Here is a 112006-nt window from a genome sequence, read left to right as displayed (position 1 = left end):
GAGACAAGGCAGACACATCCTCATGCGTCGACTGAGCTGTGCGAGGAAGGTCGCCGTCTCTACGGGAACGCTCTTCGGACGGGCCGCATAGCCCGTGCGGACGTGGAGCCCGCTCCGTGTTTGATGGAGTTCGCCCTGCTTCATGCCGACCCCGACGACGCGAACTGGCTGCGCCCGGTGCCCCCGTCGATCGCCCTGTCCCAGCTGCTGAACCCGATCGAGCGCGAGATAACCCAACGCAGGCGGCTGTCGGTGGAACTCGCCGACGCTTTCGAGCCGTTCATGACCCTCAGCGCCCAGCCGACGCCGACCACGCACTCGATCACGGTCCTGGAGGGCATCGACCGGATCAACGCCGCACTCGATCTGGCCACCTCCCAGTGCCAGTCCGAGATGCTCACGGTGCAGCCGAGCCGCCGCCGCCTGGAGCACACCCTGGTCCAGGGGCTCGAACGGGACCGGCCTCTGATCGAACGCGGCTGCCGCATCCGGACGCTCTACCAGCACACGGCCCGCTACAGCCCGGAGACCCTGGCCTACGTCTCCCAGTTCACCGACGGCAAGGTGGAGTACCGCACCATCGACGAACTCGTGGAGCGGCTGATCATCTGCGACGAGACCGTGGCCTTCATCCCCACCCGGGACGACGGGCAGGTCGCCCTCGAACTCCGCCACCCAGGGCTCGTCCGCTATCTGATCAAGGTCTTCGAGTTCATGTGGGGCCGTGCCGTCCCGCTCGCCACCGGCGCCCCCTACGAGACCGCGCCCGACGGCATCACGGACATCCAGCACTCCATCGCCAAGCTCCTCGTCGAGGGGCACGTCGACGAGGCGATAGCCCGCCGCCTGGGCATGAACGTTCGCACCTGCCGAGCCCACATCGCCAAACTCGCCACCGCCCTGGGCAGTGGCAGCCGCGCCCAACTCGGGTTTCTCATAGCCCAGTCGGGGATCCTCAAGCAAGAGCCCTGAGCCGAGCCGCCCGAACAGCTAGGGAGAACCGCAGTGAACGCGCCGCCGCACCCCCACCACGGCGTGGAGGACCTGTGCACCGCGGGCCTGCACCTCTACCAACAGGCCCTGCGCGACGGGCGCGTCAAGACCGAGGACGCCGAGACGACGGCCCCGTGCCTGCTCTCCTTCGGCCTCCTGCACCCGGTCGTGGACGACGTGGCCCAGCTCGAGCCCGTGGCCCCCGCCGTGGTCCTGCACCGGATGCTGCGCTCCTCGGGCACCCGCATCGCCGAGGAACGCCGTCGCGAGGAACGGCTGGCGTCGCTGTTCGAACCCCTCATGCGGATCCCCGGCAGCCGCACGGCCACCACGGAACCCGTCTCCCTGCGGCTCCTCAGCGGCACCGAGCGGATCAACGAGGCCATCACCGAGGCGACGTCCGAGGCGACCAGCGAAGTGCTCTGCGTCCAGCCCCACGTCCACTACAGCGGCCCGCGCGGCGAGACGGGCCACGCCGTCGCCATGGCCCGCGACCAGGCCCTGCTCGACCGGGGCTGCCGCATCCGCACGCTCTACCAGCACACCCAGCGCCACCAGCCCCTCGTCCTGGCCCGCTACGAGCAGCTCCGGGGCGACGCCCAGGCCCGCACCCTGGACGAGGTCACCGACCGCCTCATCGTCATCGACGGCACGGTCGCCTTCATCCCCGCCGGCGAGGACGGCCGGCTGGCCCTGGAGGTCCGCCACCCGGCCCTCCTGACCTACTTCACCACCACCTTCGACCGGCTCTGGCGGCTCGCCACCCCCATGTACCCGCAGGCCGTCCAGCGTCCCTCGCGGGGCGGCGTCACGCCCCGGCAGCAGGCCATCGCCGCCCTCCTGGTCGAGGGCCACACGGACGCCGTCATCGCCGACCGCCTCGGCATGAACATCCGTACCGCCCGTGTCCACATCGCCAAGCTCGCCACCACCCTCGGCAGCGACAGCCGCGCCCAACTCGGCTACCTCATCGGCCAGTCGGGGATCCTTGACCGGGAACAGCGCCGGGTGCCGGAGCAGGGGCGGGGGCCTGAGCAGGCGCGGGAGCGGGAGCAGGGGCCGAGCCGGGACCGGGGCCGGGAACCGGAACGCTGACCGGCGCCCCCGGCTCCGCCGCGGACACGCCCGACTGTGCCGCAGACGCCCCCGGGGCGGCCGTGGACGCCGCTGCACGGTCCGAATCCGCGCCCGTCCCCGGGGCCGCCTCCTGAGCCCCCTCAGGGGCCGTCTCCGGGGCCGTCAGGGTCCCCGGGGCCGTCGTCCGCGCGTCCGTCCCGCTCTCCCCGGACGGCCGGTCGAGGCCGACCTGGGCGATCCGCACCCCCAGCTGGGTGCGGCTGGCCGCGCCGAGGGTCTCCGAGAGGCGGGCGATGTGAGCGCGGCAGGTGCGGACGCTGATGCCCAGGCGCTCGGCGATGACGGCGTCCTGGTGGCCCTCCGCCAGCAGCGCGGCGATGGACTGCTCGCGGTGGGAGACGCCCTCGACACGGGTGTCGGGGAGCGGGGCGGTGAGCGGGATCGCCAGCCGCCACAGACGCTCGAAGACCGTCACCAGGTAGGAGACCAGGGCCGGGTGACGCAGTTCCAGGGCCATCGTGCGGTCCGGGTTGGCCGGGATGAACGCGACCTTGCGGTCGAAGAGCATCAGCCGGTCGATGACCTCGTCCAGCGTGCGGGCCTCCACCGTGTCGCCCATCAGCTCCAGGTAGTTGAGCAGGCCCTGCCCGTGCCGGGCGACGTGGTTGTAGAGGTCGCGCATGCGCACGCCCCGGCCGCGCAGCTCCAGCGCGCGGTGCAGGCCCTCCGACAGCTCGTGCTCACGCCGGATGCCGCCGGGCTGCACGGTGAGGACCTCGGTCGTGCACGCCTCGGTCGCCGCGTCCAGGGCGGCCTGGATCCGGGAGGGGCCGTCCAGGACCCGGATCGCCGCACCCTCGCCGGCCGCCGCCCGCTCGGGCCCGCCCAGACCCGCGTACCACTCGAAGGCGGCGACCGCCGAGCCCATCCGCCGCTGGCTCGCGCTGACCTCGTCGTGCAGTCCGCGCAGCAGCCGGGTCATGACCTCCTGCGGGGAGGTCGGCACCAGCCAGTCCATGTCGTCGGGGTCGGGGTGCAGGAGGGCGAGCTCCAGGAGGCACGGGACCGGCTCGGCGTCGGTGCGCGCCACCCGACCACGCCGTACGGCCCGGGAATACACGCGATCCCCGGCCTCGCACAGTCGGTCGGCACCGTGTGGATGCTCCTCCGTCCCGTGCCCGGCCATCGCCCATCCCACCCCCGCCGTACGCCTCTTCCGGAGCGCAACTATGCGCGGCCCGGACCGGCTCCGCAACACGGCTCCCCCGGCCAGGGCCACCGGAATCCACCCGTCTGTGCGAGTTTCTCCCGGCCTCCTCCCCCGGCACTGCAACAAGCTGACGGTGGTGCAGGACCTCGGCTGAGGTGCATCGTTGGTTCCGCTTCCCCCCGGGTGCTTCCCGCCCGGGGACGAGCGGAACCAACCCGGCCGGACCACGGGGGAGTCCGGCCGGGCTCGGGGTTCCGGCAGCCGGGCTCCGGCCGCTGGACTCCGGGCTCGGGGTTCCGGCCGCTGGGCTCCGGGCTCCGGATGCCACGGCGGGCGCACCGCCTGGGGCGGCCGTCCCGGGATCGCCGCGGGATCGTCCCGGGACGCCTCGGATCACCACGGGGCGCCGGGCCGGCAGCGGCGGCGGGGGCGGCACGGACGGATCGCGAACCGGACGCGGGGGACGCAGGACGGGGACGCGAAACGGGGGGGGACCCGGGGACCGGGGGGGACTCGGGGGGACCCGGAAGGACGCGGAACGGGACCCCGGGGGGGGCGCGAGACGGGCTCGGGGAGGGGCCGGGGGGACGTCACGCGGTCTCCCGTTTCGCGTGCCGCGGCCGGACAATGCCGGTATGGCGAGGAACCGGGCGCAGGCGCGGGCCGCCCGGACCGTGGCCGCGCCGACCGTTGCCGCCCTGACCGTGGTCGCGCTGCTGTGCGCGACGACGAGCTGCGCGGGCGACGACGGGAAGCCGTCCGCCCCGGTCGGCACGGCCGCCTCCGGGACGGCCGCGCAGGCGCCCTCACGCCCCTACAAGGACGGCCACCTGACCTTCACGCTGCTGTTCCTGCGCTGCGGCCTGAACGCGGTCGCCGGGTCGCACAGCGAGGGTCGGCCGGAGGGACGGTTCTGCTGGGCGCGGCTGCGGGTGGACAACCAGGACCCGGTGTTCCACACGTACGTGGCGAAGAGTCAGCGCCTCGCGGGCGTCGCCGGACGCCCGGGGCAGCCCGACACGTTCGCCATGGCCGTGCGGCGCCAGCACGACAGCGTGGAGATCGGCGGGCACGATCTGATCGAGGTCGAGCTCTGGTACGACGTCCCGCCCGACGCCGAGGTGACCGGTCTGCGGGTCTCGGGCGACCGCGACCCGGCCGGCTACCTGGACACCAGCCCGGCGCCCTACGCGCCGGGCGGGGTTCTCGTCACGATGAGGCCGCTCATGGGCTGGTGACCGGCCCGGAGGAGCAAGGCCCGCCGGATCAGGTGAGGTTGAGCGCCGCGCAGGCGGCCTTCAGCTTGGGGATGCAGATGTCCGAGGTCTTGTAGATGCCGTCGGCGACGACGGTCTGCTTGATGTTCTTCTTCGTCAGCGCGACCACGGTCACCAGCTTGGCCGGAATGTCCTTGTTCGTCGGGCTGTCGACCGTGTCGCGGGTGAGGGCCTCGAACTGGAGGTCGCGGCCCTGGACCTTGGCGACGGCCGCCTGGGCCGCGGCCTCGGCCTCGGCCAGGTACGGCTTGTAGACGCTCATGAACTGCTCGCCGCCGATGATGCGCTGCACGGCCGCCAGCTCCGCGTCCTGGCCGGTGATCGGGGGCAGGGCGTCGTCGCTGACGCCCGCCGCCTCCAGGGCCTTGATGATGCCGCCGGCCATGGCGTCGTTGGCGGAGTAGACACCGGCGATGTTGTTCTTGCCGATCGCCTCGATCGCCTTCGTCATGTTGGCCTGGGCGACCTCGGGGCTCCACTTGTCGGTGTCGTACGACTTCGCGATCGTGACCCGGCCGCTGAGCTCGCTGAGCGCGCCCTGCTTGAACTGCGCGGCGTTGGGGTCGGTGGGCGAGCCGTTCACCATGACGATCTTGTCGGCGAGGCTGACCTCGCCGATGGCCTCCGCGAGGCTGCGGCCCTGCACCTCTCCGACCAGCTCGTTGTCGAAGGAGACGTACGCGTCGATCGGGCCCTGGGCGAGACGGTCATAGGCGATGACCGGGATGTTCGCCTCCTTGGCCTTCGTCACCATGGGCGCGATCGCCTTCGCGTCGACCGCGTCCAGCAGGATGATGTCGACCTTGTCGTCGATCATCTGCTGCATCTGGGTGTTCTGCTTCTTGGTGGAGGAGGCCGCGTTCGCGTACTCGGTCTTGCCCTTGCCGCCGGTGAGTTCGGTGACCTTCCGCTTGATGATGGGGTAGTCGAACTGCGCGTACCGCGTGTTCGTCTCCTCCGGCATCAGCACGCCCACCGTGATGTCGTCGCTCCGGGTCGGTGTCGCGCTGGCGCCGTCCTCCGAAGCCCCGAGCATCCCGCACCCGGCGAGCGAGAGGGACATCGCGGAGGCGACCACGGCTATGGCGATACGACGCATTCGGGGGCTCACTTCAGGTGCGTTCGGTGCAATACGGACATGGGTGCGACAGGGTGACCCAGGTGTCTGAAAAGACAACGTGGCGGCGACCGTCGACGTCAAGCGGAACTACTTAACGAAGTAGCAACATCACGCTCCGCTCAGCGGGTGAAGACGCATGGAGACGAAGCGGAGGCCTCGCGGACGGCTCGCGAAAACCCGTCCGGAAGACCGCCCGAGGAACCACACGGCCGCACGCCGCCGACGGTGGCCGAGCGGAGCGTGACCCCCCGGTTATAGGCCCGTGACCAGCGGAATCACTGCCTCCGGCGCTGTTGCGAAGTGGTGACGGAGGGACGATTGATCAAGCGCGTGCGCCGGGTGAGGATGAGTGCACCGCGAGCCGCCGGGGGGAACGCAGGACCGGCCGGGCAAGCGGACGCGCTCACTTCTCTCAGCTCCTCTCGCAACTCGGCTGCTCGCCTTGCTCTTCCTTGCTCTTCCTTGCTCTTCCTTCTCCGGTGGCCTCTCGTCGTGCGCCGGTCCTTCTCCGTTCATTCCTTGGGGGGATTCATCATGTCCGCTCGTTCCGTCGCCGCCCGCCGCATCCGCACCGTGGCCGCGACCGCCGTCGTCACCGCTGTGGCCGGCGCCGCCTTCGTCCCGGCCACCGCCGTCGCCGCCGACAAGGCGGGCGGACACGCGCTGAGGATGACGCTCGGCGCGCCCACCCCCACCGGCCCGCTCAAGCGCGGCGGCGCGACGGAGTCGATGATCCTGACGGTCGCCAACTCCTCCGACAAGGCACAGGAGTTCTCGGCCTGGCTGCCGGGCACGCCGGACGGTCCGAGCCCGGTGCTGAAGGACTCCATCGTCTTCGACGTGACCGCGGTCGACGCGCCCGCGACCAAGTCGGCCGTCGGACGCCAGGACGGCTCCTTCCAGGGGCTGTTCTTCCCGGCCACCGGGAACGCGGCGTCCACCTTCTCCATCCCGGCGAAGACCGAGTTCACCTGGAAGGTCACGGTCGGCCTCGGCGCCTCCTACCCCACCAACGACGGTGACTTCACCCTCACCGCCGGGCGGCTGGTCGGCGACACCGACGACGACCCGTCCCGCAACACCCAGGTCTTCAAGATCGACCCGGCGATCACTCCCGGCAAGCTGAACGTGGCCTGGGAGCAGAAGAAGGGCGCCGTCGCGCGCCCCGGTCAGCGTGCCGAGCTGGTGCTGAACGCCACGGCCACCGGTCCCGGCGAGTTCCCCGCCGAGCTTCAGCGCACCGTGTCGGCCCAGCAGTTCCGTGACGGCGCCGGCAACCCGGACTTCGTCCTGGAGGCCGAGGTCGACGGCAAGATCGTCAAGCTCGAGGAGATCAACGACAGCGAGTGGGAACTCCCCGCCATCGCCAAGGGCTTCGGCGCCTCCAAGGGCACCGACAGCATCAAGCTGTACCTCTCCCTGGGCAAGAACAGTGACATCAAGAAGGACGCCGTCGTCCCGCTGGAGGCGTTGATCTCCATGGGCGACTCCTGGGGGTTCAACGGCGCCCGGACCCAGGTGAAGGCCGGCCCGGCCCTGGTCACCCCGCCGAGCGGTACGCCGTCCACGACGCCGTCGCCGTCCGCCTCCGCCCCGGCCTCGGCCTCCCCGTCGGCGTCCGCGTCCGGCTCCGCGGCCACCACGGGCGGCACGACCGGCGGCACCGCGAACACCACGAGCGCGACCGGTTCGCTCGCCGCCACGGGTTCGGGCGGCGGCACCCTCTACGGCGCCCTCGCGGCCGCCCTGCTGGCCGTCGGCGGCGCGGCGGCCTGGTTCGGCACGCGTCGCCGGCGGTCCGCGCGCGCCTGATCCCTACGGACGGGGGACGCCGAACGGCGGACGGGGGACGCCGAACGGCGGACGGCGGACGGCCGGCGGACGGCGGAGGGGCCCGGAGGCAGTCGCCTCCGGGCCCCTCCCCCTTGTCCGCGCCGGGCGGCGCCGGCTCAGCGCGCCCCGGGGTCGTACTTCTTCAGCGAGGCCTGGACCTCGGCGGCGTAGGCGCCCTCCCACCACGGGACCGTCTCCACCAGCACCGGCTTGGTGCCGGAGGCGAGGACGAGGGCCCGGCCCGGAGGCATCGCGCCCAGGTCGGAGACCTGGAGGACGCGTTCGCGGCGCGTGGACTCGCTGATCGCACGGTTGCCGGACCAGCCGCCGAACTCCGACTCACGGCTGGTCTGGTACTCGCGCAGGTCGTACTCGCCGGCCAGCTCGCTCAGGTCGCCCAGGAAGCGGGTGTCGGAGACGCCGCCGCCGTAGACGCGGACGTTCGCGGCGGACCACAGCTTCTCCATGCCGCGCTCGCCCCACACCTCGATGCCCTGCGCCCAGGACTGCAGGATCGTCATCAGGATGATGCCGCGCGAGCCGTAGTGGGAGTACAGGTCGGGCAGGGAGCGCCAGCGGCACACGTTGGCGGCCTCGTCGAGGACGCCGACGAGGGGCAGGGGCAGCCGTCCGCCGCGCTGGGTGGTGGCGTACTCCTCGGCCGCCTCGACGACGGCCACGGTCAGCGCGGTCACCAGCGGCCCGGCGGAGTCGCGCCCCTCCCGGCTGAGCGAGTACAGGGTGCCGCCGCTGCGGACGAACGCGTGCGGGTCGAACTCGCCCGCGTACTCGTCGGCCGGGGGCGTGACCCACCGGTTGACCTCCGGGTTGACCAGGCAGGACGCCATCTGCTGGGCGACGCCGTAGATGCCGCTGCGCTGCTTGTCGGGGGCGTTGATGACACCGGCCAGGCCGTCGGCGGACATGGCGTGCCCGGCGCCGCGCAGGATCCGCTCCGGGGCGTCGTCCTTGGGGTTGGACAGCCAGGTGTAGATCTGGGTGATCGGCGCCTTGGCGCAGGCGGCGGCGAGCAGCAGGTTGGCGAGCAGGTCCTGGCCGGCCGGGTCGAAGAAGGCGTCGGTGGAGGCGTTGGCGTCACGCGAGCCGCTGGCGAAGTGGTCGGCCATCTTGCGGGCCTTGGCCACGTCGGTGACGTACGACAGCGGGTTCCACCACCAGCTCGGCTCCTCCTGCGCGACCTGCTGCGGGTCGAACACCCACACCGGGCCGCGCGCGGTCCGCGGGCCCCGGGTCGCGTCCACGATGTCGCGCTTGTTGGAGGTGACGAGGACAGCGCCGGGTCCGTCGAGGATGGCGGGGATGGCGCGCCGGGTCGTCTTGCCGGTCCGGGGGCCCCAGATGTCGACGTGCATGTCCTCGTACGAGCCGTACAGCGGCTGGCGCCCCTTGACGGACCGTCCGATGAACACGCCGGGCGTGCCCGACTGCACCCCGAGGCGTTCGGCGGTGGCGGCGGCGCCCTTCATGGTGAGCTTGCCGAGCTCCTCGCCCTTCGCGAGGTGCTGGGCGGCGCCGTCCACCTTGGGCTTGTTCCTGAACCGCTCCCGCACCCGGTAGGCGGCCAGGCCCAGCACACCGGCCACCACCGCCTCCCCGGCCGCGACGGCGCTGGCCGCGGAACCCGGCCAGGTGTAGTCGCCCTTGATCACCTCGACGAGGAAGCTCAGCCGCAGCCCGCGACCAGCCCGAGAGCCACCAGTGCCCCGGTGAGGTGAAGAAGCCGACGCTTCATCGGGTGGTTCACGTCTGCTTCATCTGCGCGTCGTTCACGGTGAGGCGGAGAAGGGGAGCGGCCCAGCTCGCGGCGCTGCTGGAGTAGTCGTACGTGGTGAGGCCGACCATGTACTGCGTCATGACGGCGTGCGCCTTGGCGGCTTCGGAGACCGAGACGACCGGGGCGAGGGCCGTGTTCTGCGAAGCGTCGCCACCGGCTCCCTGCCCGTCCGAGTCCGTACCGTCCTTGCCCGAGGTGGCGGCGGGCACCGCGGAGCGTCCCTTGTCGTCACCGCCGTCGCCGCCGTCGCCGTCGTCTCCGTCGAAGACGGTGAACACGGTGAGTACGGCGATCAGGAGAAACCCGAGCACCCCCAGGGCCAGGAGCCCCGTGCGCTTGTTCTCCGCAGGCAAGTCCACGTTTCCGCGCCTCCCTTGTGCTGAGCCGGTACGGCGGGTGACCGGGACACGGTAGAGGCAGGCGGAAGTGGGGAGTCGGGGGAATTCCCGCCGAGGAAAGAAGGAGGACCGGCGACGGGAAAGCGGGGGAAAGACAGGCGCGGAGCCACGTCACCGCGGCGCCGTCGGCGAAAGACGCCTCAGGCCGCCGCATCCGGCGGTCACTCGGGCCGAGGATCCACCGGCAGCGGATCGAACGGGTAGGCCGTGTGCCCGTCCTTGGGCGAACAGGCCGCGAACGGGCCCGAGTCGGCGTCCATCAGGACCCGCAGATGCGGGTCCGCGTGGTGCAGCCACCAGGTCGACATGCCGAGCGCCGGATCCTGGCGCAGGTGTTCCCAGGCCAGCCACAGCGCCGACAGCCGGGCGCCCGCTCGGGGTGCTCCCACCACTTCGGGCACCAGGTGGCCGAAGAGCCGTTGACCCGGCGGCGGATCACCTGAGCGAGATAGTCGGAGACGAAGACGAAGACGTCCGCGAAGTAGAACTCCGGCTCTTCGGAAGCGGGTTCGGTATCGGTCATCGTTCGACTCCTGCGGGCTGCTGCTGGGGAACCGGCGGCGGCAGGGTGAGGGCGGCGGCCGGGTTGAGGACTCCGTGGCCCGCGGTCGGCCCGCGCGGGGCGGCGGGACGGGCGACGGGGCGTACGTCGACGCCGGGAAGGAACGCGTTGACGGCAGCGGGCTGCGATGTCTTCGCCCGTGCGTTCAACTCGTCGTACGTGTCGGCCAGCCCGAGGCGCCACATCGCCGCCTCGGGGCTCTCCTTGAGTCGCTCCGGCACGTCCATGGCGCCCAGCTTCTGGGCGAACTGCCTGGCGTGGACCTCCCGGGGTCGATGTCCTCCATCCGCCACTGCGAACGAAGCGACTCGTCACCGAGCAGGCCGTCGATCTCCGGCGGGAGTTGCTCGTGGCGCGGCATGTCGATCGGGAACTTGATGTTCTCCTTGCCGACTGCGGAATGCGCCAACAGCCGGGGGAGTTCGTCCGCGCCGAGGACGGAGTCCGCACCGATGTCCGCGGCGAACGCCACCACCGGGCCCTGCGCGGCTTCGGCATATCGCCCTGAGACGGTCTTCCACACCTGCGTGGCCACGGCCTCCACCTCGGGCAGCTTCAGCTGGTAGTCCCTCGCCAGGGCCTCCCGCACAGATCGCTCGCCGAGCCAGTAGGAGTCCAGCTTGCGCCCCGCCGGAGTGTCTTCCAGCACCTGAAGCCCCCGTGATTCCCCGCAGGCCTGGGCCAGGAACCGATGCCCCACCTCGCGGGGCGCCCCCTCCGGCTGTGACCGCCAGGACCAGAAGGCGCGGGCCTCACCGCGATCCGCCCGCGTCACAGACTCGTTCGCCGCCACGCTCTCCACATAGGACAGGAGGTCGGGAGCGGCCTTCTGCTTACCCTCGGGATCCGCCGCCGCCGCGACCTGCGCCTGCCAGTCCGTGTACATCCGCAGAGCGGTCTCGGATCCCTGCATCTCCGTCACGGGCCGGCGAGCCCAGTGGGCGTCTTCCAGTGCCACGGCCCGCGCTGTCTCCTCGCGCGTGGGCGGCGCCGCGTACGTCACGCGTGCATCCCCTCGCCTTCCATGGGCCGGAACAACTTCAGCCAGATCATCGATCCGCCGGGCGCGGTCTCGGTCCAGGTCGGGAACGACACGGACTGGTCGAGGACCACGAGGGGTTGCTCCGGCCGGCCGGTGGCGGGAGCCCAATAGGCGAAGCGGTAGGGGCGTCGGGTCTTCAACCGGAAGTCGCGGCTCGGCCAGTACCTCTCGTGCTGGGGCTCCGGAAAGTCCGGGGCGTCCCAGGCACCGGTCCAGGCAGGTGCGCCCAGGACACCGGCAGCGGCGTCGAGGTGCTGCGTCCAGTCCTCGGCCGTGGCGGCGATGACCTGCTCGTTCTCGGTCGCGGACACTGCCACGAGGTCCCGGGCGACGTAATCGATGTCGGTCACGGGGTTCCACCGACCCCCCGATCCGAAGGTCAGTCTCCCGCCCGTGCCCGTCAGCACGCGCAGATTCCCCTCCGCGTTCTGCGGGGCCCACCCGTACCGCTCGCACCACTCACGGAACGCGGGCGAGCCGCCCTGCGGAGGCCCCGACCAGACCCACGGCCAGTCCACTCTCATCAGTCCGGCCAGCTCGGCGGCGAGGTCCTGCGGCGTCCGGCCCGTTCTCTCCGTCGGCATGGGTCCCCTTCGACGTTTCTCGGTCAGGCGATCACTCGATCTGTCAGCGCTCTCAGGCCGGGACGATACCGAGCAGCAACAGCACCACCACCACCGCGCCCATCACGATGCGCGCCGTCGGATCCTCGCGTTCCCACAGATCGTGGACGACGGCCCAGCCCGTCAGGCGCGCGGCCCGACCGCTGTGGATGTCGGAGGCGGACTGCTGCTCCTCGTCCGCGGCCTCCTCGTCCGGCGACGACGGCTCGGGCTCCTCGTCGAAACCGACCGGCAGTCCCTGCTGCTCCTGGGCCACCAGGACCATCTGCTCGAGAAGTTCGGGAATCGTGTTCGGCGTGAGGGGGTAGGCGAAGGTCCCGTACGGCGTATCCACGCACAGCCGGGCCTGCCAGGGGTTGCCCGGCTCGTAGCCGTCGACCCAGGCGCGCTCGGTCTGGTAGACCTGCGGGGCCTGTGCCGCTTGGGCGACCGGTACGACGGCGGGGACAGGGACCTGCTGGACCGGCGGCGACTGCTGGGGGATCTCCCCGGCACGCGGGTCTGCCTGCTGGGAGTACTGCTGCTGCGGGTGCCCGTTGTGGTCGGTCAACTCTCGTCCTTCGCCGGGTCCGTGCTCCAGGGGGTCGGGGCGCCGGGCGGCGGCGCCCGGTACATCGGGCGCACATGCCCAGCGCATTGTGTGCCCAGAGGCAGTGCGCGCGGCACAGCGCCTTCCCGAGGTGTCCCTGCCGACTTTCCCGGCCTGTTTCCCCAAGACCGCCCCGCCGGGAATCCATGGAGTCCCGGCGGGGAAAGCGACAGCGGTCCGGTGACAGGTCTTTGTCACACTGCCAGCGCACCTGGCATGGCCAGGGCCCGTCGTGCGGTGCGGTCGTGACCCGCCCAGGCGGACGGGGAACCGACTCGCTGGAGTAACCGACTCGATGACAGACCACAACAGCCCTGCTGGCGCGGTCGGCGGAGGCCAGCCTTCCGGGCAGCCCGGGTCCTGCGGTCCGTCCCAGCAGCCACCACAGCAGGCGTGGCAGGCACAGGGGCAGGGGCAGCAGGCCCCCGCCCCGCAGCAGCCGCAGCCCGGCGCCCAGTCGGCTCCCCAGCCCCAGCAGCTTCCCTCCGACGCGGCCCGCGCGCAGGTCGCAGCCGCCTGGGTGCGCAACACGCCCCGCGCCGGCCAGGCCGCCGTGCCCTCGCTGCCCCCGCGCGAGACCCGTCCCCAGGGCGAGTCGAAGAAGGAGAAGCGCGAGCGGGAACGGGCCGCGCGCAAGGCGGCCTACGAGCAGAAGAAGGCGGCGAAGGAACAGCGCAAGCGGGGCGGCGCGGCGACGGCCACCGCTCCCGCAACAACGCCCACCCCGGCCATGACGCCCCAGGCCGGCCTCCATGCCGCCACCCCCGCCCCGGCCCCGGCCGCCCAGACCACCACGCAGGCCGCCGTCGGCGGCACCCAGGCCGCCCCGCGCCCCACCCCCGCCCGCGACTTCGACGTCCCCAGGCCCGGCGGCCGCATCGCCGGCGGCGGACGCCGTACGCACGTCGCCCTCCGCGCCACCCTCCTGATCACCACTTGCGTGTTCGCACTGGGCTCGTGCGGTGTGATGGGGCTGGTGGTCGGCAAGTCGTCCGGCACCACCACCGCGGGACTGGACGAGGCGGACGCCCTCCGGTACCGGCTCACCGAGTTCCCCACCGAGCAGGCGGCCGCCTTCGCGGAGCAGTACGCGCAGCTCTGCATGACGTTCTCCCCGGACACGTCCTCCGCGCGCCGCGCCGGCCTCGCCCGCTACGCCTCCGCCGGCGTCGACCCCGAGTGCGGCTGGAGCAGCGAGGGCACCAGCAAGGCCGTCTCCGTCACCTGGGACGGCACCGCCGATCGCACTGACGGCAGTCGGCGCGTGCGGGAGCAGCGAGGACGGTGGTCACGACACCACGGCCACCCCCACGCCCGCCGCAGCCACTGCCGACGACGGTCCGGCGGGCGGCGGCGACCCGAGCGCGGCCGGCGGACTGCCCAAGGCATCCGACACGGCGTCCATCGCGACGTACCTCAACCAGTACACCCCCTGCCAGGACCTGGCGACGGGCGACGAATACGACACGGGCCACGACGGCGACGCATGGGGCACGGACGAGGCGGAGGACCCCGCCTGGGCCATCGAGGAGCGCGCCGTGTGCACGGACGGATCCGGTCGGCCCATCGCGCTGCTCACCGTCTCCGACATGAAGAAGTTCCAGACGGCCGCCAAGTCGAGCGGCGACGAGTTCCTGGTCGGCCGGGACTTCGCGGTCGTCCCTGTCGGTGACGAGGCGATCCGGAGCCTTCAGCAGTCCGGCCTGAGGTTCCTGACGTGCGATGCGGACTTCGTGGTGCCGAGCGGCTTCGAGAAGGAGCCCGGCCTCGTGGACGGCTGCGCCCTGACCAACTACGTCCCCCAGTAAGGCGAAATACATCATGCGAATCAGGCGAGCGATCACCGTCGGCGCGTTCCTCCTCATGTCGGCTTCGCTGACCGCGTGCGGCGGCGGTGACGACGAGGCAGGCACCGGCGCAAACAGCGACGGTGACGGCAGGACCGGGGCCGGCGCCGGTACCGGCAAGGACGGCGGCAGCCAGGCCGCGGGCAAGGGGTTGCCCGAGGCCTCGGACATGGCGTCCCTCGCGTACTTCCTCAACGAGCACGCTTCGTGCCTGGATCTGACCACGGGCGCCGAGTACGACAACTCGTCGTACACGGACAAGGACCCGGCCTGGGGCGACGAGAACATGACCAAGGAGCCCGCCTGGGGAATCAAGGAACGCGCTGTCTGCCGAGACGACTACCACGACTCCAACACGCTGCTTCTGGTGTCGGACATGAAGAAGTTCCAGACCTCCATCAAGGCGAAGAACTACGGGGCGCTCCTCGTCGGCAAGGACTTCGCCGTGGAGCCGGGCGACGCCCAGACCGTCCAGGAACTGAAGACATCCGGCCTCATGACCCTGTCCTGCGACCCCGAACTCGCGATCCCCAGCGGTTTCAAGCAGGAGCCCGGACAGGTCGACGGGTGCGTCCTGACCGACTACTTCCCCGCTGACCTCTGACCGTCCCGAAGGGCTTCTCATGACCCGCATCCGGCTGCGCGGCGGCCGTCCGGCACGGCCCCGAACGAAGCGTTCGTGGCGCCAGGGACTCATCAGCACCGGAGTCGCCGCACGGGCGACGCTGTTCCTGATACTCGGAGTGATCGCTCTCTCGTTCTCCGCCCCCCAGCAGGCGAATGCGCTTTTCGACACATGTGACTGGACCTCCGACAGCATCAACCAGGTGGGCCGGGGGCCCGGAGGACGAGGAGAAGCAGAAGCACTGGTGCGCCGGGTTCGGCTGGCGGCCGCTGTGGTTCGAGGCGGGCCAGTGGGTGCGTACGGCACGGCGCGCCCGCCTCCACCTCGCCTCGGTGGCCCCCGGGCCGCCCGGTGAGCCGCGTCGAGCACGTCCTGTGGTCGGTGCGGGCGGATGCCGCCGCGGAGAACGAGACCCTGATGGCGCTCAGCGCCGGGAAGTGGCCCGCGTACCTCGCCGCCGTCCAGTCGGTGCTGAGCGTTCCCACCTGGTCCGGCCACTGGGACACGGTCGGCTTCCCGGACTCCCCCGGACGCGGGTACTGGGGGGACGCGGAGTGGCGCGAGGAGCACCGGGATCCGTACCGGCTCGCGCTGTGGTCCTTCCGTACGCCGGGAGCACCGCTGTTCGTGCTCAGGGCGAACCTCGCGGCGGGTACCGCGGCCGGTTGGGGGCCCGGCAGTGCGACGATCTCTCTCGCCTGCCACGGGCCGGCCGATCCCGAGGACGACGGAACCGGCTGGCTGTTGTGACGACGAGGAACCAGAGGGACTGATCATGGCGATTACTTCAGGTCTGCAGCACCGGACACCGCAGGAGCTGGTCGCAGAGCTGCGTGGACTGACAGACGTGGACTGGCCGACCGTCTGGTCCGGCCCGCCCTACCCGGGCAAGGGACTGGACATGTGGTGCGCCCAGTTCGACTGGGTGCCCACCAGTTTCGAGCGCGTGCTCCAGGTGCGCACGGACACCGGCGCCACCCTCACCCTCAACAACGTGGGCGGCAGCTGGGCCCCGGTGACCGACGTCAGCCACTGGCTCTGGGGAGCGGGCGCCGAGGCGGTCGAGGACAACCCGGCCCTGCTCGCGGAAGCGGCCCGGGTCTGGCCGTTGTACGTGACGGCCGCCTCCGCCGTGCTCGGCGAGCCGTCCTGGGAGGGCGCCTGGGACGCCGAGGACTTCCCCGAGAACCTCGGCAATCACGACGTCGGCTCGCGCGACTACCGGCTGGCGCAGCAGAACCCGCATCGGCTGGCTTACTGGATGCCGTCCGAAACGACCGCCCCGCTGGTGATTCTGGAGATCCTCCTCAGGGCGAACACGGCAGCCCGGTCCCCTCGCCCCGGCGCCGCCAACCTGTCCGTGCGGTTCCACCCGCGTCCGGTCGAGATCGGAGGACTGTGAGTCCGCAGCCGACAACCGTTACGGCGGCGCGATCCGCCTCCTGATCCACCCGGACGGCACGACGGAACAGCTGGGCTGACCCACGCACGACGGGCCCCTCTCGCCCCTTCACGGAGGGGCTGAGCCGACCGCGCGCAACCATCCCCCTTGACGGCTCACCAGTACTGCGGCACTTCCTCCCACTCCGACTCCGGGCGGACCTCGCCGTAGATCCGGATGGCGTGTACGCGGATCACCAGCAGCTTCTGCTCAACCACCCTCTCGTACCAGTCCTCCGAGACCTGCCGCCTGAACCACTCGACATCGCGCAGTTCCCGTCCCACCGCGTCGCCGGGTTCCCGGGACGGCTCGGAGATCTCGACCCTGCCCTCCACAGCCGCCCACCGGCTCCAGTCATGGGCCCCACAGGACAGTCGCGCCCAGGGCTTGCCCGCGAACGACCGGACGAAGGCGCCGTCCTGCGCCCCGAGCAGCCGGGCGATGCGCGCCTGTCCGTCCCAGCCGAAGTTACGCAGCACCCCTGAGGCTTCGCTCCTGGCGCGGACGATCTGTGCCAGGTCGACCCAGTGCTGCACCACGGCCATGCCGCCGCTGAAGTCGGGAGTCCCCCACTGCCCCATGTACCGCGACGCTTCGTCCTCCGTCATCGAACGCCCGCCGCCGAGCTGCCGCACGTCTCTCCCCCTCCGCCTTCACCCACCGATCATGCCAAGGGTTCTCCGCGAAGGCGACGCCCGTCCCGGACCTCATCCATGCCCCCGCCCAGGGGACTTGAGCGCTTCCCCGCGGCACGCCGAGAAGCGGTTCCGGTCAGCGCACCGGCAGTCGTCGGACACGTCCTGCGGCCCCCGTGATCAACTCTGGGTGTGAGTGAATCCCAGGTCGCCGAGTTCGACGATTCTGCGACTGGCCGCGGCCCTGACGACGGGTGAGGAACAGGTCGACGCACTCCCGGCCGCCGAGTTCGTCGTCGGGCCGGAGTTCGACGAGTGGGCCGACAAGGTCCGCCGACAACTCGACGTGTTCCCCTCCCTCCGGGCCCGGGCGGTACGCCTGCCGGCCGTCGGCTTCGACGGTCCGCTGCCCGCGCTGCTCGAAGCCGCTCAGCGGGACGGAGGGGAGACCGCCAAGCCGAGCGGCGCCCTCGCCGACCACTGCGCCCCAGCACTCCCGCTCGGCCTCGCCCCCGGGTGCCGTCATCGATGCCGTCGTGGCCCGTCTCGACCTGCCCCCGGTGCTGGCCCTGCAGGCGCTGATGGCCGTACGCGAGACCAACCACCAGGACGGGGCGTACTCTCGGCTGTCCCTGCGCCAGAGCCTGACCGCTGCCGCGACCATCGCCGCGGCGGGCCGCTACGACCTTCTGCAGTACGTCGTCGACCGCTGGCACATCCGCTACCCGTGGCGCGACCACCTCGTCGAACGGGAACTCTTCGAGGAGGCGGTGAGCCTGCGCTCGGCCGAGCCGCTCGAGGCGAGGCTGGCCCGGCTGCCTTGATCCGGGCCCTGGGGACGGAGGTCGAGCCGCGGAAGCCCGATCCGCCGACCACCGCTCGACGCCCGCCGCGAAATCAGCGGGCGCCGCGTCCCCAGGGCCTGACGGTCCTCACTCGACCAGGCGCAGAACTGCCCGCACGTCGGTGCTCATCGGGTCTTCCACTCGGTCGAGGACCCACGTCTCATCGGAAACGGAGAAGGTTCCCCCGATTTCCAGGGCGTACTTGTTCACTTCCCCAGCGGCAACAGTCAGATAAACGGTGACAGGCCCTCCATCCGGGGCATAAATATCGCGCAGCACGTAACGGACATCACCCCTGCGCTCGGGGACCGATAGGCGAAGCCTGACTTCATTGAGCACGACATCTACTCCAGCGTCGTGTAGCGGTTCTTGAAATTCTTCCTGAATTCCGCGACGGTCAACGGTTCCGGGTCCCCCATATTATGGGGATCACGCAAGTGTATCTTCCCCTTGTCATCCACAGCGGTCACCTCGTAAGCATGACCAACGGTGAGTTCCTTGTCGAGCACCGGCCTCCTGGGGTCATGACCCTTCGTTCCGACCAGAACAGGGAATCCGTTGTCAAGTTTGTCCCTCAGGGTTTCCACCAGTTGCCGCTCAGGGCTCCTCCCCTGATAGTCATGACCTTTCGGGAAATCCTCCGAGTAAGCGGGAAGCCCAGTGAGCTGGGTGAGAATTTCCGCACGGATGTCAGGGTTCGATCCCAGGCCGAGGCGAAGGTATCCGCCGCCGCCCTTGGGGCGCTGGTCGTCCCATGTCTGATCGACCCCCGCGAGGGCTTTCTCCATGACCGCCACCCAAGCCACTTCGCCTCCGCCCGTCGAAGCGTAGGCCGGCATTTCGGGAGAGGGAGCCGGAACCGGAAGATCGGCGGTCACGGTGAGGACCGTCTTTCCCCCGGTGGCCTCGTAGTGCCTCCAGTCGCCGTCGAACGTATGCCGCACCTGATGGAGGGTTACCTCATATGTTCCGTCGCCGTTCTCCCGAATACGATCGGAGATGTCATCCGGCCTGTGTCCGGCCACCGCTCCGAGCGTCGCGATCACCCCACAGTCGCCGAGGCTTCCCTGTTCGGTCTGATCACGACGCGGCGGCCCGTCGAACAAGGGGACACGCTCTCCGTCGGGCCGTTCCAGCGGCCTGCCGTAGACGACGAGTGGGGCGCCGATCTCCTCCAGATACATCTCATTGAATTCCGGCCGCTCCACCGTTGCACGGGCGTCCTCCAACTGCTCGGCGGGCTTCCTGTCGAACACGGCGTCGCGGACCCTCCCCCATGCGGTGTCGAGGAAGGCGCCTTCAGGGTCGGCCTCATCAGGGACGAGCGGCCCCGAGGCGTCGGAAGGCGTCTCGACCGGCTCCGCGGGCGACATGTCCTCGCTCGACACGGTCCGCGCGTGCGTCGTCAGATGCCCGGGTTCTTCCGCCGCGTCACCGGGTTCTTCCGCCCCGTCACCGACGTACTCGCCGGGCTCCACGGAGTCCCACGAGTCGTCGAGGTCATCGGCATGCCCGTCGAGCCCGGGATGCGTATCCGTCGGCTCGAGTGGCTCCGGCGGCTCGAGTGGCTCCGTCGGCTCGCTCTCATGCTCTGCGTCCGTGACGTCGCCATGTGATGTGTCCGCCGCCGCATCGTCGCCCTCCCGCCCCCACTCGGGCTCCCCGGGCTCGTCCGCGCCATCGGGCTCCCCGGGCTCGCCGGGCTCGTCCGCGCCATCGGGCTCTTCGCGTTCCCCGGGCTCGTCCGCTCCATCGGGCTCTTCGCGTTCCCCGGGCTCGTCCGCGCCATCGGGCTCTCCGCGTTCCCCGGCGATCTCGGCGGACTCGGCTTGTCCATCGTCCGCGGGCTCTTCGGGGTCCGCCCAGGCGTCCGCAGAGTCCGTCTGCGCAGGAGTCGTCGTCTCGACGACGGGGGGAGCCTCGGGCCCCTTCTCCGCTGCGTACAACTCACTCATTCCGACCGTCCACCGCCACGACGCGCCATGTCTCCCCCGTCCTTCCGCCTCTGTCGGGTCGCTCGCTCGTCAGTCGCTCAGCACGCCTTGGCCTCGAGCGCCGACAGCGTCGGTTCCTGCTGTTCCTCTCCGGAGACCGCACCGGCCTCGGCGTCCCCGGCGTCGCCGACCCAGTGCCGCAACGCCTGGAGCGGTGTCAGGCCCTTCGCCTTGGCCCACCGAAGGCGTTCGGCCCATTGGACGCTCGCGTTGAAGGCGTCCGCACCGACCGCCTTGCGCACGACGAAGCCGGCTGCGTCATCGGTCGTCGCGGCCCACAGATACCCGACGACTTCACCTCGCAGAACCACGGCGACTCGGCGAACGGGCGACTCGGTGGTCGATGGGAACCTCGGCGGTGCATGGACCGTCCGGAATTCCGGGTCCTCCGACATGGCGCTCACGATCCTCATCCCTCAGCCCGTCGGCTGCTCGACCCGAGTGAGCACGACCGTCCAGTCCCCGGACGGGGAATCGAGGTCCTCGATCCGGTCCAGCTTCCACTCCTGGTCCTGGATCGGGAAAACGCCGCCGGGCTCCAGGGAATGGTCTGCCTCGGCACCCTCGACGACGACGACAAGGTCGACCAGTGGTGACAGGCCGTCACGTTCGGAAAGGTGCCTGACGAAGAGTCGAGCAAATCCCTTGTTGGCCTGCATGTTGCGCCAGAGCGCGATGTCCCGAACCGTCACTTTCCCGGAATCCCCCCAGGCCCAGCAGGTGCCACCGGCTTGCGGATCCGGCGCTCGAAGCAGGCCAGCGCCTGCCCGAAGCGCTTGCTCCACGCCTCCGACGGATCCGTGCAGCCCACGATCTTCTCGAGTACGGACGGCGCATACCGCCCGTGGTAGTACGCCCGGGTCCTCGTCCCCTTCCGGGCCTTGAAGCGCGACTCCCCGACCCGGCACGGGTCCTGGCCGTCCAGCTGGGCGCGCATCACCGCGGCCACGTGTTCGGCCAGCGCGCCCGGATCCGCGGGAGCGCCCACGCGGCTGTGCACCGCCCCGTCCACGGCCTGGCCGATCGCGCAGTCCAGGAGGCGGCCGCGGTACGGCTCCAGGTCGCGTCGCATCGCCTCGCCCGGCAGCGGTGTCGTCCAGCCCAGCAGATGGGCCGCCACCGTCATCTCCGCCCACAACGTGACCCGGAGCTCGGCCTGTTCCGTCAGCCGCTGGGCCCGGCGCAGGTCGCGCAGCGTGCACGGGACCGTCGAGCAGTCGGCGGCACACGCCCTGCTGCGCGGACCCGTCATGCCCGCCGCCGACGCCGCCCTGATCGCCCCCGCGTCCTCGCGGTCCGTACCGTCCCGCATCCGCACCAGCAGCGGGTAGTCCATGCCGTCCGTGAAGACGGCCGCCTCGCCCGGGCGCAGAGTGACCAGGTACTCGGACTGGGCCCGCGTGATGTTCATCGTCGCGCCGACCGCTTCGCGGTCGTCCAGTGCGGGCAGCCGGTGGACGACCTTCGCCGCCGTGTTCTTGATGACGTCGGGCAGCAGCTTGCTCGGGATCTGGTCCGCGATGACCAGCCCTTCCCCGTAGGCCCGGATCTCCGCCAGCAGGCCCGCGAACATCTCCACCGCGTGGGCGCTCGCGCCGCCTTCCTCGGCCCGGCGCAGCAAGCGGTGCGCCTCCTCGAACACCGTCAAGTGACGCAGAGGGAAGGAGAGTCGGCGGGTCACCCGTTGTTCCATGCGCAGGTACTCGACGAGCCGGATGAGGATCGTGCCCATCAGGAACGCCTTGTCCTTGTCGTCGCCGACGTCCTCGATCTCGAAGACGACGTTGCGCTGGAGCAGTGCGCCGAAGTCCAGCGGACGCCCGCCCTCGAGGAAACGGCCCGTCGTGCCGAGGCGCAGGCTGGCCAGGCGGATCTTGATGAAGCCCTGGACGTTGTCGGCGACCTCCTTGCCGTAGCCGATGTCCGACACGACCTGGAGGGCCGTGTGCTCCAGGTCCTCGAGGGTCGGATAGCGCGGCTCGGCCCCCGGGAACGTCGGCTCGCCGAGCGTCAGGTCCCAGCCCAGGTCCTCGTAGCAGCGCGTCAGTGCGGCGCTCAGGACCTGTGGGAACGGCTCCTGCGGGTCGAACGAGGCCAGGAAGAGGGCGCGCACCATGTCGAGGTGTGTCTGGAGCGGGAAGCGCTCGCCGCTCGCGTACGCGGACGGTTCCAGCGGATTGAGGCCGGCCGGGAGGGACTCCGGGTCGCCCGGCTTGATCACCACGACCTCGGCGGTGTCCCCGAGCCGCGCCGACATGAACCGGTACTCGGCCTTGGCCGGTTCCACGACCAGCCAGGGGATGCCCGCGCGGGTCGCCGACTCCAGCAGACCGCGCACGGTCTGCGACTTGCCGCCGCCGGTCGCCCCGCACACGAACGTGTGCCGGTTGAGCGTGGAGCGGGTCAGTTCGAGGTCGCCGACGGGACTGCGGTTGCGGTCCAGCACCGAGCCGAGGCGGACCGGCGCCGCTCCGTGCGGCGCGGGGCGGCCCGCGGTCTCGGGAGTGACGTCGAACTCCGGGCGCAGGGCGAACCGTACGCCGGGTATCTCCTGGCCCGGTGGCCGGGCGAGGGCCGCGAGCAGGTCCGAACCGGCGTGGAACGGGTACTCCTCCGGCGCCGGCAGGACACCGCCGAGGGCGGTGGCCAGGTCGCCGACCCGCCCGGTCGGGCGCAGCGCGTACGGCAGACCCTCCAGGTCCGCCGACGCGCACAGCAGGGCCGCCACCCGGGTCGCCTCCTCGGGCGTGCGCCCGCCGGCCAGCAGCCGTATGCGCCACAGTCCAGTGGCCGACGCCTTGGCCAGCTCCCTGTGGCGGCGCTCCAGCCGGGCCGCGGCGATGGCGTACTCGGGTGAGCTCTCCGCCTTGGCCTGGGCCCTGCGCCGCTCGTCGGCCACGTCACCGGTGAGTTCGTCGAGCTCCGCGGCAGGCACCGGCTCCGCGAACACCAGCCAGGCGAACGGTTCCTGCCACACCCCGAGGAGACAGTCCTCGAGGGTGGGACGTTGGGCAGCCGCTCCCGGGCTCGCCGGCCTCGGCTCGTCGTCGACCAGCAGCCCGTCGGTCACCGCGGCGACCGCGCTCCAGCAGGGGAAGGCGGCCATCAGGGCGGCTGCCGTGCCCGTCGGCTGCCGCAGGCCGCGCGCGCCCGCGGGCAGCCGCAGCAAGGACACCGTCCCGTCGGCCTCGTCCGTGCGGCCGCCCAGCAGGGCGCCGCCGCCGACGAGAATGTCGAGCGGGCCGTCGGTCGCTCTGCGCGCCCAGCCGACCAGCACCGCGCCGCCGGTCGGGTCGTGCGGGTGCGGGGCGTGGTGGGCGGAGACCAGCGCGGCGAGGCGTTGCGCCCGCAGCTCGTCCTCGCCGCCGGCAGGCCGGTCCTCGGACGGGCGCTGCCTCGGGACCTCGCGCAGCAGCGCGGCCTCCAGGCTCGCGAACCGCTGCCAGGTGACGCCGCCGAGGGGGTGGTCCGTCATATGAGTCCGGCCTGTTCGGCGCGGTCCCGCCGCTCCTCGGCCCGTTCGCTCCGGGGAATGGGGACGGGCTGGCGCGCGAGCGGTGTGGTTGGCAACGTCTCCCCCGTTGTCGATCTTGCGGCACCACCCTAGAGCCAGGGTCGAACGCGGCCAAGCCTTGCAACTGTGACGTCACTTTCCTTGTAACCAAGTGGACTTGGCAAGTCGATTCGGGCACCATGTGTCGGCTGCTGATCAATGACTGCAATCCGCTTCGGCGGACACGGGGGCGAGTTCAATCATCAGAGGCGTCTCTTCTGCCGCCCTCGGGACGGTCATTTCTCACCTGTCCACATTTGAGCGCCTGCACGGCGCCCATCTTCCTCAGGGCGAACTCATATGACCCATCCCGTTGATCCCCGCCAGCCGCAGGACCCGTACGGGTACGGCGGCCCGGCCCATCCCGACGGCGGATCCGGTCCGCCGCAGAACCCGGCCTACCCGCCCGGGCCCCCCGTCCCGCCCGGTCAACCCGCCCCGCCGCAGCAGGCGCCGTATCACGCACCGCCGCAGCAGCATGCCCACCCCACCCAGGCCGCGCCGCCCCAGCACCAGGCTCCGTACCAGGCTGCGCCCCCTCAGCAGCCGCCCCACCAGCAGCCCTCCTACCAGGCCGCGCCGCCGCAGCCTCCTTACCAGCAGCCTGCTTACCAGGCCGCGCCGCCGCAGCCTCCTTACCAGCAGCCTGCTTACCAGGCCGCGCCGCCGCAGCCTCCTTACCAGCAACAGCAGCCGTACCAGCCCCCGCAGTACACGCCGGGACAGCAGGCGCAGTACGCGCCCCCGCAGCCCGGCTACGGCGGGCAACCGCCGCACGCGGCACCGCAGCAGCAGGCGTTCGCGCCGCCGCAGTCGTTCGCGCCGACCCAGCCCCAGCAGCAATCGCCCGCGCAGACACCGCAGTTGTCGTACCCGCAGCAGCAGCAGCCTCACTACACCGTGGTGCCGACCGGCACGGGCGTTCCCCAGATGCGCCGTGGCGCCGACGCCACGTCGGTGGCCAGACTGCTGCTCAACGTGCCTCTCTTCCTGGGCAGTCTGCTGGTGATCTGGCTGATCTCGCGCGCCTTGCCGAGCGGCCTGGACATCGTCTTCATCATCGCCTGGCTCGCGTCCGGCGCCCTGGTGTTCCACCGCCCGACCGAACGCGGCCTGGCAAGGCTGCTGTTCAAGATGCGCCCGCCCACGGGCGCCGAACTGGCCGCGCTCCAGCCGCTCTGGGACGACGTCACCCGCCGCGCCGGGATCGACGGCCGGCAGTACGAACTGTGGATGGAGGACACGGACGAGCTCAACGCCTCCGCCGCCGCCGGTCACATCGTCGGCGTGACGCGCGGAGCGATGCGGCAGTCGCCCGAGCAGCTGTCGGCCGTGCTCGCCCACGAGCTGGGACATCACGTCGGCGGTCACTCCTGGGCCCTTCTGCTCGGCCTCTGGTACGCCGTGCCGGTCCGGATGTTCATGACCGTCGTGAAGTTCGTGACGCGCTTCCTGTTCTTCTTCACGGCCGAACTCTCCTGCCTGGCGGCCGGCGTCTTCGTAGTGGTCTTCGGCGCCTTCGCCATCGCGACCTTCATCGCCTTCCCGCCCGCCGTCGCCCTCTACGCGATCCCGTTCCTGCTCGCCTGGGCCGGACGACAGGGCGAACTGAGGGCGGACCGGTTCGCCGGCCAGCTCGGGTACGGGCCCCTGCTGATCTCCCTTTTCGAGAGCTGGCAGGCGGCGGGCCACGACGACGCCGCCCGCAAGGAGAGCCCCGTCGCCCGGCTCATGTCCTCGCATCCGCCCGTCCACCAGCGCATCCGCGCGCTCGAGACGTTCGTCGCCTGACCGGCCGGGAGCCTCACGCATGACTGTCGAAAGCACCGGGACCGGACAGCTCGGCCGCTATCTGCGCCTCTTCGACGCCGGCCAGCGTCTCGGCTGGGTCTACCGCGACCCCGAGTCGCTGCGCCGGCCCTTCGTCGAGCCCGAACCGCAGCGGGAGCAGGTGGCGGTCGGGTACGAGAACCGGGCGGCGGCCGCACGGCTGGACCATGACGAGCGTCGTGGCTCCGCCCTCAAAATAGGCGGCGGCGTCGCGGCGGTCTGCTTCCTGCTGGCCTACTTCGTCGACGCCGTCCTCGCGGTCCTCGGCGTCGTGGCGATCGTCGTCGCCCTGGCCCGGCTGGCCCTCGCCTCGCAGCGGCTCAGCTCCGCCGCCGGCGACCTCACGGCCCAACAGGGCGCCGTGGAGCAGCGGTTCCAGTCGTCCTGGCAGATGTGGCAGCAGCAGCGGCAGTACCACGAGAGTCAGCAGGAACAGTGGGTCCGCGGCCTCGACGCGTGGGGCACGCTGCCCCTCGGCCCCGACACCCGGCGCCTGGACGTCTTCGGCGGCAGCCAGCGCGGCCGCGAGGGCTTCCTCACCGTGTTCGGTACCTCCACGCTGCAGGAACGTCCCCTGATCGTGGTCGACCTGACACAGGCCCTGGTGTGCCGGGAGCTCTCCGTCCTCGCCGAGGCCGCCGGTGTGCCCGTCGACGTACAACTGCTGCCCAGCCGTATGGCCGAGAGCAGCATCGTCGGCGGACTGGCGCCGCACGAGCTGGTGCACGCGCTGGTGGAGGCGGTCCACGGGGACACCCCCGAGGCGGGCCGCGCCGAGCGTGCCGTCGACACCCGCATCCTCACGCAGCTGTGCGGCGCCCTCGGCGAGGACGTCTCCGTGGCCCGGCTGGGCGCGGGACTGCGCGTGCTGATGGGCGAGACCGACGACACCAAGTGCCTCGGCCGGGAGGAACGCAACCGGATCGCGGACGACCTGCTCAACGACAAGAACCGGGACCATGTGCGGGACAGCCTCTTCCGGCTGGTGTCCTTCATCCACCCGCTGGAACGGCTGGGCACCTCCCGAGAGGGACGCGGTCCCGGCTATCTCACCTGCCTCGCCATGGACTTCGGCGCGGGTTCGGCGAGCACGGAGTTGCTGGCCGACCTGGCCGTCCAGAGCGTGATGCGGCGGCTGACCTCCTTCCAGGAGACCGCGCCGTCCGTCGTCGTGGCCCTCGGCGAGCAGGGCGTCCAACGGCGCCACCTCGAACAGCTGGCACAGGTCTGCGAGCGACGCGGCTCCCAACTGGTGCTGCTGCACGCGCACTTGAGGGACGCCGCCGAGCAGATGATCGGCGGCGGCACGGTCGCCTTCATGCGGCTCGGCAACCACCAGGAGGCGAACGTCGCGGCGGACTTCATCGGCCGCGAGCACTCCTTCGTCCTGCACTCGCTGACGGACACCGAGGGCAGGACCGTCAACACCTCCGTCGCCAAGACGATCGGCTCCTCCGTCAGCAGGGGCACGACCTACAGCGAGTCCACCACCCACGGACGCAACTGGGGCAGCAGCAGCTCCACCAGCTACCAGGGCGGGTCCAACCCGTTCTCGTCGTCATCCTCCACCAACTCCGGCGGCAGCTACAGCGAGACGACGGGCACCTCCACCAGCGTCACGTACTCCACCAACGAGTCCACGACCCACACCACCGGCGACAGCGACAGCACCAGCCTCGCGACCGGACGGCAGCGGGTCTACGAGTACGTGCTCGAGCCCACGCAACTGCAGTCGCTCGCCGAGTTCAGCCTTCTGGTGGTGGAGCGGCGGGCCGGCGGCGCAGTTCTGGTGCACCCAGCCGACTGCAACCCCAACATCGTCTTCCTGGACCGGGTCAGCATGGCGCCCCTCCCCCGCTTCGACCCCGCCCCCGCGGCACAGATCCCGGCGCCGCAGCCCCCCGCGCCGCAGCAGCCGTACCCCGCGACTCCGCAGCAGCCGTACATGCCCGCACCCCAGTCCGTGGCGCCTCCACAGGCCTGGGCGTCGGCCGGACAGCAGCCGTACCCGGCCGCGCCCCAGCAGCCCTACGCGCCCGGCGTCCAGCCCTCGGCGCCTCAGCAGCCGCAGTGGCCGGCCCCGGGCCGGCCGCAGCACTCCGGGGGTGAATGGACTCAGGGGCCGCCCCCGAGCTGGCCCGGGCAGCAGCCGGGAACCCACCGGTGACCTCGGGCACGGCGCCGTCGGCGCCGTGCCCCCTCCGTGCGACCGCCGAGCGGATCAGGCCTGGGGAGCGGGGCCGCCGGGCGGGTTGCCGACCCTGTCGATGTCGGCGAGGACGGCTCGCGCGTTCTTGATGTTCAGTTCGAGCACCTCGCGACGGAAGTTCCCCGGATCCCGCCGGTAGTGGCTCTTGCCCACCTCTGAGGTGAAGGCACTGGCCGGGACCGCGTCCTGTCCTGCCGGAATGAACTTCGGGACCTCTTCATAGGCGGCGAGCGTGTAGGCCACCGTGTCGCGATACCGGTGATGCTCGGATTCCGGCGCGTTGAGAAGCCGCACGCCGGTGGATTCCGCGATCCGGAAGGCGACGTCGAGAAATTCACCGGGGTCGATGATCTCCGATGGTCGCGGTCCGCCGAACGCGGGCGGAGGCGGCGGGATCTCCTCGGCCATACGGAAGGTGAAGCGCCGGGTGTTGCCGCACTGCCTGCATGCGCCCTCGTACACCGCAACGACGTCGTCGCCGTGCTGTTCCAGACGATGCCGACGCTCGAAGTCACCGGAGCCGCACTCGCAGGGATGCAGATCCATGTAGAGGTGTGCTTCGGAGGATGAGCGTGCTGTCAACATGGCATGATCCTACGGGCCGTTGACGCATATGTAGGCGGAAGGTACGGGGGACGTGCTGCTACCGGAGTCCGAAGAGGCCACTGACGCTCAGCTCCATGCCCGGCAGGCGACGCTGGTCGCAGCGGTGGAACGCGATCTGGAACCCGTGGCGTTCGCCGTCCTGGGGGAACGGTTCCGCTCGTGCAGCAAGGTGCCTGCCACGGAGGACGAACGAGAGCACTTCCTTCTGGAGGACGCCCGGGGCGGTTCGGCCAAGATCTGCGTGGATGCCATTCCCCTGGAGAGCGGCACCATCGCCCAAACGGTGACGAACACGACGTCGGGCTACTTCATCGTGCAGATATCCGACCGTCTGCCGGACGAGCACCTGTCCCGCGTCCTCGCTCACGAAGTGGGTGAGCTCCTGGCCGTACGGGACCGGTCGGGCCAGGGGCTGGCGCCGGTACGCGAAAGCCTCTTGAGCCGAGGAGCGGAGATCGGTGACCGCCCCGAGTTGTCGAGCCAGGACCACGGGCGCGTCGGCCAGTTGAACTGGCTCGCGCGGCGCAGCACCGACGTCGAACTGCCGGAACAGGAGCGGACACGGGCTCGTGCCGACTTCTCGGCACTTCTCGACGTCTCCGGTCTTCGCCCGATGGCGGCCGTCGCCGACGAGGAGGCGTTCCTCGCGGAGAGCGCGGCGGCCCGCAGACGGTTCTTCGTCTCCACCCCGCACCTCTCTGCCGACGCCCGGCTCCTGGTCGACGACCTCGCCCACCCCGTGGAGCACCTGCCCCCCGCCGACGCCGCCGCCCTCCAGGCGTCCCGTGAAGCCGCCCGGCGTGCGGAACGGCAGGTGGAGGCGTTCATCGCCGGTCGGGACGTCACCATGCCCATGCCGGGATACGACCAGAACGGACTGCCGCTCCCCCGCGACCAGTTGGAATACGGGGCCGAGCAGTGGGCGGAGTACCGTGCGCAGGTCGGTCAGCGCACCGTCCGGGCGCTGGAGGGGCAGCTCGAAAGCGGACGGTTCCCGTTGCGCAAGGTGGTGATCGGCGGCGGGGCCAGCCTCACCGGACGCAGCCCGGACGCGCTGCTGATCGACGCCGCCGGCCGATGGCACCTGGACCCCGGTGACGGCATCGTGCAGTCCGCCGACCAGGACCGGGATCTCGCCCGGTGGATGGGCGTGGACCCCTACGCGGCGGTCGACGACCCCAGGCAGCGCATCTCCATCCACGCCGTCCGCATCTGGGAGGACCAGCTGGCCACCCAGGGCGACCTGGTGAACGGCCACGCCCGGCTGCGGCTCGGCCAAAACGGCGAACTGCTCGCCGAGGTCCGCCCGTTGGGCGACGACGGCAAGGAGAGCGCGACTCCCCTCTGGGTGGCCTGCGACGGAACTCCCAGCATCGCCACCGGTCTGACCCCCGAACTCCTCCCGGGGATGCCGCGCGGCGACTTCGGCGTGGAGAGCCGCGGCGAAGCCGTGCGGCTGATCAGCGACCGGCTCCGGGAGCTGGCGGGCGAGGGAGTCCCCGGTGCGGACGAGATGCGCGCCTGGCTGACGCAGGCCGAGCGGGGCGGCGCGGACACCCGTACCGTGCTCGACGCCCTGAACTCATCGGCGTCCTCGACGCTGAAGGACGCCCTCACCGCCGGCCTGGACGACGGTGCCGCCGCCCGCATGGGCAACTGCTTCACCGCCCTCGACTCGACTCTGAAATGGGAGACGGCGCGCGAGGCCGCGCCGGGACGGGCGCTGCTGGGCGACGAGGTCGCCGAGAGCCGCTTCGACGCCCACAGGGCCGAGGAGTGGATCGTCGTGGGTTCCGGCGGCACCGCCGTCGCCAACGCGGAGATCATCCTCAGGGAGAACCCCGACGCCCACGTCACGATCATCGGCTCGCGGCCGCCGCCCGCGCTCCTGCACCAGGTCCAGTACCCGGCGATGCTGGACAAGTACGGTCACGAAGAGGGCGGCGAGGGGCGTCTGTCGTTCGCCAGGGGACGCGTCGGCGCCATCGAGACCTACCAGGACGACAACGGCGTGACCCGCTTCCAGGTCCCCTACGTCGACCAGGAGACCAACGAGCCGAGAGTGGCCCGCGGCGACGGCTACGTCACCAGCCTCGGCCGCACCAACCCGCTGCCGCCCGCCCTCCAGGTCCTCGCGAACGAGGTGCGCGACCGGGGCGGCGAGATCTCCGGGGACCTGCTGTTCGACAGGGACGACCAGTACATCGGCTACGGCCTCACGTTCGCCGTGGACGGGCGGGAACACCGCGTCGACGTGGACGGCGCCGCCTCCTGGCAACTGCCGCGCGAGATCTTCGCCCCGGAGACGGGCCTCCAGGGCGAGCTGAACGCGATGGGCCTGCGCGGCCTGCCGTCCGAGACCGGCAACGCGGCACCCGGCTTCTCCCCGATCGCCCGCCAGAGCGCCCTGCGCGCACGCGCGGTCGCCGCGGCGGCGGCGGGCGCCCCCGACGCCGTACGCAGGCGGTCGACCGTCCCGCAACGCTGGCAGCGCCCCGACCTGGGCCCGGCGACGGCGGCACCGGCCGCAGGCCCGCAGCCGCCCGTCCCGCCCCGCGCGAAGGCCGAGCCCGTGGCGGAACGGACCCCGAGCCCCGCCACCACCCCCGAAGCGGCTCCGGCCCCGTCGAAGCCCCAGGCCCAAGCCCCGGCACCCTCCCAGCCCCAGCCCCAGGCCCAGGCCCAGCCCCAGGCCCCGGCCCCGGCCCCCGGCGTCTCCGGTTCGCACCTCTGGCAGGCGGGTGTGCCCCGGGGCGGCGCCCACCGCCCGCCCTCCCCGGCCCAGCCGCCGCAGCCGCAGCCGCCGGGTCACGAGCGGCCGGAACCGGGCGCCGGCCTGGGCGACTGACCCCTACATCCGGTCCGCGCGAGCGACAGGGCACGCGAAGGGCCCGGAGACGATGTCTCCGGGCCCTTTCTGCTTCACCGCTCCGCCCACCGACTCGGTCGGGCTCCGTCCGGCTGCGTCCCGCTCAGTCCGACGCCTGCTGCCGCTTGGGGCGCCAGACCACCAACGCGCTGGTCTGCTGCACCTCCTGATACGGCACCAGGTCGCGCCGGTAGGAGGCGTGCACCGCGGCCTCGCGCTGCTGCATGGCCGCCGCCGCGCCGTCGAGCGCCGCCTGCAGTTCCGCGGCCCGGGCCTGGAGAGCCGCCACCTGGTTCTCCAGCTCGATGATCCGCTTGATGCCGGCCAGGTTGATGCCCTCGTCCTGCGACAACTGCTGGACGGTGCGCAGCAGTTCGATGTCACGGGCCGAGTAGCGCCGCCCCCGGCCGGCCGTGCGGTCGGGGGAGACGAGGCCCAGACGGTCGTACTGGCGCAGCGTCTGCGGGTGCAGGCCGGAGAGCTGGGCCGCCACCGAGATGACGTAGACCGGGGTCTCCTCGGTCAGTTCATACGGGTTACGTCGACGGCCGTCCATCACTCTCATGCTCCCTTCGCGGCCTCGAACAGCTCCGCCCGCGGGTCCTCGCCCGCGGTCGCCTCGCGATACGCCTCGAGCGCGTCACGAGCCTTCCCCGACAGGTCCTTCGGGACACTCACCTCCACGGTGACCAGGAGGTCGCCGCGCGAGCCGTCCTTGCGGACCGCGCCCTTGCCCCGCGCGCGCATGGTGCGGCCGTTGGGCGTGCCGGGCGGCAGCTTCAGCGTCAGGGACGGTCCGCCGAGCGTCGGGACCTTGATCTCGCCGCCCAGGGCCGCCTCGGTGAACGTCACCGGCACGGTCACCGTCAGGTTGTCGTCCTTGCGGCCGAAGACCGGGTGGGAGCCGACGTGGACGACGACGTACAGGTCGCCCGACGGGCCGCCGCGCTCGCCCGGCGCGCCCTTGCCGCGCAGCCGGATGCGCTGGCCGTCCGTGACCCCTGCCGGGATGCGGACCTGCATGGTCCGGGAGGATTTGGCGCGGCCGCTGCCCTTGCACTCCATGCAGGGGTGCTCGGCGATCAGGCCGCGTCCCTTGCAGTCGGGGCAGGGGTCGGTCAGCGAGAAACCGCCGCCCGAGCCCCGTGCGACCTGGCCGGTGCCGACGCAGGTGGGGCACACGCGCGGGGTGCCGTTCTTGTCGCCGGTGCCCGAGCACGCCTTGCACGGCGACTGCGAGGACATCCGCAGCGGGACCGTGGCGCCCTCGATCGCCTCCGTGAAGGTCAGGGTGACCTCGGTGTCGATGTCCTGGCCGCGCCGGGGCTGGGTACGGGTCGTGCCGGCGCCACCGCGGTTGAACAGTCCGCCGAAGACGTCCCCGATGCCGCCGCCGAAGCCGCCGGAGGCGCCGCCGCCCTGGGCGCCGCCTCCGAAGAGGTCGCCCAGGTCGAAGTTGAAGGAGCCGCCGGCGCCCGGGCCCGGGCGGAAGCCGCCGTTGCCGAAGAGGGCGCGTGCCTCGTCGTACTCCTTGCGCTTCTTGGGGTCGCCGAGGACGTCGTTCGCCTCGGAGATCTCCTTGAAGCGCTCCTCCGCCTTGGCGTTGCCCTTGTTGGCGTCCGGGTGGTACTCGCGAGCGAGCTTCCGGTAAGCCTTCTTGATCTCGGCCTCGGTGGCGTCCTTGGGGACGCCGAGAACCTTGTAGAAGTCCTTCTCGATGAAGTCCTTGGTGCTCATCCTCGACGTCCCTCCTCTCGCGTCGTCACAACGACCGGCGCACCGGTCGTCTCAAGCTCAGCCCTCGTCCGGGCCACCGCTCTCCTTGTCGTCGGCGTTCTCGGCCGCGGCCGCGCCCGCTTCCGAGGAGTCGGCCTTCGCGGGCTGCGCGCCGGGCTGCGGCTCGGCCACGGCCACCCGCGCGGGGCGGATGGTGCGTTCGCCGATTCGATACCCCGGCTGCAGAATCGCCACGCACGTCGTCTCGGTGACGTCGGGCGCGTACGAATGCATGAGGGCTTCGTGGATCGTCGGGTCGAAGGGCTCGCCCTCCTTGCCGAACTGCTGCAGGCCCATCTTCGCCGCGACGGTCTCCAGCGACTCGGCCACCGACTTGAAGCCGCCGACGAGTTCGCCGTGTTCCCGCGCGCGGCCGATGTCGTCGAGCACGGGCAGGAGCTCGGTCAGGAGGTTCGCGATGGCGATCTCCTTGACCGCGATCCGGTCGCGCTCGACCCGGCGGCGGTAGTTCTGGTACTCGGCCTGGAGGCGCTGGAGGTCCGCGGTGCGCTCACCGAGCGCGGTGCGCACCTGGTCCAGCTGGGCCACCAGACCGGCTGTCTGGTTCGCGTCCCCGTCCGGGGCCGCCCCCTCCGCCTCGGCGGAGGAGGAGGCGGCCTTCGGCTCGGCGTCGTCAGGGGTGGCGCCGGAGGGGACGTCGGGCTTCTCCTCGAAGCCCGGGGTCTCCTCCGTCACGCGGCACCGTCCTTGCGCTCGTCGTCCACGATCTCGGCGTCCACCACGTCGTCGTCGGCCTTCGGGGCGTCGGCGCCCGGGGCGTCGGCGCCGGGCGCGGCCTGCGCGTCGGCGTACATGGCCTGGCCGACCTTCTGCGAGACCGCGGCGACCTTCTCGGTGGCCGTGCGGATCTCGGCGGTGTCCTCGCCCTTGAGCGCGGCCTTCAGCTCCTCGACGGCGGCCTCGACCTCGGTCTTGACCTCGCCGGGGACCTTGTCCTCGTTGTCCTTGAGGAACTTCTCCGTCTGGTAGACGAGCTGCTCGCCCTGGTTGCGGGCCTCGGCGGCCTCGCGGCGGCGGTGGTCCTCGTCCGCGTACTGCTCGGCCTCCTGGCGCATGCGGTCGACCTCGTCCTTCGGCAGCGAGGAGCCGCCGGTGACGGTCATCTTCTGCTCCTTGCCCGTGCCCAGGTCCTTCGCGGTCACGTGCATGATGCCGTTGGCGTCGATGTCGAAGGAGACCTCGATCTGCGGGACGCCGCGCGGGGCCGGCGGAAGACCGGTCAGCTCGAACATGCCGAGCTTCTTGTTGTACGCAGCGATCTCGCGCTCGCCCTGGTAGACCTGGATCTGCACCGACGGCTGGTTGTCCTCGGCCGTCGTGAAGATCTCCGAACGCTTCGTCGGGATCGTGGTGTTGCGCTCGATCAGCTTGGTCATGATGCCGCCCTTGGTCTCGATGCCGAGGGACAGCGGGGTGACGTCGAGGAGCAGGACGTCCTTGACCTCGCCCTTGAGGACACCGGCCTGGAGCGAGGCGCCGATCGCGACGACCTCGTCCGGGTTCACGCCCTTGTTGGCGTCCTTGCCGCCGGTCAGCTCGCGGACGAGCTCGGCGACGGCGGGCATGCGGGTCGAGCCGCCGACGAGAACGACGTGGTCGATCTCGGAGAGGTTGATGCCGGCGTCCTTGATGACGTTGTGGAACGGCGTCTTGCAGCGCTCCAGCAGGTCGGCCGTCAGCTGCTGGAACTGGGCGCGGGTGAGCTTCTCGTCCAGGTGCAGCGGGCCCTCGGCGGACGCCGTGATGTAGGGCAGGTTGATCGAGGTCTCGGTGGACGAGGACAGCTCGATCTTCGCCTTCTCGGCGGCCTCGCGCAGGCGCTGCAGGGCCATCTTGTCCTTGGCGAGGTCCACGCCGTGGCCGGTCTTGAACTGCTGCACCAGGTAGTCGACGACACGCTGGTCCCAGTCGTCGCCGCCGAGGTGGTTGTCGCCGTTCGTGGCCTTCACCTCGACGACGCCGTCACCGATCTCCAGGAGCGACACGTCGAAGGTGCCGCCGCCGAGGTCGAAGACGAGGATCGTCTGGTCGTCCTTGTCGAGGCCGTACGCGAGCGCGGCCGCGGTGGGCTCGTTGACGATGCGAAGGACGTTGAGACCGGCGATCTCGCCGGCTTCCTTCGTCGCCTGACGCTCGGAGTCGTTGAAGTACGCCGGGACGGTGATGACCGCGTCGGCCACCTTCTCGCCCAGGTAGGCCTCCGCGTCGCGCTTGAGCTTCTGCAGGATGAACGCGCTCATCTGCTGCGGGTTGAAGTTCTTCCCGTCGAGCTCGATCGTCCAGTCCGTGCCCATGTGGCGCTTCACGGACCGGATGGTCCGGTCCACGTTGGTGACCGCCTGGCGCTTGGCCACCTCGCCGACGAGCACCTCGCCGTTCTTGGCGAAGGCGACGACGGACGGCGTGGTCCTGGCACCCTCGGCGTTGGTGATGACGGTGGGCTCGCCGCCCTCCAGAACGCTGACGACGGAGTTGGTTGTGCCCAGGTCGATGCCGACCGCACGTGCCATGGTGATCTTCCTCCAGCTGACTTGAGTGGAACGGACTCAAGTGTGCACGACGGCCACCGCTCGGTCAACAGACCTGAGTCGGCCCCACTCAACTCTTATCCGTTCCTTACACGCAAGGAGGCGTTGACCTGCGCGGATACGGAGCGCCCTGCTCGTCGCAGCCCGGAATCCGGGTGAGATCCAGCGGCCTCAGATTGACGCCGGGGCGCGTACACGGGGGCGGGACGCGACTCCGTGCGCGGCCCGGGACGCGGGGCGGGCCGCTCCTCCTGAAGAGCCCGACGCGCACGCGGCGCGCGCGGATCGCGAGCGTCCCGGGGATCCCGAGCGTCACCCCGAGCGTCCCGGGGATCACGGGGTTCACGACGGCTCGCGCGCGCGTCGCGCGCGCCACCGGTTCGGCCGCCGCGGCCCTCAGGAGCCGCACGTCCCGCACGCGCGCGTGGAGGCCCGTACACCGAGACGCGCAGCAGCCCGGGCACGACGACGAGCATCCCGCCGGCCACCCACAGCACCGCCGACACCTGTACCCACCCGGCGTGCGCCAACACCCCGACGAGCACGGTCGCGAACGCCGCGACGCCGAGCAGCACGGTCACGCCCTGGGGGGTGAGCCCGAGCCGCCGCAGCCGGTGGGCGAGATGGTCGGGCGCGCCGCGCAGCAGCGGCCGTCCGGCCAGTCGCCGTGACACGGCCACCAGGACGACGTCGGCCCCGGCGACCGCGGTGAGCGCGAACAGCACTCCCGTGCCGGCGACCGGATCCTGTCCCGCGCGGGCGATCACGGCGGCCGCGGCGAGCAGGAAGCCCGCGAAGAGCGAGCCGCACGCGCCGAGCGCCACGCGCGCGGGGGGCCAGTTGTGCATGAGGAACCCGGTCAGCGCGGCGGCGAACACGCTGAGCAGCACCACCAGCCCGTCCATGACCTCGACGGCGACGCAGGCGGCCACCCCGAAGGCCGTGACGACCCCGACGGTCCCGGCCACCCCGTCGGCGTGGTCGAGGGCCCGGAAGGCGAGGGCCACGAAGGTGATCCAGGCGACGCCGACCACCCCGGCGAGCGGCCCGGTGTCGCCGTAGGGCACCACGAAGGCCGCCGCGACCGCGGTGCCGACCGCCAGGAGGCGGACGTGGAGCCGCCACACGTCGGCGATCAGCCCCAGCGCGGCGACGGCGCCCGCGGCGACGAGCAGCACCTCGATCCGGTCCCCGAGCGGGGCGATGCCGGCCCGGTCGCCGACGACCGCGACGAGACAGGTGGCGAGCACGACGGCGGCGCCCCCGAACAGCGGTACCCGCCGCTGGCGCTGCCGCCGGTCGAGCAGTCCGAGACGCAGAGCGGGCACGCGCAGCAGCGCGGCGAGGACGGCGGAGAGGAACAGGGCGATGGCGGCGGCGACGATCCCGTAGAGCACGGATATAAATTAGTCATAAATGTACCAATTTGGTACGAATAACACGGCCGGGTTGTGGCCGGATCCTGAGGCAACCCTCAGCGATTCAGATCACTCCGCATCCCGCTACAGTGCGACGGAGAATACGGGGTAGTCTCAGACGGACTGCATAAGTTACCGCTTAGTAATCACTGACGAAGTCCCCCTCGCAGGCCCGAGGAGCCCCCAAATGCAACTCGCCGCGATCATCGTGTCGCTGGTCCTGACCGTGGTCGGCGTCGCGCTGCTCGCACGCGCCATCGGTCAGTTCGTCCGGTACTTCAAACTGGGCCAGCCGGTCCCGGCCGGAACCCGGACCGACAACCCCTACGCGCGCAGCGTGACCCTGGTACGGGAGTTCCTCGGCCACACGCGGATGAACCGCTGGGGCATCGTCGGCTTCGCCCACTGGTTCGTCGCCGTCGGTTTCCTCACTCTTCCGCCGACCCTGGCGCAGGCCTTCGGCCAGCTCTTCGAGGCCGACTGGACGCTGCCGGTCATCGGCGGCTTCCTGCCGTTCGAGCTCTACATCGAGTTCATCGGCGTGATGACGATCCTCGGCATCGCCGTGCTCATCGTGATCCGGCTGCTGAACCTGCCCTCGCGGGCGGGCCGCAAGTCCCGCTTCGCGGGCTCCAAGGCGGGCCAGGCGTACTTCGTCGAGTACGTCATCCTCACCATCGGCCTCGCGATCTACACCCTGCGCGGCCTCGAGGGCGCGATTCACCACGTGGACCACTACGAGGCCGCGTACTTCGCCTCATACCCCCTGGTCCTGGCCTTCAAGGGGCTGAGCGTCGGCGCGCTGCAGAACCTGATCTACCTCACCGCGATGGTGAAGATCAGCACCTCGTTCATCTGGATGATCGTGGTCTCGCTCAACACCAACATGGGCGTGGCCTGGCACCGCTTCCTGGCGTTCCCGAACATCTGGTTCAAGCGCGAGGCGACCGGCGGGACGGCCCTCGGCGGCCTGCAGCCGATGACGTCCGGCGGCAAGCCGATCGACTTCACCGACCCCGGCGACGACGACGTCTTCGGCGTCTCCCAGGTCGAGCAGTTCTCCTGGAAGGGCCTGCTCGACTTCTCCACCTGCACCGAGTGCGGCCGCTGCCAGTCGCAGTGCCCCGCCTGGAACACCGGCAAGCCCCTCTCCCCCAAGCTCCTGATCATGTCCCTGCGGGACCACGCCCACGCCAAGGCGCCCTACCTGCTGGCAGGCGGCGGCAAGACGATGGAGGGCGAGGAGAAGGCGAGCGAGGAGCAGCTCAAGGACGTCCCCGCGGCGGCTCTCGCGGAGGCCGAGCGCCCGCTGATCGGCACCGCCGAGGAGAACGGCGTCATCGACCCGGACGTCCTGTGGTCCTGCACCACTTGCGGCGCCTGTGTCGAGCAGTGCCCGGTGGACATCGAGCACGTCGACCACATCGTCGACATGCGCCGCTACCAGGTGATGATCGAGTCCGCGTTCCCGTCCGAGGCGGGCACGATGCTCAAGAACCTGGAGAAGAAGGGCAACCCCTGGGGCCTGGCCAAGAAGCAGCGCCTGGAGTGGCTGAAGGAAGTCGACTTCGAGGTGCCGGTCGTCGGCAAGGACATCGAGGACCTGACCGAGGTCGAGTACCTGTACTGGGTCGGCTGCGCGGGCGCCCTCGAGGACCGCGCGAAGAAGACCACGAAGGCCTTCGCCGAGCTGCTCCACATCGCGGGCGTGAAGTTCGCGATCATGGGCGGCGACGAGAAGTGCACCGGTGACTCCGCCCGCCGTCTCGGCAACGAGCCCCTGTTCCAGGAGCTCGGCATGGAGAACGTCATGGCGCTGAACATGGCGTTCGGCGAGGAGACGGACGACGAGGGCAACGTCACGCCCGAGTCGAAGAAGCCGAAGTCGGCGAAGAAGATCGTCGCCACCTGCCCGCACTGCCTCAACACCCTGGGCAACGAGTACCCGCAGCTCGGCGGCGACTACGAGGTCATCCACCACACCCAGCTGCTGCAGCACCTGGTGGACGAGGGCAAGTTGATCCCGGTCACCCCGGTCGAGGGCATCATCACGTACCACGACCCCTGCTACCTGGGCCGCCACAACAAGATCTACACGCCGCCGCGCGAGATCATCGCCAACGTGCCGGGCCTGCGCAACGAGGAGATGCACCGCCACAAGGAACGCGGCTTCTGCTGCGGCGCCGGCGGCGCGCGGATGTGGATGGAGGAGCGGATCGGCAAGCGCATCAACAACGAGCGCGTCGACGAGGCCCTCTCCCTGAACCCCGACATCGTCTCGACGGCCTGCCCGTTCTGCCTCGTCATGCTGACCGACTCGGTCAACGGCAAGAAGAACGAGGGCAAGGCGAAGGAGTCCATCCAGGTCGTGGACGTCTCCCAGCTCCTCCTGGAGTCGGTCAAGACCCCGGTCGACGACGAGCCCCCGGCCGACGGCACGCAGGCCGCCGACGAGCCGGAACCGCAGCCAGTGAAGTAGCCGCAGCCGGATCCGGTGAAGTAGCCCGTACGGCCGCACCGACGCCCCCGTGTCCCGCCCGGACACGGGGGCGTCGCCGTTCCCTGCCCGCCCCCTTCCGCCCCTCCCCCTCGCCGCTCCCTCTCAACTCCCACGGTATTCCCGACCCTTGTAACCCTGACGACCCTGAGGGCGCTCCCCCGGACAACCACTGACTCCAGCTGCGTCCGTCCCCTTAGGGGATGTCACAGCTCGGCAGCAAAGCCGTGCGCGGACGGCGGCCCTGGCACGTCATTCTTCGGGACCAGGTACGTTCGAAGACGTGGCTGGATTCAGGATCGGACGCGGCGGCCGGGACGACCGCGCCCCGCAAGCGCGACCGCAAAACCCTCCGTACGGGCAGCAGACGCCCCGGGGACCGTCGAGGTCCCCGAGACCGTCGGGCCCCTCGGCGCCGTCCGGGCCGTCGGGACCTTCGTACGGCTACCCGTCGGCCCAGCAGCCGTACCCGCCGCAGCGACCGCAGTACGGCGGCACGGGCGGCGGCCAGTGGCCGCAGGGGAACGGCGGCGGATACGGCGGCCAGAACGGCGACGAGCCGGAGTACTTCGGCGGCGACGCCCCGTACGGGGCTCCGGGCGGTCCCGGCGCCGGCGCTCCGGGGGGCGTCCCGCACGACCCGTACGCCGCGAACAACCCGGGCCACACCCAGGCCTTCTCGATCGACGAGCACCAGCAGTACGACCCGTACAACCAGGGCGGTACGTACCACGCCGGCTCGGCCCCGGCCGGCCCGGTCGGCCCACGGCTGCACTGGAAGGAACTGCTGAAGGGCATCGTCCTCGCCCCCAAGCAGACGTTCCTGCAGATGCGGGACTACACGATGTGGGGCCCCGCCCTCGTCGTCACGTTCCTCTACGGCCTGCTCGCGGTGTTCGGCTTCGACGGCGCGCGCAAGGACGCGATCAACGCGACGCTCTCCAACGCGATCCCGATCGTCCTGACGACGGCCGTCGCGATGGTGCTCAGCTCCTTCGTGCTGGGCGTCGTCACCCACACGCTGGCCCGCCAGCTCGGCGGCGACGGCGCCTGGCAGCCCACGGTCGGCCTCTCCATGCTGATCATGTCCCTGACCGACGCCCCGCGCCTGGTCGTCGCGATGTTCTTCGGCGGCGACGCCTCGTTCGTACAGCTGCTGGGCTGGGCGACCTGGGTGGCGGCCGGCGCCCTCCTCACCCTGATGGTCAGCCGCTCCCACGACCTGCCGTGGCCGAAGGCGCTGGGCGCGTCGTCGATCCAGCTGATCGCGCTGCTGTCGATCGTCAAGCTGGGCACGTTCTGACGGCCGGCGGACACCGAAAGGCCCCCGCGGACGGACCTCGCACGGTCCCCCGTCGGGGGCTTTCCCTTCCCCGGAGACGGGCCTTCCCTGAAGCGCATGCCTGGCGCGTGACCGGCTGCTGTTCTCGAGGACCGGGCGGCGCGAAGTAAGTGCGGTCATCACGCCGGCGACGGTCACGAGGGCGCCGGCCAAGATCTTGGCAACGTCGTCCAGGCGCTTTCCGACCCTGGCCCCGATCTCTGCGGGCGTAGGCACAGCTTCCTGTACGTTGCCCGGGTTCGGCACCTCGAACAGGGCAGGCACGGCCACCTGGACCGATCCACCTCAGGTGTGACCGAACTCGAGCCACGAGTGGCCGTAGGCGCAGGACGGGACGAATACGGTGATCGCCAGGACGGGCTGCCGGACGTCGCTTTCACCAGGCCCCGACCGCCTGATCCGCACGGGGCGAGCCCGTCCGCGACGAAGACTCCCGTCGGGCGACGCTCAGAACGGCGTCGGGCACGTACCCGCCGTCGGCGATGGCCTGCGCCGGCTCGCGGACGGCCGTCCCGCACTGCTCCTACGTGAGGTTCTCGCGTGCCGGCTCCGCGCCGCCGCTCACACCTGGGTCCGGTGGAAGTTCAGGAAGGAACGGGAGGCCGTCGGGCCCCGCTGACCCTGGTACCTGGAGCCGTACCGCTCACTGCCGTAGGGGGACTCGGCCGGCGAGCTGAGCTTGAACATGCACAGCTGGCCGATCTTCATCCCGGGCCAGAGCTTGATCGGCAGGGTGGCGAGGTTGGACAGCTCCAGCGTCACGTGCCCGGAGAAGCCGGGGTCGATGAACCCGGCGGTGGAGTGGGTGACCAGGCCGAGCCGCCCGAGCGAACTCTTGCCCTCCAGCCGGGAGGCCAGGTCGTCGGGCAGCGTGATGACCTCGTACGTCGAGGCGAGCACGAACTCACCGGGATGCAGGATGAACGGCTCGTCGCCCTCGGGCTCCACGAGCCGGGTGAGATCGGCCTGCTCGACGGAGGGGTCGATGTGCGGGTACCGGTGATTCTCGAACACCCGGAAGTACCGGTCGAGCCGGACATCGATGCTCGACGGCTGCACCATGGATTCGTCGTAGGGATCGATCCGTACACGTCCGGCGTCGATCTCGGCCCGGATGTCCTTGTCTGAGAGAAGCACGTCCCGAGGATACGCAAGGCGCGCGGAGCCACCACAATCGGACGACTCCACGCGCCGGGCGGCAAGCTGCCGCCTCTGTCCCCTACTACGTCTTACGTGCCGCTACGCACTACGGCGACCTCTGGCCTCACGGCTGCCGCTCCTCGTGCGGGCACCGCTTCCCCGCCGTCACCGCCTCTCGAGAATCACCGGTACGGCGTTGCGCAGCCGGGCGCAACGAGGACACCGGACAAGCCGCCCGGGACCGAGCCGCTCGGCCTGCTGCATCGGGAACGAAGTGGTGCTGAACACGTGCCCATCGGCACAACGGACGACGGTGCGCTCCATCAAGTCCTAGAGTCCCTTCCCCAAAGAGCCGCGTCCGGCTACTGCTCGCCGGACACTGAAAGCCACATTACGGGACGAACGGGACGGCCCTCCAGGCGGCACTCCGACCCCGCCCGACCCCACTTCCACGCCCCCACCGTACGCCCCAACTCCGGCCGTCCGCAGCTTGATCCCGCCGCTGAAACGCACTCAGGCCCCAGGGCTTCAGCGCCCGGGGCCTGGCATGAGGTAGAGTGACGGAGCGTTCCGACACCGGTGCCGACCGGCGTCTTACGCGGGTGTAGTTTAATGGTAGAACATCAGCTTCCCAAGCTGAGAGCGCGAGTTCGATTCTCGTCACCCGCTCCATGCGAAACCCCCGGGTCGATGACCCGGGGGTTCTTTGTTGTCCAGACCAGTGGACGGGGTGCGCACCGCATCCGCACCATAAGGGCGTAGCCAGCTGCCTGTGGGCTTCTCATGGTGGTGCGCGGGGTCGTGATCCCTTCCCTTGTGGCGCTTCGCACGTTCGGCGCAGACCAGGTCGTCGAGGCCGGCCGCGAGATCCCGCTGTCGCTCCTCGTCGGAGTGCTGATAGATCGGCGCGGCTTTCTCGGACGACTGGTCGACGCGGACCATCGTGTCCTTGAGGGTCGCGCCCCGAACGGGTCGAGAGCGTGTGTCCGGTGTGCCGAAGGTCGTAGAAGCGGAAGCCGTCCGGGAAACCGGCGACAGCACGGGCCCGACGCCGCTTACGGCCGAACGAGGTGCGCCGGTTCGGCGACGCGAACGCGGATCACCATGTTGTCGGCGTCGACGTGAGTGCGGCGACCGATGGAACTACCAGAGTTTTCACGTGGGAGGAAACCGTCCAGGTGCCGTCCTCGGTCCAGTGCTGACACCTGGTCACCGACACGTTGCGCGAGCCGAGTTCGTTGCCGTCGCTCAGCACCAGGCCCAGCGCCGAGGGGTTGAGGACGGTCGTGCCGCGGTGCTTCACCGACCACTGGAGCACCCCGCCGACCAGGGAGATGACGTCCGCACGTCACTGCCCAAACAAAACCCACCAGTAACGAACCATGACGACTCGCAGGAGTTGTTCTACGCGCCGACCTTCGTCTGGTCAACGGTGTGCGTACGGGTTGCACCTCAAGGGCGATGCGACGAAGGCGCAAAGCGTCAGAAACCAGCGCACAAAGAGGTCAACGGACGGGCCTTCCCAAGCTCAAGTCGTCGGCGTGTGAAAGGTCGTCACCTGCCGCGCCCGTCACTCCGATTGCCCAGCGAGTTCAGTCAAAAGGAAACATAAACCAACGCCGATGCCTTGACAGCGCTTCTGCCGACAGTTGTCATTGACCCGCCAGGCGGCGGACTTGTACGTCCCCCCGTCAGCCGGTCACGGACCCGGCCCCGCCGTACCAGGACACCGCTCCACCAGGCCACCGCCGTACCCGTTGTCTCCGCAACCGGCCCCGCTCCCCCGCTGTGGACGCGCGAGCGGCACCGACGTGCCCGCCTCCGAACAGACGCGGGCCCGGGACCTCGAAGAAGAGGTGAAGAAGCATGTCCCCAGGAACGTCTTCCGGCCGGAGCCGCGGCACCGGGCCAGGACGCACCGCAGCCGTCCTGCTCCTTGCCCTGCTGGCGGGTGTCGCCGCGCTCCTGATGCCCGCCTCGGCCGCCCAGGCCGCCACCGCCGTGACCTTCACGACCGGCGCGGCACGGACCGACACCAACGGCAACGCCCTGCAGCTCCACGGCATGGGCATCGTCAAGGTCGGTGACACCTGGTACGGCTTCGGCGAGAACAAGACGGGTGTGACCTCGTCCGACACGTCCTTCCAGGCCATCGCCTGCTACAGCTCGACCGACCTGGCGAACTGGACGTACCGGGGCGACGCGTTGCCCCTGCAGAGCAGCGGCGACCTCGGCCCGTCCCGGGTGGTCGAGCGGCCGAAGGTGATCTACAACTCCACCACCCACAAGTTCGTGATGTACGTGCACATCGACAGCCTCACCTACTCCGAGGCCAAGGTCGGCGTCGCCACCAGCAGCACGCCCTGCGGCCCCTACGACTATCGGGGCAGCTCCCGCCCGCTGGGCCAACTGAGCCGTGACATAGGCCTGTTCCAGGACACCGACGGCACCGCCTACCTGATGTCGGAGGACCGCAACAACGGTCTGCGCATCGACCTGCTCTCCAGCGACTACCTCACGCCGGTCAGCACGGTCGCCGTCCTCGGCAGCGGCGGCGGCGCCAACAGCTTCGAGTCACCCGCGATGATCAAGGCCAACGGCATCTACTACCTGCTGGCCTCTCACCTGACGGGCTGGAGCCTGAACGACAACGTCTACTCCACCGCCACCTCCATCGGCGGCACCTGGGCGCCGATGCGGAACTTCGCGGCCCCGGGCACCAGGACGTACGGCAGCCAGACCGCCAACATCATCACGGTGGCCGGCGCCTCCGGCACGACGTACATCTATGCCGGTGACCGCTGGAACCCCTCCGACCTCGGCGCGTCCCAGCTCATCTGGCTGCCGCTGACCATCAGGGGCACGACGGTGAACCTCGGCCAGTACCCGACCTGGTCACTGGACGTCCAGGCGGGCACCTGGACGCCGAACAGCGGCGTACCGAGTGCGGCGGCCCACACCCTGAAGAACTCGGGCAGTTCCCTGATGCTCGACGTCACCGGCTCCTCCACCGCCACCAACGCCAATGTCATCCAGTGGACCGGCACGGGCGGGGCGAACCAGCGGTGGACCGTCACCAAGGTCGCGGACAACGTCTACACGCTGAGGAACGTCAACAGCGGGCTCTGCCTGGACGTCCCCAACAAGTCGACCGCGCAGAACGTCCAGCTCATCCAGTGGACCTGCAACGGCGGCGCCAACCAGCAGTTCTTCTTCGACCTGGTCGGCAGTTACACCGGCAGCCAGTACATGCTGGTGGCCGTGCACAGCGGGCTGAACCTCGGGGTGCTGGACGACGCGACGACGACCGGAGCGGCGGTCGTCCAGCTGACGGGCACGGGTGTGACGAGCCAGAAGTGGACCGTCGGCTGACGCGCGAGCAGGAGCGGGGACCTGACCGGATGGCGCGTGGGTCGCGCCGGCGCCGACGGTGATCACTAACAGGACAGGCGGTCGGAGCCGTGCGGCGCGTAGAGAGGGGTGCGCTCCAGGTGCGTGCACCGTGTAGTGCACACATACCGAGCAGGGCCGGTCGTGCGGCGGAACCGGGCGGTCCGGATATCGGACCCGTCCTTTCAGAACCTGGCCGCCGCAACGGTAAACACCCCCGAACTACACGGAATGTCACTGTCCGTATTGGATCTAGTGCGTTGAGTGACGAGACTCATAGGGTCGAAAGCGACGCCAACACCGTATCCATGGAGGATTCGTGGCAAGCTTCCGCACTCGACTGGCCATGCTGGTCCCGGCCGCGGCCCTCGCCGCAGGCGCCCTCGCGCCCGTACAACCCGCCGGGGCGCAACCCGCCGCCGCGGCGTCCTACGAGTGGGTCGCCCTGGGCGACTCCTACACCGCCGGGGTCATCCACGCCGCGGGCGACACCTTCGAGGTCCCCCGCGACGGCTGCGAGCGCACCGACCGGTCCTACCCCCAGGTCATCGACCGTGACCTCGGCTCGCTCCTCGAACTGACCAACGTCAGCTGCGGCGCCGCCACGATCGAGGACGTCACCTTCAGGGCGCAGGAGCCGATCGGCCGTCACCTGCCGCCCTTCTCCGAGGACCCGGACTACCCGTTCCCGCCCGTGCCTCCGCAGTCCCAGGCGGTGGGCCCCGGCACCGATGTGATCACCGTCGGCGCGGGCGGCAACAGCCTCGGCTTCGCCGACATCCTCCTCCAGTGCCTGCAACTGGGCTCGGGCAGCGGTGGCGTCGGCACCCCGTGTCGGGACGACCTCGCCGACGACATTCCCGGCCGGCTGACCAAGGTGAGCCGCGACTACGACCAGATGCTCACCACGCTCCACGAACGGGCCCCGCACGCCAGGATCCTGGCCGTCGGCTACCCCACGGTCATCCCCGAGGACACCTCCAAGTGCCGGTACAACGACCTGGAGCAGTTCGCCTCGATCACCCAGGGCGACCTGGACTGGCTCCGCCGGGATGTCCTGGAACCCCTCAACAAGGCCATCGAGAAATCGTCCGGCACCCACGAGGCCGCCGGCTTCGTCAACCTCTACGACTCCTCCCGGGACCACAGCGTCTGCGACTCCGGCAAGTGGGTCGAGGGCCTCTTCACCCGCGTCCCTGATCAGGTGGCCTTCGTGCACCCCAATGCCAGGGGCCACCAGAACGCCGCCGACCACGTCGCGCCGGCGATCCTTCACAGCCTCGGCGTGGACTGAGCCGCGCGCGCTCCCGTGACGAGCTGCCTCCGGACCCCGGAGGCAGCTCCGGCCGTCGGTGCCGTTGCGCTGTTATGTCGGCTCGGGGGTGCTTTCGTCGACCCCCGGTGTGATCTCCCACGGTGGCGGGAACTTCGGGAGGGCGGCCGTCAGGGCCACCGCGAGCATCGTCAGCGTGGTGAGGGCCAGGATCGGCACCGTGTAGCTTCCGGTCGCCGTCTGCGCCGCGCTGACCAGGTACGGCGCCAGGCCGAGCGACAGGGTGGAGACCGCCAGCGTCAGTCCCTGCAGCTGCGCGAACGAGGCGAGGCCGAAGTACCGCGCGACGAGGAACGGCCCCAGTGCCGACTCCGCTCCGTAGGAGAAGCCGAGGAGGATCATCGCGACGAACAGCAGCGGCGTCGAGCCGTGGTTCACGAACGCGATCACGAGTCCCGCCGGCACCGCCGCGAGCATCGGGACCACCACCCCGGGCCGGTCGGTCCGGTCCAGGAACAGGCCTCCGACGAGAAGGCCGACGAACGACGCGGCGAACAGGGCGGACAGGGACGGCGAGACAGTCGCCCCGCTGAATCCGCGCGGTGTCGCGTGCGCCGAGCGCGAACCCGCCCAGCTCCACCGGGACGGTGATGCGGAAGACCCCGATCTCGTGCAGCACCGCGACCGTCTCGGGTGCGAGTGCGCCCCGCACCTCCCCCTCGCGGGCGCGTTCGGCGAGGCCGGGAGCCGCCGCGCGCACCGCGTCGCGCATGCGCCGTCCCTCCTCGCTGAGATGGGGCGACTCCTCGCGAAGGAGTTCGAGGACCGCGGCGTAGATCTCGCGCTTGCGCTGTGCGGACAGGCGTTGTGTCGATCCCGTGGCTGACGCCATCGTCCGACCACCCCTTCTCGTCCCGGCCCTGACGATACCTCTCGCTCGCACGGCTCCACGGGCGCTCGACCGGCAGCCCGGCGGACCCGGTGCAGGTCAGGAACCGGGAGCGGGAGGAGAGCCGGGATGGATCGGTGGAGCGGCCTTGCTGATGCCGCTCCAGTGCTCGGTGAGCAGCTTTCCGCGTACCCGGTAGGCGTCGTACGCGAAGTACGGGTACAGGGCGCCGCTGCCGTCGGGTTCGGGCTGGGGCAGCAGTCCGGCGAGCACCACGATGTCGCCCTCGGCCAGCAGCAGCACCGGAGGGTTGAGGGGCTCGGCGGGGGTCGGCACCGGGCCGTCGGGGAAGACGCCGCGGACGAACGCCTGGAGGCCGGACCGTCCGGCCGGATAGTGGGAGACGTGCTGGCGGTAGTCCTCGGCGACGAAGTCCGGGACGGCATCCGGGTTCCGCGCGTCGAACACGCAGCGATAGAAGTCGAGCACCAGGCGCTTGTTCGCCTCGGGGTCGCCGTCCGCGACGGCGACCGTGCGGGACGGTGTGCCGGGCTCGGGGAGCCGCGGCGGGGCGATCTTGTTCAGTGAGGGCCAGCGTTCCGCGATGCGGCCGTCCCGAACGCGGTACGTGGTGAACGCGTAGTGGTCGAACGAGGCTCCGGGGACATCCGGATCCGGCTGTGGCAGGTAGTGGCAGACGCAGACCAGGTCGTCCTCGGCGACGACGAACACGGGCTCGCGCGGCCCGGACCGACCGCCCGGCCCGGACCGACCGCCCGGCCCGGACCGACCGCCCGGCCCGGACCGACCGCCCGGCTCGGACCGGCCGCCCTGCTCGCGCGCGAACTCCTCGCGCAGGAACGCGGCGAACGCGTCCGCGCCGTCGGGGAGATCGGCGCCGTGCTGGACCAGGTCGGCGGTGACGTAGCCGGCGACCGCGCCGGCGTCGCGTGCCGCGAAGACGTCGGCGAGGAAGCGGGTGATCAGCAGCTTGCTGGAGTTGCTGCCGTGGTGGGGTGCGGCGGCCAAGGGGGCTGCCTCCTTCCGTGACCCGCCTGTGCGGAGCGGGGTGTCGGCCGAACTTTCCGGGCGTCGCGTCTGGCGCGCTCCACTTACTGAACTGTACGGTGCAGTACAAAGTCAGCCTCGGGCACGCCTCCGCATCGGCGGGCCGGCCCGGCCGCCCTTCCGAGATCCGGGCGGCCGGCGGTTGGCGTCCGACACCCCATCGACTGGAACGGGACATCATGACTTTTCTGGACGCAAGGGACTGGCAGGACCGGATCTTCTCCGGCGGCTGGATCAAGGGGACGGGTGAGTCGTACGACTCGAAGGAGCCGGCCACGGGCAAGACCCTGGGCCGGGTGGGCGCCGCCGCCCCCGCCGACCTCGGCCGGGCCGTGGCGCGGGCGGAACGCGCCCAGCGCGCGTGGGGGGCACTGCCGTACGTCGAGCGGGCCCGGGTGCTGCGGCGGGCGGCGCACCTCTTCGAGACGCATCACGACGAGACAGCGGAACTGATCGTGCGGGAGTCGGGTGCGCTTCGGCCGTTCGCCGACTTCCAGACCTCCAACGGGTCGGCCGAGGAGTGCTACGAGGCCGCGGCCCTCGCGGCGGCCCCGCACGGTGAGGTGCTCCGGTCGGTGGAGGAGCGGCTGTCGTTCTCGCGGCGGCGTCCGGTGGGCGTGGTCGGAGTGATCTCGCCGTTCAACGCGCCGATGGTGCTGGCGATGCGGGCGGTGGCCCCGGCGCTGGCGCTCGGCAACGCCGTCGTCCTCAAGCCGGATCCGCGCACCGCCATCTGTGGCGGCGTCACCATCGCGCGGGTCTTCGAGGAGGCCGGTCTGCCGGAGGGCGTGCTGCACGTGCTGCCCGGCGGCGCCGACGTCGGCGCGGCCCTGGTGGACGATCCCCGGGTGCCCGTCATCGCGTTCACCGGCTCCACCCGGGCCGGGAAGGCGATCGCGGCGGCGGCCGCGCGGCGGCTCAAGCGGGTGCACCTGGAGCTCGGCGGCAACTCGGCGCTGATCGTGCTGGACGACGCGGACCTGGAGAAGGCCGTCTCGGCCGGCGCCTTCGGCTCCTTCCATCACGCCGGCCAGGTCTGCATGGCCTCCAGCCGCCACCTGGTGCACGCCGACATCGCCGAGGACTACGTCGAGCTGCTGGCCGAGCGGGCGAACGCGGCGCCGGTGGGCGACCCGGCCTCCGGTCGGGTCGCGCTGGGCCCCATGATCGACGAGCGGCAGCTGCGGTCGGCCCACTCCATCGTCACCGACAGTGTGAAGGCAGGTGCCCGCCTGGTGGCCGGCGGAACGTACGAGGGCCTGTTCTACCGGCCGACGGTGCTGGCCGACGTGCCGCTGACCGCCCGCGCGTACACCGAGGAGATCTTCGGCCCGGTCGCCCCCGTGGTGCCCTTCCGGGACCTGGACGAGGCGGCTCGGCTGGCCGCGGACACCGAGTACGGCCTCTCGCTCGGCATCCTGACCCGGGACGTGGCCAAGGGTCTGGCGCTGGCCGACCGCATCCCCACCGGACTGGTCCACATCAACGACCAGACCGTCAACGACGAAGCCACCGTCCCCTTCGGCGGCGTCGGCGAGTCCGGCAACGGCTCCCGCCACGGGGGCGCCGCCGCCAACCTCGAGGCCTTCACCGAGCAGCAGTGGGTCACCGTCCGGGGCGAGATTCCCGGCTACCCCTTCTGAGGCCCGCACGCCGAGCGCCGGGCACGGCACACCGTCCGCCGCACACGAGCGCCGAGCGCCGTCCGCCGAGCACGGCACACCGTGTCCGCTGCACACCGCACCGTCCGCCGTCCGCCGTCCGCGTGCGGCCAGGCGGGCGGTTCGGCTGCGTTCGCCCCCACCTGTTCACCCGCATCCGCTCACTCACACCCGCTCACCCGTATGAGGAGACAGCCAGATGACCACCGCAGCCTCCCGGCCGGACCCGTCCCTGCCGGATCCGATGACCATCGCCCCGCGTGCCGCGGCCGGGCCCCGGCCGCCACGGCTGCCCCAGGACCCGGGCTGGGCGACCGGCAACCGTTTCCTGGAGGGCCCCTTCACCCCGTGGACCGAGGAGAACGAGGCATACGACCTTGAGGTGGAGGGGCAGATCCCCGCCGACCTGGCCGGGGCGCTCTTCCGCATCTCCTCCAACCCGCGCTTCGAGCCGCGCGACCCGGACCGTTACCACTGGTGGGAGGGCGACGGCATGGTCGCCGGCGTCTACCTGCGCGAGGGCAGTGCCGCCTTCCGGACCAGCTGGGCGATGACCGACTCGATGAAGTTCGAGGTCGAGCGGGGTGAGGCGGTCTACAGCGGCTTCGCCAACGGCGGCGCCGCCCCCGGCCCGCTCCCCGCGGGAGCGCCGCCGGCGAAGAACGTCGCCAACACCAACGTCGGCGTCTTCGACGACCACCTGCTGGTCTACTTCGAGGGCGGCCTGCCGTACTCGATGCACCCGGAGACTCTGGAGACGTTCGGCACGTATGACTTCCACGGTGATGTCGACGTCCTGTGCACCGCGCACTTCAAGACCGATCCGGGCACCGGTGACCTGCTGTTCTTCGCGGCGACCGGGCCGACCATCACCTGGTACCGGGCGGACGTGAAGACCGGGCAGGTCATCGACACCCACAGCTTCGACATCAAGGTGCCGGTGCTGATGCACGACTTCGCGGTCAGCGAGAACTACGCGATCTTCTTCGTGACCCCGGCCCAGTTCCGCCTCGACCACATCCTGCGGGGGGAACCGGGTGTGGTGTGGGACGAGGCGTCGCTGCCGCACGGCGTGCAGATCGTGCTCATGGACCGCCGCACGCATGCCGTCACCTGGCACGAGGTCGGCGGGCACTGGGCCAACACGCACTTCTACAACGCCTACGAGCAGGGCGGCCAGGTCGTCGTGGACGGGCACCGCATCACCCGCCTGGGCACCCCCGCCGACCGCCTCGACACCCCGGTCGGCTCGCACTCCTGGTTCCCGCCGTCGCTGCCGCACCGCTGGCGGATCGACCTCGCCACGGGCCGTGCCACGGAGGAGATGGTGGGCGGCGTCGCCGGTGAGTTCCCCCGGATCAACGACGCCTACACCGGTCTGGAGCACCGCTACGGCTATTTCGTCACCACCCGGGCCCTGGCCCCCGAGACCATGAGCGACGGCCTGGCCAAGCACGACTACCTGCGCGACTCGACCACCGTGGTGGAGGGTCCCGAGGGCCTCACCAGCCCGAGTGAGCCGGTGTTCGTGGCGAGGGGGAACGCGACCGCCGAGGACGACGGCTATCTGCTGACCCTGTGGTGGAACCGTCTCACCGGCCTGACCGAGCTGCTGGTCCACGACGCGGCCGACCTGCGCCGCACCCCGCTGGCCCGGGTCAGGCTGCCCAGCCGGGTGCCCTTCGGCTTCCACGGGAACTGGGCCGGTCAGGAGGTGCTCGACCGGGCGGTCGCCCGGCGCGCAGAAGGGAACTGACACATGACAAGGCGCCCGGCGGTTCTCGCCGGGCGCCTTCTCGTGTGCGGGGTCAGGCCGCGGGCTGTGCCGCCGGCCCGTGGTTCTCCAGCCGCCGGAAGCGGCTGCCGTGGAAGACCAGGGGCTCGGACGCCGGCCGGGTCCACAGGCGGTCGATCTCCAGCAGCGCGATGCTGTGGTCGCCCGCCGGGACCTCGGCGCGCAGGGTGCAGGAGTACCAGGTGACGGCGCCGTGCAGAAACACCGCCCCGTCCTCGGCGGCCTCCCAGCCCGCCTCGGCGAACCGGTCCTGCTCCGGGCCCGCCAGAGCCCGGCACAGGGTTCCCTGGTCCTCGCCCAGCACGCTCAGGCCCAGCCGCGGCAGGCCCCGCAGCCGGGGCCAGGTCCGGGAGGAGAGCTGCATGCACAGCGACACCAGGGGCGGCTCCAGCGACACGGACGTGAAGGAGCTGACCGCCATGCCGGCCGGCCGGCCGTCGGCCATGCCGCACACGGCGGTCACTCCGCTGGGGAAGTTGCCGAACGCCTCCCGCAGAGTGCGTGCGTCCAGCGCGGCCGCCGGATCGGGTCGCGGCCCACGGTCCACTGCCGCGTGGGAGGTGTGTTGTTGGCTGCGCAAGGTCATCAGTCCTTTCGGGGACGGCGCTCGGGGCGCGGTCGCGAGGGGGCTCAGCCCACCTGGGGGACGCCGCCGGCGAACATCGGGAACGGTCCGAGACCGAGGGCCTGGCGGCCGCTGATCTCTGCCAGGGGGTCGAAGCGGATCGCGCCGTGCGTGGCCAGTACGCGCACGTCACGGGCGAAGCGCTGGACGGGGTTCTTCAGGCCGACCGTGGAGGACCCCAGGGTGAGCTGGAGCCGGTCGATCGCCTCCGCGCACAGCTTCACCGCGTAGACGAGGTCCATGGTGATCTCGGTCTCCTCGTCGGCCGTGAAGTCCGTGCCGGCCAGGGCGCGGCGGTCCACCTCGTCGGCGTGGCGGAGGATCGTGTGCCCGGCGAGGTTGATCATCGCGCGGGCGGCGCCGGCCGCCACCTGGGTGGAGGGCATGTCGGCGACGCTGGGGTAGGGCAGGTTGAAGGGTTTGCGGGCCTTCGCCTGCTCGACGAAGCACTCCAGCGTGCCGCGGGCCATGCCGAGCGCGATGGCGACATGGCTGAGGCAGGTGACGAGCATCAGTGCGCGAGTGCCGTTGCGGAAACCGATGCCGGAGTAGCGCCGCTGCACGCTGTCCATCACGGCGGGGAAGTCGGCGATGTCGACGAAGCGGTGGTCGGGGACGAAGGTCTCCTCCTGGACGGAGACGCTGTTGCTGGACGTGCCCTGAAGGCCCATCACCTTCCAGTCGTCCAGGATCGTGAACTGTTCGCGCCGGAGCACGGCCATCCCACGGCGCGGTCCGCCCTCGGAGTCCTCGTAGCCCACGCCGACCGCCGCCCAGGCCGCGTGCTTGCAGCCGCTGCCGAAGGCCCACTTCCCGGAGACCAGCCAGCCGCCGTCGGTCCGGCGGGCGGACCCCACGCTGGTGGAGAAGACGGAGGCGCCCACGACGAGCGGACCGACCCAGGTGTCGATCTCCTTGAACACCTCCTGGACGGTCTGCTCGGGGAATCCGAGGAGGTTGCGGATGCCGCCGGCCACGAAGACCGTCCAGGCCGCCGAGCCGTCGCCCTCGCCGAGCGCCGCGACGATCTCCACGGTGTCGCGGGCGCCGAGGGCGTATCCGCCGAGCTCGACCGGCAGACAGATCTTGAAGACGCCCGCCTCGTGCATCGCCTCGAGCGTCTCGGGCGGCAGGGCGCCGAGGGCCTCTCCGTCCTGGGCGTTCTTCCGCAGCAACGGGACCAGGGCCAGCGACTCGTCGCGGATGCGTCGGCCGGTGTCGCTGAGGAACTCCGATGCGGCGCCGGCGGCGGGCGGGGGCTGTTTGCTCATGGATGGCTCCTTGGGGAGGGAGGGGCGAGGAAACGGGGCACCGCACCCGAGGCAATTCTGCACTGCACCGTCCAGCACAGTTGGACCGTACGGTAGAGTCCAGTCGGTGGTCAACAGGCAAGGGCAAGGCTGTGACGAGGAGCGAGATGGCTGAGCAGGCACACCCCCCGAAGAAGGCGCCCAGAAGCAAGCGGGAGGCCGCACTCGACGCGGCCGTCGAGCTGTTCCTGGCCGGCGGATTCGACCGGACCTCGATGGACGCCGTGGCGGCTCGCGCCGGCATCTCCAAGACGACCGTCTACGCCCACTTCGGCGACAAGTTCGAGCTCTTCCGCGCCGTGACCGAACGCGCCGGCACCTCTTTGGACCTGGATCTCGACCGGGCGGTGCTCGCCTCCGCCGACGACCCCGAGGACCGGCTCACGCACATCTTCTTCAAGGTCCTGGAGGCCACGAGCGCCCCGCAGTACCTGGCCTTCCTGCGCGTCATGACCGCCGAGTCGGCTCGGCATCCGGAGCTGATCGAGACCGTCCGCTCGCTGGGCGTGCCGCACGTCGTCGACCTGGTGGCCACCACCCTCCGCGAGGACGCGGTCCGGCACGGGTACACCGTGCCGGACCCGGAGGCGTACGCCGGGCTGCTGATCCGGATGGCGGCGGCCGGTGTCCAGATGGACGCGCTGCTCGCCGTGGACGGCGAACGCGACGCCGCGTTCCTGGAGGCGCTGGCCCGCTGGACGGCGGTCGTCTTCCTGCGGTCGCTGCGCAACCGGGACGCCGGTGAACTGCCGAAGGTTCCCGCCGGCGCCGGGAACGTCTTCTCGTGGGCGGCGCGCGAGAGGTCCTGACCGCCTTCACGCACGCCGCGGGCCCGTGCCCGCGCAAGGCGTCGGCGCGGGCGACGACGAAGGGGTGCGGCCAGGCGTCACTGGACCGGCTGGTAGGCCTCGGTGCCGTCGGCGAGGAGCCGTTCGGCCTCGGCCTCGATCTCGTCGAGCGGAAGGTCGAGGTTCAGGGTCTTGCGGAAGGGCTGGCGTACGTCCTTCTCCACCCGTACGTACACCTCGTTGCGGTTGCCCTCGGGGTCGAAGAAGTAGATGGCGTAGGCGTTGCCGTGAGTGACCTCCTGCTGGACGGGGACGTCCTCGGCCCGGAAACGCCGGTGGTACTCCACGAGGGTCTCCGGCGAGTCGATGCGCCAGGAGATCTGATGGGTGAGCCTGACCCCGTCGGGGGCGGTGCGGCCCGTCTGAAGCACGAACTCGTGGTCCTCCTCCTCCGGCTTGGAACTGAGGAAGACGATGCCGCGCTCGGGGTCCTCGTCGGTGACGGTCAGGCCGAGCAGGCGGGTGTAGAAGTCGCGCATGGTCTCCAGGTCGTCGACCCACAGTCCGGTGTGTCCGAGTCCGGTGATCGCCATGGGGGTGCCTCGCTTTCGTGTGCGGGTGTGCCGGGTCGGCGCCTCAGGAGGCGCCGGCCGGTTCGGACGCGACCGGGCTGGTGAGTTCTCCCAGACCGTCGATGCCGACGACGACTTCGTCGCCGGGGGTGAGGAAGACCTGCGGGTCGCGGCGGAAGCCCACGCCGCCCGGGGTGCCGGTGAGGACGACGTCGCCGGGCAGCAGGGTGGTGAACTCCGAGACGGTGCTGATCAGCGTGGGGATGTCGAAGATGAGCCGGGAGGTGTCGGAGGACTGCAGCACCTCGCCGTTCAGGCTGAGGGTGATGGACAGCTTGTCGACGCGGTCGCCGATCTCGTCCTCGGTGACCAGGTGGGGGCCGAGCGGAGTACAGGCGTCCCATGCCTTGCCCTGCAGCCATTGGTGGCTCTTGTACTGGTAGTCGCGCATCGTGACGTCGTTGGCGATCGTGTAGCCGGCGATCACCTCACGGACGTCCTCCTCGGCCACCCGGCGGGCGCGGCGGCCGATCACCACGGCCAGCTCCGCCTCGTAGTCGACCTGGGCGGACTCCCCGGGGACGAGGATGGGATCGCCGGCGCCGATCAGGCTGGGCGGGAACTTGGCGAACAGCACGGGATAGGCGGGAAGTTCCCGCTTGGTCTCGTTGACGTGCGAGCGGTAGTTGAGCCCGACACAGATGATCTTCTGCGGTTCGGGGACCACGGGGCGCAGCCGGACCTCGGCCAGCGGCACCCGGCCGGCCCGGTCCAGGGCGGGCGCGGCGAGAACCTCGACCGGGGTGTCGCGGCCCAGTTCGCGGACGCCCTTCAACGGGATGACGCATTCGTCGTCCAGGACTCCGGCGTGGGCTTCTCCGTCGTACGTGTAGGAGACGAAGCGCATGGGGGTGTCCTTCCTGGCGATCTTCGTGTGGCGTGGCGTGGCGGTGAAGGGGATGGGGGGCGGGGCGCCGGGTCTCGTCGCCGTCTCTTCGTGGGGGCGCGGCGGTGGCGGGCGTGGGCTCGGCGGGCCCTTCGCGCAATCCGCCGAGCCCCGCCGCACCGTCCTCGAGCCCCGCCGCACCGTCCCCGTGCACCGCGGGTCGGCCACGCGGCGTTCACTCGGTCAGGAGGTCCTGACCTGCGGCGCGTTCGGAGCCGGGAGGCCGGGAGCCGGAGCCTGGCCGGACCTCGGCGCCGGGGAGCCGGGCATCGGCGGCGGGGGAGGCGGCGGGGCCGTCCGCAGCGGGCGCAGGACGTTCGCCCAGCGGGCGAGTTCCGTGAGCATGGGCGCGACGGAGCCGGCGACCGGCGGAGGCGGGGTGAACACCCCGTCCCGGAGGTGCTGCATGACGAGGGGGACGGCGACCCCTTCGGGGACGGGCATCATGCGGACGCTCGTGACGACCTGCTTCATCACCTGGACGGAACGCAGGCCGCCCGCGATTCCGCCGTAGCTGACGAAGCCCACCGGCGCGTACATCCACTCGTTGTGGAGGTAGTCAACGGCGTTCAGCAGACTGGCCGAGGGGCCGTGGTTGTATTCCGGGGTCACGAAGACGAAGGCGTCCGCCTCCTTGATCTTCGCGCTCCAGCGCCGCGTGTGCTCGTGCTCGTAGCGGCCCGTCCGGGGATGGCCTGGCTCGTCGAGCAACGGGAGGGCGTAGTCGACGAGATCGACCAGTTCCACCTCGAAGCCGCCGTGCTTTCCGGCCGCCTCCACCGCCCACTCGGCGACCGGCCGCGCCAGCCGGCCCGGCCGGGTGCTGCCCGCGACGACCTGCAGTTTCATGATGTCTTCCGTGCCGCTCACATCGGCCCCTCTCCGGGCGCCCGCTTCGGGTACGCGCGCCAGTGCTCTGCCAGTCGGCCGTTCTTGACGCGGAACAGGGTGAGGATGTTCCAGTCGGCGGACCTGCTGGTCGACGGTGCGGTCGCGGACCAGTCGCGCCGGCTCGGCCTCGACCTCGATCACGAGGCGTTTGACGGCCTCCGTGTCCGGGTCGGGGGATGCCGCCACCGCGTCGATGTAGTCGGGCCGGTCCATCCAGGTGCGCTGGAGGTCGGGGGTGTGGATCGTGGCGATTGCGTCCACGATGGTGAAGTCGCTCATCGCGCGGGCTCCTTGTCGGGGGCGGTCGTGCCACGTTGCGGCACGGCGGCGCCGACCATGGGGAAGGGTTCGAGTCCCAGCAGGCGCCTGCCGTTCTGCTCGGCGAGGGGGTCGACGCGGATCGCGCCGTGCGAGGTGACCACCCGCGCGTCGCGGACGAAACGCTGGATCGGATTGGACAACGCGACCGTCGACGAACCCAGCGTCTTCTGCAGCAGGTTGATGGCGTCCTCACACAGGTTCGCCGCATACGCGAGCGCGAGACTGATCTGCGACTCCTCGTCGTCGCCGAACTCCAGCCCGGCCTCGGTACGCGCGTCCACCTGGTCCGCGAAGCGTTCGATGGTCGAGGCGGCCAGCACGATCATCGCCTGCGCCCGCCCGGCCGCCACCTGCGCCGACGCCATGGCGGCGACACTGGGATAGGGCAGGGTGAACGGCCTGCGCACGGCGGCCTGCTCGGCGAAACACGACAACGCCCCACGCGCCATGCCCAGCGTGATCGCGGTACTGCTGAGCGCCACCGTCATCAACAGCGCCCGCCCGCTCTGCTGGAACGCCACCCCGCTGTAGTGCTCGCGGATCCGGTCCAGCCGGGGCGGGAACTCGGCCAGATCGAGAAACCGGTAGTCGGGGACGAAGATCTCCTCCGTCACCCGCAGGCTGTTGCTGGACGTCGCGGACAGCCCCATCACGTGCCAGTCGTCGAGGATCTCGAACTGCTCACGCTCCAGCACCACCACCCCACGCCCCGAACCCCCGGCCCGCGCCGCATCGAAGGCGACCCCGACCAGCGCCCAGCGGGCATGCCGGCAACCGCTGCCGAACGCCCACCGCCCCTCGACCATCCAACCCCCCTCCACCTTGCGGGCATCGCCGACCGTCGTCGCGAACACCGACGCACCCACCAGCGCCGGACCCACCCAGCCCTCCACGTCCTTGCGGATCTCCTGAACCAGCCGCGGCTGCAGAGCCAGGAAATTGCGCAGCCCCACGCCGACGAAAGCACTCCACGCCGCCGAACCGTCCGCCTCGCCCAAAGCCGCCACGACCTCGACGAGATCCCGCGCGCCCAGCGCACTGCCACCCCACTCCACCGGCATCGTCATCCGGTACACACCGGCCGCGTCCAGCGCCGCCAGCACCTCGGGCGTCAGCGCGCCGATCCGCTCCGCCTCCGACGCCTGCGCCCGGATCAGCGGCACGAGCTCGCGGACACGCTCGCGCAGTTCGCGTCCGGCGTCGGTGAGCCAGGGCGACTCGACGGCCCCGACCTCCGTGATCGGCCCCGGGGCAGAGGGCGGCGGCTCCACGCGGGCAGTGGGCTGGGACATGGCTCTCCTCACCGAGCGGGACAGGGTCTGGACTGAACTGTACCGTTCAGTCCAGCACGCGTGTCAAGGCGGGGGGACCGCGCGCACCGCTGTGTGGACGAGCCAGCCGAGCGCCGCGCCGGCTGCGTACCAGAACAGGTCAGGGGGGTTGAAGGTGGAACCGAGGACGAGGCGGGCGATCGTGCTGCGCCGGGAGAGTTCCGCCGGCACCTGGCTGAGCTGCAGGAACTCGACGGTCCAACTGAGGGCCAGCGCGATTGCGGCGGCCCTCAGGGGCGTCACCCTCGGCACTACCAGAACGACGAGAGTGAGCAGCATGACGGTGTACAGCGCGTCCCCGCCGTACTTGGCCACGTCCCCTGCCGCCACCGCCCTGAGCCCCAGCCCCGTGCCGACGGTGACCGCCGCGGCCCCCGCCGCCGCCAGACGGATCCGTACCGGGTCGGCGGCGCCGCCGTGGGTTTCGCGTATCCGGGTCACAGGGTGATCCTGCCCCGGTCCAGGTCACCGTGGGGTCGTCGGCCAGTGCCGCAGTGCCGCGCGCAGGGGTTCGGGGTGCGGGGTGTCGGCGGCCCAGGCGATGTGGCCGTCCGGGCGGATCAGGAGGGTGGTGCGCAGGGGCCCGGCGGGGGCGGCGACCCGCAGCCCGTCCGTCTCCGGCACCGGGCGGCCTCGGGCGATCAGCACGAACCGGCCGTCGCGCAGCACCTCGTACAGCCGCCGCCCGCCCGCGAGCCGCAGGTCGGGCGCCCGGCGGCCGACGAGGCGGTGGCTGCCGGGCGGGGCCGGGTAGGCGATGCCGATGCCGGAGAGCAGGCGCTCTCCGACGGCGGTGAGCGAGTTCGCCCAGGAGACCAACGGCAGTACGGCTTCCCGGACTTGTCGCGCAAGGCCGCTGCGGGGGGCGTTCAGCACGCCCCGGGTGATCGCCCCCGAGACCCGCAGCGCCTGCTTCCCGACGGGGTGGCGCTCCCTCTCGTAGGAGTCGAGCAGCGGCTCACCGGCCCGGCCCCGCACGACCGCGGCCAGTTTCCAGCCCAGGTTGGCGGCGTCCTGCAGCCCCGTGTTCATCCCCATGCCGCCCGCGGGCGAGTGCACGTGCGCGGCGTCGCCCGCCAGCAGCACCCGGCCCGCGCGGTAGCGGACGGCCTGGCGCTCGTCGCTGTGGAAGCGCGAGATCCAGCGCGGGTCGTGCATGCCGTGGTCGGAGCCGAGGACGCGGCGCAGCAGGCCGGCCAGTTCCTCGGCCGACACCGGTGCGTCGTCGGGGCGGTCGTCGCCGGCGATCCGGCCGATCGCCCGGTACCAGCCGTCGCCGAAGGGGACCAGGGAGGCGAAGCCGTACGCGTTGGAGTTGGTGGTCACCGCGTCGGCGGGCACATCCGTGAGCCGGACGTCGGCCAGCATCACCGACCGCACCACCGAGCGGCCGGGGAAGCCGATCCCGGTCAGCCGGCGGACGGCGCTGCGCACACCGTCGCATCCGACGACGTACGAGGCCCGCCGTGTGGTCCCGTCCGCCGTCTCCACGTCGACGCCGTCGGCCCGCTGCCTCAGCGCCACGACCTCGGCGCCCCGCACGATCCGCGCCCCGGCGGCGAGCGCGCGCCGTTCCAGCAGCTCCTCGACGTGGTACTGCGGAGTGATCAGCACGAAGGGGAAGCGGGTGCGCAGCCGGTGCAGGTGCAGTTCGACCTTGCCGAACACGCCCACGACGGGCGCCGTCCGTCCACGGGCGACCAGTTCGTCGGCGAGGCCGCGCGCGTCCAGCGCCTCCAGGGTGCGGGCGTGCACCGCGAAGGCCCGGGTCATGCCGGGGTCGGCGGCGTGCTCCCGCCGCTCCAGCAGGGTGACCCGCACCCCGCCCGCGGCCAGGTCCCCGGCCAGCAGCAGGCCGGTGGGCCCGGCCCCCACGACCAGGACGTCGGCGTCGCCGGTCACGGCGTCGTCGCTTCGACCATGTGCTGGTAGGAGTTGACGGGCCGTACGTCGCGGACGACGAGGCCCGCCCGCTCCACCAGCGTGAGCAGGCTCTGCCGGGTGTGCTTGCGCCCACCGACGGTGAGCAGCATCCGCAGATCCATCGCGGTGCTGAACCTCTGCCCCGGCCCGTCGTCGACGAGGTTCTCCACGACGACCACCCTGGCTCCGGCGCGGGCCGTCCGCACGACGTTGCCGAGCACGACGGCGGCGTCCTCGTCGTTCATCCCCAGGATGTTCTTGAAGACGTACACGTCGACGTCGGCCGGGAGCTCCTCGCGGCAGTCGCCGGCCATCAGCCGTACCCGGCCCGCGAGTTCACCGCCCTCACGCAGTCGGGCGTCGGCCCCCGCGACCACGTCGGGCCGGTCGAACAGGATCCCCCGTACGCCGGGGTGCCGCTCCAGCAGCGAGGCCAGCAGGAAGCCCTGCCCGCCGCCGATGTCGGCGACGGTCCGGGCGCCGGACAGCGGCAGGGCGTGCGCGACGGCAGCGGCGGACTGCCTGCTGGCCTGGGTCATCGCGCGGTCGAACACCGCGGCGGACTCCGGCCAGACCGTGTGCACGTGCTCGAAGAACTCTCCGCCGTACGTGTCGGCGAACACGTCCTTCCCGGTGCGCACCGACTCGTCGAGGCGGCCCCACAGTTCCCAGGTCCACGGTTCGGTCATCCACAGCACCAGCTGGTCGAGCCGGTCCGGGGAGTCCTCGCGCAGCAGCCGGGAGATCCCGGTGTGGACGAACCGGCCCTCGGCGTCCTCGGCGAAGACCCCGTGGCCGGTGAGCGAGCGCAGCAGCCGCCGCAGCGCGTCGGGATCGGCGTCGACCGCCACGGCGAGGCTCTCCGCCCGCGCCGGGGTGTCGCCGAGGACGTCGGCCAGGCCGAGTTTCACGGCCGCGCGCAGCGAGGCCGCGCAGCCGGCGCTCAGCGAGCGTTCCAGCAGCTCCAGCACCTGCGGTTCGGTGGACGTCTCACTGGTCACGGCGGGACACCTCTCTGTCGGTGCGGCGTGCGGCGACGGCGCCGGGGAAGTGCGCGTCCAGGGCCTGTCGGACCCCGTCGCGCCAGGACGTCCCACAGGCGCCGGCGATGCGTGTGCGGCGGGCGCCGTCGAACGCGACGACGGCGCGGGTGACGTCGCTCGGCGCGAAGCCGACCGGCACCCCGGTGAGTTCCGAGACGTGTGCCATGAGGTCGCGCACGCCGACGATCTCGTCTCCTCCCCAGTTCACGACGGTCGCGGGGGTCCGGGCCGCGGCCCACAGGCGTGGCACGTGCCGCGCGATGTCGTCGGTGTGGATCGGGGAGCAGTAGTGCTGCCCCGTGCGGGGGACGGCGATCGGTTCGCCGGCGAGCATCTGCCGGTAGAGGATGACCGGGAGCCCGCCGTGCCCGTGCGGGCCGTAGGCGACGTTGAGCCGGGCGATGGTGGTGGGCAGGCCGAGCGTCACGGCGAGCGCGCGCACGGCGCCCTCGGTGGCCAGCTTGCCGACCGGGTAGGTCGGCAGCCATGCCGACGCGGCTGCCAGGGGGTCGTCCTCGGTGTGCGGGTGGTCCGGCGTCTGGGGCGCGTAGACGGCGCTGCTGGAGACGAACAGGAATGCCTCGGCGGTGCGGCAGTGCGTCATCAGTCTGCCGGTGGCCACGGAGTTCACCGCGACCACCTCCTCGTGGTCGCCGCCGCCGCGCTCGACCGCCGCGTGCAGCACATGGGTGAAGTCGTCCGGGACGCCGTCGAGCCGGTCCCCGGCCATGTCCCACCGCCAGGTCCGTATGCCCCGGTACTTCAGCCGCCGCTCCGCCCCCGGGTCCGAGAAACGGCCCAGGCACCACACCTCGTTGTGCTCGACGAGCGTCTCGGCCGCGGTGCGCGCCACCAGCCCGGTCGCCCCGGTGATCAGGATCTTCTTCCCGGCTAGCATGCGGACGGCCCGCCGTCCCCGAGCGCCCGGTCGAGCTCCGCGCGCAGGACCGACTGGAAGACGGCCACGTGGCGGGGTCCCATGAGGGTGTAGTGCTCGCCCGGCACCTCGAGGTACCGGGGCGTCTCACGGGTGAAGTCCTCCCAGCGCCTCAGCTCGTTGTCCAGCCAGTCCTGCTTGGTGCCGCGCAGCGGGACGGCGTGGAAGACGCTCATCCGCGCGACCGTGCCAGAGGGCCGGTAGGTCCGGCCGAGGCCGGTCAGACCGTCGGCGAGGTCCGCCCATGCGGCGAACCGGTCCGCATCGAGGTCGAGTCGGGTAAGACGATCCGGGTCGGCGGCGGCGAGCAGCCGGGCGAGCTGCTCCTGCCTGCCCAGCGGGCGCAGCTCGGCGGGCAGCGTCCTCGCCTGCTGCTGGGAGATCAGGTCGAGGAACATCGCCAGGTTGACCGCGGTCTCGGCGAAGTCGAGTTCGTCCATGCGGTACTTGATGTGCGGGGGCAGGTTGAAGCTGCCGAGGAAGTCCACCCGCTCGCCCTGCGCCTCCAGCACCTTGGCCACCTCGAAGGCCACCGCCGCGCCGAAGGAGTACCCCGCGATCGCGTAGGGGCCGTGCGGCTGCCTGGAGCGGATCGCGTCCGCGTAGACGCGCACCATCTCCGCGAAGCTCTCGAACGGCTTCTCCCCCGGGTCGAACCCGCGGGCCCGCAGGGCGTAGAAGGGCCGCTCGTGCACGAAGTACTTGGCCAGGTTCACGAAGACGAGCACCTCGCCGACCCCGGGGTGGACGCAGAAGAGCGGCGTCCCGTCCCCGCTGGTCTGCAGCGGGACGACCGGGTCGTAGGGACGGGGCGCGCCGCTCTCCTCCGCTTCGATGCGTGCGGCCAGTTCGCGGATGCTGGGCGCGGTGAGGATGGCGAGGACCGGCAGGTCGGTGCCGGGGAAGCGCTGGGACACGAGGCTCTTGAGGCGCAGGATGTCCAGCGACGTCCCGCCGAGGTCGAAGAAGCCGGACGTGGCACTGATCGTGGACGGTTCCGCCTCGAAGAGGTGGCCGTACAGCTCCGCGAGCGCCTCCTCGACCGCCCCGGACGGGGCGACGTGAGCGCCGAGCCGACGGGCCACCAGCTCCCGGACGGAGTCCAGGTGGACGGCGTACTCCCCCGACTCCAGCCGCCGCCGCATGAGCGCTCGCGCGATCTTGCCCAGACTCGTCTTCGGGAAGGCTTCCTTGGGGAGCGGCAGCAGCAGTGCCGGACGGAACCCCCAGTGCAGTACGACGCTGTTGCGGACGGCGACGGTCAGCCGGTGGAGCGCCGCCTCGTCGTCGGCCACGTCGGGGGTGACCGCGAACGCGACCGCGAGCTGCTCGGTGTCGCCGTCGCGCGGGCGCGTCGGGAACGCGGCGACGAAGGACTTCTCGATGCCGTCGAGGTCGGCGAGCACCGACTCGAGGTCGTGGCTGTGGTAGTTGACGCCGTTGACGATGATGCTGTCCTTGCTCCGCCCCACGAGGGTCAGGCGCTCCCCGTCGAGCCGGCCGAGGTCACCGGTGCGGAACCAGCCGTCCGCCGTGAACGCGGCGGCGGTCGCCTCCTCGTCGTTCCAGTACCCGCCCGTGATCATCGGTCCGGTGAGCTGCACCTCGCCGATCTCCCCGTCGGCGGTCGGGGCGGCGCCGTCCGGCACGGCGACCCTGACCCGCAGCCCGGGGACCGGCCGCCCGACCGACGCGAACTCGGCGCCGTGGTCGGCGTCGGGGAAGTCCCGGTTGTAGATGCTGCCGGCGCAGGTCTCGGTCATCCCGAACGCGGGCCACAGGGCGCCGCGGCGCAGTCCGTACGGGGCCAGCCGGTCGAGGAAGCCGACGCCCGTGGCGACCGGGTTCGCCTCTCCGCCGGACACGATGTGCCGCACGCACGACAGGTCCAGCGGCAGGGGGCGCGCCAGCTGGTCGAGGGCCTTGTTGATCAGCCCGAGCAGGAAGTTGGGGGTGAACGTCATCGTCACCCGGTGGGCGTCGATCAGCTCGAGGAAGTGCGTGGGGTCGGCCAGTACCGACTCCGGCGACGCGTGCAGCTGGACGGCTCCCACGGACAGCGGAAGCAGGTGTGCCTCCAGCAGTGCGGCGACGTGGTCGTAGGAGATCCAGTTGAGCGTCACGTCGTCGGGGGTGAGCGACTGCGTCTCGGCCTTCGCGGCCATGGAGGCCAGCAGGTTCCCGTGTGTGAGGCGGACCGCCTTGGAGGCGCCGGTGGAACCCGAGGTGAGCACCAGCAGGGCGGTGTCGTCCCCGGCGGGGGCGGCGGGCGTGAACGGGTCCGCGTCCGTGCCGGCCGCGGCGGGGGCCAGGTCCTCGATCGTGGTGACCGTCATCCCGGGGACGGCGGGGAGCTCCTGGCGTGTCCGGCGGTCGGTGACCACCAGCGGGCCGTCGAGGAGGGTGTCGACGTGGCTGAGCTGTGCGGTCCAGCGCTGCGGATCGTTGCGGACGGGGGCCAGCGGGCAGACGGGGATGCCGCCGAGCAGACAGGCCCAGAGGGCCGGAACGAAGTCCTCGGGCCGTTCCAGCAGCAGGGCCACGACCCGGTCCCGGCGAACTCCCCTGCTGCGCAGGGAGCCGAGCAGGCCGAGCGCCTCCCGCAAGAGCTGCGGATAGGTGTGGCCGAGGGGCCGCTCGCCGGAGAGGTAGCGCACCCCGTGCCGGGGGAACCGCGCCGCCGCCCGCACCAGCAGCCCGCCCAGACCGTCGACTTCCCCGGCCCCGGCCCGAGTCCCGGCCTCAGCCCCGGTCCCGGTCCCGGTCCCGGTCCCGGCACTGGCCTCGTCCGTTCGGTCGACGGGTGTCTCCTGGATCGTTGTCATCATCTCTTCCTCTGACGTCGACGACGGTTCAGGCCGTCTGCGGGACCTGCGCCGGGACCTTGAAGCGATGGGACGGGACGTCCGGCAGGGTGCGCCTGGCCAGGCCGGCGAGGGTGGCGCCGGGACCGATGTCCTGGAACGCGGTGGAGTCCAGCTCCTCGTGCAGGACGTGCAGGGTGTCCGCCCAGCGGACCGGGCTGACCAGCTGGCGGGCGCACAGCTCACGCCAGTGGTCGCCGCCGTCGTGGGCCCGGGCGTCGACGTTGGCCACCACGGGGACCGTCCCGGCCGCGAAGTGCGTCAGCTCCAGGGCCCGGCGCAGCGCCGCGCCGGCGGGCTCCATGTAGGGGCTGTGGCAGGCGGCGGTGACCGGCAGGACGCTGTAGCGCAGGCCGGCCCCGGCCGCACGGGCGGCGGTGGCCTCCACGGCCGGGCGGCTGCCCGCGATCACCGTCTGCTGCGGGCTGTTGTGGTTGGCCACCCACAGCTCGTCGCCGTCCCGGCGCGCCGCCTCCACCAGGGCCGTCACCTGCTCCGGGTCGCCGCCCATCACGGCGGCCATCGCTCCGGGCCGCTGCCGGGCCGCCTCGGCCATGGCCCGGCCCCGCTCGCCCACCAGCCAGGCACCGTCGGTCAGCGACAGCACCCCGGCGGCGACCAGCGCCGAGTACTCCCCGAGGCTGTGCCCGGCGACGGCCACCACCTGCGCGGAGGGATCCTGCCGGTGGAACTCCGACCAGGCCAGCAGGGACGCGGTGAACACCGAGATCTGGGCGTGGTCGGTGCGGGACAGGGTCTCCTGGTCCGCCGTCAGCAGCAGCTCGGAGACGTCGTAGCCGGAGGCCCGGGAGACGGAGTCGACCAGTTCCCAGGACGGCGTGGTCCGCCATGGCTCGCCCATGCCGGGACGCTGGACCCCCTGGCCGGGGAACAGGACGGCGTACCGCGGCTCGGCGGTGGATCCGTGAACGTGCGCGACCATGATCTGCCCTCTCGAGATTCCGACGACGGTCCACACCATCGTCCGAGGGCGCCGCTCAAGTCCCGGACCGCGTTTCCCTCACGCCCCGGTCCGTCATTCGCTCAAGGCACGGAAAAGAATGCGGCGGCTGTTTCACGGCTTGAGTCAGGCATTGTCCGTGACCCCGAACCCTTCTTGCGGGCGGCCTCGGTCCTGAGGGCGTCCGGATGGGAGGACAAGGCATGACCACCGTGGTCGAAAAACCCGTGGCGGAAAGCCCGGTGCCGCCTGCCGCGTCGGAACCGGAGCGTCCCGACAGCATGCACGTACGCGTGGAGGAGCTGCGGCGGCTGCGCGCGGAGGTGCACGCGGGTCCGGGACAGCGGGCGACCGAGGCGCAGCACGCCCGAGGCAAGCTCACCGCCCGCGAGCGCATCGAACTCCTGCTGGACGAGGGGTCGTTCACCGAACTGGAGCCGCTGTGCCGGCACCGCGCCACCGGCTTCGGCCTGGAGCGCCGCAAACCGCACACCGACGGCGTCGTCACCGGCTGGGGCACCGTCGACGGCCGCCAGGTCTTCGTCTACGCGCACGACTTCCGCATCTTCGGCGGCGCGCTCGGCGAGTCCCACGCGGCGAAGATCCACAAGCTGATGGACCTCGCGGAGGCGTCCGGCGCCCCGCTGGTCAGCCTCTGCGACGGCGCGGGCGCCCGCATCCAGGAAGGGGTGACCGCGCTCGCCGGGTACGGCGGCATCTTCAGCCGCAACGCGCTCGCCTCGGGCGTCATCCCGCAGATCAGCGTGATCCTCGGCCCGTGCGCGGGAGGCGCGGCCTACTCGCCGGCGCTGACCGACTTCACGTTCATGGTCCGGGGCGTGTCCCAGATGTTCATCACCGGCCCTGACGTCGTGCGGGCGGTGACCGGCGAACAGGTGAGCATGGACGAGCTGGGCGGCGCCGACGTCCACGCGTCGGTGTCCGGGGTGGCCGCGTTCGCGTACGACGACGAGGCGACCTGTCTGGAGGACGTGCGCTATCTGCTGTCGTACCTGCCCTCCAACAACCGGCAGGCGCCGCCCGTGCTGCCCTGCGACGATCCGGCGGACCGGCGCACCGACCGGCTCGCCGACCTCGTCCCGGCCGACCCCTCGCGCGGCTACGACGTGCGGGAGGTCATCGAGGAGATCGTCGACCACGGCGAGTACTTCGAGACGCACCCCACCTGGGCGGCCAACGTCGTGTGCGCGCTGGCCCGGATCGACGGGCACGTGGTGGGCATCGTCGCCAACCAGCCCATCGCCAGCGCCGGGGTGCTGGACATCAGGGCCAGCGAGAAGGCCGCGCGGTTCGTCTCCCTGTGCGACGCCTTCAACATACCGCTGGTCACCATGCTGGACGTGCCCGGCTTCCTGCCCGGCGTGGACCAGGAGCACAACGGGATCATCCGGCACGGCGCGAAGCTGCTGTACGCGTACTGCAACGCCACCGTCCCCCGCATCCAGTTGATCCTGCGCAAGGCGTACGGCGGCGCCTACATCGTCATGGACTCCCGCTCGGTCGGCGCGGACCTGTCCTTCGCCTGGCCCACCAACGAGGTGGCGGTGATGGGCGCCGAGGGCGCCGCCAACGTCATCTTCCGCCGGCAGATCGCCGACGCCGACGACCCCGCGGCGATGCGCGCACGGATGGTCGAGGAGTACCGGGCGGAGCTGATGCACCCGTACTACGCGGCCGAACGCGGCCTCGTCGACGACGTCGTCGAACCGGGCGAGACCCGGGCGCTGCTGGCCCGCTCGCTGGCCATGCTGCGGACCAAGCACCGGGCGCTGCCGCAGCGCAAGCACGGGATCACTCCGCTGTGAGCGCCGCGCCGACCCCGGCCGACGTCCTGCGCGAGGCCGCCTTCCGCGTGGTGCGCGGCAACCCCGACCCGGACGAACTGGCGGCGCTGGCCTGCGTGTTGACCGTGCTGCGGGCGCGCGCCGAGACCGCGGCCGCCGACGACGCCGCCGGGCCCTGCGCATCCCGCGCGAACTGGGACCGGGCCGGCAACGGCTACCGCGGCCCGCTCGCCTGGGTCGGCTAGACGGCTTCCCGGACCCGCCGTTTTGAGTTCGCTTTTAGTGAGCGCTTTGCCACCCCCCTCGACAATGAAATCACGCGAGAGGAAAGGGAATTGCCCCCGACTCGCGCCGCATCAGGAGGACGAAGAAAATGACCTCTCCCGAAAAGAAGACCTGCCTGCCGGGTGCCGCGAACCTCGAATTCATGCGCACCGTGGACCGTTCTCTGCTGCACCGCTGGGCGCTTTCCGAGGTGTTTCTCACCGACGCCCGCAAGACCGGCGAGGAGGAGTATCTCGCCGCCGCCCAACTGCCCCCGCTGCACGCCTACTACACCGAGCACACCTCACGGCTCGGCGCCCCGGACCCGATGCTGCTGCTGGAGTGCTGCCGGCAGGCCGAGACCTACGGCGGCCACGAGTACGCCGGGGTCTCGCGCAGCAGCAAGTTCCTGCTGCGGTCCTGGTCGATGGAGCTGCCGGGGCTGCTCACCCTCCCCCAGCAGGAGCGGCCCGGCGAGCTGCGCATCTCGGTGCGCACGACCAACCGCCGCGGTACGCCCGGCGACGTGCGCCGGCTGTCCTTCGGCATCGACATGAAGCTCGCCCAGCGCTGCCTCGGCTTCGTCCGCATGGACGTCGGCTACATCCCCTCCGAGGTCTACGACACGGTCCGCCTGCAGGGCCGGGGCCGCCCGCTGGTGCCGTTCCGGGACCTGCCCCGCCAGAGCGCGTACGTCGCCCCGCACCTGGTCGGCCGCAGCGACCCGGCGAACGTGGTCCTCAGCTCCGCCACCGTGGGCAGCGACAACGCCTCCGCGAGCGTCCGCGTCCCGCTGGACAACCGCAGCATGTTCGACCACGGCCAGGACCACGTGCCCGGCATGGTGCTCATGGAGGCCGCCCGCCAGCTGTGCCTGCTCGGCGTGTCCGACCTGTGGGGCGCCTCGGTCAGCCGCAGCACGGTCGCCGGCTTCGACTTCTCCTTCACCCGGTACGCCGAGCTGGACGCCCCCACGACGGTGCACATCCGCAAGACCGAGCCGTACGCGCACGAGGACAACCTCAGCCTGATGCTGCCGGACCTCAGGACCTTCCACATCGACTTCGAGCAGGACGGCGACGTCATCGCCTCCGGCCAGATGCACACCACCACCGCCTCCACGGGCGTCCCGCTGCTGGACGGCGAGGAGTGCGCATGACCCCCGACGGCATCTGGGTCGCGCCCGCCGAGTGGCTGCCGGCCACCGCCGAGAAGACGGCGGACGCGCTGGCCGCCGGCCGGGTGACCGGCGAGGAGGCGGACGCCATGGGCTACGGGCAGCTGCCCGTCTCCCACGACCTGGCCGCCCCCCAGATGGCGGTGCGCGCCGCCCGGCGCGCCCTGTCCCGGGCCGGTGTCCCCGCCGGGGACCTCACCGCCGTCCTGCACGCCTGGACGTACTACCAGGGCCACGACTTCTGGTCGCCCGCCCACTACGTGGCCGCCGGGACCGGCGCCCTGGAGGCGGTCCCGACCGGCGTCCAGCAGATGTGCAACGGCGCGGCGGCGGCCCTGCGCACCGCCGCGCACCAGCTCGCCGCGCGGCCCGGCGACGGCCCGGTCCTGGTGACCACCGCCGACCGTTTCGCACCGCCGGGCTTCGACCGGTGGGGCGGTGACTACGGCGTCTGGTACGGCGACGGCGCCACCGCGGCCGTCGTCGGCGCCGGACCCGCGGGCGCCCCGCAGGGCGCGCTCGCCCTGCGCGCCCTGAGCACCCGGGCGGCGCCGGAACTGGAGAGCGCCCACCGCGACACCGGCGACTTCCACCCGGCGCCGCACTCCCGCGGCGCGGCCGTGGACGTCCGCCGGACCAAGAAGGCCTTCCTCGCCGAGCACGGCAGGCCGCGCTTCCTCGACCGGCTGCGCCGGGAGACCACGGCCGTCCTGGCCGCCGCGCTGACCGAGGCGGGCATCGGGGCCGGCGGGCGGCGGCTGAGCGCCGTGCTGCTGCCGCGGCTCGGCCGGGCCACGGCACGCGACGTGTACGGCCCCGCCGTCGCCGAGGTCACGGACGCGCCCCTGGCCGACCTGGGCGAGTACACCGGCCACCTCGGCGCGGGCGACCTGCTGTCCAACCTGACCGCCCTGGCCGCCGACAGCGGCCCGCACCGACTCGAACGCGGCGGGTACGCCGCGGTGCTGAGCGCGGGCGCCGGGTTCACCTGGAGCGCCGTCGTGGTGCAGCGGACCTGAGCTCCACGCTCTCGCCCGACCCCCCTTCGTTTCCTTCGCTTACCCGACTTTCGATGAAAGGACTGTCATGGCGTTCCCTCAGCGCGAGGACCCCGGTGAGCGGCGTCCCGTCCTCGTCGTGGGCGCCGGCCCCGTGGGACTGGTACTCGCCACCGAACTGCTCGCGCAGGGCGTTGCGGTCCGGCTGATCGACCACTCGGCCGCCGGCCCCGTCCAGCACTCCCGGGCCAGCGTCGTCTGGCCGCGCAGCCTGGAACTCCTCGGCCGCATCGGCGCCTCCGAGCCTCTGGTCGAGCTGGGCAACCGGCTGGACTCGGTGCAGTACTACTCCGACAAGCGGCACCTCGGCGCCATCGAGATGAGCCGGCTCACCGACACCCCGTACCCCTTCGGCGTGGTCGTCCCGCAGGACACCACCGAGGAGGTGATCCGCACCCGGCTGGCCGCCTACGGCGGCGAGATCGAGTTCGGCTCCCTCACCGGGCTCGACACCTCGGGGCCCCGGCCGGTCGCGGAAGTACGGCGGCTCGACGGGAGCGCCGAACTGGTCGAGGCGGAGTACGTGATCGGCGCGGACGGCGCGCACAGCGCGGTACGCCGCTTCGCCGGCATCGAGCTGCTGGGCGCCGGCAACGACGTGCTGTTCGCGATCGGCGACGGCCCCGTGGCCGGTGACCTGGACCAGCACGCCCTCGTGTACTGCTACTCCCGCTCCGGCGCCCTGGGCATCGCGCCCTTCGGCGGCGGCCGCTACCGGCTCGCCATCAGCGTGCCGGACTGGCGCGAGGAGCAGGGGCCGCCGCCGGAGCTGTTCCAGCGGTTCGTCGACGAGCGTTCCCCGCGGCCCGGCGTCGTCGGCGAGCTCGACTGGTCGACGATCTTCCGCGCCCGGCGCCGGGTGGCCGAGACCATGCGCGCGGGCCGGGTCTTCCTCGCGGGCGACGCCGCCCACGTGTTCAGCGCGGCCGGCGCGCAGGGCATGAACACCGGCATCCAGGACGCCGTCAACCTCGCCTGGAAGCTGGCCGGCGTGGTCAGGGGCGCCTTCGAACCGGGCATCCTCGACACCTACGACAGCGACCGGCGTCTGGCCGCGGAGCGCATCGTGCTGACCACCGCCAAGCAGACCAGCTGGGGGCTGTTCAAGCGGCGCCACGAGCTCGCCCTGCGCGACGCCACCGTACGGCTGGCCCACCGGACCGGGGTGCTGCAGCGGTTCGGCGGCCCGCTGATGGCGCAGCACGACGTCAGCTACCGGCCGGCCGAGTCCCTGCGCGACACGCTGCCGGGGCTGACCCGCAGGATCCGCGTCGGCGACCGGCTGCCGGTGTTCGCCGCACACGACGACCCTCAGCCGGGCGCCGAACGCTGGCCCTCGATCGACCCGGCGCGGCTGACGGTGCTGCTGTGGGCCGGCGAACGTCAGGACGCCGCATGGCTGGCCGCCCGCGAGTCCGTGTCGACGGCCGCCCCCGACGGCGTGCCGGTGCGTGACATCTCGGCCTGGCCGGGCTTCACCGCCCTGCTCGGCACCGCCCCGAGGGCTCTCGTGCTCCGCCCCGACGGCCATGTCGCGGCGATCGTCGCCCCCGAGCCGGCGGCCGTCCGGACCGCGCTGCGCAGGGCGCGCAGCAGCTTCCGGGCGGGCGGCGCCTTCGCGCCGAGGACCCCGGCGGTCGTGGACGCCCCGGCGGCCCCACTGACGGCGCTGGCGGTGCCCGCCGCCCGTACGGCAGGTCAGGAGACCGGGGAGCTGGCGTCATGAGCCGCGTCGCGGTCCTGTGCGGCCTGGGCGGTGCGCTGCCCGAGAGGGCCGTCTCCAACGAGGAGCTGGCGGAGCAGCTCGACACCTCCGACCGGTGGATCCGCACCCGTACCGGGATCGGCCGGCGTCATGTCGTCGCCCCGGGCGAGGCCACCTCCGACCTCGCGGTGGCGGCCGGGCTGGACGCCCTCGGCTCGGCCCGCCGGACCGGCGGGGACGCCGCGGCCGGGGTGGACCTGGTGGTGCTGGCCACCAGCACGCCGGACCGGCCGTGCCCGGCCACCGCGCCGGACGTCGCCCACCGGCTCGGGCTGGGCACGGTGCCCGCCTTCGACGTGGCCGCCGTGTGCACCGGGTTCGTGTACGCGCTGGCCGCCGCGTCCTCCATGATCACCGCGGGGGTCGCGGAACGGGCCCTGGTGATCGGCGCGGACGTCTTCTCCACCATCCTCGATCCGGCCGACCGCACCACCCGGGCCATCTTCGGCGACGGAGCCGGCGCGGTGGTCCTGCGGGCGGGCGAGGCGGACGAGCCGGGCGCGCTGCTCGGCTTCGACCTGGGCAGCGACGGCTCGGGCGCCGACCTGATCACCGTGCGCGCCGGAGGCTCGCGCCAGCGCTCCACGCCCGAACCCCCGGGCGCCGGGGACCACTTCTTCACCATGGACGGCCGCCCCGTGTTCACCCGGGCCGTGCTGGACATGAGCCGTTCCTCGCAGACGCTCCTCGACCGGATCGGCTGGACCCCCACCGAAGTCGACAAGGTCGTGGCGCACCAGGCCAACATCCGCATTCTCAACGCCGTGGGCGAGCAACTCGGCCTGGAGGAGAAGCAGATCGTGGCCAACCTGGACCGGGTCGGCAACACCGTGGCCGCCTCGATCCCGCTCGCCCTGCGCGACGCCGCCGCCGACGGCAGTCTGCAGCCCGGCCACCGCGTGCTCCTCACCGGCTTCGGCGGCGGCCTCACCTGGGGCTCGGCCGCACTGGTCTGGCCGGCCCTGGAAACCGACTGACCTCACCGAGAACGACGCGACCACCGCGACACCGCGGCACCGCGGCACGAACAACGCGATCAACGCGATCAACGCGAACCGAACAACGAGAGGAAAACACCATGAGCACTCCCGTCATCCAGGCCCAGAAGTCCCTCAAGCACCGCGTCTCCGCCCTGATCAGCGAGAAGTTCGGCCTCGACGAGGCCGAGCTGCTGTCCGGCGCCACCTTCGACGAGCTGGAGATCGACTCCCTGATCCTCGTGGAGCTGAGCCTGATCCTGCGCAAGGAGATGGGCATCGTCCTGCAGGAGGGCGAGCTGAAGTCCGCCTTCACCCTGGACGAGGCCGTCACCGTGATCCGTGCGAAGGCGGATCAGGCATGAGCGGCGTGGCCCGGGGCCGCGGAGTCGCGGTCACCGGCATGGGCCTGGTCACGCCGGCCGGGATCGGCGTGGAGGAGAACTGGCGGCGCGTGCTGTCCGGTGTCTCCGCCGCGGCCACCGACCCCGAGCTGAAGGGCGAGAAGGTCGACATCTCCTGCCGGGTCCCCGGCTTCGACCCCACGGCCGAGCTGGGCCGGCGCACCGCATGGAAGCTGGACCGCTTCACCCAGCTCGCCGTGGTCGGCGCCCGGCAGGCGGTCGCCGACTCCGGCCTGGACACCGGGTCCTGGGACTGCACCCGGGTCGGCGTGGTGATCGGCAACTCGCTGGGCGGCGCGGCCACCCTGGAGAAGCAGCTGCGCACCTACTCCGAGGGCACCCCGGAGGACGTGTCGGCGCTGATGATCCCCATGAGCATGGTCAACATGGTCGCCGGATACGTCGCCATGGATTTGCGCATCCACGGTCCGAGTCTGGTCACCGCGACCGCGTGCGCGTCGGGGGCGTCCGCGATCGGCACGGCCCGCGAATGGCTGTTGTCCGGCCTGTGCGACGTGGTCCTGGCCGGCGGCACCGAGTCGGCGATCAGCCCCGGCACGCTCAACGGGCTGTCCCGGATGGGCGCGTTGTCCGGCCGTACCGACGAACCGACCGCGGCGTCCCGCCCGTTCGCGGCGGACCGCGACGGCTTCGTCGCCGGCGAGGGCGCGGCGATCCTCGTGCTGGAACGGTGCGAGGACGCCACCGCCCGCAAGGCCCGGCGCTATGCGGACATCGCCGGCTTCAGCGCCACCTCCGACGCGCACCACGCCACCGCCCCGCATCCGCGCGGCGAGGGCCTTGCACGGGCGCTGCGGGCCGCGCTGGACGACGCCGGAGTGCTCCCCGACGAAGTGGAGCACGTCAACGCGCACGGCACCTCCACCCCGATGAACGACCTCACGGAGGCCCGTGCCCTGCACTCGGTGCTCGGCGACCGTGCGGCGGTCACCTCCACCAAGGGCGTCACCGGCCACACCCTCGCCGCGGCGGGCGCCGTCGAGGCGGCGTACACCGCGCTGGCGCTGTACCACGGCGCCGTACCGCCCACCGCCAACGTGGAGTCGCTGGACCCGGCGATCGACGTCGACATCGACGTCGTCACCGGCTCGGCGCGACACCGGCGGATGAACGTCGCCGCGAGCACCTCCCTCGGGTTCGGGGGGCACAACGCCGCCCTGGTCCTCACCGCCGCCGCGTGACGGGGGCCGGGGTGCGAGCACCCCGGCCCCCGGTCCCCCTCGACAGAAAGGAAGTGCACGTGACCACGCGCAGCCTCGGCCCGACCGGACTCGACGTCCACCCCGTCGGCCTCGGATGCATGGGAATGAGCTGGGGCTATGCCGAGTCCCAGCGCGAGGACGCCGTCTCGGTCGCGGTGATCCGGCAGGCCATGGACGCCGGGCCGGTCCTGCTGGACACGGCCGACGCGTACGGCGAGGGCCACAACGAGACCCTCGTCGGCCGCGCCCTCGCCGGACGCCGTGGCGACGCCGTGGTCGCGACCAAGACCGGCATCGTCGTGGACGACCTCGCCACCCGCGCCCTGAGCCGCGACGGTTCCCCCGAGCACATCCGTCGCTCGGCCGACGCCTCCCTGAAGCGGCTCGGCCTCGACGTCATCGACCTGTACTACCTGCACCGCGTCGACCCCGCCGTACCGCTGGAGGAGTCCTGGGGCGCGCTGTCCGAGCTGGTCCGCGCGGGCAAGGTGCGCCACCTCGGGCTGTCGGAGGTGACCCGGGAGCAGGCCGACACGGCTCACCGCGTCCATCCGGTGGCGGCGGTGCAGTCCGAACTGTCCCTGTGGACGAGGGAACCGCTCGACCCCGGGACCGGGATCTCCGGCTGGTGCGCCGCGCACGGCGCCGCCTTCGTGCCGTTCGCGCCGCTGGGCCGGGGTTTCCTCACCGGCCGCTACTCCCGGCCCGACGATTTCGAGGCCGGCGACTTCCGGGCCACCAACCCCCGTTTCACGGGCGCGGCGTTCACCGCCAACCTGCGCATCACGCGCGCGGTGGAGCAGGTCGCCGCCCGGCACGGCGCCACCGCCGCCCAGGTCGCCCTGGCCTGGACCCTCGCCCAGGGCGACCACGTCATCCCCATCCCCGGCACCAAGCAGCCCCGCTACCTGACGGACAACCTGACCGCGGCAGCCCTGCGGCTGACCGCACAGGACCTGCGGGACCTGGACACCGCCCCCGCCCCCACCGGCAGCCGCTACTGACCGCACGCCTGCCCCTCGTCAACGCCCCGACAGCTTTCACCAGCCCTCGACAGCCCTCGCCGGCCCTCGACAATCAGGAGCACACCATGCCCGATCAGCCGGACGGCGCCTCCGTGCCGTCCTCCTACACCGTGGCCGTCGTCGGTCTGGGCGGCACCGGACTGGCCCTGGCGCGCCGACTGGCCGGCGCGGGGCTCACCGTCGTCGGCGTCGACGACGACCCGGCGGCCCTGGTCCGCGTGCAGGACCTGAGCCCGTCCGAGCGCCCCCGCACGGTGACCCGCTTCCCGGCCGGGGTCGCCGCGGCCGACCTGGTCGTCGAGGCCGTACCGGAGCCGGCGGCGCTGAAGCGGCTGGTGCTCGCCAAGGTGCGCCGGCACCTCCGGCCCGGCACCCCGGTGCTCACCACGGCGTTGACCACGACCCTCGCCGAACTCGGCGAGGCCGCGGGACCGGACCTGTTCGCCCTGCGCTTCCTGCGCGCGGACGGCCTGGACGCCGTGGAGGTGGCCCGCGCTCCCGGCGCCGGGGACGACGCGGCGGAGCGTGTGGACCGGATCCTGACGGCGGCCGGGATCACCGCCCACCAGGTCGTCGACCGGCCCGGCTCGCTCGCCCCCGGTCTGCTGCTCGGCCTGCTGAACCGGGCCGCGTGGATGGTCCACGACGGGTACGCGACCGCCGAGGACGTCGACACGGCGATGCGGCTCGGCTGCGGCTGGCGGGAGGGTCCGCTTGCCGTGCTGGACGCGATCGGCCTGGACACGGCACGCGACCTGCTCTCCCGCCTCGCCGAGACGGCCGACGGGCACGCGGCGCCGGCGCCCGTCCTCGACGAACTGATCGCCCGGGGCGCGCTCGGCCGCAAGACGGGCCGCGGCTTCCACCGCCACGACCGGGACGAGGGACCACGCCGCCCGGCGGAGCCGACCGCCCCGCCCGGACGCCGGGTGGTGGTCGTGGGCTCGGGGACCATGGCCACCGGCATCGCGGAGTCGTTCGTGCGCGGCGGCTTCGACACCACCCTGCTCGCCCGGACCGAGGAGAAGGCCCAAGCGGCCGCGGAGCGCGTGGAGTTCGCGCTGCGCCGCACGGGCGCGGACGACGAGGGACGGGAGAGCGGCTTCACGGCGACCGCCGACCGATCGGTGCTGGGCGCGGTGGACCTCGTCGTCGAGGCCGTGGTGGAGGACCTGGAGGTCAAGCGGCGGCTGTTCGCCGAGCTGGGCGCGGTCTGCGCGCCGCGCACCCTGCTGGCCACGTCCACCTCCAGCCTGCCGGTCGCCGCCTGCACGGAGCCCGCGGGACGGCCCGCGGACGTGCTGGGCCTGCACTTCTTCAACCCGGCCGCGGTGATGCGCCTGGTGGAGCTGGTCCCGACGGAGGGCACCAGCAGGCACAACCTGGCCCGGGCCCGCGCGGTGGCCGAACAGCTCGGCAAGCAGACCGTGCAGTGCGGCGACCGGGCCGGTTTCATCGTCAACGCGCTGCTCTTCCCGTACCTGAACCAGGCCCTCGCGCTGCTGGACGCGGGCGAGACGACGACCGCCGCGCTGGACGCGACCGCGCGCGGCGTGGGCGGCCAGCCGCTCGGTCCGGTCCGGCTGCTCGACACGGTCGGCGCCGATGTGGCCCTGGAGGTGCAGCGCCGTCTGCATGCCGACCCGCGCTGCCGCGCGCCGGAATCGGCCCCGCTGCTCAAGCAGTTGGTGGCCGCGGGGCACCTGGGCCGCAAGACGCCCGGCAAGGGCGCCCGTACCTATCTGGCCTCCCGCGCCACCGCACCGGTCCCCGCGTCCGTCTGATCCCGCCGGGCGGCGGCCCCCGGCGCGGGGCGGCCGCCCGGCCCCGACCGCACCCTCCCCCGCCACCCGCACGGAAGGCCGTACCCCATGTCCGAAGTCCCCGGCGCACCGAACGCCCCCGTCGACATCGCCTTCTTCGACGTCGACGAAACGCTGATCACCGTCAAGAGCATGTTCCGCTTCCTGGAGTTCCACTACCGCGAGCGCGGTCTGCCGCCGTCCGCCTACGAGGAAGCGGCGGGCGCCCTGCGGCGCAGGTCGGCGGCGGGCGTCTCACGGCTGGTCACCAACCGCGAGTACTACCGGCTGTACGCGGACCGCCCGCGCGACGAGTTGTTCGCGCACGGCCGCGCCTGGTTCGACGCGGAAATCGCCGGCGGCACGCTGCTGCATCCGCCAGTGGTGTCCGCCCTGCGCCGGCACCGGGAGCAGGGGGCGCTGATCGTGCTGGTGTCGGGCTCGTTCCGGCCGTGTCTGGAGCCGGTCGCGGAGCTGCTGGGCGCCGACGAGATCCTCTGCAGCGAGCCGGAGTACGTGGGCGGGTACTGCACGGGTCTGGTGGAACGCCCGGTGATCGGCGTCGAGAAGGGCCGGCTGGCGCGCGCGCTGATGCGGCGGCGCGCGGTTTCCCCTTCGCACGCCGCCGCCTACGCCGATCACGCCTCCGACCTCGACCTCCTTCGCTCCGCGGGCCATCCCGTCGCCGTCGGCGACGACATGGTGCTCGGCGCCCATGTCGCCGAGGTGGGCGGAGGCACGCTGCCGGGGGTCGGCCGCGCCGCGAACGTCAGCCGGTCGGCTCCTTGGCGACCGACACCAGCGCGGTGAAGCACAGGCTGCCCTCCTGCTGCATCGTCACCAGGAAGCGCGCCCGGCCGAGTTGGTCGTCGGGCAGATGCCGCGCCTCCACCCAGCAGGGGGAGTCGAGCTCGACGTAGCGGTGGAAGACGGTCTCCATCGCCTCCGCGACGCCGACCCGGGGGTGCCGTACGGTGCGCACGGCCTGCTTGGCCGCCTCCAGCAGGAGGATGCCCGGGGCGTGGTCGCTGGGGTGGTCGAAGTACATCGGGTGGTGGGTGTCGACCCGCAGCTGCCAGCGGTCCGTGGCGTCGGTGGGTGAGAGCACCACGTCCCGGAACTCCTGGCCGGCGCCGGAGACCGGCGGCGGCAGCGGGCGGCTGCGGGCCAGCTCCAGCATGCGGTGGGCGTCGCCGTGCGCGCCGCGCAGCCGTTCGTAGATGGCGGGCGGCTGGATGGTGAACCGGGTGTGGGCGGTGGCCAGTTGCTCGCCGTCGCGCAGCACGGTGATGTCCAGGGACAGGGCCGAGACCCGGCCGCGGCGGCGGACCACGTCGTAGCAGCGGATGTGCAGATCGGGCCGGCCGCCGATGCCTTCCTCGCGCAGCGTCCTGAGGTCGAGGGCGTAGCGGTACTCGCTCCAGAGCAGACGGTGGCCGAACGGAACGTCGTAGGCGGCGTGCGACAGCAGCGGAAAAGTCTGCCGAATCGTTTCCGTGAGCAGGACGGCGCTCTCCTCCCCGCGGTCCCCGGCCGCCACGAGAGCCCCGGCGTCCGTCCAGTCCGCCGCGACCAGGAACTCGTCCTCGGCCAGGCGCTTCAGGTCGCAGAGCAGTACCTGGCCGACGTCGTGCTTGTGGACGAGGGCCTTCGCGACCCGGGCCGGTCTCGAAACAGCAGCCGTCACCATCTCGTTCATGTGGAACCCCCCTGTTTCCGGCGTCGACATGCGCTGCCCCCGCACACTGGCGGAGGCGCGCCACGAGCCAGTAACATAGAGGACGTTCTTTTTCTTGTCGAGACCGGGATGCAGCCATGGCACGAGCGAACACGAATCGCGCGCCCAAGCAGGAGCGCGCGATTCACACCCGAGAACAGCTCTTGAAGGCGGCCGCGGAGGTCTTCGACGAGTACGGCTACGCCGGCGCCGGGATCAACAAGATCCTGCAGCGTGCGGGCGTGACCGCGGGGGCGCTGTACTTCCACTTCAAGGACAAGCAGAACCTCGCGATCGAGGTGATGAACGCCCAGCGCAGCACCATCGAGCCGCATGTGCCCACGACCGGCCTGCAGCGCCTGGTGGACATCACCCTCATCTGGTCGCACTCGCTCCAGGCCGACCCGCTGCTGCGCGCCGGCGTCCGGCTGACCGGCGAGCAGGCCGCCTTCGGCCTGCAGGACGCCACGCCGTACACGGTCTGGGCCCGCAGCTTCGAGGAGTGCCTCGAAGTGGCGCGCTCCCAGGGCGAGTTGCGCGATCACGTACGCATCGACGAGCTGGCCGAGTTCGTCGTAGGCGCGTGCACCGGCATGCAGGAGTACGCGCAGGTCGTCTCCCGGCGGGCGGACCTGCCCCGCCGCACGGCGAACATGTGGCGCCTGCTGCTGCCCGGCATCGCCACCGACTCGGCTCTCGACGGGATCGAGAACAGCGAGGAGCGCGCTCTGTCCCTGTGGACGACCGTGAGCGCGTCCGACCAAGGGGAGGGAACCGACTCATGACCGACCGACCGCACCGACTGCGCCGTCTGCGACTCGCCGCCGTCAACATCGACGGCGTCCTGCTCAACGACACCTTCAGCCCGCTCATCCACCGGTTCGTCACCCGCCGCGGCGGCGTCTGGTCGGCCGACGTCGAGCGCAGCGTGTTCTCGCAGCGGCAGGCCGACGCGGGCCGCGCCATGGCGGCGGCGGTGCCGCAGGCGCTGACCGGCGAGGAGGCCCTGGCCGCCTACTTCGAGGAGCGCGCCGCCTACCTCGTCGATCACCCCGTGGAGGTCACCGAGGGAGCCGAGGCGCTCCTGCGACGGCTGCGCGCCGCCGGGCTCGACGTGGTCTGCTACGGCGGCCTGGCCAAGTCCCACTTCGACGAGCATCTCGGTTCCCACGCCGGGCTGTTCACCCCTCCCCACTACCTCTGCACCAACGACGTGCGGCCCGGACTGCGGGAGATCACCGCGCACTTCGGGCTGGAGCACGGCCAGGTGCTCTTCATCGACGACGTCGCCCGGGTCGCCGAGGCGGCGAAAGCCCTCGGGGCGCCGTTCATCGGCCGGCCCACCCGGTTCGAACACAGCCACCAGGCCGAACTGATGCGGCAGGCCGGCGCACGCCACATCGTCGACGGACTCGACGAGATCGACGACGCGCTGCTCCGCACGGTGGACGAGGAGGCCTACGCGGCGTCCGCCACACCGTGGCCTACGGGGACCGACACCCTGCGGACGGCGGGAGCCGGCACGCCGTGGCCGACGTCGGCCGACTCCCCGCGCCCGACGGGCACCGGCACGCCGTGGACGGCGGGGACCGGCGAGCTGGTGCCGACGGCCCGGTAGCGCCTCTTCACCGCCGGGCCGTCCGGGCGCCCCACGCAGAAGCGGGGCCCGGACGGCCCGTCGGCCCGCCCTGTCGTGTCGTGTCGTGTGGTGGTGGCTTGTCGTGGCGTGGCTCAGACGGCCAGGGTGCCGCCGTCGACCGGGACGGTCGCGCCGGTCACGAAGGACGACGCGTCGCTGCACAGCCACAGCGCGGCATGCGCCACCTCGACCGGGGCGGCGAATCGTTTCTGGACGGCCCGTGCGAAGAACGTCTGCTCCACGCCGGGCATCTGCGCGATGGCCGACTCCATCATCTCGGTGAGCGTGCTGCCCACGGCCAGCGCGTTGACCCGGATGCCCCGGTCCCCGTACGAGGCCGCCGCGGCCTTGGTCAGACCGATCACCGCATGCTTGGCCGCCACATAGGGCGCGCCCACTCCGGTGGCGATGAGACCGGCCACGCTCGCGGTGTTGACGATCGCGCCGCCGCCGGTGCCGAGCATGGCGCGGATCTGGTGGCGCATGCAGTTCCACACGCCCCGCACGTTGACGTCCATGACGGCGTCGTAGTCGTCGTCCGACATCTCGTGCAGATCGGTGCCGAGCGTGGCGTGGCCGGCGTTGTTGAAGGCGGCGTCCAGCCGCCCGAAGCGCTGAATCGCGGTGTCCACCACCCGTTCGACGTCCTCGCCCCGGCGGATGTCGCCGGGGACGTACACCGCCCGGCCGCCCTTGGCCTCGATCTCCTCGGTCACCGAGGCGAGTTGCTCCTCGCGACGGGCCGTGAGCACGACGGCCGCGCCGTGCTCGGCGAAGAGCCGTGCCGCCGCCGCGCCGATGCCCGACGAAGCTCCGGTGATCATGACTACCCGGTCACTCATGACGCACGTCCGTTCGATCATACGGTCAGTCAAACAGGCGCCCGGCAGGCCGTCAGCCGGATGGGGCGGCCCTTACCGGCCAACCTGCCAAGAACGTTCCGAGCTGCTCGTTTTCCAGATCTCTTGGGAATCTCTTGACCTATGGTGGTGTCGTCGCGGGCCGTTCGCGACACACGGGGCGGGAGGAGGGGCGAGCACACGTGGCGAGGCAGGAGAGGGCCGAACAGACCCGGCAGCGGATCGTCAGGGCCGCGGCCGCCGAATTCGCCGAGCACGGCTACGACGGCACCTCCCTGCACCGGATCGTCAGATCGGCCGGCGTCACCATGGGCGCGCTGACCTTCCACTTCCCCAGCAAGTCGGCACTGGCGGACGCCGTCCAGGAGGCCGGCACGACCGCCACCCGCGAGGTGATCCTGAGCGCCGCCCCCGCGCCGGGACTGCAGGGCGTGCTCGACGAGGTGCTGACCCTGGCCGACGCCCTGCGCAGCACCCAGAGCATCCGCGCGGCCGCCCGGCTCACCCGAGAGGGACACGCCGCCGACCACGGCTGGTACGACTCCTGGGTCCCCGACCTGCGCGAGGCGCTGGAGCGGGCCTGGTTCGAGGAGAGCCTCGAGGGCGGACTGACCCCGCGGGCGGCCGCCTCCCTGCTGTCCCACGTCCTGCTCGGCGTCGAAGCCGCCGCCACCGCCCCCGACGCGCTGCGCACGATCACCGGCGACGGCCCCGAGGAGAGCCTGGCCCAGGCCCTGAAGGCGCTGGGCGCCCTCCTCGCCCCGCCGGCCGCCGCCGGTCCGGTCACGGACTGACGCTTCACCGGGCCGCCCGACGGAAGGCCCGGTTCCGCTCGGGCCGTGTTCACTGAACGCGCCGTTCCGCGCACACGCTGTATCACGTCGATCGGTGCTCTCCAAGCCCCGCACGGAATTTTTCCGCGCCAGGTCCGCCGCCCGGCGCAGCGCCCCTGTCGCAGCTCAGAGCCCTGAGCGGGGCGTCGCACGCCCCTCCCTCGGCACAGCCTTCCCCGTGGTCGACCTAGAAACATAGAGAATGTTCTGTATATTTGCGGCTGCCGGGAGAGAGGAGTCCGTCCATGCATCCGGCCACAGAGCACGTCCCGCCGGCCCAGCGGCTCTTCGCCCATCTGCCGCGGGCGGACCAACGGCGTTGGGCAGGCGTCTACTTGAAGGGGCTGCTGACGACGCAGGGCAAGAAGTCGCTGCGGCGCATAGCGGCCTCGGTGACGCCGTCCCCGACCGCGCCCCAGTCGCTGCAGCAGTTCGTCAACGACAGCGCCTGGCCATGGCGTCCGGTCCGCGCCGAACTCGCCCGCTGGGTCGCCGAGCACACCGCCCCGCACGCCTGGACCCTCTCCCCCGTGGTCATCCCCAAGCGCGGCGCGCTGTCCGCCGGCGTCCACCGGCGCTTCGTGCCTGCCTTCGGACGCACCGTCAACTGCCAGCTGGCCGTGGGCGCGTTCCTCTCCGGCGACCTCGGCGACCTCTCCGTGGACTGGCGGCTGTACCTGCCGCGCCGCTGGACCGAGGACGCCGCGCTGCGGCACCAGGCCCGCATCCCCGAGGTCACCGGCCACGCCACGGCGACCGAGCTGTGCCTCGCCCTCGCCGACCAACTGGCCCGGGCCACACCCGAGATGCCGCCGGTGGTCGTCCACACCGACGGTCACATCGACGCCGTCGCCGTGATGGAGGGCCTCGGGGCCCGCGGCCTGGACTGGATCGTGGCCGTGCCCGACACCCTGCCCCTGTCCCTCGCCCCGGCCGCCGATGCCCACCCGGCCGACGCGACGGCACTGCACGCGGCCCCGGAACCGGCGGGCGACCTGCTGCGGCGGCACGCCCGGCCGCCGGCCGGCTCCCCCATCGCCCCCGGGCGACCCCGGTTCGCCACCCTGCGGGTGCTGCTGCCCGCGGACACCCGGCCGGCCCTGCTGGTCGGCGTCTGGACCGGCCCCCGCCCACGGCCCGACCGGATCTGGCTCACCAACCTGCCCCCGGCATGGCGCGCCCGGGCCCTCGCGGTCATCGGCTCCGCCACGGCCGCACGGGTCGGGGTCGCGGAGGCCGAACTGGGCCTGCACGACTTCGCGGGCCGGTCCTACCCCGGCTGGCACCGCCACGCCACGCTGGTCTCCGTCGCCTCGGCACACCGCCGGCTCGGGCACGAGGTGTGCCTCGCCCCGGGCCGCTGCTGACCGCCGTCCGCCCGGCGGCGACCGCCGATCGACGGCCCTTCCCCCCACACAGCACCACGGGAACCCCGTAGCGACGCAGGGCTCCCGCCGACCCGTTCGCCCGTACGCCGCTCGGCGCGCCGGGCGGTGACACCCAACCTTGAGGAGGGGCTGTGGAGTTCCGTGTCCTCGGACCGATCGACATCCGCGAGCAGGGGCGTGACGTCACCCCCAGCGCGCCCAAGCAGCGGCAGGTGCTCGCCCTGCTCATGGCCAAGGCCAACCACCGTGTGTCCGTGCCGGCGCTGCTGAGCGAGGTGTGGGACGGCGAGCCGCCCCGCACCGCCACCACCGCCCTGCAGACCTACATCGGGGCGATACGCAAGGCGCTGGCCGCCGGCGCCGGCACCAGCGCCCGTGAGATCGCCGACCACCGGCTGGTCACCGACGGCAACGGCTATGTGCTGCGCCTGCGGCCCGACGAATGGGACCGGCCCCGCTTCGAGCGGCTGGTCCTGGAGGCCCGGGGCCTGCTGGACAAGCGCGAGGCGCACGCCGCCGCCGAGGTGCTCGGCGAGGCGCTGGCCGTGTGGCGCGGGGCGCCCTTCGGGAACGTCCGGCTCGGCAGTCGGCTCACCGTCCAGGCCAGAGTGCTGAACGAGGCGCACCTCGCGGCCTGCGAGGCGCGGATCGACGCGCTGCTGCTGTGCCGGCGCTTCCAGGAGGCGGTCGGGGAGGCCGTCGCCCTCGTCGACGAGCACCCGTACCACGAGAACCTGCACACCCAGCTGATGCGGGCGCTCTACGCCTCGGGCCGCCGTGCAAGCGCGCTGGAGGTCTACCAGTCCCTGCACCGCCGTATGACGGACGACCTCGGCATCCCCCCGTCGCCCTCCACCACGACCCTCCACCACGTGATGCTCCAGGACAGCCCCGACCAGCGCTACCTCACCGCCGCAGGCGCGGGCGTCCTGCAGTGACCCACCCGCACCCCTGTCCCCGGTGATCCGGGGGATGGTGTGAGGAGGCTCGTGGGACCGGGCCCGCGGGACTGCGTCCGAGGGCATCGAGGCCCGCACGTCCTGGCCGATCCTCCCGCTGACCGCTGACCGCTGACCGCTGTCCGCGCCCGCCGTCGCTGCCCGTCGGCCGCCACCCGGACCGCCGTGGGCAGGACCGCCGTGACCGCCGTGCGGGACCGTCGCGCGCAGGACCGCCGTGCGGGACCGTCGCGCGCAGGACCGCCGTGCGGGACCGTCGCGCGCAGGACCGCCGTGCGGGACCGTCGCGCGCAGGGTGCTGGACGGTGCGGCTCCGCCGCCGTCCCCGGGGCGTCCTCGGCTCGGATCAGCCGTGTGGCGATCAAGCTCCGGCGACGGCCTCAGACGGCCGTCGTCCCGTTCGGCCACAAGCTCTCCACGGCCCGCGAGGGGCCGCCCACCGCGCGTACCCGCTCCATGGCCACCTGGACGAAGGCCCGCAGCCGGGCCGTCTCGTGGCCGGTGGGCCAGACGAAGGCGTAGTCGATGCCCGGGGCGTCCGTGAACGGCTTGAAGACCAGGCCCGGACGGCTGTAGTAGTGCGCGCCGGCGGCCGCCACCGGGGTCACGCCCTTGCCCGCGAGAACGAGGGAGAGCGCGTCCTCCCAGTGCGTCATGGCCTGCCCGTGCGGGATCGGCCGCCCCGACGGCGTCTGCCGCGGGAAGTGGTGGTCCAGCCAGTGCGCCGGCACGTTCCCGGCGACCGTCAGCAGCGTCGCCTCCGCCAGGTCCTCCACGCTCAGCGACTCCCGCCGGGCGAACGGGTGCCCGGACGACATCAGCAGCACCCTCCGCTGCGACACCAGCACCGGACCCAGCGTCAGATCCGGCTCGGCCAGCGGAGGTTCGGTGACCTGGAGCTCGACGTCCCCCGAACGCAGCGGACCGTAGGGGTCCGAGATCTGCACCTGCCGTATCTGCACGTCCACATCCGGGTACCGGCCCCCGAACACCTCGGCGATGCTGTGCAGCAGATGGCCCGTGAACGCGCCGGAGAAACCGATCCGCAGCGAGCCGCTGATCCCCCGCCCCGCCGCCATGGCCCTGGCGACGGCCTCCTCGACCCCCCGCCACGCGGGCGCGAGATCGTCCCTGAGCTGCTCCCCGATGGGCGTGAGCACGACCTGACGGCTGGTGCGGTCGAACAGTTTGGCGCCGATACGGCGCTCCAGCCGGGCGATGGTCTGACTGACCCGGCTCTGCGAGACGCCCACGCTCTCGGCGGTCCGCCCGAAGTGCAGTTCCTCGGCGAGGGTCAGGAAAATCTCGATCTCCTGGCGTTCCATGACCGGTTCTCCCGCACCCCCTCAGTTCCGTGACCTCGAACGATGAGCCCAGCGAATCGATCGTTGCACAGATCGTCCTTGTTGCGCAGGTCCCGCGATTCGAAGCTGGACCGACCAGCGAGATCATCAGGAAGGACCGCTCTCATGGCCGTCACCGAGTCCTCACCCCCCTCCCACCCCACACGCGAGGCCGCCGCACCACCCGAGCCCGTCGCCGACGGCGCGGCCTTCGGGGCGCACGAGTGGCTGGTGCTGATCACCCTGTGCTGCGCCACCTTCATGTGCGGCCTGGACTTCTCCATCGTCACCGTCGCCCTGCCCGACATCGGCACCGCCCTCGGCTTCTCCTCGGCCGGCACCCTGCAGTGGGTGGCCACCGCCAGCCTGCTGCCGTCGGCGAGCCTGCTGCCCCTGTTCGCCCGGGTCGCCGACCTGATCGGCCGCAAGCGCCTGTTCACCCTCGGCGTCGCCGTCTTCACCCTGTTCTCCCTCGGCGCCGCCCTCGCCAACAGCCCCGGCGTGCTGATCGCCACCCGCATCGGCCAGGGCACCGCCGCCGCGATGATCGCCCCGTCCGCCATCGCCCTGATGACCGGCTACTTCCAGGAGGGCCCCAAGCGTGCCCGCGCCCTGGGCCTCAACGGCGCCGTCATGTCGCTGGGCTTCGTGTTCGGCGCGCTCGGCGGCGGTGTCATCACCAACGGCTTCAGCTGGCGCTGGACCATGGTCGCGCTGTGCGTGATGGGCGCGCTGGCGCTGGCCGGCGCGCTGGCCCTGCCGGCGATCCACGAGTCCGGCGCCGCCCGCCGGATGGACATCCCGGGCGCGATCCTGGCCACGTTCGGCCTGTTCGGCCTGGTCTACGGCATCTCCACCGGCGGTGACGAGGGCTGGACCCGCCCCGCGGCACTCGGCCCGATCGTCGGCGGCCTGGTGCTGCTGGCCGCGTTCCTGCTGGTCGAGCGACGCCACCCGGAGCCGCTGGTGCCGCTGTCCGTGCTGAACCGGCCGTCCGTGAAGTGGTCGGGGCTGTTCGGTGTCATCACCTTCGGCATGTGCGCCGGTACGACCGTGCTGCTGAGCCTGTACATGCAGGACGTGCTGGGCTTCACCGCCCTGGAGGCCGGCCTGAGCTACCTCGGCGAGGGCGCCGCCGCCACGCTCGGCGGCATGTACGTGGCCCGGCTGCTCGGCCGGTTCGGCGGGGTGAAGGTACTGGCCGCGGGCCTGCTCATCCAGGGCGTCGGCACGGTCGCGATGTTCGCCCTGCCCGAGGACGTGAACCTGGCCGCCCTGCTCGTCACCTCCTCCGTCATGGGTCTCGGCCACGTCTTCAGCGTCGTCTCCTTCATCACCGTCATGACCACGGGCGTCACCGAGGAGGACCAGGGCGTCGTCGGCGGCCTGTCGCAGCTGCCGCAGTACGTGGCCGCGATCGGCGTCTCGGGGCTGAGCGCGATCGCCGCCGCCCGCACCAACGCCCTCTCCTCGGGCGCCGTCCCGTCCCGCGCCGACATCCTGGGCGGGCTGCACGCGGGCATGGTCACGGCCGGTGTCGTCACCCTCGTCGGCGCCCTGCTCGTCGGCGCCGTACTGCGCAAGCGGACCACGGTCTAGGCCGTCCCGTGTCCGGCACACGGCACCGCCCGCCGGAACCGTCCCCGCACCCGCCGGAACCGTCCGCGCACCCGGCGCGGCCGTCCGCCGCCTCTCGGCGGACGGCCGCGCCGCCCCCGTGTCCGAGCCGCGCCGGGCGCCTTCGCCGCCTGCGAGGAGACCATCCGTGAACGACAGCCGACTGCGCAGGCCCTCCGCCGTGCGTACCCTGCGCGTGGGTGAGCTGAAGGTCAGCTACGTGCCCGACGGGGCGATGCTGCTGAAGCCGGCCGGCGCCCTGCCCGCGGCCGTCGACCGCCGCTTGGGCAGGTACGGCGCCTACCTCAACGACACGCGCCGTCTCGTCGCCAACACCGGCGGGCTGCTCGTCGAGCACGGTGCCCGGGCCCTGCTGATCGACGCCGGGTTCGGCCCGCGCGCGGTGCCCGAGCACCCCGACCACCCCGACCGAGGCGCGGTGCACGGCGGCTCGCTGCCCGGCAACCTCGCCCTGCTCGGCCGGTCGCCCGAGGACATCGAGACGGTGGCCTTCACCCACCTCCACCCCGACCACATCGGCTGGGCCTGCGTCGACCCGCCCCTGTTCACCCGGGCCACCTTCGTGGTCCCCAAGGCCGAATGGGACCACCGCGACCCCGCGGTGGCGGCCCTCGAACCCCGGACGAGGCTGGTGCTCGCCGGCGAGGAGATCTTCCCCGGCGTCCACGCCGTCGCCCTGCCCGGCCACACCGCCGGCCACACGGGATTCGTCATCGCCTCCCAAGGCACCCGACTGCTCGCCTTCGGCGACGCCCTGCTCTCCTCCCTCCAGATACGGCACCCCGAGTGGTCCGCGGTCTCCGACGCCGACCCCGCCCGCTCCGAGCGCCGACGCCGCCGTCTGATCGCCGAGCTCCTGCGCCCGGACACCCTCGGATTCGGCATCCACTTCGCCGATGTCGTCTTCGGCAGGGTGCGACCGCACGGGGAGAACGCGGTCTGGCATCCGCTGTGACGCACGGGGACCCGCCTGACGTGCGACCGACGCGCGCCCGACTTCCGCCTGACGTGCCTGGGGCCGAGCGCGGGAAAGACCCCGGAGATCAGTTCTCCGCCACGCGGAACCACTCCGTGCCGCCGAGCAGATGCTCGTAGACGGGACGGCCCGGGCTGCCGCTGGTACGGAACGGCTTTCCGTGGTCGTCGATCCGCACGGTCCCCTGCCGTCCGCCGCTGGACCACAGCAGCTCCACGTACCACCGCACGTCGTGGGCGCCGACCCGGGCGGTGATGTACAGCACCTCGGGATCGGACCGGCTGACCTTGTACGGGACGCCGCGCTGACCCGCCTTCGGCACGATCGTGGGGTGAGCGGCGTCGAGGTCGGTGCCGAACGACCTCGTCTCCACGCCCCCGCCGCAGCCCGACGACCCCAGGTAGGCGTTCCAGGCCGGGGGCGCGACCGAGTCGACGACACGGACGTGCAGGGACTCGATGACGACGGTCTCGTCCCCGACGCCCTGGACGGTCAGCGCCACCCGCTGACCGTCGGCGGCGACGGCGCCGTGCGCGTTCACCCAGCCCGGCACGTCCTGCCCCATCACCGGCGGCGAGACCTCGGCGGGCGGCCGGTCGATCAGGTACTTCCCCTCGCACTGCGGGTCGTCCCAGGCGTAGGTGCGGGTGGTCACCGTCAGCGGGGCCGCCGCACCGGCGCCCTGGGCGCCAGTGCCGTGCCCCGTCTCGGCGCCGGGCGTCGTGGCGGCCGGGGCCGGGTCCGGGGAGCGGCTCGGCCGCACGGAAGGGGACACGGCCGGAGGGTGCGTCGTGGGGGAGGTGGAGTGCGGTTGCCCTGCGGAGGTCACGGTGCCGGCCGGACGACCGTCCTGCGCCAGGCCCGTTCCCCGTCCCTGCAGGCCGACCGTGAGCGCGGTGGACACGGCGACGGCAACGGCGGTGCCCGCCATGACGAGGGGCCACCGCCTGCGGGCGATCCGGCCCAGTGCCGACGTGCGGGACGGACCGTCCGACACGGCCCCCGGCCGGGCTTCGTTCGTGCCTGTCTGCGCGGACCGCGCCTCCGGGGCCGACCCGGCCGCGGACGCTCCCGACGGCGACGCTGCCGACGGGGACGCCCCCGGCGGGGACGCTTCCGCCAAAGGCCCTCCAGGCGGGGGCGTTTCCGTCAAGGCGGCTCCCGGCGGGGACGCTTCCGGCGTGGACCCTGCGGCCGGGGCCGTGGAGTCCGGTTCCGCGTCCGCCGCGGCCCGCCGCGCACGGTCGCGTGCCGCGTCCGCCAGGACCCAGAGCCGGTGCAACTCGATCAGTTCGGCCGGAGTCGCCCTGCACACCCGGGCGAAGCGGGCGACCGCCGCGTTGTCGGCCGGCACTCCTTCCCCCTTGCAGTACCGGTGCAGCGTCGAGGTGCTCATGTGCGCCCGCTTCGCCAGAGCCTCGTAACTCAGCCCGGACCGCTGCTTCAACTCCCGCAGCAGCGCCGCGAAATCAGCGATCTCCTCAGCCGCCCCCACCGGTCCTCCATTCCGTTCGGCATCCCAGGAAGGTCGCGTTTCCCCAGGTCAGAGCCGATTCGCGCATCCCGGCGTCCCGAAATTCCCAATGGAATGGCGGACGGGACGCCGCGCGGCACAGGCTTGAGCCATCCAAGCACGGCGCCTCACCGGACATGGTGAGCGGCCTTGCTCAACTCAGCCTTCAGGGCCCGCACTTCCGGCGCGCCCACATCTTCAGGCCCACATGTTCAGAAAGAGCAGTCCACTCATGCGCATCGCCTCTCGTCCCGTCTCCCGCACGGCCGCCTCCTCCATGGTCGTCGCCGCGGCCCTCGCGCTCGTCGGCCTCCAGGCCGCGGGGCAGGCCGCCTCCGCCGCCACCGGGAAGGCGTCCTCGGTCGTCACCTGCACCACGGCGAACACCGGACTGACCGTCACCGAGGTGTCCCGCCCGATCAACCACCTGCTGCTCAAGGCGACCAACACCGGCACGAAGCCCTGCTACGCCTACAGCGCCCCCTTCCTGAGGGCCGGCGCCGACGCCCAGGCCCCGCTGCCGTGGGCCGAGGAGACCACGCCGCAGGCCGTGCTGACGCTCAAGCCCGGCGAGTCCGCGTACGCGGGCATCACCACGTTCTCCCCCGACGGCGAAGGGGGCGGCACCACGAAGACCCTGGGCGTGTTCTTCGCCGACGGCAAGGGCGCCGCGACCGGCACGGAGAAGACCCTGAAGCTGCCCAACGGCGGTGTCCTCTTCAACAGCGCGGCCACCGTCACCTACTGGCAGGACAACCCGGCGGACGCCCTGTCCTGGTAACCGTCCCGCCCACGTCGCCACGGCGTCCGAGGAGCGGCGTGCCGCCGGCCCGAGCCCCTGCCCGGGTCAGCGGCGCGTCACCGACGTGGCGGCCAGCAGCAGCACGGCGAGCACCTGAACGGCGACGACGACCGTGATCAGCAAGGGGATCGAGTAGCCGTACAGGCCGCCGGTCAGCGCGCCACCGGCCAGGCTCGCCGCGCCGACGACACCGGCGAACAGACCGTAGGCCGTCGCCCGCCGCCGGCTGGGCACCAAGTCCGCGACCGTGGCGCGCAGGGTGGACTCCTGGATGCCCATGACCGCTCCCCAGACCAACGCCCCGGTCACCGCGATCGCGACCGTGTCGGTGAACGCCAGCACCGCGACGGCGGCGGTCAACGGGGGCAACGCCACCAGCACGCGCGCGCCGTGGCGGTCGTACAGCCAACCGGTCAGCAGCGCGGCGACGGCGTCGACGGCCATGGCCGCGGCGTAGAGCACCGGCACCCAGGCCGCTGCCACGAGGTGCCGCTCGACCAGGTGGTACGAGAGCACGCCGAAGGTGGCGAACCCTGCCGTGGTGGCGGCGGTGAAGGCCGCATACGTCCAGAACGCGGCCGGAAACGGGCCGTCCGGCTGCTCCGCCGCGCCGGCATGCGGCGTCGCCGCCCGCTCGTAGGCCTCCGGGTCGGGCACCCTCGCCCGCAGCCACACCAGCAGTCCCAGCACCGCGGCGCCCGGAAGGGCGAGCACTCCGAGCGACGGCCCGTAGTCGCCGCCGGTGAGCGCGAGCATGCCGGCCACCACGAGCGGTCCGACCAGCGCGCCGACCTGGTCCATCGCCTCGTGCACGGCGAAGCCGCGCCCGCGTCCGGTCGCGGCGGTGGCGTGCGAGAGCAACGTGTCCTTCGCGGGCGAGCGCACCGCCTTGCCCACCCGCTCGGCGATCACCAGCGCGCACGCCGCCCACAGCGCTCCGACGACGCCCAGGAAGGGTACGCAGACCACGGTCAGGGCGTATCCGGCGATCGCCAGCCCCCAGAAGCGGCGGGTGCGGTCCGCCAGCGGGCCGGAGACCAGCCGCAGCCCCAGCGCCGCCGCCTCACCCGCGCCCGTCACCACACCCACCACCAGCGCCGACGCACCGAGCGAGGCCAGCAACGGGCCGGTGATCGAGCGCGCGCCCTCATAGACGAAGTCCGCGAGCAGACTGACCGTGCCGAACCACACCACAAACCGCCACGGCCGCATCCCCACCGCCCTGTCTCCCCTCCCGTCCCGCCCACGACACCCCCTCGACGGCCCCCTTCTGCACCAAACGGTGACGATCGGTCAGGAGCAGTCGTAGGTGAGGCGGCCGGTGGTGGTGCGGTCGAGGGGGGAAAGGATGTGGAGTTCGGCCCGGGCCGCGTAGTGGCCCTTGCCCTGGAAGGTCCACAGCAGGTGCAGCCGTGCCTGCCGCTGGCCCCGGACCACCACTTCCCGCAGGACGCCCGAGGTGGTGCCGTCGCTTCGGGTCCAGCGGTAGGAGAGCGTGCCCGGACGGCCGTTCGTGGTGACGACGCCGACGATGTCCGCGGTGCCGTCGCACCCCAGAACCGTCGGGCCGGCCGTGACCTCCACCGTGCGCACCGCGACGGACGGCCCGAGACGCTGCCAGGCGAGGAACGCGATGACCGAGATCAGCACCAGGGCCGGCAGGGCGTGTCTGCGCAGACGCCGGCGCGAGGGCGGCGCGGCAGGCGTCGGCACGGCGGGCAGCGTCCTGTGGGTGCGTTGCGCGACGGCGGCGGTCACGCCCGGGCCGAAACGCAGCACGGTGCCTTCGACACGATCGGGCGTCGGCGTCGGCGTCGGCGTCGGCAGGATCTCCGTGGCGGGCGGTCCGACGAGGGTGGTTTCCGGCTCGGGCCTCTGGATCCAGTGACTGGCCAGCACGGTGGCGCTGTACTCGGCGTCGGCGGAGCCGTGTACGTCGACCGGGGCGGGCTCATCGGCCGGAGCCAGGCTCACCGTGACAGCGGGCTCGTCGGCCGGAGCCAGGCTCACCGTGACGGCGGGCTCATCGGCCGGAGCCAGGCTCACCGTGACGGCGGGCTCATCGGCCGGGGTGAGCACACGGGTGGGCTCGCTGTTCTCGGCGGACGCGGGGGCGCGGTCGTTCGGAGCGGTCATCGGATATCACACTGCCTGGTCAGAAGCTGCTGCGAGGCGCCGCCGTCGGCGGAGGCCGGAGTGGTCGTGACCCGCACCGCCCAGTAGCAGCCCTGGTTCTGGAAGGTGTGGTCGACGGTGAGGGTGTACTGGGTGGCGCCGCTGCGCTCGAAGGTCTGGGACGCGCCGTCCGCGGTGCCCAGTCCTCTCGCGGTGTCGCTCGTGAACCACGAGACGGTGACGGAGAACGGGCCGGTGCCGTCCGTGGTGATGCCGATGGTCGCCGTGGCGGTCGTCGAACCCGTCTGCCGGAAGCCCGTCACCGCGACGTCCTTGACGGCGGGAGCGGACGGCGCGGACACGGTGGGGGACGCCGTGGTCGGCGTCGCCTCGATGGTCGGCTCGCCGGGCGTCGTCGTTTCCCCCGACGGAGCCGTGCTCGCGGACGCCGAGGGCTCGCCGGTACCGGCGGTCGCCGTGGCCGAGGCCGACAAGGTGGGGGAAGGCGTGGACGTCGGGGACGGGGAGGCGGTGGCCGAGGCCGACGCGGCCGGCGCGGTGGGCTCCCCGGAGTCCGCGGCGGGTTGGGCACTGGTGGTGGCCAGGGCCTTCGCCGCCTGCTGCGGAGCCGCTCCCGGGGTGTGCTGGAGGCCGTAGGACAGGAGGACGCCCAGGACCACGGCCGCACCGGAGACGAGCATCCCCGCCCGGCCGGGCAACCACGACTGCGACCGGCCGGGGCCCGGTTGCCGGCTCAGGACCGTGCGGGCGGTGTCCGTGGTGGTCTGCGGGGCGCTGCGGGCCGAGGGCAGCAGCAGCGGCAGCAGTGCCACCACCGCGGCGAGCCGGCCGCGACCGCGCTCTTCCCAGTCGGGCCCGTAGGCGGCGCCGGCGGCCGCCTCCAGCTCCGCGACGAACTCCTCGGCGTGGTCGGGACGTTCCACCGGGTCCTTGGCGAGGCCACGCCGCACCAGTTCCCGCACCGCCTCGGGGACCTCGTCGACGGGGATCGGAGCGTCGACGTGCTGCAGGGCGAGTTCGGCGAGGTTGTCACCCGAGTAGGGCCGGTGGCTCGTCAGGCACTCGAAGAACGTGGCCGTGGCCGCGTACACGTCGGCGGCGGGAGAGGCGGGTGCGCCGGTCCACTGCTCCGGGGCCATGTACGAGGGGGTCCCCGCCGCGCCGGCGCTGGCGCCGACGTCCACCGCGATCCCGAAGTCGACGAGCCTGGACGAACCGTCCGGCTTGACCAGGACGTTCTCCGGCTTGTAGTCGCGGTGGACGACGCCGACCCGGTGCGCGTCGGCCAGACCGAGCAGCGATCCCTTGAGGACCACGAGCGCGGCCTCGGGGTCGAGCGGGGCCGCCCGGGTCAGCATGGTCCGCAGCGAGACACCGTCCACCAGCTCCATCACGATGGCGGCGCCGTCCGGGCTCTCCACGTACTCGTACAACCCGGCGACGTACGGGCTCTCCAGTCCGCCGAGGAGCCGTGCCTCCGCCCTGAACTCGTGCACGAAGCCCGGCCTCGTGCGCAGCGACTCGCTGAGGTACTTGACCGCGACCGGTACGCCGGTCTCCTCGTGCACGGCCAGCACGACGCGCCCGCTGGCGCCCGCCCCGAGCTCCAGCGACTCGGTGTATCCGGGCACTGCCCATGTGTCCATACCAACCCCCCAAGGCGGCCGCGTGGCCGGTCTCCCGCCCCTCCGGGACATGAGGCCACGCGTTGGGAGACACATTTTCGGCCACTGCGGTTGCGGTACGACCCCCTGTTACCGGTTCTTCCCGGATGCCGGAGGGGGATCCTGAGGGGTCCTGCGGGACGCGGGCTCGGGGGCGGGCACGGAGGCCTTCCGCCCTGCCGGAAGCATGACGCGACGCTTCGCCCCCCGGGCGCCGCCGGGCCCGCCCTGCGCGGGTACGGCCCCGGGTCCTGCCTCTCGTCCGCCTGCCGCCCGGCCACCGTCCGTCCGCCGCACCGCGCGGCGCCAGAGGCGGGGCAGGAACGTGTGGAAGCGGTCGGGAAGGAACACGGCGTCCGCGACGATCATGGCGCCCGAGAACAGCGGCAGCCCCATCAGCACGGCGATGCCGAGGTGCATGCCCAGCAGCAGGGCCAGTACGGGGTACTTGAGCCTGCCGAAGAGCACGAACGGGAAGGCCACCTGCAGGAGCACGGTCATGTAGCCGGCGACGGCGACCACGAGCGTGTGCTCGTCCACGAAGTGGGAGAGGGCGGGCCAGGGCCTGAACAGTTCGAGGTTGAGGACGTAGTGCAGCGCGGTGCCGCCGCCCCAGGAGGCTCCCTGGACCTTGTACAGGCCGGCCGAACCGTAGAGGAAACAGACCTGGGCCGCGATCACGAACATGCCGCAGTTGTGCACCACAGTGATGAGAACAGTGCGGGCGTCGTGGAGTTGCCCCGCGAGCAGGCTCCTCGGCCGAGCCGGCGCGTCGCCCGCACGAGCCGTTTTCAGCCGGTCCCTGCGCGCGTCCAGGGACCAGCGGCGGCCGCACGCGGTGAGGACGAGGTACAGGGACATCAGCAGGACCAGGTTGTCGCCCCCGTCCGTCATGAAGATCGCCCGGCTGTGGAACGACGTCACCACGACGGCGAAGAGGACCGACAGGACGCGGGTCCGCCAGCCCAGCATGAACAGTGCGGCCGTGACCAGCGCCAGCGCGTAGCAGAGCTCGAAGTGGACGCGGCTGTCGGACAGGGTCAGGACGCTGAACCAGCCGGTCTGCTCGAAGAGCTGGTGTGCCAGGGCGGGCGTCCACGCGGCGCCCGGTCCCCAGATCTCGTCGCGGTGCGGGAACTCGCGCAGCAGAAAGACCAGGTACAGCAGTCCGTAGCCGATGCGCAGCACCGCCGCCGCGTACAGGGACACCGGACGGCCGGTCAGGAGGTTCCACACGGCGGTGGTCCGGTCGGCGAGCCACCGGGCGACGCCGGCGGACGCGGTCGCCCGCATCTCACTCTCCATGGCGGGTCACCTTCCACCAGGGCAGGAGCCGGTTCTCGAGCGGCGTCGACGGGCGATCGCCGGCGGCGGTTCCCGGCACGGGAATGGGCAGGGTGACGACGCGGAGCTGAATGAAGTCGAAGGCGCCGCCGTGGCGGGCCGCGAGGCGGTCCGCGGCGATGTTGCTCAGGTACTTCTGCATCATCAGGCCGCGTTCCGAACGCGCCTTGTCGTCTCCTCCGTGCGAGTCGACGTATCCGGCCCAGGCACGGCGCACCATGTTCTGCGCCGTGTGGCTCGGAAACGGTTGGTGCTCGACTGCCGACCGGTCCACGGCGGTCAGGTCGAACCAGGAACTCACCTGAACCGATCCGTCGGAGCCGGTGTGTGCGGTCCTGGCCAGAATCCGGCGATTGACGGATTCGGGGTCCGGAGCGAAGAGCCGCCAGTTCTGCTCGAAGAAGGGGTACACCCAGGCGTTGATCAGGGGGCTGTACCGCTTGGAGACGGTATTGGCCGGCGCCACGTGGAGAAACACCAGAACCACGTGGACGACACTCGCCGCCAGGCACAGGGCCACGGCGGTGCACAGCCCCGCCTTCAGTGCACGGGCGCCTCCCGGCGGCCCCGGGGACGCGGCCGTCCGGTCAGGGAGTTCCCGCGTGGCTGGACCGGAGCCGGACGACCGGATCTCCTCCACGTCCGTTGAGTCGATTCCGCTCGACACCGCCTACCTGTCTTTCTGTCAGCTGCTCGCGCCCGGCTTTTGTCGCTCCCGCCCCGGCTTTTGTCGCTCCCGCCCCCGACGGCGCGCGGCGGATCCGACGAGGATTCCGCCGCACGCCGTCATCCGGTGAGCGGACCGACCGCGGTGCGGTGCCTAGCCTTCGTGGCCGTTGGAGTGGTCGTCGCCCCCGTAGCCCTTGGGCGCCTCGCCGTAGCCGTAGTTCTCGTCGGACTGCTTGCCGTGGTCGTCCTGACCGTGGCCGTACTTGCCGTGGTCGTCCTGACCGTGCTCGTACTTGCCGTGGTCGGGCCGCCCGTGGTCGTGCTTGCCGTGGTCGGGCCGGCCGTGGTCGTACTTGTCGGGACGCATGTAGTCCCCGAGGTCGAGCTTGCCGCCGTGGTGCGGCTTGCCGGGCCTGCCCGCGTGGTCGTGGCCGCCCGCGTGGCCGGGTCCGCCCGGCGCGTGGTCGTGGCCGCCGGCGCCGTTCCCGGCGGTGTTGCCCGCGGTGTTCCCGGTGTTGCCCGCGGTGTTGCCCGCCGTGTTCCCGGACGTGTTGCCGGCGACGTTGCCGGAGGTTCCGCCGGTGCCGACGATGGGTCCGCCCAGCAGGCCGCCGCTGACGAGACCGCCGCCGAGGAGCCCCCCGCTGGTGGGCGTGCCGGCGGTGGTGCCGGTGGTCGTGCCCGTGGTCGTGCCCGTGGTGGTGCCGGTGGTGGTGCCGGTGGTCGTGCCCGTGGTCGTTCCACCCGTGGTGGACGTGGCGCACCCGCCGAGGAAGATCCGGTTGTTGTCGAGCGTCACCGAGCCGTTACGAGCCAGCGCCCGCCCCTCGATGTTCGTCCCCGTCGTCACGCTGATCGAGGTCAGAGCCATGATGGTGCCCACGAACGTGGAGGTGGTGCCGAGCGTGGCCGAACTCCCGACCTGCCAGAACACGTTGCACGCCGACGCCCCGTTCGTGAGGAGCACCTGGCTGGACGTTGCCGTGATCAGAGTCGAAGGAATCTGGAACACCCAGACGGCATTGGGGTCACCGTGAGCGTCCAGGGTCAGGGTGCCGTTGAGTTGGACACCGCCGGATTCGCGAGTGTAGACGCCCGGATCCAGCGTCTCGCCCGCGCCGATCACCGAATTGAGCGCGAAGTCCTGGGCCTGGCCGGCCGCGTTGTTGTACGCCTGGATCAGGTCGGCCTTGGCCTGGAGGGCCTGGGCGTCGGCGCGGTGCACCGCGCCGCGCACCTCGCCGGGCGGAAATCCGGTGACGGCCGGATTCGGGGACGTCCCGAGGTCGTTGTAGAGCACAGTCGGGCCGGTGTTGGTGACTCCCTGACCTGCCAGAACGGAGTAACTAGCCGCTGTGCCCAGTCCTGGGGCCGTCGCGATGGCCAGCGCCGGCGTCGGCGTCACGGCGACCATCACGGCGGCAACCGTCACGGCAAGCGCCGAGCCCAGCACGCCGGACAAAGTACGGCGGTGGGCTGATTGCGGGATTTTCAGCTTCATCAATAGGCCATTTCCTGTGGGGGCCGTGGCATACCGGGCCCTACCGATCACCCGGCAAGCCTTGTCGCTGCTGCCGCATATTACGCAGAAATATCTGCACTCCGGCATAAGCGAAACGAGCGGATATATCCCTCATTCAAACAGCGCACAGCGTTGCGTAAATCATTTGATTCGTCATTCTGACTGCACGGCGCACCCGGTGCGCTTCCGTCACTGCGCTCCGTCCGTGGGGGCGGAAATCCGACCCGGTCCCACGTCGGCGGCAGGGAACGAGTGGACGAGGAACCCGGAACCGGTGATCTCGATGACGCGCGCCATGGTCGGCGGCGGGTGGTGCAGCCGCAGGGTCCTGCCGGTGCTCGTGGCGATCCGGGACGCCAGGAGGAAGGCGTTGAGTCCGCTGGCGTCGCAGAAGGTGACCGCCGTGAGGTCCACATCGATACCGCGCAGGCCGTCGTGCAGGCAGTCGGCCAGCGCTTCGCGCACCAGCGGTGCCGTGGCCAGGTCGATCTCTCCCGCGAGGGTGATCCAAGCGCGGGCGCCGCGGTCCTGCCGATGAACGCTCAACTGCGGAAGGGCCATTGAGTCCTCGGTTCCTGAACGCCCTTCCTGAGCGGCGCTCTTGACCGCCATACCTGGCGGCGGTGGCGGTGGGAATCTGTCCGGCACCGGCTGGGCGGTCGTCCCGGACGGCCGTGGCCCTCGCGGAACGAGGGCGGACCGTGGTCCTCGCGGAACGAGGGCGCTATGGAGCCGTCCGCGGTGGGATCACGAGGACTTGCCCCGCTCCCTTCCGGGTGCGGCGATTCGGTCGCCGCGGTGCCGGTTGGCCAGGTGGATGAGGAGCACGCCCAGAGCGATCATCGCCATCAACGCGAGCACGGTGACGAGGGTTTCCACGGTCCTCACATCCCCATCGGTCGGTTCGAGGTCGCGGCCGGTGCGGCGGTCAGGTCTGCGCCCTCGGCCACGGCTGCCGGGGTCCGTGGCGGCGCGGCGGAATCGCGGGCCCCGTGACCTCCCTCGGAGTCCCAGACCGCCTCCACGGCCCGGTCGGTGTCGGTCACCGTCCGCCTACGCGCGGCCTGCTCCATCAAGCGGCTCGCGGTCGACGTGCCGAGGGGGTCGCCGGCGGCGGCCATCAGCCAGGCGGCCGAGGCGGGATCCGTCCCCGGCGGGATCACCAGCAGGTTCCAGCGGCCAACACCGTAGGAGAGCAGCAGCAGTTCGTGCGGGTCCTGCTCGGGCAGGAACCAGCCCACCTTCACCACGTGGCCGGCGACGGGCACCTTGCGCGGCACGACCGGCCAGTGGGTGGGGTTCACCGTGACTCGGGTGATCCGCCCCCACAACGGGTCCAACACGGCTGCCAGGAGGGGGAGTTCCGCTGCGAGATCGCGAGAGCGGGGCCACCAGGCGCCGTCCAGGAAAGCCGGCGCGGGGCCGGCGGGAGCCAGCGCCAGACGGAGAGCGGAAGAAGCGGGGGAGGACGACGACAACCGGGTGTCCTGGAGTGTCGGCGAGAGGGAAATGGTCGCAGTCATGACGCGAACCCTGCCCCGGGCCGACAACGGTCGGCCCGGCCTATTGGATCGCCGAAAACGACACGGGCGTGGAAGCCGGTGCGCGAAATATCCTCGGTGATTCCAGCGTACTCCTCGGCCGTCCCGAACGGACCGTTCCGTCGGCGGACGAAACGACCGCCGACCCGGAGTAGGGTCGAAACACCGGGAGCACTCCGCGCACCAGATCGGACGCTGGCGCCGTTCCCGGCGAGCAACTGCACCGGAACGTCGCAGACGAGCCCGGGGACAGGTTCGTGCCATGACCGCAGCCGGAAACACCGCCGAACCGCCATCTGGCGCCGCCGCGCGTCCCGAGCTGGAACCGCCCGCGGCCGGGTACGTCGACGTGCGTCTCGTCGCCTCGTCGCCCGAGGCCGCCCGCCAGGTCGCGGAGGTTCTCCGTCGCTGCTTCGCCTCGTCCGAGCAGCGCAGTTACCCCCTCGGCGAGGTGGTCGGCGGCACCCGCCTCCACCTCACGGTGGACACCGCACGCCCGGCGGAGCCTGCGCGCTCCTGGCTGGTCACCAGCCGGTCCTCCGGGAACGGCCGTACGCAGACCGACGAGATCCGGGACGCGTGAGCCGCCGGGCAGCGGATGCCCGGCGGGTGCGCCGGGCATAGCATGAAAGCAGGTCGGCACACTCTCACGTGCGACCGGCCTGGAAGGGCGACCCCGGTGTGTAGACGCCGGGGTCGTTGCAGCGCGGCGGACGCGGCCGGCGGCGGCGAGACGTTCCTGAGCCCCGCAACGGTGGAATCCGCAACGGTGGAGTTCGCGGCGGTGAGGTCCGCGACGCCGGAGTCCGCGCCGCCGGAGTCCGCGACGCCGGAGTCCGCGCCGCCGGAGTCCGCGACGCCGGAGTCCGCGCCGCCGGAGTCCGCGACGCCGGAGTGCGCCGCCGGATCCGGGGCCGTTCAGCGGGCCGGGTGCCGGGGGGAGCGCCGGATGGAGCGGGCCGTCAGGTAGAGCAGGTCGGCGACGAGGACCAGCACGCCGATCGACGTCAGGTACAGCATGCCGTGGACGGCCGCGCCGATGGCGATGAGAGCGATTCCGGCGACCAGCAGGGTCAGGAAGACGACCATGACGGGATGCCTCCTGGGATGGAACCGTGCGGGATCTTCGTGACCTCTCGGCCACGGGCGGGGCTTCGGGCCACGGCGGGGCTCCGGGCCAGGGGATTCTCAGGCGGTGCGCCGGGCGCGGTGGCGGACCTCTCGGAGTCGGACCTTCGCCGGCAGGTGTTCCAGACCGGCCGATTCCCGTGCGTGTGCGAGTACTTCCCCGCTCAGCCGCCCCAGGGTCCGCGCCGGGTCCGCGTGCGGCTCCAGCATCAGTCGCACGCGTGCCTGCGGAGCGGTACGCCGGCCCGTCAGCCGGACGTGAGCCCGCGAGACCCCGTCGAGGGCCTGTGCCTCTTCCTCGACGACGTCCTCCAGCGTGCGGCCGTCGAGCCGGTTCGCCGCGCCGTCCTCGCTGCCGACGAGGACCTGGTCCAGGCGGCGTCGGCGTTGCGCGAAGAGCCACCACAGCAGCAGGACCAGCAGTACGGCGAGGGCCGCGATGACGGTCGGCCACCACCAGTCCTCTTCCCGCCACCGGGTGCGTCCCTCGGCGCCCAGCACCACATCGTCCGGCCCGCGGAAGGGCCACCAGCCCGGCATGCCGAAATCCCAGTGGCGCTGCAGGTCCAGCGCGCCCAGCAGCACGCCGCCGCCCAGGGCGAAAAGGCCCAGGCCGAGGAGGCCCAGCAGCACCCGGTTCACCGTCTTGAGCATCGGGATCACCTCGGCCCTGTCAGCCCTACTTCTTCGGGCGGTGGACGTGCACGGTCGGCGTGGGCTGCCGGGCGAGACGCAGGGACGTCACGGCCTCCCCCAGCGTGTCGTCCAGGTCCGCGCGGACCTCGTCGAGATCGCGGAAGTGCGCCCACACCCGCGCCTTGATCCTCCGGCGGCCGACGGTCACCCGTGCCGACTGGACGCCGGGCACCCGCATGGCCCGGTCGCGCAGCACCAGGGCTGCCGCGCGGCGGTCGAGCCCGGCGCGGACCTCCCTGCCGTCGGCATCGGTGGGCCGGCGCATGGGCAGCAGTCGGCGCAGTCCCGGAGTCACCGCCAGCAGGAAGAGCCACAGGCCGAGGGCCGCCGCCACCGCCGCGCCGACGATCATCCAGGTGTCGTCCAGGGGCCGGGTGGCCAGTTCCTCGGCGAGCCGCCGCCGCCAGTGCATCGCGGACCGGCCGGCCCGCACCGCGACCACGTCGTACAGGAGCAGTCCGACGGCCGCGGCGGCCAGCAGGGCCGCCAGGGCCGCGGGGATCCGCCGCGCCGACCAGAAACGGTGCACCGACCCGCCCGGTCGCTCGCTCGCCGTCTTGGCGCCCGCGTCCGCCCCGGGGGTGCCCTCGGCGGTCGGGGCCGCCTGGTCCGGACCGGCGGAGAGGTCGCTGTCCCCGGTCGGCTGCCGCCGGGTGTTCGCGCTCATCTCACCCTCTCCCCGTCCGTGCGCCGCGCGTGCGCCGAGTGCAGTCTCTCGACCGACACCGCGAGGTGGGACACCTCCATGCCGGCCCAGGTCCTGATCCGTTCGGTCACCTCCCGGCGCACAGCCGCGCACTGCGCCCCGATGTCGGACGGATAACCGAGATCGACGCCGATGCGCAGCCGTGCCTCGCCGAGTGCCGCCTGCCGTCCGGCGTCGGACTCGGCGTCCCGTCCTGCGGTGGTCGGCTCCGGCGCCCTCCGTACGGACGAGCTCACGCGGGGCGTCCGGCGGCCGGTTGGCACACGGCCTGCCGACTCGCCGAACCGGCCCAGCGCCTCGCGCGCCACCTGCGCCGCGATCTTCGAGACGACCCGGTCGGCGACGACGATTCCCCCGCGCTCCCCGCGCGGGACGCCCGGGCGCCCCTCGGCTGCTCCGGTCACCGCCGCCAGTCTCCCTGATGAGCCCGTCGCCGGTCATCGCGGATGCGGTCCTGCCGATCCCGTCGCCGGACGAAGTCGCCCGGTTCGAGATCGCCTTCCATGATCCGCCCGACCACGAGTCCGACGACGCCCAGTACCAGCACCAGCAGGAAGGCCCAGAAGTCACCGAAATACGCGGCGAATCCCAGTGCCATTCCGGCCGCCAAGCCCACCACGGCCCTGCTCATCACGCGCTCCTCCACTCAACCGTCCCGTTCCGCTCCGGCTACTGGATCCGCTGCCGCTCTTCCTCTTCGTCCTCGCCGTCGTCCGGCAGTTTGACGTCGCTGACCGTGATGTTGACTTCCACGACCTCCCGGCCGGCCATCCGCTCCACCGCGGAGATCACGTTCTCCCGTACGGCGCCGGCCACGTCCGTGATCGAGACGCCGTAATCGACGACGATCTCCAGATCGATGGCCGCCTGCAGCTCCCCGACCTCGACGCTGACCCCGCGGGTGACGGATTTGCCGCTGCCGGCGCCGGGCATCCGTTCGCGCACGGATCCCATCGACCGCGCGAATCCGCTGCCCAGGGCGTGCACGCCGAGCACGTCCCGCGCCGCGATTCCGGCAATCTTCTCCACCACGACATCGGCAATGGTCGTCCGGCCGCGAGTGCCGGGCGCACCGCCGAGCTTCACAGCGGTGTTCTCAGTCATCGGGATATTCCTCCCTCACGAGGGACACATACACCCATTACTCATATTACAGTCTTGTTAGTACCTTTTGTCAGTTTTACAGACCGCGAGACGGTGCGGTCCGACGAATGAATGGCCCGAGGTCCGGAGGTGAGGACCGGTGACCGAGGCGTTGGCGCAGGAAGTGAGAGGCCGGCTCGGGCTGGGCCGGCTGCTCCCGCTCGGCGGGCCCCAGGACGGGACATGGATCACCGAACAGGCGGCCGTCCAGGTCCTCGGGCGCACGGCCGCCGGGATTCCCGGCGTTCGGCTGGAGTCCCTGCGCATCGGGGCGGCGCCGCTCCAACCCGTGTCCGAGCCGGCCGTCCGTCCGCCCGTCAGCGCGCTGCCGCCGGGTCCGCTCAGGATCGAGGCCGCCTTCACCGCCTCCGTCGCGCGTCCATTGCCGGAGACCGCCGGCGAACTGAGGAGTGCCCTGCTGACCACGGCCTCCGAGGGGCTCGGCCTGGCGGCCGAGACGGCCGACCTGTACGTCACGGATCTCCGTGAGATTCCGGAGGCAGACGCGACGTCACGGACCGCCTGGACCACTGCGACGGCCACGCGGCCCGCCCCCGAAGCCACAGCCAAAGCCCCAGCCACGACCCCGGTCCCGGCCACAGCCGCTGCCTCGGCCTCAGCCGCGCGGGGCGCGCCCCCGGTGACCGGCACGGGATCCGTGCAGGGGCCCTTCGGGCAGCTGGCGGACGTCGCGACGGGTGTTCCGGGTGTCGCCCGCCTCACCACCGTGCTGGGCAGCCGCCCGGTCACGGTGGCGGACCGCGACGATCCACCCGGCCGGCACATCGAGGTCCACCTCGCGGTCGCCCCCGGACGTCACCCCCTGGACGTCGCACGCGCCGTCCGGGCCGCCGTGGCCGAGGCAGCCGCCGCCGACGCCCCGGGCCCGGTCACCGCAGCCGTCCTCGTCACGGAAACCGCGACCTGGCCGGAGACCGTGCCGGTCACGTGACGCGCGCCCCTCGGTGATCCGCCGGGCCCCCTTCGTCGGCCGCCCCCGCTGCCGGCGCGAAGCCGTGCGCACTCCGCGGACGGGCCCCGTGCCGCCGCGGTGTGAGACCTGCCCGGCAGGGAACTCGCATGCAGACAGAGGGCCCGCGCTGCCGCCGGCAGACGAAGCAGACGTCCACCTTCCTCCGCGGCCGCGCGATTGCGCGTCCCGCAGTGGCGAAAGCGCGCCCTTATCGCGGCCCGGTCTCAGCAACCCCCGAAGCGGCGCCGAGCCATCTGCCCCTTCGAGAGGGTTTCACCATCATGACCACACACACCACGGTCCGGCCCCCGCCCTCGGACAGGCCCGGCAGTGACTTCGCCCGGCTGTCGAGAAGGATCACCGACGCCGGCCTCCTGGGGCGCCGCCCCGGCTACTACGCCCTGCGGATCACGGTGGTGGCCGGGCTCTACGCCGGCGCGTGGGCCGCCGTCGCGCTCGTCGGCGACAGTTGGTGGACGCTGGCGGTCGCCGCCCTCCTGGCCGTCGTCTTCGGCCAGGTCGCCCTGCTCGCCCATGACGCGGCCCACCGCCAGGTGTTCCGCCGACGCCGGGCCAGTGAGACGGCCGGACGGATCGCGGGCGCCGGTGTCGGAATGGGCTACGGGTGGTGGCAGGACAAGCACACCCGCCACCACGCCAACCCCAACCACGAGGAACTCGACCCCGACCTCGACCCCAACCTGCTGGTCTGGTCCCCGGATCAGGCCCGGGCCGCCACGGGCCTGCCCCGCCTCATCGGCCGCCGGCAGGCGTTCCTGTTCTTCCCGCTCCTCACCCTGGAGGGCTTCAACCTGCACGTGTCGAGCGTGAGGGCGCTGGCCAATCGCTCGCTCAAACACCGGACCCTGGACGGCACCCTGCTGTTCGCGCACTTCGCGGTGTACCTGACGGTCCTGCTCTGGCTGCTGCCGCCCGGCATGGCGATCGCCTTCCTCGCCGTCCACCAGTGCCTGTTCGGTGTCTACCTCGGCTCCCTCTTCGCGCCCAACCACAAGGGCATGCCGATCCTGAAGGGCGACGACCGGCCGGACTTCCTCCGCCGCCAGGTGCTCACCTCACGCAACGTGCGCGGCGGACGGTTCACCGACATCGCGCTGGGCGGGCTGAACCACCAGATCGAGCACCACCTGTTCCCCAGCATGCCCAGCCCCAACCTGCGCAAGGCCCGGACCATCGTCCGCCGCTACTGCGAGGAACTGGGTCTGGACTACGCGGAGAGCGGGCTGATCGCCTCCTACCGGCAGGTCCTCACCAGTCTCCACCGGGCCGGAGAACCGCTCAGGCACGCCGGCGTCCCCGCCCGGGGACGCACGGCGGCCGTCGGCGGCACCGACGTGTGAGGGACGGCGCTCAGGACCGGAGCGCGGCGTCGACGTACGTCTTGGCGGTGTCGGTGATGAAGTCGCGGCTGCTGTCCGGGGTCAGCGCCTGAGCCTGGAGATGGTCGTACATCATGCCGTAGTGCTGCACGTCGGACGGCTTCTCCAGGTAGAGATCGCTGGTGAACCGTTCCAGGTACACCACGCCCGCCTCGGGACTGTCGGCGAACTGGAGGATGGAGAACTGTCCCGACAGACCGGGATGGGCGCCGGCCGTGTAGGGCAGGACCTGCACGGTGATGTGCGGCTCGGCGCCGAGTGCGTTGAGGTGCTCCAGTTGTTCGCGCATCACGTCGGCGCTGCCGACGACCCGGCGCAGCGCCGATTCGTCGAGGACGACCCACAGCCGCAGCGGGCAGACCGGGTCGAAGATCCGGAACTGGCGGCGCAGCCGCACCTTGAGGTGCGTGGCGGCCTGTCCGGCGGTGAGCCGGGGGATCGACTTCCCGATGACGGCCTGGGCGTAGGCGGGGGTCTGCAGCAGTTCGGGCACCACCATGGGCGCGTGCGTGTGCAGGGAGGCGGCGTCCGTCTCCAGGCCGATGTAGACGCTGTCGGAGAGGTCGCCGTAGGGGTGCCACCAGCCCCGCTGACCGGATTCCCGGGCCATCTCCATCAGGGAGTCGACGACGCCCTGGTCCGTCACCCGGTAGATCGCGCACAGGTCGCGCACATCGCGGGGGCTGATGGCACGGTTGCCGTTCTCCATATGGCTGATCTTGGGCTGGGAGACCATGAGCCGCGCGGCCGCCTCCGTGCTCTTCAGCCCACTGGCCACGCGGAGCCGGCGAAGCTCGGCACCGAGACGTCGTCTCCTGACGGTGGGATTGGTCTTCGCGGCCACGCGGGCTGTACCTCCGGGTCCAAATGACTGTGTAGGCAGGCAGGTTGCCATGGCACAGGGGTTGTCGATCACACGCAATGCCGCGGTGGCGGCCGCCAGCCGAAGCGGAGTCTTACGTTGGCAATTGCCGGTTCAACCGCCGCAACACCGAAGCGGAATGCCCAGTTCATCCGTCTGTGCGATTATGCGCCGGTGAAAGCCCCCTCCCACCCTTCTCCGGACGCGTCTCCCGCTGAGCGTGTCGCCAAATACCCAGGTTTCGCAGCCGAGTTCAAGGACGCCGTCACGCGCCGGGCCTTCGGGCTCGTCCTCGGCGGCCTGTTCGTCCAGCTCGCCTTCATCGTGTCCTACGTCGGTGCCTTCCACTCGCCCACGCCGCATCGGATACCCGTCGCGGTCGTCGCTCCGCAGCAGGTGTCCGCGAAGATCGTCGCCCAGCTCAACGCCCTAGACGGGGACCCGGTCGAGGCGCTGGCGGCGCCGAGCGCCGCGGCTGCCCGGCAGTGGGTCCTCACCAGGAAGACGGACGCCGCCTTCCTCTTCGACTCGTCCGGGACCGACGACACCCTCCTCGTCGCCTCGGCGGGCGGGCCGTCGGTGTCGCAGACCGCGACACAGATCGCCCAGAAGATAGAGACGGACCGCAAGCGGCAGATCACCGTCACGGACATCCGGCCCCCGAACGCCGGGGACGGGCGCGGAATGACATCCTTCTACCTCGTGCTGGGCTGGGTGGTCGGCGGTTACCTGACCGCGACGATCATGGGCATGGCGGCGGGTTCGCGGCCCGCCAACCGCCACCGCACCCTGATCCGCCTCGCCGTCCTCGTGCTGTACGCGGTCGTGTCGGGGATCACCGGAGCGGCCGTCGTCGGAACGGTGTTCGACGCACTCGGCGGTCACTTCTGGGCCCTGAGCGGCATCGGCGCCCTGGTCGTCCTCGCGTCGGCGGCGACCGCGCTCGCCCTGCAGACCCTGCTGGGCCTCCTGGGCACCGGCGTGGTCGTCCTGCTCTTCGTGGTGCTGGGCAATCCGAGCTCCGGCGGCGTCTACCCGGCGCCGTTGCTCCCGGCGTTCTGGAGCGCGATCGGACAGGCGCTGCCGCCGGGCGCCGGCACCACCCTGGTCCGCAACACGGTGTACTTCTCGGGCCACGCCACCACGTCCGCGCTCTGGGTGCTCGGCGCCTACGCGGTGGGCGGCGCGGTGCTCGCCTGGGCGGCCTCCTGGCGGCACGAACGCCGGCTCGCCGCCGCGGCCGCCGGGGTGTCCGGGCCGGCGCCGGAACCCTCCCCCGCGGCCTGACGAGCGGGCCGTCCCCGCCGGAACAGTGACCGCGCGCCTCGGCCGGGCAGGGGGAGGCCGGTGACGGGCAGAGGGCCGGACCACCGTGATGGTCCGGCTCTCGGTGCGACGGGACGGCGGCGGTGGGCGGCCCGGGCTCAGTGGCCGGCGGCGCCGGCGTCGCGGCGACGGCGGCGGAAGGCCGCGGCGTAGGTCGTCAGCCCGCCCAGGACCAGCGCCAGACTCGCGGCGATGATCAGATGGGCGGTGGAGGAGGTGCCGGTGGCCGCGAGGGAGGCTCCTCCGGCGACGAGGCCGGTTCCGGTACCGCTGAGGTAGTTCACGATCTTTTTCCTCTCGGCGACCCGTCGGTCGCGTCGGATCAGGTGGGGCGGATGGGTCGGACGGGGCGGGCGGATCAGGTGGGGCGGGCAGGTCACGGTGGTCGTGCGGGCCGGGGGCGGCGGGGGGTCAAGGTGCGCAGGACGTGCGTAGGACGTGCGCGCGGGCCGGTCACTTCCAGGCGGAGACGCGGGTGGCGTACGACTTCACGACCGACGAGACGAACCAGTAGGCGCGCACGGTGGAGAAGACCAGCCCGGGCAGCATCAGCACGTCGACCATGACGCCCTTCCAGCCGAGATGGCGGGTGCGGAAGGCGGCGTACACGATCCAGAAGGCGACCAGGCACAGCCAGACCGGGTCCAGGTCGAAGCCTCTGTGCGCCATCACGCCGGTCCAGGCGGCCAGCCACCCCAGCGTGTAGAGGAAGCCGACGAAGCCGAGGACCATGCTGGTGATGGAGAACCACGTGTACCTGGTCCAGCCGCGCCGCCGCAGGGTGTCGACCGTGCCGCGTCCCCAGCGCTCCCGCTGTCCGATCAGCTCGCCCAGGGTGGGCATGAGATCCGTGTAGGCGATGCAGTGCTGGTTGGCCGTGACCTTCCAGCCCACCTCCTTCAGCGCGAGCGTCGTCTCGTAGTCCTCCACGAGGTTGGCGTGGTCCTCCCAGAACACCTCGCCGCGCCAGCGCAGAATGCTCAGCAGCGCCTCGGTGCGGTAGAAGGAGCCGGCGCCCGACATGCTGTGGATGCCGAGGCGGTAGCGGCCGCGGGCGTACCGCCCGTACTCCATGATCTGCATTCCCAGCAGGTAGCGCTGCCAGAGGTTCTTCCACAGTCCGGTGCGTCCGAGGCAGGTGGCGCTGAGTCCGCCCAGCCGCCGGTCGGAGGCCATGACGTTGCGCGCTCGTTCCAGGAACTTCGGGTGCAGGCTGGTGTCCGCGTCCATGACCAGCAGGTATTTCGCGGTGGCCGCGAGTCCGCCGGACGCGCTGTGCAGCCATTGGATGCCGTGGTTGAGGGCGCCGGCCTTCTTGTGCGGGTTGTCCGGCAGGTCGAAGACGACCGTGCGCGGCACCCCGGGGCGGTCGGCGAAACCGCGGGCGATCTCCTCCGTGCGGTCGGAGGAGTTGTTGACCACGACGACGATCAGGTCGGGCGGTGCGCTCTGCGCGGCGAGCGATTCCAGCGCCAGGAGAACGCCGTCCTCCTCGTCACGGGCGGGAAGGATCACGGCGGTCTCCATCAGGGGAGCCGCTCCCTGGGTGACCAGGCGTCGGCGGTGGGCGCCGTGCGAACGCCGGCCCCTGCCCTGAACAGGGCTGCCCGCGCGGCGGCTTCGCTCGTCGTGCGCGGGGCCCGGCGGGCCGCTTCCCGCCGCGACCGGGCGCCCGCCAGCCGTGGTTGTGTGATCGGACATGATCGAGTCGCCCCCCGGCGGCGGGACTGCCGTCCCTTTCCTCGACGGCCGTCGAGGCCGCCCTGTTGCCTGGTTCTGCCCGGCGCCGCTTCCCCCGGCGCGGGGCAGTCGTAGCCACCCCGGACGGGTGGCGGTACGAGGGGCCATTGTTGTGGCGCCGGTTACGGCCCCGGAAGAGTGACGGAGGGGCGTGAAGGAGCGCGGGAGGGGGTGAGGGCGGGAAACGTGACCGGGTCAGACCGGTTCGGGCTGGGGTTCCGGCTGGCGCGGCAGTGCGGCGGCCGGTTCCCACGCCGTGGTGGTGCGTACGTAGCCGTAGACGACCGAGGCCATCGCCAGGATGAGGAGCGGTCCGCAGACCCACCGGTGTTCGGCCAGCTGCAGCGGCAGGAACCGATAGGACGTCAGGAGCGCGGCGAAGACCGTCGTGCCGTAGGCGACGAGCTGGATCCCGGACCGGTCCCAGCCGCGGGCCTGGGCGCGCAGAGCCGCCTCGATCGTGAGCGCGAACACCACGCCGGCGACGAGGTCCGCGCCGTAGTGGTAGCCGAAGCCCAGCGTCGCGGCGAGTGTGGCGACGAGCCAGACGCTGCCCGCGCAGCGCAGCGCCCTCGGGCCCCTCCGGGAGTGCACGAAGATCGTGACGGCCCACGCCGTGTGCAGGCTGGGCATGCAGTTGCGCGGGGTGATGTCGTCGAACGGCATGGGGTGCGGGGCGCCGATCGGCGGTGGGGTCTGCGGCCACAGGTCGGCCACGGCCCACTGCACGCTGGGGTGCGAGTCCGTCCACAGGCTGACCGCCGTCCAGTGCTCGGTGCCGTCGCCGTAGGCGAAGATCGGTCCGACCACCGGGAAGATCATGTAGAAGGCGGGTCCGAGGACGCCGATCGCCAGGAAGGTGCGCACCAGGTGGTGGGCCGGGAAGCGGCGCTCGAGCGCCACGTTGCGCAGCTGGTACAGCGCGACGACGACCGCGGCCACCGGGAGCTGGCCGTAGACGAAGTCGAGGGCGTTGAAACCGATCGGACCGGTGGCCGTGACGAGCCGGCCCACCAGCCACGACGGGTTGCCCAGGGCGTGATCGGCGGTCGCCACGTACTGGTCGAGCACCGACGGGCGGGTGTGCGAGGTGATGAGCAGCCAGGTGTCGCCGGTCTTGCGGCCGGCCATCAGCAGCAGGGCCAGCCCGACGCCCTTCAGCAACAGGACCCGCTCACGGCCGGTGCGGCGCGTGACCGCGATGACCGCGCAGCCGAGCGTCACCCACAGCGCCCCGTTGCCGAAGGGGTGGCCTTCGGTCACCTTGATGCCGGCCGCCCACCGGACCGCCAGGAAGGCGAGGTCGACGCCGATCGCGGCGCCGATCGCGATGAACCGCTGCCGCCAGCCCATCACCACCAGCATCAACGCCATGCTGGCGTAGAGCAGACCGCCCGACTTCGGTGGGAATATCACCTCGCGTACCTGGGAGGTCAGCGGCCCCGGCAGGCCCAGGTGGCGTGCGAAGAACTCCAGCGCGACGACGAATCCGAGGGTCAGCACGCCCGCCGCGACCGCCAGCATCACCCGGGGCCGACGCCACTCGAACAAGGCGATTCTGCTCTTTATTCGCGAAAACACCCGCGTTGATATGGATATCAATTCTCTGACCAGTTTGTGAGGTTTTGGTTGAAATAAGTCGTCTATCTCGCTGGGTGGCACGGCTTTCCCGTGAAGGACGGGCAATGGGGGCGTTCGTCGCGAG

At 71.9% G+C, this 112006-nt stretch carries 101 protein-coding genes, 1 tRNA gene and 3 pseudogenes; 44 read left to right on the top strand and 61 right to left on the bottom strand.

What is annotated here, in order from left to right; genetic code table 11:
- Positions 1–123 precede the first annotated feature (123 nt).
- Positions 124–972, top strand: coding sequence for a helix-turn-helix transcriptional regulator (locus tag ACZ7DE_RS26370; RefSeq protein ID WP_470765523.1), 849 nt, complete (start codon positions 124–126; stop codon positions 970–972).
- Between the two features lie 33 nt (positions 973–1005).
- On the top strand, positions 1006–2088 hold the full coding sequence (locus ACZ7DE_RS26365; RefSeq protein WP_470765287.1) for a helix-turn-helix transcriptional regulator: 1083 nt from the start codon (positions 1006–1008) through the stop codon (positions 2086–2088).
- 190 nt (positions 2089–2278) lie between these two features.
- Here the strand turns inward: ACZ7DE_RS26365 and ACZ7DE_RS26360 are convergent.
- Positions 2279–3256: pseudogene (locus ACZ7DE_RS26360) on the bottom strand (helix-turn-helix transcriptional regulator); the annotation flags it as partial.
- A gap of 659 nt (positions 3257–3915) precedes the next feature.
- Between ACZ7DE_RS26360 and ACZ7DE_RS26355 the strand changes: the two are divergent.
- Entirely contained in the window at positions 3916–4518 is a 603-nt protein-coding gene (locus ACZ7DE_RS26355; RefSeq protein WP_470765285.1) for a hypothetical protein, read from the top strand.
- A gap of 28 nt (positions 4519–4546) precedes the next feature.
- Here the strand turns inward: ACZ7DE_RS26355 and ACZ7DE_RS26350 are convergent, their stop codons facing one another.
- A complete protein-coding gene (locus ACZ7DE_RS26350; RefSeq protein WP_470765283.1) occupies positions 4547–5656 on the bottom strand; it encodes a sugar ABC transporter substrate-binding protein in 1110 nt (369 codons plus the stop codon).
- A gap of 555 nt (positions 5657–6211) precedes the next feature.
- Here ACZ7DE_RS26350 and ACZ7DE_RS26345 point away from each other — a divergent pair.
- Positions 6212–7489: a hypothetical protein gene (locus tag ACZ7DE_RS26345; RefSeq protein WP_470765280.1), complete on the top strand. Its 1278-nt coding sequence runs from the start codon at positions 6212–6214 to the stop codon at positions 7487–7489.
- 137 nt (positions 7490–7626) lie between these two features.
- Here the strand turns inward: ACZ7DE_RS26345 and ACZ7DE_RS26340 are convergent, their stop codons facing one another.
- The 7 genes and pseudogenes from ACZ7DE_RS26340 to ACZ7DE_RS26310 form a co-directional block, all read right to left on the bottom strand.
- Entirely contained in the window at positions 7627–9180 is a 1554-nt protein-coding gene (locus tag ACZ7DE_RS26340) for a type IV secretory system conjugative DNA transfer family protein (protein WP_470765278.1), read from the bottom strand.
- A gap of 91 nt (positions 9181–9271) precedes the next feature.
- Positions 9272–9664, bottom strand: a complete 393-nt coding sequence (locus ACZ7DE_RS26335; RefSeq protein ID WP_470765277.1) for a hypothetical protein — start codon at positions 9662–9664, stop codon at positions 9272–9274.
- Positions 9665–9864: 200 nt separating this feature from the next.
- Positions 9865–10226 (bottom strand): annotated as a pseudogene (locus tag ACZ7DE_RS26330) (DUF4913 domain-containing protein).
- On the bottom strand, positions 10223–10414 hold the full coding sequence (locus tag ACZ7DE_RS26325) for a hypothetical protein (protein WP_470765275.1): 192 nt from the start codon (positions 10412–10414) through the stop codon (positions 10223–10225). Before ACZ7DE_RS26325 ends, ACZ7DE_RS26330 begins: the two are co-directional and overlap by 4 nt.
- Positions 10411–11223, bottom strand: coding sequence for a hypothetical protein (locus ACZ7DE_RS26320; protein WP_470765273.1), 813 nt, complete (start codon positions 11221–11223; stop codon positions 10411–10413). Before ACZ7DE_RS26320 ends, ACZ7DE_RS26325 begins: the two co-directional genes overlap by 4 nt.
- Positions 11224–11264: 41 nt before the next feature.
- Positions 11265–11891, bottom strand: a complete 627-nt coding sequence (locus ACZ7DE_RS26315) for a hypothetical protein (protein ID WP_470765270.1) — start codon at positions 11889–11891, stop codon at positions 11265–11267.
- Positions 11892–11943: 52 nt separating this feature from the next.
- Positions 11944–12480, bottom strand: a complete 537-nt coding sequence (locus tag ACZ7DE_RS26310; RefSeq protein ID WP_470765268.1) for a hypothetical protein — start codon at positions 12478–12480, stop codon at positions 11944–11946.
- Positions 12481–12814: 334 nt separating this feature from the next.
- Between ACZ7DE_RS26310 and ACZ7DE_RS26305 the strand changes: the two genes are divergently transcribed.
- From ACZ7DE_RS26305 to ACZ7DE_RS26285, 5 genes are all read left to right on the top strand, one after another.
- Complete coding sequence (locus tag ACZ7DE_RS26305) at positions 12815–14191, top strand: hypothetical protein (protein ID WP_470765265.1); 1377 nt, start codon at positions 12815–12817, stop codon at positions 14189–14191.
- Entirely contained in the window at positions 14109–14327 is a 219-nt protein-coding gene (locus tag ACZ7DE_RS26300) for a hypothetical protein (RefSeq protein WP_470765262.1), read from the top strand. The genes ACZ7DE_RS26305 and ACZ7DE_RS26300 overlap by 83 nt, the downstream gene beginning before the upstream one ends.
- Before the next feature lie 13 nt (positions 14328–14340).
- The gene (locus tag ACZ7DE_RS26295) at positions 14341–14970 is read left to right on the top strand and encodes a hypothetical protein (protein WP_470765261.1); all 630 of its coding nucleotides are present in this window, start codon (positions 14341–14343) and stop codon (positions 14968–14970) included.
- Between the two features lie 372 nt (positions 14971–15342).
- The gene (locus tag ACZ7DE_RS26290; protein WP_470765259.1) at positions 15343–15741 is read left to right on the top strand and encodes a hypothetical protein; all 399 of its coding nucleotides are present in this window, start codon (positions 15343–15345) and stop codon (positions 15739–15741) included.
- A gap of 25 nt (positions 15742–15766) precedes the next feature.
- On the top strand, positions 15767–16393 hold the full coding sequence (locus ACZ7DE_RS26285) for a hypothetical protein (RefSeq protein WP_470765257.1): 627 nt from the start codon (positions 15767–15769) through the stop codon (positions 16391–16393).
- A gap of 155 nt (positions 16394–16548) precedes the next feature.
- Here the strand turns inward: ACZ7DE_RS26285 and ACZ7DE_RS26280 are convergent, their stop codons facing one another.
- The gene (locus tag ACZ7DE_RS26280; protein WP_470765255.1) at positions 16549–17040 is read right to left on the bottom strand and encodes a pyridoxamine 5'-phosphate oxidase family protein; all 492 of its coding nucleotides are present in this window, start codon (positions 17038–17040) and stop codon (positions 16549–16551) included.
- A 563-nt stretch (positions 17041–17603) separates the two neighbouring features.
- Between ACZ7DE_RS26280 and ACZ7DE_RS26275 the strand changes: the two genes are divergently transcribed.
- Entirely contained in the window at positions 17604–17891 is a 288-nt protein-coding gene (locus ACZ7DE_RS26275) for a hypothetical protein (protein ID WP_470765253.1), read from the top strand.
- A gap of 108 nt (positions 17892–17999) precedes the next feature.
- Here the strand turns inward: ACZ7DE_RS26275 and ACZ7DE_RS26270 are convergent, their stop codons facing one another.
- From ACZ7DE_RS26270 to ACZ7DE_RS26250, 5 genes are all read right to left on the bottom strand, one after another.
- Positions 18000–18251, bottom strand: a complete 252-nt coding sequence (locus ACZ7DE_RS26270; RefSeq protein WP_470765250.1) for a DUF6406 domain-containing protein — start codon at positions 18249–18251, stop codon at positions 18000–18002.
- A gap of 5 nt (positions 18252–18256) precedes the next feature.
- A complete protein-coding gene (locus tag ACZ7DE_RS26265; RefSeq protein ID WP_470765246.1) occupies positions 18257–19867 on the bottom strand; it encodes a C2 family cysteine protease in 1611 nt (536 codons plus the stop codon).
- 77 nt (positions 19868–19944) lie between these two features.
- Entirely contained in the window at positions 19945–20217 is a 273-nt protein-coding gene (locus ACZ7DE_RS26260; protein ID WP_470765245.1) for a hypothetical protein, read from the bottom strand.
- 105 nt (positions 20218–20322) lie between these two features.
- Positions 20323–20598: a DUF6406 domain-containing protein gene (locus tag ACZ7DE_RS26255; RefSeq protein ID WP_470765243.1), complete on the bottom strand. Its 276-nt coding sequence runs from the start codon at positions 20596–20598 to the stop codon at positions 20323–20325.
- Positions 20595–23381: an ATP-binding protein gene (locus ACZ7DE_RS26250; protein ID WP_470765240.1), complete on the bottom strand. Its 2787-nt coding sequence runs from the start codon at positions 23379–23381 to the stop codon at positions 20595–20597. The genes ACZ7DE_RS26255 and ACZ7DE_RS26250 overlap by 4 nt, the downstream gene beginning before the upstream one ends.
- 378 nt (positions 23382–23759) lie before the next feature.
- Here ACZ7DE_RS26250 and ACZ7DE_RS26245 point away from each other — a divergent pair, with 378 nt between their 5' ends.
- Both ACZ7DE_RS26245 and ACZ7DE_RS26240 read left to right on the top strand, forming a co-directional pair.
- Positions 23760–25250: a M48 family metalloprotease gene (locus ACZ7DE_RS26245; RefSeq protein WP_470765238.1), complete on the top strand. Its 1491-nt coding sequence runs from the start codon at positions 23760–23762 to the stop codon at positions 25248–25250.
- Between the two features lie 19 nt (positions 25251–25269).
- Positions 25270–27456: a hypothetical protein gene (locus tag ACZ7DE_RS26240; RefSeq protein WP_470765236.1), complete on the top strand. Its 2187-nt coding sequence runs from the start codon at positions 25270–25272 to the stop codon at positions 27454–27456.
- Between the two features lie 54 nt (positions 27457–27510).
- Here ACZ7DE_RS26240 and ACZ7DE_RS26235 read toward each other — a convergent pair whose 3' ends face one another.
- Positions 27511–28083, bottom strand: coding sequence for a hypothetical protein (locus ACZ7DE_RS26235; protein ID WP_470765233.1), 573 nt, complete (start codon positions 28081–28083; stop codon positions 27511–27513).
- A gap of 52 nt (positions 28084–28135) precedes the next feature.
- Between ACZ7DE_RS26235 and ACZ7DE_RS26230 the strand changes: the two genes are divergently transcribed.
- Positions 28136–30952: a hypothetical protein gene (locus ACZ7DE_RS26230; RefSeq protein ID WP_470765231.1), complete on the top strand. Its 2817-nt coding sequence runs from the start codon at positions 28136–28138 to the stop codon at positions 30950–30952.
- A 124-nt stretch (positions 30953–31076) separates the two neighbouring features.
- Here the strand turns inward: ACZ7DE_RS26230 and ACZ7DE_RS26225 are convergent, their stop codons facing one another.
- The 5 genes from ACZ7DE_RS26225 to ACZ7DE_RS26205 form a co-directional block, all read right to left on the bottom strand.
- Positions 31077–31529, bottom strand: a complete 453-nt coding sequence (locus tag ACZ7DE_RS26225; RefSeq protein WP_470765229.1) for a heat shock protein transcriptional repressor HspR — start codon at positions 31527–31529, stop codon at positions 31077–31079.
- A 5-nt stretch (positions 31530–31534) separates the two neighbouring features.
- The gene (gene dnaJ / locus ACZ7DE_RS26220) at positions 31535–32710 is read right to left on the bottom strand and encodes a molecular chaperone DnaJ (RefSeq protein WP_470765226.1); all 1176 of its coding nucleotides are present in this window, start codon (positions 32708–32710) and stop codon (positions 31535–31537) included.
- A gap of 57 nt (positions 32711–32767) precedes the next feature.
- Positions 32768–33445 (bottom strand): nucleotide exchange factor GrpE, encoded by a 678-nt coding sequence (grpE, locus tag ACZ7DE_RS26215; protein ID WP_470765224.1) that lies wholly within the window; start codon positions 33443–33445, stop codon positions 32768–32770.
- Complete coding sequence (gene dnaK / locus ACZ7DE_RS26210; RefSeq protein ID WP_470765222.1) at positions 33442–35280, bottom strand: molecular chaperone DnaK; 1839 nt, start codon at positions 35278–35280, stop codon at positions 33442–33444. The genes grpE and dnaK overlap by 4 nt, the downstream gene beginning before the upstream one ends.
- Before the next feature lie 95 nt (positions 35281–35375).
- On the bottom strand, positions 35376–36695 hold the full coding sequence (locus tag ACZ7DE_RS26205; RefSeq protein WP_470765220.1) for an MraY family glycosyltransferase: 1320 nt from the start codon (positions 36693–36695) through the stop codon (positions 35376–35378).
- A gap of 208 nt (positions 36696–36903) precedes the next feature.
- Between ACZ7DE_RS26205 and ACZ7DE_RS26200 the strand changes: the two genes are divergently transcribed.
- Together ACZ7DE_RS26200 and ACZ7DE_RS26195 are read left to right on the top strand one after the other, a co-directional pair.
- Entirely contained in the window at positions 36904–39195 is a 2292-nt protein-coding gene (locus ACZ7DE_RS26200) for a (Fe-S)-binding protein (RefSeq protein ID WP_470765218.1), read from the top strand.
- A gap of 301 nt (positions 39196–39496) precedes the next feature.
- On the top strand, positions 39497–40516 hold the full coding sequence (locus tag ACZ7DE_RS26195; RefSeq protein ID WP_470765216.1) for a Yip1 family protein: 1020 nt from the start codon (positions 39497–39499) through the stop codon (positions 40514–40516).
- Positions 40517–41116: 600 nt separating this feature from the next.
- Here ACZ7DE_RS26195 and dcd read toward each other — a convergent pair.
- Positions 41117–41692 carry a dCTP deaminase gene (gene dcd, locus ACZ7DE_RS26190; protein ID WP_327316674.1) on the bottom strand — a complete coding sequence of 192 codons (576 nt, stop codon included), beginning with the start codon at positions 41690–41692 and terminating at the stop codon, positions 41117–41119.
- A 601-nt stretch (positions 41693–42293) separates the two neighbouring features.
- On the opposite strand from dcd, the gene ACZ7DE_RS26185 reads away from it, so the two are divergent.
- A tRNA-Gly gene (locus tag ACZ7DE_RS26185) sits at positions 42294–42367 on the top strand.
- Here the strand turns inward: ACZ7DE_RS26185 and ACZ7DE_RS26180 are convergent.
- Both ACZ7DE_RS26180 and ACZ7DE_RS26175 read right to left on the bottom strand, forming a co-directional pair.
- Positions 42356–42779, bottom strand: a pseudogene (locus ACZ7DE_RS26180) (hypothetical protein); the annotation flags it as partial. The gene ACZ7DE_RS26185 and the pseudogene ACZ7DE_RS26180 overlap by 12 nt on opposite strands.
- A 15-nt stretch (positions 42780–42794) precedes the next feature.
- Entirely contained in the window at positions 42795–43013 is a 219-nt protein-coding gene (locus ACZ7DE_RS26175; RefSeq protein WP_470765214.1) for a hypothetical protein, read from the bottom strand.
- A gap of 548 nt (positions 43014–43561) precedes the next feature.
- Between ACZ7DE_RS26175 and ACZ7DE_RS26170 the strand changes: the two genes are divergently transcribed.
- Together ACZ7DE_RS26170 and ACZ7DE_RS26165 are read left to right on the top strand one after the other, a co-directional pair.
- Positions 43562–45067: an RICIN domain-containing protein gene (locus ACZ7DE_RS26170; RefSeq protein ID WP_470765212.1), complete on the top strand. Its 1506-nt coding sequence runs from the start codon at positions 43562–43564 to the stop codon at positions 45065–45067.
- 337 nt (positions 45068–45404) lie between these two features.
- Positions 45405–46379 (top strand): SGNH/GDSL hydrolase family protein, encoded by a 975-nt coding sequence (locus tag ACZ7DE_RS26165; protein ID WP_470765210.1) that lies wholly within the window; start codon positions 45405–45407, stop codon positions 46377–46379.
- A gap of 72 nt (positions 46380–46451) precedes the next feature.
- Here the strand turns inward: ACZ7DE_RS26165 and ACZ7DE_RS26160 are convergent, their stop codons facing one another.
- Complete coding sequence (locus ACZ7DE_RS26160) at positions 46452–46835, bottom strand: hypothetical protein (RefSeq protein WP_470765208.1); 384 nt, start codon at positions 46833–46835, stop codon at positions 46452–46454.
- A gap of 511 nt (positions 46836–47346) precedes the next feature.
- Positions 47347–48276 carry a nuclear transport factor 2 family protein gene (locus tag ACZ7DE_RS26155; RefSeq protein WP_470765206.1) on the bottom strand — a complete coding sequence of 310 codons (930 nt, stop codon included), beginning with the start codon at positions 48274–48276 and terminating at the stop codon, positions 47347–47349.
- Positions 48277–48494: 218 nt separating this feature from the next.
- Between ACZ7DE_RS26155 and ACZ7DE_RS26150 the strand changes: the two genes are divergently transcribed.
- On the top strand, positions 48495–49958 hold the full coding sequence (locus ACZ7DE_RS26150; RefSeq protein ID WP_470765204.1) for a benzaldehyde dehydrogenase: 1464 nt from the start codon (positions 48495–48497) through the stop codon (positions 49956–49958).
- Between the two features lie 217 nt (positions 49959–50175).
- A complete protein-coding gene (locus ACZ7DE_RS26145) occupies positions 50176–51732 on the top strand; it encodes a carotenoid oxygenase family protein (protein WP_470765202.1) in 1557 nt (518 codons plus the stop codon).
- A gap of 52 nt (positions 51733–51784) precedes the next feature.
- On the opposite strand, the gene ACZ7DE_RS26140 is transcribed toward ACZ7DE_RS26145, so the two are convergent.
- Together ACZ7DE_RS26140 and ACZ7DE_RS26135 are read right to left on the bottom strand one after the other, a co-directional pair.
- Positions 51785–52357, bottom strand: a complete 573-nt coding sequence (locus ACZ7DE_RS26140; protein ID WP_470765200.1) for a flavin reductase family protein — start codon at positions 52355–52357, stop codon at positions 51785–51787.
- A 44-nt stretch (positions 52358–52401) separates the two neighbouring features.
- A complete protein-coding gene (locus tag ACZ7DE_RS26135; RefSeq protein WP_470765198.1) occupies positions 52402–53667 on the bottom strand; it encodes an acyl-CoA dehydrogenase family protein in 1266 nt (421 codons plus the stop codon).
- 146 nt (positions 53668–53813) lie between these two features.
- Between ACZ7DE_RS26135 and ACZ7DE_RS26130 the strand changes: the two genes are divergently transcribed.
- Positions 53814–54515 (top strand): TetR/AcrR family transcriptional regulator, encoded by a 702-nt coding sequence (locus tag ACZ7DE_RS26130; protein ID WP_470765196.1) that lies wholly within the window; start codon positions 53814–53816, stop codon positions 54513–54515.
- A gap of 77 nt (positions 54516–54592) precedes the next feature.
- Here ACZ7DE_RS26130 and ACZ7DE_RS26125 read toward each other — a convergent pair whose 3' ends face one another.
- From ACZ7DE_RS26125 to ACZ7DE_RS26080, 10 genes are all read right to left on the bottom strand, one after another.
- Positions 54593–55087, bottom strand: a complete 495-nt coding sequence (locus tag ACZ7DE_RS26125) for a VOC family protein (protein WP_470765194.1) — start codon at positions 55085–55087, stop codon at positions 54593–54595.
- A gap of 43 nt (positions 55088–55130) precedes the next feature.
- Entirely contained in the window at positions 55131–55973 is an 843-nt protein-coding gene (locus ACZ7DE_RS26120) for a fumarylacetoacetate hydrolase family protein (protein ID WP_470765192.1), read from the bottom strand.
- 222 nt (positions 55974–56195) lie between these two features.
- The gene (locus ACZ7DE_RS26115) at positions 56196–57182 is read right to left on the bottom strand and encodes an NADPH-dependent FMN reductase (RefSeq protein ID WP_470765191.1); all 987 of its coding nucleotides are present in this window, start codon (positions 57180–57182) and stop codon (positions 56196–56198) included.
- The gene (locus ACZ7DE_RS26110) at positions 57179–58516 is read right to left on the bottom strand and encodes an acyl-CoA dehydrogenase family protein (protein WP_470765189.1); all 1338 of its coding nucleotides are present in this window, start codon (positions 58514–58516) and stop codon (positions 57179–57181) included. Before ACZ7DE_RS26110 ends, ACZ7DE_RS26115 begins: the two co-directional genes overlap by 4 nt.
- Before the next feature lie 63 nt (positions 58517–58579).
- Positions 58580–58996: a ribosomal maturation YjgA family protein gene (locus ACZ7DE_RS26105; protein WP_470765187.1), complete on the bottom strand. Its 417-nt coding sequence runs from the start codon at positions 58994–58996 to the stop codon at positions 58580–58582.
- A gap of 24 nt (positions 58997–59020) precedes the next feature.
- The gene (locus ACZ7DE_RS26100; protein ID WP_470765185.1) at positions 59021–60457 is read right to left on the bottom strand and encodes an FAD-dependent monooxygenase; all 1437 of its coding nucleotides are present in this window, start codon (positions 60455–60457) and stop codon (positions 59021–59023) included.
- Positions 60454–61479, bottom strand: a complete 1026-nt coding sequence (locus tag ACZ7DE_RS26095; protein ID WP_470765183.1) for a methyltransferase — start codon at positions 61477–61479, stop codon at positions 60454–60456. Before ACZ7DE_RS26095 ends, ACZ7DE_RS26100 begins: the two co-directional genes overlap by 4 nt.
- Positions 61469–62419 (bottom strand): NAD-dependent epimerase/dehydratase family protein, encoded by a 951-nt coding sequence (locus ACZ7DE_RS26090; protein ID WP_470765181.1) that lies wholly within the window; start codon positions 62417–62419, stop codon positions 61469–61471. The genes ACZ7DE_RS26095 and ACZ7DE_RS26090 overlap by 11 nt, the downstream gene beginning before the upstream one ends.
- Complete coding sequence (locus ACZ7DE_RS26085; protein ID WP_470765179.1) at positions 62413–65283, bottom strand: AMP-binding protein; 2871 nt, start codon at positions 65281–65283, stop codon at positions 62413–62415. The genes ACZ7DE_RS26090 and ACZ7DE_RS26085 overlap by 7 nt, the downstream gene beginning before the upstream one ends.
- 28 nt (positions 65284–65311) lie before the next feature.
- A complete protein-coding gene (locus ACZ7DE_RS26080) occupies positions 65312–66265 on the bottom strand; it encodes an ACP S-malonyltransferase (RefSeq protein WP_470765177.1) in 954 nt (317 codons plus the stop codon).
- 299 nt (positions 66266–66564) lie between these two features.
- Between ACZ7DE_RS26080 and ACZ7DE_RS26075 the strand changes: the two genes are divergently transcribed.
- The 11 genes from ACZ7DE_RS26075 to ACZ7DE_RS26025 all read left to right on the top strand — a co-directional run bounded on the left by ACZ7DE_RS26075 (position 66565) and on the right by ACZ7DE_RS26025 (position 78593).
- On the top strand, positions 66565–68109 hold the full coding sequence (locus ACZ7DE_RS26075) for an acyl-CoA carboxylase subunit beta (protein ID WP_470765521.1): 1545 nt from the start codon (positions 66565–66567) through the stop codon (positions 68107–68109).
- Positions 68106–68333, top strand: a complete 228-nt coding sequence (locus tag ACZ7DE_RS26070) for an acyl-CoA carboxylase subunit epsilon (protein WP_470765175.1) — start codon at positions 68106–68108, stop codon at positions 68331–68333. Before ACZ7DE_RS26075 ends, ACZ7DE_RS26070 begins: the two co-directional genes overlap by 4 nt.
- A 128-nt stretch (positions 68334–68461) precedes the next feature.
- A complete protein-coding gene (locus ACZ7DE_RS26065) occupies positions 68462–69511 on the top strand; it encodes an AfsA-related hotdog domain-containing protein (RefSeq protein WP_470765173.1) in 1050 nt (349 codons plus the stop codon).
- The gene (locus ACZ7DE_RS26060) at positions 69508–70548 is read left to right on the top strand and encodes a beta-ketoacyl-[acyl-carrier-protein] synthase family protein (protein ID WP_470765171.1); all 1041 of its coding nucleotides are present in this window, start codon (positions 69508–69510) and stop codon (positions 70546–70548) included. The genes ACZ7DE_RS26065 and ACZ7DE_RS26060 overlap by 4 nt, the downstream gene beginning before the upstream one ends.
- A 67-nt stretch (positions 70549–70615) precedes the next feature.
- On the top strand, positions 70616–72313 hold the full coding sequence (locus ACZ7DE_RS26055) for an FAD-dependent monooxygenase (protein ID WP_470765169.1): 1698 nt from the start codon (positions 70616–70618) through the stop codon (positions 72311–72313).
- The gene (locus tag ACZ7DE_RS26050; RefSeq protein WP_470765167.1) at positions 72310–73329 is read left to right on the top strand and encodes a beta-ketoacyl-ACP synthase III; all 1020 of its coding nucleotides are present in this window, start codon (positions 72310–72312) and stop codon (positions 73327–73329) included. The genes ACZ7DE_RS26055 and ACZ7DE_RS26050 overlap by 4 nt, the downstream gene beginning before the upstream one ends.
- A gap of 101 nt (positions 73330–73430) precedes the next feature.
- Positions 73431–73694, top strand: a complete 264-nt coding sequence (locus ACZ7DE_RS26045; RefSeq protein WP_470765164.1) for an acyl carrier protein — start codon at positions 73431–73433, stop codon at positions 73692–73694.
- Positions 73691–74935, top strand: a complete 1245-nt coding sequence (locus ACZ7DE_RS26040) for a beta-ketoacyl-[acyl-carrier-protein] synthase family protein (RefSeq protein WP_470765162.1) — start codon at positions 73691–73693, stop codon at positions 74933–74935. The genes ACZ7DE_RS26045 and ACZ7DE_RS26040 overlap by 4 nt, the downstream gene beginning before the upstream one ends.
- 59 nt (positions 74936–74994) lie before the next feature.
- On the top strand, positions 74995–75960 hold the full coding sequence (locus ACZ7DE_RS26035) for an aldo/keto reductase (RefSeq protein WP_470765160.1): 966 nt from the start codon (positions 74995–74997) through the stop codon (positions 75958–75960).
- An 86-nt stretch (positions 75961–76046) separates the two neighbouring features.
- Positions 76047–77765: a 3-hydroxyacyl-CoA dehydrogenase family protein gene (locus tag ACZ7DE_RS26030; RefSeq protein ID WP_470765159.1), complete on the top strand. Its 1719-nt coding sequence runs from the start codon at positions 76047–76049 to the stop codon at positions 77763–77765.
- An 87-nt stretch (positions 77766–77852) separates the two neighbouring features.
- Positions 77853–78593, top strand: a complete 741-nt coding sequence (locus ACZ7DE_RS26025) for an HAD family hydrolase (RefSeq protein WP_470765157.1) — start codon at positions 77853–77855, stop codon at positions 78591–78593.
- Here the strand turns inward: ACZ7DE_RS26025 and ACZ7DE_RS26020 are convergent.
- Positions 78553–79482: a ScbA/BarX family gamma-butyrolactone biosynthesis protein gene (locus ACZ7DE_RS26020; RefSeq protein WP_470765155.1), complete on the bottom strand. Its 930-nt coding sequence runs from the start codon at positions 79480–79482 to the stop codon at positions 78553–78555. The genes ACZ7DE_RS26025 and ACZ7DE_RS26020 overlap by 41 nt on opposite strands.
- A 116-nt stretch (positions 79483–79598) precedes the next feature.
- Here ACZ7DE_RS26020 and ACZ7DE_RS26015 point away from each other — a divergent pair, with 116 nt between their 5' ends.
- Positions 79599–80285, top strand: a complete 687-nt coding sequence (locus ACZ7DE_RS26015) for a ScbR family autoregulator-binding transcription factor (RefSeq protein WP_470765154.1) — start codon at positions 79599–79601, stop codon at positions 80283–80285.
- On the top strand, positions 80282–81118 hold the full coding sequence (locus ACZ7DE_RS26010) for an HAD family hydrolase (RefSeq protein ID WP_470765152.1): 837 nt from the start codon (positions 80282–80284) through the stop codon (positions 81116–81118). Before ACZ7DE_RS26015 ends, ACZ7DE_RS26010 begins: the two co-directional genes overlap by 4 nt.
- Positions 81119–81231: 113 nt before the next feature.
- On the opposite strand, the gene ACZ7DE_RS26005 is transcribed toward ACZ7DE_RS26010, so the two are convergent.
- Positions 81232–81981 carry an SDR family NAD(P)-dependent oxidoreductase gene (locus tag ACZ7DE_RS26005; protein WP_470765150.1) on the bottom strand — a complete coding sequence of 250 codons (750 nt, stop codon included), beginning with the start codon at positions 81979–81981 and terminating at the stop codon, positions 81232–81234.
- A 200-nt stretch (positions 81982–82181) separates the two neighbouring features.
- Here ACZ7DE_RS26005 and ACZ7DE_RS26000 point away from each other — a divergent pair, with 200 nt between their 5' ends.
- From ACZ7DE_RS26000 to ACZ7DE_RS25990, 3 genes are all read left to right on the top strand, one after another.
- Complete coding sequence (locus tag ACZ7DE_RS26000; protein ID WP_470765148.1) at positions 82182–82793, top strand: TetR family transcriptional regulator; 612 nt, start codon at positions 82182–82184, stop codon at positions 82791–82793.
- Positions 82794–83077: 284 nt separating this feature from the next.
- Positions 83078–84199 carry an IS701 family transposase gene (locus ACZ7DE_RS25995; protein ID WP_470765146.1) on the top strand — a complete coding sequence of 374 codons (1122 nt, stop codon included), beginning with the start codon at positions 83078–83080 and terminating at the stop codon, positions 84197–84199.
- Between the two features lie 152 nt (positions 84200–84351).
- The gene (locus ACZ7DE_RS25990) at positions 84352–85158 is read left to right on the top strand and encodes an AfsR/SARP family transcriptional regulator (RefSeq protein ID WP_470765144.1); all 807 of its coding nucleotides are present in this window, start codon (positions 84352–84354) and stop codon (positions 85156–85158) included.
- Between the two features lie 401 nt (positions 85159–85559).
- On the opposite strand, the gene ACZ7DE_RS25985 is transcribed toward ACZ7DE_RS25990, so the two are convergent.
- Positions 85560–86504 carry a LysR family transcriptional regulator gene (locus ACZ7DE_RS25985; protein WP_470765143.1) on the bottom strand — a complete coding sequence of 315 codons (945 nt, stop codon included), beginning with the start codon at positions 86502–86504 and terminating at the stop codon, positions 85560–85562.
- Between the two features lie 144 nt (positions 86505–86648).
- Here ACZ7DE_RS25985 and ACZ7DE_RS25980 point away from each other — a divergent pair, with 144 nt between their 5' ends.
- Together ACZ7DE_RS25980 and ACZ7DE_RS25975 are read left to right on the top strand one after the other, a co-directional pair.
- A complete protein-coding gene (locus tag ACZ7DE_RS25980; protein WP_470765141.1) occupies positions 86649–88121 on the top strand; it encodes an MFS transporter in 1473 nt (490 codons plus the stop codon).
- A gap of 166 nt (positions 88122–88287) precedes the next feature.
- Complete coding sequence (locus ACZ7DE_RS25975; protein ID WP_470765139.1) at positions 88288–89115, top strand: MBL fold metallo-hydrolase; 828 nt, start codon at positions 88288–88290, stop codon at positions 89113–89115.
- 88 nt (positions 89116–89203) lie between these two features.
- Here the strand turns inward: ACZ7DE_RS25975 and ACZ7DE_RS25970 are convergent, their stop codons facing one another.
- The gene (locus tag ACZ7DE_RS25970; protein WP_470765137.1) at positions 89204–90631 is read right to left on the bottom strand and encodes a helix-turn-helix domain-containing protein; all 1428 of its coding nucleotides are present in this window, start codon (positions 90629–90631) and stop codon (positions 89204–89206) included.
- Between the two features lie 250 nt (positions 90632–90881).
- Here ACZ7DE_RS25970 and ACZ7DE_RS25965 point away from each other — a divergent pair, with 250 nt between their 5' ends.
- On the top strand, positions 90882–91430 hold the full coding sequence (locus ACZ7DE_RS25965; protein ID WP_470765135.1) for a DUF4232 domain-containing protein: 549 nt from the start codon (positions 90882–90884) through the stop codon (positions 91428–91430).
- A 66-nt stretch (positions 91431–91496) separates the two neighbouring features.
- On the opposite strand, the gene ACZ7DE_RS25960 is transcribed toward ACZ7DE_RS25965, so the two are convergent.
- From ACZ7DE_RS25960 to ACZ7DE_RS25920, 9 genes are all read right to left on the bottom strand, one after another.
- Positions 91497–92663: an MFS transporter gene (locus ACZ7DE_RS25960; protein ID WP_470765519.1), complete on the bottom strand. Its 1167-nt coding sequence runs from the start codon at positions 92661–92663 to the stop codon at positions 91497–91499.
- Positions 92664–92744: 81 nt separating this feature from the next.
- On the bottom strand, positions 92745–93587 hold the full coding sequence (locus tag ACZ7DE_RS25955; protein WP_470765133.1) for a hypothetical protein: 843 nt from the start codon (positions 93585–93587) through the stop codon (positions 92745–92747).
- Positions 93584–95233, bottom strand: a complete 1650-nt coding sequence (locus ACZ7DE_RS25950; protein WP_470765131.1) for a serine/threonine-protein kinase — start codon at positions 95231–95233, stop codon at positions 93584–93586. Before ACZ7DE_RS25950 ends, ACZ7DE_RS25955 begins: the two co-directional genes overlap by 4 nt.
- A 108-nt stretch (positions 95234–95341) precedes the next feature.
- Positions 95342–96556 (bottom strand): HTTM domain-containing protein, encoded by a 1215-nt coding sequence (locus ACZ7DE_RS25945; RefSeq protein ID WP_470765129.1) that lies wholly within the window; start codon positions 96554–96556, stop codon positions 95342–95344.
- Entirely contained in the window at positions 96546–97235 is a 690-nt protein-coding gene (locus tag ACZ7DE_RS25940; RefSeq protein ID WP_470765517.1) for a DUF5819 family protein, read from the bottom strand. The genes ACZ7DE_RS25945 and ACZ7DE_RS25940 overlap by 11 nt, the downstream gene beginning before the upstream one ends.
- Positions 97236–97415: 180 nt before the next feature.
- Positions 97416–98765 (bottom strand): ice-binding family protein, encoded by a 1350-nt coding sequence (locus tag ACZ7DE_RS25935; RefSeq protein ID WP_470765127.1) that lies wholly within the window; start codon positions 98763–98765, stop codon positions 97416–97418.
- Between the two features lie 210 nt (positions 98766–98975).
- Entirely contained in the window at positions 98976–99347 is a 372-nt protein-coding gene (locus tag ACZ7DE_RS25930; protein WP_470765125.1) for an STAS domain-containing protein, read from the bottom strand.
- A 186-nt stretch (positions 99348–99533) separates the two neighbouring features.
- Complete coding sequence (locus ACZ7DE_RS25925) at positions 99534–99665, bottom strand: hypothetical protein (protein ID WP_470765123.1); 132 nt, start codon at positions 99663–99665, stop codon at positions 99534–99536.
- Positions 99666–99670: 5 nt separating this feature from the next.
- Positions 99671–100309: a DUF5994 family protein gene (locus tag ACZ7DE_RS25920; RefSeq protein WP_470765122.1), complete on the bottom strand. Its 639-nt coding sequence runs from the start codon at positions 100307–100309 to the stop codon at positions 99671–99673.
- Between the two features lie 280 nt (positions 100310–100589).
- Here ACZ7DE_RS25920 and ACZ7DE_RS25915 point away from each other — a divergent pair, with 280 nt between their 5' ends.
- The gene (locus tag ACZ7DE_RS25915) at positions 100590–100910 is read left to right on the top strand and encodes a hypothetical protein (protein WP_470765120.1); all 321 of its coding nucleotides are present in this window, start codon (positions 100590–100592) and stop codon (positions 100908–100910) included.
- Between the two features lie 335 nt (positions 100911–101245).
- On the opposite strand, the gene ACZ7DE_RS25910 is transcribed toward ACZ7DE_RS25915, so the two are convergent.
- From ACZ7DE_RS25910 to ACZ7DE_RS25885, 6 genes are all read right to left on the bottom strand, one after another.
- The gene (locus ACZ7DE_RS25910; RefSeq protein ID WP_470765118.1) at positions 101246–101416 is read right to left on the bottom strand and encodes a hypothetical protein; all 171 of its coding nucleotides are present in this window, start codon (positions 101414–101416) and stop codon (positions 101246–101248) included.
- A 99-nt stretch (positions 101417–101515) separates the two neighbouring features.
- Complete coding sequence (amaP, locus tag ACZ7DE_RS25905) at positions 101516–102109, bottom strand: alkaline shock response membrane anchor protein AmaP (protein ID WP_470765116.1); 594 nt, start codon at positions 102107–102109, stop codon at positions 101516–101518.
- Between the two features lie 25 nt (positions 102110–102134).
- A complete protein-coding gene (locus tag ACZ7DE_RS25900; protein ID WP_470765114.1) occupies positions 102135–102818 on the bottom strand; it encodes a DUF6286 domain-containing protein in 684 nt (227 codons plus the stop codon).
- The gene (locus ACZ7DE_RS25895; protein ID WP_470765112.1) at positions 102815–103261 is read right to left on the bottom strand and encodes an Asp23/Gls24 family envelope stress response protein; all 447 of its coding nucleotides are present in this window, start codon (positions 103259–103261) and stop codon (positions 102815–102817) included. Before ACZ7DE_RS25895 ends, ACZ7DE_RS25900 begins: the two co-directional genes overlap by 4 nt.
- The gene (locus ACZ7DE_RS25890) at positions 103258–103488 is read right to left on the bottom strand and encodes a hypothetical protein (protein ID WP_470765110.1); all 231 of its coding nucleotides are present in this window, start codon (positions 103486–103488) and stop codon (positions 103258–103260) included. The genes ACZ7DE_RS25895 and ACZ7DE_RS25890 overlap by 4 nt, the downstream gene beginning before the upstream one ends.
- Positions 103489–103526: 38 nt before the next feature.
- Positions 103527–103961, bottom strand: a complete 435-nt coding sequence (locus ACZ7DE_RS25885; protein WP_470765108.1) for an Asp23/Gls24 family envelope stress response protein — start codon at positions 103959–103961, stop codon at positions 103527–103529.
- A gap of 139 nt (positions 103962–104100) precedes the next feature.
- Here ACZ7DE_RS25885 and ACZ7DE_RS25880 point away from each other — a divergent pair, with 139 nt between their 5' ends.
- Complete coding sequence (locus ACZ7DE_RS25880) at positions 104101–104952, top strand: hypothetical protein (RefSeq protein ID WP_470765106.1); 852 nt, start codon at positions 104101–104103, stop codon at positions 104950–104952.
- A gap of 302 nt (positions 104953–105254) precedes the next feature.
- Positions 105255–106334 carry a fatty acid desaturase family protein gene (locus ACZ7DE_RS25875; protein ID WP_470765105.1) on the top strand — a complete coding sequence of 360 codons (1080 nt, stop codon included), beginning with the start codon at positions 105255–105257 and terminating at the stop codon, positions 106332–106334.
- Positions 106335–106344: 10 nt separating this feature from the next.
- Here the strand turns inward: ACZ7DE_RS25875 and ACZ7DE_RS25870 are convergent, their stop codons facing one another.
- Positions 106345–107217, bottom strand: a complete 873-nt coding sequence (locus ACZ7DE_RS25870) for a helix-turn-helix domain-containing protein (RefSeq protein WP_470765104.1) — start codon at positions 107215–107217, stop codon at positions 106345–106347.
- Between the two features lie 192 nt (positions 107218–107409).
- Here ACZ7DE_RS25870 and ACZ7DE_RS25865 point away from each other — a divergent pair, with 192 nt between their 5' ends.
- Positions 107410–108522 (top strand): YhgE/Pip domain-containing protein, encoded by a 1113-nt coding sequence (locus ACZ7DE_RS25865; protein WP_470765101.1) that lies wholly within the window; start codon positions 107410–107412, stop codon positions 108520–108522.
- A gap of 137 nt (positions 108523–108659) precedes the next feature.
- Here the strand turns inward: ACZ7DE_RS25865 and ACZ7DE_RS25860 are convergent, their stop codons facing one another.
- The 3 genes from ACZ7DE_RS25860 to ACZ7DE_RS25850 all read right to left on the bottom strand — a co-directional run bounded on the left by ACZ7DE_RS25860 (position 108660) and on the right by ACZ7DE_RS25850 (position 111825).
- The gene (locus ACZ7DE_RS25860; protein WP_470765099.1) at positions 108660–108845 is read right to left on the bottom strand and encodes a hypothetical protein; all 186 of its coding nucleotides are present in this window, start codon (positions 108843–108845) and stop codon (positions 108660–108662) included.
- Between the two features lie 169 nt (positions 108846–109014).
- Positions 109015–110088: a glycosyltransferase family 2 protein gene (locus ACZ7DE_RS25855; protein WP_470765097.1), complete on the bottom strand. Its 1074-nt coding sequence runs from the start codon at positions 110086–110088 to the stop codon at positions 109015–109017.
- A gap of 408 nt (positions 110089–110496) precedes the next feature.
- Positions 110497–111825 carry a phosphatase PAP2 family protein gene (locus ACZ7DE_RS25850; protein WP_470765515.1) on the bottom strand — a complete coding sequence of 443 codons (1329 nt, stop codon included), beginning with the start codon at positions 111823–111825 and terminating at the stop codon, positions 110497–110499.
- Positions 111826–112006: the final 181 nt, after the last annotated feature.

The sequence above is a fragment of the Streptomyces sp. NPDC037083 genome, from assembly GCF_055606485.1.
This window is presented reverse-complemented; position numbering and strand designations above follow the sequence as displayed.

What these genes read in the sequence shown, in the direction of transcription:
- ACZ7DE_RS25945 (WP_470765129.1), bottom strand. Translation starts at nt 96,556, where the DNA reads ATGGAGAGTGAGATGCGGGCGACCGCGTCCGCCGGCGTCGCCCGGTGG.
- ACZ7DE_RS25920 (WP_470765122.1), bottom strand. Translation starts at nt 100,309, where the DNA reads ATGACTGCGACCATTTCCCTCTCGCCGACACTCCAGGACACCCGGTTG.
- ACZ7DE_RS25890 (WP_470765110.1), bottom strand. Translation starts at nt 103,488, where the DNA reads ATGAGCAGGGCCGTGGTGGGCTTGGCGGCCGGAATGGCACTGGGATTC.
- ACZ7DE_RS26235 (WP_470765233.1), bottom strand. Translation starts at nt 28,083, where the DNA reads ATGTTGACAGCACGCTCATCCTCCGAAGCACACCTCTACATGGATCTG.
- ACZ7DE_RS25960 (WP_470765519.1), bottom strand. Translation starts at nt 92,663, where the DNA reads ATGCGGCCGTGGCGGTTTGTGGTGTGGTTCGGCACGGTCAGTCTGCTC.
- ACZ7DE_RS26370 (WP_470765523.1), top strand. Translation starts at nt 124, where the DNA reads ATGGAGTTCGCCCTGCTTCATGCCGACCCCGACGACGCGAACTGGCTG.
- ACZ7DE_RS26240 (WP_470765236.1), top strand. Translation starts at nt 25,270, where the DNA reads ATGACTGTCGAAAGCACCGGGACCGGACAGCTCGGCCGCTATCTGCGC.
- ACZ7DE_RS26305 (WP_470765265.1), top strand. Translation starts at nt 12,815, where the DNA reads ATGACAGACCACAACAGCCCTGCTGGCGCGGTCGGCGGAGGCCAGCCT.
- ACZ7DE_RS26225 (WP_470765229.1), bottom strand. Translation starts at nt 31,529, where the DNA reads ATGGACGGCCGTCGACGTAACCCGTATGAACTGACCGAGGAGACCCCG.
- ACZ7DE_RS25965 (WP_470765135.1), top strand. Translation starts at nt 90,882, where the DNA reads ATGCGCATCGCCTCTCGTCCCGTCTCCCGCACGGCCGCCTCCTCCATG.
- ACZ7DE_RS26285 (WP_470765257.1), top strand. Translation starts at nt 15,767, where the DNA reads ATGGCGATTACTTCAGGTCTGCAGCACCGGACACCGCAGGAGCTGGTC.
- ACZ7DE_RS26050 (WP_470765167.1), top strand. Translation starts at nt 72,310, where the DNA reads ATGAGCCGCGTCGCGGTCCTGTGCGGCCTGGGCGGTGCGCTGCCCGAG.
- ACZ7DE_RS26135 (WP_470765198.1), bottom strand. Translation starts at nt 53,667, where the DNA reads ATGAGCAAACAGCCCCCGCCCGCCGCCGGCGCCGCATCGGAGTTCCTC.
- ACZ7DE_RS26140 (WP_470765200.1), bottom strand. Translation starts at nt 52,357, where the DNA reads ATGACCTTGCGCAGCCAACAACACACCTCCCACGCGGCAGTGGACCGT.
- ACZ7DE_RS26015 (WP_470765154.1), top strand. Translation starts at nt 79,599, where the DNA reads ATGGCACGAGCGAACACGAATCGCGCGCCCAAGCAGGAGCGCGCGATT.
- ACZ7DE_RS26245 (WP_470765238.1), top strand. Translation starts at nt 23,760, where the DNA reads ATGACCCATCCCGTTGATCCCCGCCAGCCGCAGGACCCGTACGGGTAC.
- ACZ7DE_RS25950 (WP_470765131.1), bottom strand. Translation starts at nt 95,233, where the DNA reads ATGGACACATGGGCAGTGCCCGGATACACCGAGTCGCTGGAGCTCGGG.
- ACZ7DE_RS26170 (WP_470765212.1), top strand. Translation starts at nt 43,562, where the DNA reads ATGTCCCCAGGAACGTCTTCCGGCCGGAGCCGCGGCACCGGGCCAGGA.
- ACZ7DE_RS26120 (WP_470765192.1), bottom strand. Translation starts at nt 55,973, where the DNA reads ATGCGCTTCGTCTCCTACACGTACGACGGAGAAGCCCACGCCGGAGTC.
- dnaJ (WP_470765226.1), bottom strand. Translation starts at nt 32,710, where the DNA reads ATGAGCACCAAGGACTTCATCGAGAAGGACTTCTACAAGGTTCTCGGC.
- ACZ7DE_RS25885 (WP_470765108.1), bottom strand. Translation starts at nt 103,961, where the DNA reads ATGACTGAGAACACCGCTGTGAAGCTCGGCGGTGCGCCCGGCACTCGC.
- ACZ7DE_RS25980 (WP_470765141.1), top strand. Translation starts at nt 86,649, where the DNA reads ATGGCCGTCACCGAGTCCTCACCCCCCTCCCACCCCACACGCGAGGCC.
- ACZ7DE_RS26280 (WP_470765255.1), bottom strand. Translation starts at nt 17,040, where the DNA reads ATGACGGAGGACGAAGCGTCGCGGTACATGGGGCAGTGGGGGACTCCC.
- ACZ7DE_RS26045 (WP_470765164.1), top strand. Translation starts at nt 73,431, where the DNA reads ATGAGCACTCCCGTCATCCAGGCCCAGAAGTCCCTCAAGCACCGCGTC.
- ACZ7DE_RS25875 (WP_470765105.1), top strand. Translation starts at nt 105,255, where the DNA reads ATGACCACACACACCACGGTCCGGCCCCCGCCCTCGGACAGGCCCGGC.
- ACZ7DE_RS26020 (WP_470765155.1), bottom strand. Translation starts at nt 79,482, where the DNA reads ATGAACGAGATGGTGACGGCTGCTGTTTCGAGACCGGCCCGGGTCGCG.
- ACZ7DE_RS25985 (WP_470765143.1), bottom strand. Translation starts at nt 86,504, where the DNA reads ATGGAACGCCAGGAGATCGAGATTTTCCTGACCCTCGCCGAGGAACTG.
- ACZ7DE_RS26010 (WP_470765152.1), top strand. Translation starts at nt 80,282, where the DNA reads ATGACCGACCGACCGCACCGACTGCGCCGTCTGCGACTCGCCGCCGTC.
- amaP (WP_470765116.1), bottom strand. Translation starts at nt 102,109, where the DNA reads ATGCTCAAGACGGTGAACCGGGTGCTGCTGGGCCTCCTCGGCCTGGGC.
- ACZ7DE_RS25915 (WP_470765120.1), top strand. Translation starts at nt 100,590, where the DNA reads ATGACCGCAGCCGGAAACACCGCCGAACCGCCATCTGGCGCCGCCGCG.
- ACZ7DE_RS26005 (WP_470765150.1), bottom strand. Translation starts at nt 81,981, where the DNA reads ATGAGTGACCGGGTAGTCATGATCACCGGAGCTTCGTCGGGCATCGGC.
- ACZ7DE_RS25930 (WP_470765125.1), bottom strand. Translation starts at nt 99,347, where the DNA reads ATGGCCCTTCCGCAGTTGAGCGTTCATCGGCAGGACCGCGGCGCCCGC.
- dnaK (WP_470765222.1), bottom strand. Translation starts at nt 35,280, where the DNA reads ATGGCACGTGCGGTCGGCATCGACCTGGGCACAACCAACTCCGTCGTC.
- ACZ7DE_RS26125 (WP_470765194.1), bottom strand. Translation starts at nt 55,087, where the DNA reads ATGGCGATCACCGGACTCGGACACACCGGACTGTGGGTCGACGACCTG.
- ACZ7DE_RS25855 (WP_470765097.1), bottom strand. Translation starts at nt 110,088, where the DNA reads ATGGAGACCGCCGTGATCCTTCCCGCCCGTGACGAGGAGGACGGCGTT.
- ACZ7DE_RS26075 (WP_470765521.1), top strand. Translation starts at nt 66,565, where the DNA reads ATGCACGTACGCGTGGAGGAGCTGCGGCGGCTGCGCGCGGAGGTGCAC.
- ACZ7DE_RS26025 (WP_470765157.1), top strand. Translation starts at nt 77,853, where the DNA reads ATGTCCGAAGTCCCCGGCGCACCGAACGCCCCCGTCGACATCGCCTTC.
- ACZ7DE_RS26040 (WP_470765162.1), top strand. Translation starts at nt 73,691, where the DNA reads ATGAGCGGCGTGGCCCGGGGCCGCGGAGTCGCGGTCACCGGCATGGGC.
- ACZ7DE_RS26110 (WP_470765189.1), bottom strand. Translation starts at nt 58,516, where the DNA reads ATGTCCCAGCCCACTGCCCGCGTGGAGCCGCCGCCCTCTGCCCCGGGG.
- ACZ7DE_RS25850 (WP_470765515.1), bottom strand. Translation starts at nt 111,825, where the DNA reads ATGCTGGCGGTCGCGGCGGGCGTGCTGACCCTCGGATTCGTCGTCGCG.
- ACZ7DE_RS26030 (WP_470765159.1), top strand. Translation starts at nt 76,047, where the DNA reads ATGCCCGATCAGCCGGACGGCGCCTCCGTGCCGTCCTCCTACACCGTG.
- ACZ7DE_RS26295 (WP_470765261.1), top strand. Translation starts at nt 14,341, where the DNA reads ATGCGAATCAGGCGAGCGATCACCGTCGGCGCGTTCCTCCTCATGTCG.
- ACZ7DE_RS26080 (WP_470765177.1), bottom strand. Translation starts at nt 66,265, where the DNA reads ATGGTCGCGCACGTTCACGGATCCACCGCCGAGCCGCGGTACGCCGTC.
- ACZ7DE_RS26345 (WP_470765280.1), top strand. Translation starts at nt 6,212, where the DNA reads ATGTCCGCTCGTTCCGTCGCCGCCCGCCGCATCCGCACCGTGGCCGCG.
- ACZ7DE_RS26150 (WP_470765204.1), top strand. Translation starts at nt 48,495, where the DNA reads ATGACTTTTCTGGACGCAAGGGACTGGCAGGACCGGATCTTCTCCGGC.
- ACZ7DE_RS26055 (WP_470765169.1), top strand. Translation starts at nt 70,616, where the DNA reads ATGGCGTTCCCTCAGCGCGAGGACCCCGGTGAGCGGCGTCCCGTCCTC.
- ACZ7DE_RS25995 (WP_470765146.1), top strand. Translation starts at nt 83,078, where the DNA reads ATGCATCCGGCCACAGAGCACGTCCCGCCGGCCCAGCGGCTCTTCGCC.
- ACZ7DE_RS26300 (WP_470765262.1), top strand. Translation starts at nt 14,109, where the DNA reads ATGAAGAAGTTCCAGACGGCCGCCAAGTCGAGCGGCGACGAGTTCCTG.
- ACZ7DE_RS26265 (WP_470765246.1), bottom strand. Translation starts at nt 19,867, where the DNA reads ATGAGTGAGTTGTACGCAGCGGAGAAGGGGCCCGAGGCTCCCCCCGTC.
- ACZ7DE_RS26315 (WP_470765270.1), bottom strand. Translation starts at nt 11,891, where the DNA reads ATGCCGACGGAGAGAACGGGCCGGACGCCGCAGGACCTCGCCGCCGAG.
- ACZ7DE_RS25955 (WP_470765133.1), bottom strand. Translation starts at nt 93,587, where the DNA reads ATGACCGCTCCGAACGACCGCGCCCCCGCGTCCGCCGAGAACAGCGAG.
- ACZ7DE_RS26145 (WP_470765202.1), top strand. Translation starts at nt 50,176, where the DNA reads ATGACCACCGCAGCCTCCCGGCCGGACCCGTCCCTGCCGGATCCGATG.
- ACZ7DE_RS26250 (WP_470765240.1), bottom strand. Translation starts at nt 23,381, where the DNA reads ATGACGGACCACCCCCTCGGCGGCGTCACCTGGCAGCGGTTCGCGAGC.
- ACZ7DE_RS26130 (WP_470765196.1), top strand. Translation starts at nt 53,814, where the DNA reads ATGGCTGAGCAGGCACACCCCCCGAAGAAGGCGCCCAGAAGCAAGCGG.
- ACZ7DE_RS26160 (WP_470765208.1), bottom strand. Translation starts at nt 46,835, where the DNA reads ATGCTCGCGGCGGTGCCGGCGGGACTCGTGATCGCGTTCGTGAACCAC.
- ACZ7DE_RS26090 (WP_470765181.1), bottom strand. Translation starts at nt 62,419, where the DNA reads ATGCTAGCCGGGAAGAAGATCCTGATCACCGGGGCGACCGGGCTGGTG.
- ACZ7DE_RS26065 (WP_470765173.1), top strand. Translation starts at nt 68,462, where the DNA reads ATGACCTCTCCCGAAAAGAAGACCTGCCTGCCGGGTGCCGCGAACCTC.
- ACZ7DE_RS26350 (WP_470765283.1), bottom strand. Translation starts at nt 5,656, where the DNA reads ATGCGTCGTATCGCCATAGCCGTGGTCGCCTCCGCGATGTCCCTCTCG.
- ACZ7DE_RS26085 (WP_470765179.1), bottom strand. Translation starts at nt 65,283, where the DNA reads ATGACAACGATCCAGGAGACACCCGTCGACCGAACGGACGAGGCCAGT.
- ACZ7DE_RS26060 (WP_470765171.1), top strand. Translation starts at nt 69,508, where the DNA reads ATGACCCCCGACGGCATCTGGGTCGCGCCCGCCGAGTGGCTGCCGGCC.
- ACZ7DE_RS26115 (WP_470765191.1), bottom strand. Translation starts at nt 57,182, where the DNA reads ATGAGCGACTTCACCATCGTGGACGCAATCGCCACGATCCACACCCCC.
- ACZ7DE_RS25900 (WP_470765114.1), bottom strand. Translation starts at nt 102,818, where the DNA reads ATGAGCGCGAACACCCGGCGGCAGCCGACCGGGGACAGCGACCTCTCC.
- ACZ7DE_RS25910 (WP_470765118.1), bottom strand. Translation starts at nt 101,416, where the DNA reads ATGGTCGTCTTCCTGACCCTGCTGGTCGCCGGAATCGCTCTCATCGCC.
- ACZ7DE_RS25935 (WP_470765127.1), bottom strand. Translation starts at nt 98,765, where the DNA reads ATGAAGCTGAAAATCCCGCAATCAGCCCACCGCCGTACTTTGTCCGGC.
- ACZ7DE_RS26200 (WP_470765218.1), top strand. Translation starts at nt 36,904, where the DNA reads ATGCAACTCGCCGCGATCATCGTGTCGCTGGTCCTGACCGTGGTCGGC.
- ACZ7DE_RS26355 (WP_470765285.1), top strand. Translation starts at nt 3,916, where the DNA reads ATGGCGAGGAACCGGGCGCAGGCGCGGGCCGCCCGGACCGTGGCCGCG.